The sequence below is a fragment of the Blastococcus xanthinilyticus genome (genome assembly GCF_008124835.1).
Lineage (GTDB): Bacteria > Actinomycetota > Actinomycetes > Mycobacteriales > Geodermatophilaceae > Blastococcus > Blastococcus xanthinilyticus.
The window spans coordinates 112,447-227,789 of the sequence record NZ_VNHW01000006.1; the positions used below are offsets into that span (position 1 = coordinate 112,447).

Annotated in this window: 104 protein-coding genes, 2 tRNA genes and 1 pseudogene (2 of these 107 only partly in view); 38 read left to right on the forward strand and 69 right to left on the reverse strand. The window is 74.3% G+C overall.

Translation table 11 applies throughout. The annotated features are described in order from the left end of the window. Positions 1 to 1,525 carry the 5' portion of a translation elongation factor 4 gene (gene lepA, locus BD833_RS11040; RefSeq protein WP_166533192.1) on the reverse strand. Its footprint begins 326 nt before the window's first position, so 1,525 of the gene's 1,851 nt are visible here — the first part of the coding sequence; its start codon is at positions 1,523 to 1,525; its stop codon lies off the left edge, out of view. 216 nt (positions 1,526 to 1,741) lie between these two features. On the opposite strand from lepA, the gene rpsT reads away from it, so the two are divergent. Further along, positions 1,742 to 2,002: a 30S ribosomal protein S20 gene (rpsT, locus tag BD833_RS11045; RefSeq protein ID WP_166533193.1), complete on the forward strand. Its 261-nt coding sequence runs from the start codon at positions 1,742 to 1,744 to the stop codon at positions 2,000 to 2,002. 127 nt (positions 2,003 to 2,129) lie between these two features. Here the strand turns inward: rpsT and holA are convergent, their stop codons facing one another. From holA to BD833_RS11095, 10 genes and pseudogenes are all read right to left on the reverse strand, one after another. Then, positions 2,130 to 3,131 carry a DNA polymerase III subunit delta gene (gene holA, locus BD833_RS22980; RefSeq protein ID WP_243737594.1) on the reverse strand — a complete coding sequence of 334 codons (1,002 nt, stop codon included), beginning with the start codon at positions 3,129 to 3,131 and terminating at the stop codon, positions 2,130 to 2,132. Between the two features lie 337 nt (positions 3,132 to 3,468). Beyond that, positions 3,469 to 5,589 (reverse strand): annotated as a pseudogene (locus BD833_RS22985) (ComEC/Rec2 family competence protein); the annotation flags it as partial. After that, positions 5,586 to 6,494 carry a ComEA family DNA-binding protein gene (locus tag BD833_RS11060; protein WP_166533196.1) on the reverse strand — a complete coding sequence of 303 codons (909 nt, stop codon included), beginning with the start codon at positions 6,492 to 6,494 and terminating at the stop codon, positions 5,586 to 5,588. The gene BD833_RS11060 and the pseudogene BD833_RS22985, both read right to left, overlap by 4 nt. A gap of 133 nt (positions 6,495 to 6,627) precedes the next feature. After that, positions 6,628 to 7,515, reverse strand: coding sequence for a DegV family protein (locus BD833_RS11065; RefSeq protein ID WP_166533197.1), 888 nt, complete (start codon positions 7,513 to 7,515; stop codon positions 6,628 to 6,630). A gap of 145 nt (positions 7,516 to 7,660) precedes the next feature. After that, positions 7,661 to 8,410: a histidine phosphatase family protein gene (locus BD833_RS11070; RefSeq protein WP_166533198.1), complete on the reverse strand. Its 750-nt coding sequence runs from the start codon at positions 8,408 to 8,410 to the stop codon at positions 7,661 to 7,663. Next, on the reverse strand, positions 8,407 to 8,835 hold the full coding sequence (gene rsfS, locus BD833_RS11075) for a ribosome silencing factor (RefSeq protein WP_166533199.1): 429 nt from the start codon (positions 8,833 to 8,835) through the stop codon (positions 8,407 to 8,409). The genes BD833_RS11070 and rsfS overlap by 4 nt, the downstream gene beginning before the upstream one ends. Beyond that, positions 8,832 to 9,569, reverse strand: coding sequence for a nicotinate-nucleotide adenylyltransferase (gene nadD, locus BD833_RS11080; RefSeq protein WP_243737595.1), 738 nt, complete (start codon positions 9,567 to 9,569; stop codon positions 8,832 to 8,834). Before nadD ends, rsfS begins: the two co-directional genes overlap by 4 nt. Before the next feature lie 315 nt (positions 9,570 to 9,884). Beyond that, a complete protein-coding gene (locus tag BD833_RS11085; RefSeq protein ID WP_208092586.1) occupies positions 9,885 to 11,309 on the reverse strand; it encodes a vWA domain-containing protein in 1,425 nt (474 codons plus the stop codon). After that, positions 11,309 to 12,190 (reverse strand): AAA family ATPase, encoded by an 882-nt coding sequence (locus BD833_RS11090; RefSeq protein ID WP_166533200.1) that lies wholly within the window; start codon positions 12,188 to 12,190, stop codon positions 11,309 to 11,311. Before BD833_RS11090 ends, BD833_RS11085 begins: the two co-directional genes overlap by 1 nt. Positions 12,191 to 12,214: 24 nt before the next feature. Then, entirely contained in the window at positions 12,215 to 13,468 is a 1,254-nt protein-coding gene (locus tag BD833_RS11095) for a glutamate-5-semialdehyde dehydrogenase (RefSeq protein WP_208092587.1), read from the reverse strand. Between the two features lie 86 nt (positions 13,469 to 13,554). On the opposite strand from BD833_RS11095, the gene BD833_RS11100 reads away from it, so the two are divergent. Genes BD833_RS11100 through BD833_RS11115 form a run of 4 tightly spaced genes read left to right on the forward strand, consistent with a single transcriptional unit; the run spans position 13,555 to position 16,853 of the window. Then, entirely contained in the window at positions 13,555 to 14,559 is a 1,005-nt protein-coding gene (locus BD833_RS11100; RefSeq protein ID WP_166533201.1) for a metal ABC transporter substrate-binding protein, read from the forward strand. Beyond that, complete coding sequence (locus BD833_RS11105) at positions 14,556 to 15,407, forward strand: metal ABC transporter ATP-binding protein (RefSeq protein ID WP_208092588.1); 852 nt, start codon at positions 14,556 to 14,558, stop codon at positions 15,405 to 15,407. The genes BD833_RS11100 and BD833_RS11105 overlap by 4 nt, the downstream gene beginning before the upstream one ends. 1 nt (position 15,408) lies before the next feature. Then, positions 15,409 to 16,437, forward strand: a complete 1,029-nt coding sequence (locus tag BD833_RS11110) for a metal ABC transporter permease (protein WP_166533202.1) — start codon at positions 15,409 to 15,411, stop codon at positions 16,435 to 16,437. Further along, entirely contained in the window at positions 16,434 to 16,853 is a 420-nt protein-coding gene (locus BD833_RS11115) for a Fur family transcriptional regulator (RefSeq protein WP_166533203.1), read from the forward strand. Before BD833_RS11110 ends, BD833_RS11115 begins: the two co-directional genes overlap by 4 nt. A gap of 46 nt (positions 16,854 to 16,899) precedes the next feature. Here the strand turns inward: BD833_RS11115 and BD833_RS11120 are convergent, their stop codons facing one another. From BD833_RS11120 to BD833_RS11160, 9 genes are all read right to left on the reverse strand, one after another. Further along, positions 16,900 to 17,682, reverse strand: coding sequence for an isocitrate lyase/PEP mutase family protein (locus tag BD833_RS11120; protein WP_208092589.1), 783 nt, complete (start codon positions 17,680 to 17,682; stop codon positions 16,900 to 16,902). Positions 17,683 to 17,702: 20 nt separating this feature from the next. Next, positions 17,703 to 18,185: a peptide deformylase gene (locus BD833_RS11125; RefSeq protein ID WP_166533204.1), complete on the reverse strand. Its 483-nt coding sequence runs from the start codon at positions 18,183 to 18,185 to the stop codon at positions 17,703 to 17,705. 31 nt (positions 18,186 to 18,216) lie between these two features. Next, positions 18,217 to 19,353 carry a glutamate 5-kinase gene (gene proB / locus BD833_RS11130; protein ID WP_208092590.1) on the reverse strand — a complete coding sequence of 379 codons (1,137 nt, stop codon included), beginning with the start codon at positions 19,351 to 19,353 and terminating at the stop codon, positions 18,217 to 18,219. Further along, a complete protein-coding gene (gene obgE, locus BD833_RS11135) occupies positions 19,350 to 20,879 on the reverse strand; it encodes a GTPase ObgE (protein ID WP_166533205.1) in 1,530 nt (509 codons plus the stop codon). The genes proB and obgE overlap by 4 nt, the downstream gene beginning before the upstream one ends. Before the next feature lie 75 nt (positions 20,880 to 20,954). Continuing rightward, positions 20,955 to 21,212, reverse strand: coding sequence for a 50S ribosomal protein L27 (gene rpmA, locus BD833_RS11140; RefSeq protein WP_014375373.1), 258 nt, complete (start codon positions 21,210 to 21,212; stop codon positions 20,955 to 20,957). Between the two features lie 7 nt (positions 21,213 to 21,219). Continuing rightward, positions 21,220 to 21,531, reverse strand: coding sequence for a 50S ribosomal protein L21 (gene rplU, locus BD833_RS11145; protein WP_166533206.1), 312 nt, complete (start codon positions 21,529 to 21,531; stop codon positions 21,220 to 21,222). A 208-nt stretch (positions 21,532 to 21,739) separates the two neighbouring features. Beyond that, a complete protein-coding gene (locus BD833_RS11150) occupies positions 21,740 to 25,009 on the reverse strand; it encodes an Rne/Rng family ribonuclease (protein ID WP_208092591.1) in 3,270 nt (1,089 codons plus the stop codon). A gap of 323 nt (positions 25,010 to 25,332) precedes the next feature. Beyond that, on the reverse strand, positions 25,333 to 26,100 hold the full coding sequence (locus BD833_RS11155; protein WP_166533207.1) for a TIGR03936 family radical SAM-associated protein: 768 nt from the start codon (positions 26,098 to 26,100) through the stop codon (positions 25,333 to 25,335). Then, complete coding sequence (locus tag BD833_RS11160; protein WP_166533208.1) at positions 26,100 to 28,043, reverse strand: TIGR03960 family B12-binding radical SAM protein; 1,944 nt, start codon at positions 28,041 to 28,043, stop codon at positions 26,100 to 26,102. Before BD833_RS11160 ends, BD833_RS11155 begins: the two co-directional genes overlap by 1 nt. A gap of 161 nt (positions 28,044 to 28,204) precedes the next feature. Here BD833_RS11160 and BD833_RS11165 point away from each other — a divergent pair, with 161 nt between their 5' ends. Both BD833_RS11165 and BD833_RS11170 read left to right on the forward strand, forming a co-directional pair. After that, positions 28,205 to 28,471, forward strand: coding sequence for a helix-turn-helix transcriptional regulator (locus tag BD833_RS11165; RefSeq protein ID WP_166533209.1), 267 nt, complete (start codon positions 28,205 to 28,207; stop codon positions 28,469 to 28,471). Then, a complete protein-coding gene (locus tag BD833_RS11170; protein WP_166533210.1) occupies positions 28,468 to 28,974 on the forward strand; it encodes a hypothetical protein in 507 nt (168 codons plus the stop codon). Before BD833_RS11165 ends, BD833_RS11170 begins: the two co-directional genes overlap by 4 nt. Before the next feature lie 73 nt (positions 28,975 to 29,047). Here the strand turns inward: BD833_RS11170 and ndk are convergent, their stop codons facing one another. Genes ndk through BD833_RS11185 form a run of 3 tightly spaced genes read right to left on the reverse strand, consistent with a single transcriptional unit; the run spans position 29,048 to position 31,229 of the window. Beyond that, positions 29,048 to 29,458 (reverse strand): nucleoside-diphosphate kinase, encoded by a 411-nt coding sequence (gene ndk / locus BD833_RS11175; RefSeq protein WP_166533211.1) that lies wholly within the window; start codon positions 29,456 to 29,458, stop codon positions 29,048 to 29,050. Between the two features lie 11 nt (positions 29,459 to 29,469). Beyond that, entirely contained in the window at positions 29,470 to 29,877 is a 408-nt protein-coding gene (locus BD833_RS11180; protein ID WP_166533212.1) for a DUF4233 domain-containing protein, read from the reverse strand. Further along, complete coding sequence (locus BD833_RS11185; protein WP_166533213.1) at positions 29,874 to 31,229, reverse strand: bifunctional folylpolyglutamate synthase/dihydrofolate synthase; 1,356 nt, start codon at positions 31,227 to 31,229, stop codon at positions 29,874 to 29,876. The genes BD833_RS11180 and BD833_RS11185 overlap by 4 nt, the downstream gene beginning before the upstream one ends. A 120-nt stretch (positions 31,230 to 31,349) precedes the next feature. Between BD833_RS11185 and valS the strand changes: the two genes are divergently transcribed. Next, a complete protein-coding gene (gene valS / locus BD833_RS11190; RefSeq protein ID WP_166533214.1) occupies positions 31,350 to 33,944 on the forward strand; it encodes a valine--tRNA ligase in 2,595 nt (864 codons plus the stop codon). A 44-nt stretch (positions 33,945 to 33,988) separates the two neighbouring features. Here valS and BD833_RS11195 read toward each other — a convergent pair whose 3' ends face one another. Beyond that, positions 33,989 to 34,516 (reverse strand): DUF1697 domain-containing protein, encoded by a 528-nt coding sequence (locus BD833_RS11195; RefSeq protein ID WP_166533215.1) that lies wholly within the window; start codon positions 34,514 to 34,516, stop codon positions 33,989 to 33,991. A gap of 147 nt (positions 34,517 to 34,663) precedes the next feature. On the opposite strand from BD833_RS11195, the gene BD833_RS11200 reads away from it, so the two are divergent. Then, positions 34,664 to 35,587 carry a DUF559 domain-containing protein gene (locus BD833_RS11200; protein WP_166533216.1) on the forward strand — a complete coding sequence of 308 codons (924 nt, stop codon included), beginning with the start codon at positions 34,664 to 34,666 and terminating at the stop codon, positions 35,585 to 35,587. Between the two features lie 55 nt (positions 35,588 to 35,642). Here the strand turns inward: BD833_RS11200 and clpX are convergent, their stop codons facing one another. The 6 genes from clpX to BD833_RS11230 form a co-directional block, all read right to left on the reverse strand. Next, entirely contained in the window at positions 35,643 to 36,917 is a 1,275-nt protein-coding gene (gene clpX / locus BD833_RS11205; RefSeq protein ID WP_166533217.1) for an ATP-dependent Clp protease ATP-binding subunit ClpX, read from the reverse strand. A 297-nt stretch (positions 36,918 to 37,214) separates the two neighbouring features. Further along, on the reverse strand, positions 37,215 to 37,841 hold the full coding sequence (locus tag BD833_RS11210) for an ATP-dependent Clp protease proteolytic subunit (RefSeq protein WP_166533218.1): 627 nt from the start codon (positions 37,839 to 37,841) through the stop codon (positions 37,215 to 37,217). A 20-nt stretch (positions 37,842 to 37,861) separates the two neighbouring features. Then, positions 37,862 to 38,500 (reverse strand): ATP-dependent Clp protease proteolytic subunit, encoded by a 639-nt coding sequence (locus BD833_RS11215; protein ID WP_424945169.1) that lies wholly within the window; start codon positions 38,498 to 38,500, stop codon positions 37,862 to 37,864. Between the two features lie 266 nt (positions 38,501 to 38,766). Further along, the gene (gene tig / locus BD833_RS11220; protein ID WP_166533219.1) at positions 38,767 to 40,236 is read right to left on the reverse strand and encodes a trigger factor; all 1,470 of its coding nucleotides are present in this window, start codon (positions 40,234 to 40,236) and stop codon (positions 38,767 to 38,769) included. Positions 40,237 to 40,441: 205 nt separating this feature from the next. Further along, positions 40,442 to 40,518: transfer RNA gene (locus tag BD833_RS11225), tRNA-Pro, on the reverse strand. Between the two features lie 84 nt (positions 40,519 to 40,602). Further along, positions 40,603 to 42,054 carry an amidase gene (locus tag BD833_RS11230; RefSeq protein WP_208092592.1) on the reverse strand — a complete coding sequence of 484 codons (1,452 nt, stop codon included), beginning with the start codon at positions 42,052 to 42,054 and terminating at the stop codon, positions 40,603 to 40,605. An 81-nt stretch (positions 42,055 to 42,135) separates the two neighbouring features. Here BD833_RS11230 and BD833_RS11235 point away from each other — a divergent pair, with 81 nt between their 5' ends. The 3 genes from BD833_RS11235 (at position 42,136) to BD833_RS11245 (ending at position 44,555) form a co-directional block, all read left to right on the forward strand. Beyond that, a complete protein-coding gene (locus BD833_RS11235; protein WP_166533221.1) occupies positions 42,136 to 44,058 on the forward strand; it encodes an alpha/beta hydrolase in 1,923 nt (640 codons plus the stop codon). 108 nt (positions 44,059 to 44,166) lie between these two features. Then, positions 44,167 to 44,340 (forward strand): hypothetical protein, encoded by a 174-nt coding sequence (locus BD833_RS11240; RefSeq protein WP_166533222.1) that lies wholly within the window; start codon positions 44,167 to 44,169, stop codon positions 44,338 to 44,340. After that, positions 44,337 to 44,555 carry a hypothetical protein gene (locus BD833_RS11245; RefSeq protein ID WP_166533223.1) on the forward strand — a complete coding sequence of 73 codons (219 nt, stop codon included), beginning with the start codon at positions 44,337 to 44,339 and terminating at the stop codon, positions 44,553 to 44,555. The genes BD833_RS11240 and BD833_RS11245 overlap by 4 nt, the downstream gene beginning before the upstream one ends. Positions 44,556 to 44,564: 9 nt before the next feature. Here BD833_RS11245 and BD833_RS11250 read toward each other — a convergent pair whose 3' ends face one another. From BD833_RS11250 to BD833_RS11260, 3 genes are all read right to left on the reverse strand, one after another. Beyond that, positions 44,565 to 45,254, reverse strand: a complete 690-nt coding sequence (locus BD833_RS11250) for a DUF2306 domain-containing protein (protein WP_166533224.1) — start codon at positions 45,252 to 45,254, stop codon at positions 44,565 to 44,567. Positions 45,255 to 45,333: 79 nt separating this feature from the next. Next, positions 45,334 to 45,996, reverse strand: a complete 663-nt coding sequence (locus BD833_RS11255; RefSeq protein WP_166533225.1) for a response regulator — start codon at positions 45,994 to 45,996, stop codon at positions 45,334 to 45,336. Then, positions 45,993 to 47,114 carry a sensor histidine kinase gene (locus BD833_RS11260; protein ID WP_166533226.1) on the reverse strand — a complete coding sequence of 374 codons (1,122 nt, stop codon included), beginning with the start codon at positions 47,112 to 47,114 and terminating at the stop codon, positions 45,993 to 45,995. Before BD833_RS11260 ends, BD833_RS11255 begins: the two co-directional genes overlap by 4 nt. 156 nt (positions 47,115 to 47,270) lie before the next feature. Here BD833_RS11260 and BD833_RS11265 point away from each other — a divergent pair. After that, positions 47,271 to 47,344 (forward strand) — tRNA-Gly (locus tag BD833_RS11265). 61 nt (positions 47,345 to 47,405) lie between these two features. On the opposite strand, the gene BD833_RS11270 is transcribed toward BD833_RS11265, so the two are convergent. From BD833_RS11270 to BD833_RS11285, 4 genes are read right to left on the reverse strand one after another with little or no spacing between them, the layout of a single operon-like run. After that, positions 47,406 to 48,065, reverse strand: coding sequence for a DedA family protein (locus BD833_RS11270; protein ID WP_208092593.1), 660 nt, complete (start codon positions 48,063 to 48,065; stop codon positions 47,406 to 47,408). Then, on the reverse strand, positions 48,062 to 48,781 hold the full coding sequence (locus BD833_RS11275; RefSeq protein ID WP_166533227.1) for a DUF998 domain-containing protein: 720 nt from the start codon (positions 48,779 to 48,781) through the stop codon (positions 48,062 to 48,064). Before BD833_RS11275 ends, BD833_RS11270 begins: the two co-directional genes overlap by 4 nt. Continuing rightward, positions 48,778 to 49,986: a glycosyltransferase gene (locus BD833_RS11280; protein ID WP_166533228.1), complete on the reverse strand. Its 1,209-nt coding sequence runs from the start codon at positions 49,984 to 49,986 to the stop codon at positions 48,778 to 48,780. Before BD833_RS11280 ends, BD833_RS11275 begins: the two co-directional genes overlap by 4 nt. Further along, complete coding sequence (locus BD833_RS11285) at positions 49,983 to 50,591, reverse strand: DedA family protein (protein ID WP_208092594.1); 609 nt, start codon at positions 50,589 to 50,591, stop codon at positions 49,983 to 49,985. Before BD833_RS11285 ends, BD833_RS11280 begins: the two co-directional genes overlap by 4 nt. A 261-nt stretch (positions 50,592 to 50,852) precedes the next feature. Between BD833_RS11285 and BD833_RS11290 the strand changes: the two genes are divergently transcribed. Together BD833_RS11290 and BD833_RS11295 are read left to right on the forward strand one after the other, a co-directional pair. Next, positions 50,853 to 52,127, forward strand: a complete 1,275-nt coding sequence (locus BD833_RS11290) for a sensor histidine kinase (RefSeq protein WP_166533229.1) — start codon at positions 50,853 to 50,855, stop codon at positions 52,125 to 52,127. Beyond that, entirely contained in the window at positions 52,124 to 52,801 is a 678-nt protein-coding gene (locus tag BD833_RS11295; protein ID WP_166533230.1) for a response regulator, read from the forward strand. Before BD833_RS11290 ends, BD833_RS11295 begins: the two co-directional genes overlap by 4 nt. A gap of 31 nt (positions 52,802 to 52,832) precedes the next feature. Here BD833_RS11295 and BD833_RS11300 read toward each other — a convergent pair whose 3' ends face one another. From BD833_RS11300 to BD833_RS11365, 14 genes are all read right to left on the reverse strand, one after another. After that, entirely contained in the window at positions 52,833 to 54,002 is a 1,170-nt protein-coding gene (locus BD833_RS11300; RefSeq protein ID WP_166533231.1) for a hypothetical protein, read from the reverse strand. 153 nt (positions 54,003 to 54,155) lie between these two features. Further along, positions 54,156 to 54,596 (reverse strand): SRPBCC family protein, encoded by a 441-nt coding sequence (locus tag BD833_RS11305; protein WP_208092596.1) that lies wholly within the window; start codon positions 54,594 to 54,596, stop codon positions 54,156 to 54,158. A 99-nt stretch (positions 54,597 to 54,695) separates the two neighbouring features. Then, positions 54,696 to 55,046, reverse strand: a complete 351-nt coding sequence (locus tag BD833_RS11310; protein WP_166533233.1) for an ArsR/SmtB family transcription factor — start codon at positions 55,044 to 55,046, stop codon at positions 54,696 to 54,698. Beyond that, positions 55,043 to 55,504: an SRPBCC family protein gene (locus BD833_RS11315; RefSeq protein WP_166533234.1), complete on the reverse strand. Its 462-nt coding sequence runs from the start codon at positions 55,502 to 55,504 to the stop codon at positions 55,043 to 55,045. The genes BD833_RS11310 and BD833_RS11315 overlap by 4 nt, the downstream gene beginning before the upstream one ends. A gap of 761 nt (positions 55,505 to 56,265) precedes the next feature. Beyond that, a complete protein-coding gene (locus tag BD833_RS11320; protein ID WP_208092597.1) occupies positions 56,266 to 57,903 on the reverse strand; it encodes a copper resistance CopC/CopD family protein in 1,638 nt (545 codons plus the stop codon). A 127-nt stretch (positions 57,904 to 58,030) separates the two neighbouring features. After that, positions 58,031 to 59,527: an aldehyde dehydrogenase family protein gene (locus BD833_RS11325; RefSeq protein WP_243737596.1), complete on the reverse strand. Its 1,497-nt coding sequence runs from the start codon at positions 59,525 to 59,527 to the stop codon at positions 58,031 to 58,033. A gap of 79 nt (positions 59,528 to 59,606) precedes the next feature. Further along, positions 59,607 to 60,611 carry an ABC transporter permease gene (locus BD833_RS11330; RefSeq protein ID WP_166533235.1) on the reverse strand — a complete coding sequence of 335 codons (1,005 nt, stop codon included), beginning with the start codon at positions 60,609 to 60,611 and terminating at the stop codon, positions 59,607 to 59,609. After that, positions 60,608 to 62,161 carry a sugar ABC transporter ATP-binding protein gene (locus BD833_RS11335; protein WP_166533338.1) on the reverse strand — a complete coding sequence of 518 codons (1,554 nt, stop codon included), beginning with the start codon at positions 62,159 to 62,161 and terminating at the stop codon, positions 60,608 to 60,610. Before BD833_RS11335 ends, BD833_RS11330 begins: the two co-directional genes overlap by 4 nt. Continuing rightward, complete coding sequence (locus BD833_RS11340; protein ID WP_208092599.1) at positions 62,161 to 63,102, reverse strand: ABC transporter permease; 942 nt, start codon at positions 63,100 to 63,102, stop codon at positions 62,161 to 62,163. Before BD833_RS11340 ends, BD833_RS11335 begins: the two co-directional genes overlap by 1 nt. Before the next feature lie 149 nt (positions 63,103 to 63,251). Further along, positions 63,252 to 64,358, reverse strand: coding sequence for a sugar ABC transporter substrate-binding protein (locus tag BD833_RS11345; protein WP_208092600.1), 1,107 nt, complete (start codon positions 64,356 to 64,358; stop codon positions 63,252 to 63,254). 79 nt (positions 64,359 to 64,437) lie between these two features. Further along, positions 64,438 to 65,211, reverse strand: coding sequence for an SDR family oxidoreductase (locus tag BD833_RS11350; RefSeq protein ID WP_243737597.1), 774 nt, complete (start codon positions 65,209 to 65,211; stop codon positions 64,438 to 64,440). Beyond that, entirely contained in the window at positions 65,208 to 66,050 is an 843-nt protein-coding gene (gene kduI / locus BD833_RS11355) for a 5-dehydro-4-deoxy-D-glucuronate isomerase (protein ID WP_208092601.1), read from the reverse strand. Before kduI ends, BD833_RS11350 begins: the two co-directional genes overlap by 4 nt. Next, complete coding sequence (locus BD833_RS11360) at positions 66,047 to 66,730, reverse strand: bifunctional 4-hydroxy-2-oxoglutarate aldolase/2-dehydro-3-deoxy-phosphogluconate aldolase (protein ID WP_166533236.1); 684 nt, start codon at positions 66,728 to 66,730, stop codon at positions 66,047 to 66,049. Before BD833_RS11360 ends, kduI begins: the two co-directional genes overlap by 4 nt. Continuing rightward, positions 66,727 to 67,686, reverse strand: coding sequence for a sugar kinase (locus tag BD833_RS11365; RefSeq protein WP_166533237.1), 960 nt, complete (start codon positions 67,684 to 67,686; stop codon positions 66,727 to 66,729). The genes BD833_RS11360 and BD833_RS11365 overlap by 4 nt, the downstream gene beginning before the upstream one ends. A gap of 140 nt (positions 67,687 to 67,826) precedes the next feature. On the opposite strand from BD833_RS11365, the gene BD833_RS11370 reads away from it, so the two are divergent. Together BD833_RS11370 and BD833_RS11375 are read left to right on the forward strand one after the other, a co-directional pair. Then, positions 67,827 to 68,642 (forward strand): IclR family transcriptional regulator, encoded by an 816-nt coding sequence (locus tag BD833_RS11370; RefSeq protein ID WP_243737598.1) that lies wholly within the window; start codon positions 67,827 to 67,829, stop codon positions 68,640 to 68,642. A gap of 29 nt (positions 68,643 to 68,671) precedes the next feature. Continuing rightward, positions 68,672 to 68,899 carry a tautomerase family protein gene (locus tag BD833_RS11375; RefSeq protein ID WP_166533238.1) on the forward strand — a complete coding sequence of 76 codons (228 nt, stop codon included), beginning with the start codon at positions 68,672 to 68,674 and terminating at the stop codon, positions 68,897 to 68,899. Positions 68,900 to 69,281: 382 nt separating this feature from the next. On the opposite strand, the gene BD833_RS11380 is transcribed toward BD833_RS11375, so the two are convergent. Together BD833_RS11380 and BD833_RS11385 are read right to left on the reverse strand one after the other, a co-directional pair. After that, complete coding sequence (locus BD833_RS11380) at positions 69,282 to 74,651, reverse strand: LamG-like jellyroll fold domain-containing protein (protein WP_208092602.1); 5,370 nt, start codon at positions 74,649 to 74,651, stop codon at positions 69,282 to 69,284. A gap of 1,086 nt (positions 74,652 to 75,737) precedes the next feature. Then, entirely contained in the window at positions 75,738 to 77,780 is a 2,043-nt protein-coding gene (locus BD833_RS11385) for a cation:proton antiporter (RefSeq protein ID WP_166533240.1), read from the reverse strand. 127 nt (positions 77,781 to 77,907) lie between these two features. Between BD833_RS11385 and BD833_RS11390 the strand changes: the two genes are divergently transcribed. Beyond that, positions 77,908 to 79,365, forward strand: a complete 1,458-nt coding sequence (locus tag BD833_RS11390) for an MFS transporter (RefSeq protein WP_243737599.1) — start codon at positions 77,908 to 77,910, stop codon at positions 79,363 to 79,365. Here the strand turns inward: BD833_RS11390 and BD833_RS11395 are convergent. Then, positions 79,362 to 80,201, reverse strand: a complete 840-nt coding sequence (locus BD833_RS11395) for a potassium channel family protein (RefSeq protein ID WP_166533241.1) — start codon at positions 80,199 to 80,201, stop codon at positions 79,362 to 79,364. The genes BD833_RS11390 and BD833_RS11395 overlap by 4 nt on opposite strands. 235 nt (positions 80,202 to 80,436) lie before the next feature. On the opposite strand from BD833_RS11395, the gene BD833_RS11400 reads away from it, so the two are divergent. From BD833_RS11400 to BD833_RS11415, 4 genes are all read left to right on the forward strand, one after another. Beyond that, positions 80,437 to 80,868 carry a DUF4232 domain-containing protein gene (locus tag BD833_RS11400; RefSeq protein ID WP_166533242.1) on the forward strand — a complete coding sequence of 144 codons (432 nt, stop codon included), beginning with the start codon at positions 80,437 to 80,439 and terminating at the stop codon, positions 80,866 to 80,868. A 31-nt stretch (positions 80,869 to 80,899) separates the two neighbouring features. Continuing rightward, the gene (locus tag BD833_RS11405) at positions 80,900 to 81,607 is read left to right on the forward strand and encodes a response regulator (protein WP_166533243.1); all 708 of its coding nucleotides are present in this window, start codon (positions 80,900 to 80,902) and stop codon (positions 81,605 to 81,607) included. Continuing rightward, entirely contained in the window at positions 81,600 to 82,586 is a 987-nt protein-coding gene (locus BD833_RS11410) for a sensor histidine kinase (protein WP_166533244.1), read from the forward strand. The genes BD833_RS11405 and BD833_RS11410 overlap by 8 nt, the downstream gene beginning before the upstream one ends. Before the next feature lie 97 nt (positions 82,587 to 82,683). Beyond that, on the forward strand, positions 82,684 to 83,370 hold the full coding sequence (locus BD833_RS11415) for a hypothetical protein (protein WP_166533245.1): 687 nt from the start codon (positions 82,684 to 82,686) through the stop codon (positions 83,368 to 83,370). Positions 83,371 to 83,428: 58 nt separating this feature from the next. On the opposite strand, the gene BD833_RS11420 is transcribed toward BD833_RS11415, so the two are convergent. The 4 genes from BD833_RS11420 to BD833_RS11435 form a co-directional block, all read right to left on the reverse strand. Further along, positions 83,429 to 83,794, reverse strand: coding sequence for a hypothetical protein (locus BD833_RS11420; protein ID WP_166533246.1), 366 nt, complete (start codon positions 83,792 to 83,794; stop codon positions 83,429 to 83,431). A 72-nt stretch (positions 83,795 to 83,866) separates the two neighbouring features. Beyond that, complete coding sequence (locus BD833_RS11425; protein ID WP_166533247.1) at positions 83,867 to 84,850, reverse strand: sigma-70 family RNA polymerase sigma factor; 984 nt, start codon at positions 84,848 to 84,850, stop codon at positions 83,867 to 83,869. 134 nt (positions 84,851 to 84,984) lie between these two features. Further along, positions 84,985 to 86,772, reverse strand: a complete 1,788-nt coding sequence (locus BD833_RS11430; protein ID WP_166533248.1) for a bifunctional metallophosphatase/5'-nucleotidase — start codon at positions 86,770 to 86,772, stop codon at positions 84,985 to 84,987. Positions 86,773 to 86,867: 95 nt separating this feature from the next. Then, positions 86,868 to 88,535 (reverse strand): hypothetical protein, encoded by a 1,668-nt coding sequence (locus BD833_RS11435; protein WP_166533249.1) that lies wholly within the window; start codon positions 88,533 to 88,535, stop codon positions 86,868 to 86,870. Positions 88,536 to 88,770: 235 nt separating this feature from the next. On the opposite strand from BD833_RS11435, the gene BD833_RS11440 reads away from it, so the two are divergent. From BD833_RS11440 to BD833_RS11450, 3 genes are read left to right on the forward strand one after another with little or no spacing between them, the layout of a single operon-like run. Beyond that, complete coding sequence (locus BD833_RS11440) at positions 88,771 to 90,072, forward strand: sensor histidine kinase (RefSeq protein WP_166533250.1); 1,302 nt, start codon at positions 88,771 to 88,773, stop codon at positions 90,070 to 90,072. Next, positions 90,069 to 90,725 (forward strand): response regulator, encoded by a 657-nt coding sequence (locus tag BD833_RS11445; protein ID WP_243737600.1) that lies wholly within the window; start codon positions 90,069 to 90,071, stop codon positions 90,723 to 90,725. The genes BD833_RS11440 and BD833_RS11445 overlap by 4 nt, the downstream gene beginning before the upstream one ends. 48 nt (positions 90,726 to 90,773) lie before the next feature. After that, positions 90,774 to 92,015 carry a GNAT family N-acetyltransferase gene (locus tag BD833_RS11450; RefSeq protein WP_166533251.1) on the forward strand — a complete coding sequence of 414 codons (1,242 nt, stop codon included), beginning with the start codon at positions 90,774 to 90,776 and terminating at the stop codon, positions 92,013 to 92,015. Between the two features lie 79 nt (positions 92,016 to 92,094). Here BD833_RS11450 and argG read toward each other — a convergent pair whose 3' ends face one another. Next, positions 92,095 to 93,543, reverse strand: coding sequence for an argininosuccinate synthase (gene argG / locus BD833_RS11455; RefSeq protein WP_166533252.1), 1,449 nt, complete (start codon positions 93,541 to 93,543; stop codon positions 92,095 to 92,097). A gap of 83 nt (positions 93,544 to 93,626) precedes the next feature. Next, entirely contained in the window at positions 93,627 to 94,118 is a 492-nt protein-coding gene (locus tag BD833_RS11460; RefSeq protein WP_166533253.1) for a ribose-5-phosphate isomerase, read from the reverse strand. 27 nt (positions 94,119 to 94,145) lie between these two features. Here BD833_RS11460 and BD833_RS11465 point away from each other — a divergent pair, with 27 nt between their 5' ends. Continuing rightward, complete coding sequence (locus BD833_RS11465; RefSeq protein WP_166533254.1) at positions 94,146 to 94,811, forward strand: DUF429 domain-containing protein; 666 nt, start codon at positions 94,146 to 94,148, stop codon at positions 94,809 to 94,811. Further along, positions 94,808 to 95,578 carry an MBL fold metallo-hydrolase gene (locus BD833_RS11470; RefSeq protein WP_166533255.1) on the forward strand — a complete coding sequence of 257 codons (771 nt, stop codon included), beginning with the start codon at positions 94,808 to 94,810 and terminating at the stop codon, positions 95,576 to 95,578. The genes BD833_RS11465 and BD833_RS11470 overlap by 4 nt, the downstream gene beginning before the upstream one ends. On the opposite strand, the gene BD833_RS11475 is transcribed toward BD833_RS11470, so the two are convergent. Next, positions 95,565 to 96,326: an SDR family oxidoreductase gene (locus tag BD833_RS11475; protein ID WP_166533256.1), complete on the reverse strand. Its 762-nt coding sequence runs from the start codon at positions 96,324 to 96,326 to the stop codon at positions 95,565 to 95,567. The two genes, BD833_RS11470 and BD833_RS11475, sit on opposite strands and share 14 nt — an antisense overlap. 105 nt (positions 96,327 to 96,431) lie before the next feature. Here BD833_RS11475 and BD833_RS11480 point away from each other — a divergent pair, with 105 nt between their 5' ends. Next, a complete protein-coding gene (locus BD833_RS11480) occupies positions 96,432 to 96,977 on the forward strand; it encodes an SRPBCC family protein (protein WP_166533257.1) in 546 nt (181 codons plus the stop codon). A 13-nt stretch (positions 96,978 to 96,990) separates the two neighbouring features. Here the strand turns inward: BD833_RS11480 and BD833_RS11485 are convergent, their stop codons facing one another. Next, positions 96,991 to 97,653 carry a DsbA family oxidoreductase gene (locus BD833_RS11485; RefSeq protein WP_166533258.1) on the reverse strand — a complete coding sequence of 221 codons (663 nt, stop codon included), beginning with the start codon at positions 97,651 to 97,653 and terminating at the stop codon, positions 96,991 to 96,993. A 142-nt stretch (positions 97,654 to 97,795) separates the two neighbouring features. Here BD833_RS11485 and pepN point away from each other — a divergent pair, with 142 nt between their 5' ends. Continuing rightward, complete coding sequence (gene pepN / locus BD833_RS11490) at positions 97,796 to 100,348, forward strand: aminopeptidase N (RefSeq protein WP_166533259.1); 2,553 nt, start codon at positions 97,796 to 97,798, stop codon at positions 100,346 to 100,348. A 217-nt stretch (positions 100,349 to 100,565) separates the two neighbouring features. On the opposite strand, the gene BD833_RS11495 is transcribed toward pepN, so the two are convergent. The 6 genes from BD833_RS11495 to BD833_RS11520 all read right to left on the reverse strand — a co-directional run bounded on the left by BD833_RS11495 (position 100,566) and on the right by BD833_RS11520 (position 105,727). After that, entirely contained in the window at positions 100,566 to 101,021 is a 456-nt protein-coding gene (locus BD833_RS11495) for a DUF5130 family protein (protein WP_166533260.1), read from the reverse strand. A 54-nt stretch (positions 101,022 to 101,075) separates the two neighbouring features. After that, entirely contained in the window at positions 101,076 to 101,483 is a 408-nt protein-coding gene (gene ctaJ, locus BD833_RS11500) for an aa3-type cytochrome oxidase subunit CtaJ (protein ID WP_166533261.1), read from the reverse strand. A 29-nt stretch (positions 101,484 to 101,512) separates the two neighbouring features. Continuing rightward, a complete protein-coding gene (locus tag BD833_RS11505) occupies positions 101,513 to 102,955 on the reverse strand; it encodes an amidase (protein WP_166533262.1) in 1,443 nt (480 codons plus the stop codon). Between the two features lie 116 nt (positions 102,956 to 103,071). Continuing rightward, positions 103,072 to 103,746, reverse strand: a complete 675-nt coding sequence (locus tag BD833_RS11510; protein WP_166533263.1) for a class F sortase — start codon at positions 103,744 to 103,746, stop codon at positions 103,072 to 103,074. After that, a complete protein-coding gene (locus BD833_RS11515) occupies positions 103,734 to 104,864 on the reverse strand; it encodes a hypothetical protein (RefSeq protein WP_166533264.1) in 1,131 nt (376 codons plus the stop codon). The genes BD833_RS11510 and BD833_RS11515 overlap by 13 nt, the downstream gene beginning before the upstream one ends. Positions 104,865 to 105,199: 335 nt before the next feature. Next, the gene (locus BD833_RS11520; RefSeq protein WP_166533265.1) at positions 105,200 to 105,727 is read right to left on the reverse strand and encodes an HNH endonuclease; all 528 of its coding nucleotides are present in this window, start codon (positions 105,725 to 105,727) and stop codon (positions 105,200 to 105,202) included. Between the two features lie 220 nt (positions 105,728 to 105,947). On the opposite strand from BD833_RS11520, the gene BD833_RS11525 reads away from it, so the two are divergent. The 9 genes from BD833_RS11525 to BD833_RS11565 all read left to right on the forward strand — a co-directional run bounded on the left by BD833_RS11525 (position 105,948) and on the right by BD833_RS11565 (position 115,093). After that, on the forward strand, positions 105,948 to 108,032 hold the full coding sequence (locus BD833_RS11525) for a prolyl oligopeptidase family serine peptidase (protein WP_166533266.1): 2,085 nt from the start codon (positions 105,948 to 105,950) through the stop codon (positions 108,030 to 108,032). Between the two features lie 76 nt (positions 108,033 to 108,108). Then, a complete protein-coding gene (locus BD833_RS11530) occupies positions 108,109 to 109,116 on the forward strand; it encodes a mechanosensitive ion channel family protein (RefSeq protein WP_166533267.1) in 1,008 nt (335 codons plus the stop codon). 38 nt (positions 109,117 to 109,154) lie between these two features. After that, positions 109,155 to 110,420, forward strand: a complete 1,266-nt coding sequence (locus BD833_RS11535) for an MFS transporter (RefSeq protein WP_243737601.1) — start codon at positions 109,155 to 109,157, stop codon at positions 110,418 to 110,420. Continuing rightward, positions 110,417 to 110,815 (forward strand): globin, encoded by a 399-nt coding sequence (locus tag BD833_RS11540; protein WP_166533268.1) that lies wholly within the window; start codon positions 110,417 to 110,419, stop codon positions 110,813 to 110,815. Before BD833_RS11535 ends, BD833_RS11540 begins: the two co-directional genes overlap by 4 nt. An 87-nt stretch (positions 110,816 to 110,902) precedes the next feature. Further along, entirely contained in the window at positions 110,903 to 112,492 is a 1,590-nt protein-coding gene (locus BD833_RS11545) for a glycoside hydrolase family 13 protein (RefSeq protein ID WP_243737602.1), read from the forward strand. Positions 112,493 to 112,594: 102 nt separating this feature from the next. After that, positions 112,595 to 113,158, forward strand: coding sequence for a biotin transporter BioY (locus tag BD833_RS11550; protein ID WP_166533269.1), 564 nt, complete (start codon positions 112,595 to 112,597; stop codon positions 113,156 to 113,158). After that, positions 113,155 to 113,889 (forward strand): energy-coupling factor ABC transporter ATP-binding protein, encoded by a 735-nt coding sequence (locus tag BD833_RS11555; RefSeq protein ID WP_208092603.1) that lies wholly within the window; start codon positions 113,155 to 113,157, stop codon positions 113,887 to 113,889. Before BD833_RS11550 ends, BD833_RS11555 begins: the two co-directional genes overlap by 4 nt. Continuing rightward, complete coding sequence (locus BD833_RS11560) at positions 113,886 to 114,542, forward strand: energy-coupling factor transporter transmembrane component T (protein ID WP_166533270.1); 657 nt, start codon at positions 113,886 to 113,888, stop codon at positions 114,540 to 114,542. Before BD833_RS11555 ends, BD833_RS11560 begins: the two co-directional genes overlap by 4 nt. A 14-nt stretch (positions 114,543 to 114,556) precedes the next feature. Then, positions 114,557 to 115,093 carry an MOSC domain-containing protein gene (locus BD833_RS11565; protein ID WP_166533271.1) on the forward strand — a complete coding sequence of 179 codons (537 nt, stop codon included), beginning with the start codon at positions 114,557 to 114,559 and terminating at the stop codon, positions 115,091 to 115,093. 85 nt (positions 115,094 to 115,178) lie between these two features. Here BD833_RS11565 and BD833_RS11570 read toward each other — a convergent pair whose 3' ends face one another. After that, positions 115,179 to 115,343 carry the end of an acyl-CoA thioesterase gene (locus BD833_RS11570; protein WP_166533272.1) on the reverse strand. The gene runs 249 nt beyond the window's last position, so 165 of the gene's 414 nt are visible here — the last part of the coding sequence; its start codon lies off the right edge, out of view; its stop codon occupies positions 115,179 to 115,181.

Here is a 115,343-nt window from a genome sequence, read left to right on the forward strand (position 1 = left end):
CGCTGAACGCGTCGACGGCCTCGCCCTGGAGCAGGATGTCCACCTTCACCAGCGAGGACTCCTGCTCACCGGCCTCCTGGTAGTCCAGCGAGGCGTACCCGCGGGTGCGGGACTTCAGCGCGTCGAAGAAGTCGAAGATGATCTCGCCGAGCGGCAGCGTGTAGCGGAGCTCGACGCGGGACTCGCTGAGGTAGTCCATCCCCCCGAGCTGGCCGCGGCGGCCCTGGCAGAGCTCCATGATCGCGCCGGTGTAGTCGCTGGGCGCGATGACGGTGGCGTTGACGATCGGCTCGAAGACCTTCTCGATCTTCCCCTCGGGCCAGTCGCTGGGATTGGTCACCGTGTGCTCGGTACCGTCCTCCATGATCACCCGGTAGACCACGTTCGGCGCCGTCGAGATCAGGCTGATGCCCGCCTCCCGCTCCAGCCGCTCGCGGACGATCTCCAGGTGCAGCAGGCCCAGGAAGCCGACGCGGAAGCCGAAGCCGAGCGCCGCCGAGGTCTCCGGCTCGTAGACCAGCGCGGCGTCGTTGAGCAGCAGCTTGTCCAGGGCCTCGCGCAGCAGCGGGTACTCGCTGCCGTCGATCGGGTAGAGGCCGGAGTACACCATCGGGCGGGGGTCGCGGTACCCGCCGATCGACTCCGTCGCCGGCTTGCTCGCCAGCGTGACGGTGTCGCCGACACGGGACTGGCGGACGTCCTTCACGCCGGTGATGAAGTAGCCGACCTCACCGACGCCGAGCGAAGGAACCGGCTTGGGCTCGGGCGAGATGACGCCGATCTCCAGCAGCTCGTGCGTGGCGCCGGTGGACATCATCTTGATCTTCTCGCGCCCGGAGATCCGCCCGTCGACGACCCGGACGTAGGTGATGACGCCGCGGTAGATGTCGTAGACCGAATCGAAGATCATCGCTCGGGCCGGGCCCTCGTCCAGGCCGGTCGGCGCCGGGATGTCGGTGACGATGCGGTCCAGCAGCTCGGGCACGCCCTCACCGGTCTTGCCGCTGACGCGCATGACGTCGTCGGGGTCGCAGCCGATGATGTGCGCGATCTCCGCGGCGTACTTCTCGGGCTGGGCCGCCGGCAGGTCGATCTTGTTGAGCACCGGGATGATCGTGAGGTCGTTCTCCAGCGCCAGGTAGAGGTTGGCCAGCGTCTGGGCCTCGATGCCCTGCGCGGCGTCGACCAGCAGCACGGCGCCCTCGCAGGCGGCCAGCGACCGGGACACCTCGTAGGTGAAGTCGACGTGGCCCGGGGTGTCGATCATGTCGAGCACGAACTCGGTGCTGGTGTCCGCACCGGTCCGCGGCGTCCAGGGCAGCCGCACGTTCTGGGCCTTGATGGTGATGCCGCGCTCGCGCTCGATGTCCATGCGGTCCAGGTACTGGGCGCGCATGTTCCGGCCCTCGACGATCCCGGTCACTTCCAGCATCCGGTCGGCCAGCGTCGACTTGCCGTGGTCGATGTGGGCGATGATGCAGAAGTTCCGGATGCGGGCCGGATCGGTGGCAGCAGGTGTCGTCACAGTGCGGCCATCGTCCCACGAACCCGGCCGGGGACGGGACCGGGCGCGGCGTCCGGTCCCGGCGCGGTGTGTGCGGGAAGTCCCTACGGCCCGGGGTTGGGGCCATCGGGCAGACGCTGGTAATCTCGCAAGCCGGTCCTGTGGCGCATGCCCGGACGCAGACTTCAGCACGACTGTCAGAAGTACTTCCTCCTGTCGAGACACCGAGGCTCACGCGTGGCGAACATCAAGTCCCAGATGAAGCGGATCAAGACCAACGAGAAGGCGCGCCAGCGCAACGTTGCCGTCAAGTCCGCCCTCAAGACGGCGGTCCGGCGCGTCCGCAGCGCCGCCGAGTCCGGGGACGCCGCTGCCGCGACCGCCGCCTACGAGGTGGCGGCCAAGCAGCTGGACAAGGCCGCCAGCAAGGGCGTCATCCACAAGAACCAGGCCGCCAACCGCAAGTCGGGTCTGGCCAAGCAGGTCGCCGGCCTCTGAGCCGGTGATCCCGCGCTCCGGCGCGGTGACGAACGAGCCCCTGTCCCCTCCGGGACGGGGGCTCGTCGCATGCCCGGACCCTTTCGCTGGGGGATGACGCGCGCCGCGCCCACCGGGCTCCCGGGGATCAGCGGCGGGCGCCGGTCCGTCCTCGTCCGGTCTCGATGCGGATCGTGACGATCCGCCGGATGGCCCGCTCGAGGGCGTAGTCCGCGCTGGCCGCGGCGCCCTTCACGTCGGCGTTGAGGTCGGCGGCGACGCCGAGCGCCTGCTGCAGCCCCTCGATGCTCCAGCCGCGGGCCTGCGCCTGCGCCTTCTTCACCTTCCAGGGCGGCATCTTCAGCGTGCGGGCCAGATCACCGGGATTGCTGGAGCTGAGCGAGGCGACCCGCGCGGCGGTGCGCACGCCGTCGGCGATGGCGTCGGCGATCAGCACGTGCGCGACGCCCCGGTCCAGGGCCCACCGGAGCATCTCGATGGAGCCGGCCCGGTCGCCGGTGAGCACCCGCTCGGCCACGGTGAAGCCCGTGACCTCGGCCTGCCCGCGGTGGAACCGGGCGACGTCGTCGGCGTCGATGCTGCCGCCGAAGTCGCTCACCAGCTGGCTGGCCGCGGCCGACAGCGACCGCAGGTCGGCGCCGATGGCATCGACCAGGGCGGTGACCGCGTCGGGGGTGATCCGGCCACCGAGGCGGCGCACCTCGTGGCGGACGAAGGCGATCCGGTCCCCCACCGAGCTCACCTTGGGGCACTCGTCGACCGCGGCACCGGCGGCCTTGAACGACTTGACCAGGGCCTCGTTGCGCTTGCCGCCGGCGTGCACGATGACCAGCGTGAGATCGGGGTCGGGGTCCTTCGCGTAGCCGGTCAGCGCATCGGCCAGCGCCCCGGCCGACTCCTGCACCCCGGTGACCACGACCAGCCGGTGGCCCCCGAACAGCGAGGGGGCCAGCACGTCGGCCAGCTGGCCGATCGGCAGCCCCAGGGCGGCCAGCTCGTGCAGCTCGGCATCGGGGTGGTGGCCGAGGACGGCGGAGCGCACGGCGCCGACCGCGCGGGCGCGGAGCAGCTCCTCCTCCCCGATCACCACCCGCAGGCGCGACGTGGGCTCGACGGGGGCTGCGGGCACGCCAGCATGGTGCCACGCGCTGCCGACACCCCCGGGGAGCCCGCCGGGCCGCCGGCGGCGGAACTGCGCCGCCGGATCCCGGGTCCGGCGGCGCCGCGGCCGCGACCCCACCGGCGGGCCCGCCCCGGGCGACGACCCCCCAGTCGCCGGCACGCCCCACGACGGCCAGGTCGCCGTCGCGGTCGGTCCGGTGCACCCGGATCCCGGCGTCGGCCAGCCAGCCCAGCAGGCGCGGCGCCGGGTGCCCGTAGGTGTTGTCCGCCGCCACGGAGATCAGGGCGACCTGCGCCCCCGTGGCGGCCAGGAAGTCCGGGTCGGCGTCGCCGCTGCCGTGGTGCGGGACCTTGAGCACGTCGGCACCCAGGTCGGTGCCCTCGCGCAGCAGGGCGGCCTCCTCGTCGGCGCCGATGTCGCCGGTGAGGAGCAACCGCAGCCCGCCGACCGATGCCCGGGCCACCAGCGACAGCCCGTTGGGATCGGCCGACGCGGTCGCGCGCCGGGGATCCGGGGCGAGCACCTCCAGCTGCACGCCGAGCAGCGAGCGCCGGTCCCCCGGGACCAGCACCTCGCGCACGCCCCCGGCGCGGCGCACCAGGGCGTCGACCACCGGCGCGCGGTCGTCGGCCGGCGCCAGGGTGCCGGTGGCCACCACCCCCACGGTGCGCCCGCCCAGCGCACCGGCGAGGCCCCCGACGTGGTCGGCGTCCAGGTGCGAGAGCAGCACGAGCGGAAGGTCGTCGATCCCCAGCCGGTCCAGGCACCGGTCGATGGAGGCGGCGTCCGGGCCGGCGTCGAGGAGGATCCCCTGCGCGTCCCCCACCGGCAGCACCAGGCCGTCGCCCTGGCCCACGTCGCAGGCGACGAGGACGGCACCGGCGGGCGGCCACCCGTCCAGCTCTTGGCGCACCGGCCAGGCGACGACCACGACTCCCACGAGCGCGGCCAGCCCCAGCGCGCGCAGCCGCGGAAAGCGCCAGCAGGCCCAGCCGACGGCGAGCAGGAGGGCGGCGAGCGCCGCGGCGCCCGGAACGCCGCCCGGCCACCCGGCGACCGCGTCGGGCGCGGCCGCGGCGCGCTCGGCCACCAGGACGATCCAGCGGACCGGCCACCCGGCCAACCAGACCAGCACGTCACCCGCCTCCGGCAGCGCCAGCCCGGCGGGCGCCGCGAGCAGTCCCAGCACGGTCGCGGGCAGCACCGCGGGCACGGCGAGCAGGTTGGCCGGCACCGAGACCAGGCTGACGGTCCCGTTGAGCCCGGCGACCAGCGGAGCGGTCGCCAGGCCGGCCGCGACGCTCACCGCGACGGCGTCGGCGGCCCACGCCGGCCATCTCCGGGTGCGCAGCCGCCGCGCCCACGGCGGAGCGAGCAGCACGATGGCGGCCGTGGCCGTGACCGACAGCGCGAAGCCCGGGTCCCGCGCGAACGCCGGCTCGACCAGCAGCAGCACCGTCACGGCGGCACCGAGAGCCGGTAGCGCCGCCCTCGGCCGCCCGGACGCGAGCGCGAGCAGCGTCACGGCGCCCATGGCGCCGGCGCGCAGCACGCTGGCGCTCGGCCGGGCCAGGATCACGAACCCCACCAGGGCGACCAGGGCCACGAGCGCCTGCACCCGGCGGTCGACGGCCCGTCGCCGCAGGGGGTGCAGCACGCAGGCGATCACGATCGCGACGTTGGCACCCGAGACGGCCGTCAGGTGCGCGAGCCCGGCGCTCCGGAACTCCTCGACGAGCAGCTCGTCCATCCGGCGGGTGTCCCCCACCACCAGCCCGGGCAGCAGCCCACCCGGCCGGGGGTCGAGGACGCGGGCCGAGGAGCCGGCCAGTGACTCCCGGAGCGCGCCGGCAGCCCGCTGGACGGCGCCGGCCTCCGCCACCGGCCGCGGCGGACCGCGCGCCGACAGGACGGCGACGACGTCGTCCCCCGCCTCGGGCAGGGACACCCCGGCACGGACGCGGACCACCTGGCCGGGCAGGCTGCCGACCCAGCCGTCGGCCGGCGCGAACACCAGGACGGGCGCCCGCAACCGGGCGTCGGTCGTCCCGTCGTCCAGCGCCGTGACGTCGGCCTCGAGCAGCACCCGGGGGGCGCCCGCCCCGGAGAGCCGGCGCGGGTCGGTGCGCACGACCAGGGTCACCTCCGCGGCGGCACCCGCCTCGGCGACGACCCGCAGCGGCGACGACTCGTGCGCGGCCGCCCCGGCCGCGGCGGCGCCCGCGGCGACGGTGATGCCGGCGAGCACCACGAGCGTGACCGCCGCCCGGGTGCCCCGGAGGCGGGCGACGACGACCGCGGCGACCAGCGCGGCACCCGCTCCCGCGGCGAGCACGCGCGATCCGAGGTGGGGCGCGGCCAGCCCGACGGCCCAGACCGCCGCGGCGACCGGCCACAGGCGCAGGTCCAGCCAGGTCCAGCGCTCGGGAGCGGGGGTGCCGAGCGGCTCGCGGGCAGCGGTCACACCGTCACCAGGTCGGCCAGCTCGGCCGCGATGGTCGGCCCGATCCCCGGGACGTCGTCGAGCTCGTCGACGCTGCGGAAGGGGCCGTTGCGGGTGCGGTGCTCGACGATCCGCTGGGCGAGCACCGGGCCGATCCCGGGCAGGGCGTCGAGGTCGGCGGCGCCGGCGGCGTTGAGGTCGACCGGTCCCGGTGGCGCCCCCGGGGACGCGGCGCCGTCCGGCGCCACGCCCGTACCGGCGCCTGGCACGCCCACCGCGATCTGCTGGCCGTCGGCCACGAGCGCGGCGAGGTTGACCGACGCCGGGTCGGCGTCGGGGAGCAGCCCTCCCGCGGCGGCGACCGCATCGGCCACCCGGGCGCCGGCGCGCAGGGAGACCAGCCCCGGACGCGCCACCCGCCCGACCACGGAGACGACCACCGGTGCGGAACCCGCGGCCGCCTCGGCGGACGGCGTGGCGGGGGCCGGGCTGCCCGGCGCCGGCGTCGTGCTCCCGGCCGCGGGCGACGTGGCGACGGGTGACGTGGCGGCGGGTGACGTGGCGGCGGGTGACGTGGCGGCGGGCGGGCTCACCGGCTCGACCCGGGGGCGGTCCAGCCACGTCCAGGTGAGCACCACGGCGACGGCGACGACCGCGGCCACCCACAGGGCGCGGACCCCTGAAGGACCGGCTCGCCAGCGGAGCGCGGTGCCCGGGGCCCGGTGCCTGCCCACCTCCCCGGGCAGGCCGTCGCCGGGGTCGGCCGGCACGTCGCCGCGGTCGTCGGCCCAGCCGACGGGCTCGGGTACCTCCTCGTCGGCCTCCTGCTCCGGCAGCCACCCGCCGGAGCCGTCGCGGTCCGCCAGGAGAGCCCGCAGCCGGGCGCGGATGATGTCCGCGTCGTCGCGGCGGGAGGTCAGGCGCACCCCGGCGACGCTAGGCAGCCCGGGACGGCCGGGCGGCCGTCGCGGCGGGGCTGTGGACGGCGACGCGGCTGTGGACGGCCGACCGGGCACCCGGCGGCCGCTCGGGCACGCTGCCCCGATGCGACGTCACCGCTCAGCGCGTGGGCTGGTCCCCCACCTCGTCCGCGGGCGCCCCGGCGTGCGGCGAGACGACCACCCCGACCGCGCCGGGCCCCACGTGCGCCCCGATGGCCGCGCCCAGCTCGCTCACGTGCAGCTCGCGCAGCGCGGGAACGCGCTCGCGCAGCTCGGCCACCAGCCGGTTCGCCCGCTCGGGCGCGGCCAGGTGGTGGACGGCGAGCGAGACCGGACCGTCGCCGGCGGTGTCGACGACGTGCTGCACGAGGCGGCTGAGCGCCCGGGCCGAGGTGCGCACCTTCTCGAGGGGGACGACCTTCCCGTCGAGCACGTGCAGCACCGGCTTCACCGCGAGCGCCGAGCCGAGCACGGCGGCGGCGGAGCCGATCCGGCCACCTCTCCGCAGGTGCTCCAGCGTGTCGACGACGAACAGCGTGCGGGTGCGCGCCGCGGTCTCGCGGGCCGCCAGTGCCACGGCCTCGCGGTCGGCGCCACGGGCCGCCGCCGTCGCCGCCTCCAGCACGGCGAACCCGGTGCCCATGGCCGCCGACCGGGAGTCGACCACCGAGACGATGTGCTCCCCCACCTGGGAGGCGGCGACCCGCGCGGCGTCCCAGGTGCCCGAGAGCTCCGCCGAGAGGTGCACCGACACCAGCCGGTCGGCCCCGGCGTCGAGCGCGGCCCGGTAGGCGGCGAGGAAGTCACCGGGCGTGGGCCGGGACGTGGACACCCGCTGGCCCCGCGTGGACAGCGCCCTGGCCACGTCCTCGGCGGAGATGTCCTCCCCCTCGCGCCCGGACCGGCCGGCGAGGACGACGTAGAGCGGCACGACGCGCACCCCGTGCTCCTGGGCGAGCGCGGGCGGCAGGTAGGCCGTCGAATCGGTGAGGACGGCGACGCGCACCGGGCGAGGCTAGCCGCCGTGCCCCGGCGGGGCCCCGCCGCCCGGGCGAAGGACAGGGCCGCCCGGGCGAAGGACAGGGCCGCCCGGGCGAAGGACAGGGCCGCCCGGGGTCAGGATGGGGCCGCCCGGCATCGGGACGGGTCGGTCAGCCGACCGCGTCGGCGTCCTGCGCCGGCTGATCGCCGTCGCCGGACCGCGCCCCGGGCGCCGGGTCGGCATGGAGCCGCTCCGCCGGGGGCACCGCCAGCCCCTCGGGCAGCGGGCCGGCCGACGAGTTGTGCCGCATCAGCCGCCAGCGCCCGCTCTGCCGGGCCAGCTCACTCCACGCACAGTTGCCCAGCGGGCCGAACACCCGCCGGTGGTCGGGGCCGAACTCCAGGAGCAGCTCGAGCAGGCGGCCGCTCGTGCCGCCGTGGGTCACCACGACCGCCACCTCGACCGGCGGGAGGTCGAGCAGCGCCGCGAGCACCCGCTCCCCGACCGTCGCCGGCTCCTCGCCGCCGCGGCCGCGGACCGGCCGTCCGGCCATCCAGTCGGCGTACTGCTCCGGGTGCCGGTCGGCGACCTCTGCCCGCGTCAGCCCCTCCCAGCTGCCCATGCCGTGCTCGCGCAGCCGGGGGTCCAGCTGCAGCGGCAGGTCGAGCACGCCGGTCAGGGCGCGAGCGGTCTCCGCGGCGCGCACCAGGTCGCTGGCGACGACCGCGGTGGACCGCCCGGCCAGCGCGGCCGAGGCCACCAGGTGCGGCGCCGCGTGCACCGCCTGAGCCCGGCCGACCTCGTCCAGCGGCGGATCCAGCTGCCCCTGGAAGCGGCCGGCCGCGTTCCAGGCGGTCCGCCCGTGCCGCCAGACCACCAGACGGGTCACCGGCAGCTCGGGGAGACCCGGGGAGGTCACTGGCCGGCCGTCTCCGCCACCGACGGGGAGCCGGCGCCAGGGGCCGCGTCCGGGGCGGCAGCGAGGGCGGCGTCGGTGAACGGGATGGTCGGGCAGTCCTTCCAGAGCCGCTCGAGGGCGTAGTACGCCCGCTCCTCGGCGTGCTGCACGTGGACGACGACGTCGACGAAGTCGAGCAGCACCCAGCGGGCCTCGGCCACGCCCTCGCGGCGCACCGGCTTGACGCCGTGCCCGCGCAGCCGCTCCTCGACCTCGTCGACGATGGCCTGGACCTGCCGCTCGTTGGGAGCCGACGCGAGGACGAAGGCGTCGGTGATCGCCAGCCGTTCGCTGACGTCGACGATCGAGACGTCGGTGGCCAGCTTGTCGGCAGCCGCCTGCGCGGCGACGAGCGCGGTCTCCCGTGCTTCGGCCGAGGCGGTCATCGGGGTACCTCCTGGAGGTGGGGATCGGTGGGGGGTGGTTCAGCGCCGGCGCCCTCGGGGCTGTTCCCGGGGTCGCCCGGCGGTGGGCGGTCGTAGGTGGCCCGGTCGCCGGCGGGGCGCCCGTCGGCAACGGCGGGCCGGCGGGAGGGCTGGCGGTAGAGCCCGCGCTTCTCGATGTACTGGACGACCCCGTCGGGCACGAGGTACCAGACCGGCATCCCCCGGCCCACGCGGGCGCGGCAGTCGCTGGAGCTGATGGCCAGGGCCGGGATCTCGACCAGGCTCACACCGCCCTCGGGGAGGTGGGAGTCGGCCAGGGTGTAGCCGGGACGGGTGACCCCGATGAAGTGCGCGAGCTCGAAGCACCGGGCGCCGTCCCGCCAGGTCATGATCTGGGCGAGCGCGTCGGCGCCGGTGATGAAGAACAGCTCCGCACCGGGCCGCTGGGCCTGCAGGTCGGTGAGGGTGTCGAAGGTGTAGGTCGGCCCCCCGCGGTCGATGTCGACCCGGCTCACCGAGAAGCGGGGGTTCGAGGCCGTCGCGATGACCGTCATCAGGTAGCGGTCCTCCGCGGGGCTGACCGCCTGGTCGCTCTTCTGCCACGGCTCGCCGGTGGGCACGAAGACCACCTCGTCCAGGCCGAACAGGCCGGCCACCTCGCTGGCGGCCACCAGGTGCCCGTGGTGGATGGGGTCGAAGGTCCCACCCATCACGCCGACTCGTCGTCCCGCCACCGTTCGAGCCTATCCGCACCGGCGCCGGGGCCGGTTCCGGAAGGACCGGCCCCCGTCGACGGGAGCCCCCGGCCGGCCGGTCCGGGCCCGCCGGCCGCGGCGACCGGCTCCCCCGTGCAGCCGGTCGCGCCCCGGCCGCGGTGGTGCCGACGGGCGGGTGCCGCGCGTCGGCACCCCGGTGACCAACGGGCCCGGCGGGGATCGGTTACGGGCGGCCGGCGATGCGCCCGTCGCCACACTTGTCGACGTCTCGACGTCTCGACGTCTCGACGGGTCGGCGGGTCGGCCCGTCGAGGAGTCGACTCGCCGACGTCCTCAGAGGGTGGTGACGAAGTCCGCCAGCTGCGCGGCGTTGCGGCACTCGACCATGTCGATGACCTCGCCGTAGCGGTCGGCCGCGGAGTCACCGCTGCCCCACATCCGACGCGGCTCCGGGTTCAGCCAGTGCGCCGAGCGGGCCTTCGAGACGAGGCCGGCGAGCACCGGGACGCCCGGCTGCCGGTAGTTGGTCCGCCCGTCGCCCAGCACCAGCAGCGACGTCTTCGGGCCGACGGCGGACGCCCAGCGGTCGGCGAAGACGTCGAAGGCGTTGCCGTAGTCGCTGTGCCCGTCGAAGGCGACCACCTGGGCCTCCCGGCCGATCCGGGCGATGGCGTCGGCGACGTCGACCCCGGGGCTGAAGAAGCGGGTCACCTCGTCGGTGGAGTCGACGAAGGCGAACGCCCGCACGCCGGTGAAGTGCTCGCGCAGCGCCTGGGTGAGCATCAGCGTGAAGTGGCTGAACCCGGCGACCGAGCCGCTGACGTCGCACAGCACGACCAGCTCGGGCTTGTGCACCTTGCGCGGCCGGTGGTGGGTGACCACCGGCACCCCGCCGGTGCCGAGCGAGGCGCGGACGGTCCTGCGGAAGTCCAGCCGGCCCTGGCGCCCCATCTTCCGACGGGCCGACAGCCGGACGGCGAGCCGGCGGGCCAGCGGGGCGACCGACCGCCGCAGCTCGGCGAGGTCTCCCGCCTGGGCCCGGAGGAAGTCGACCTGGTCGGCCAGCGGGCGGACGGCGTTCTTCGCCACCCGGTCGCGCCCCTTCTCCGCGGCCGTCCGCCGGCGCACCTCGGCCTCGACGGCGGTGCGGAAGGCGGCCAGCCGGTCGCGCACCGTCTGCCGGGCCACCTGCTCGGCCAGCCCGCCGCGGTCGCCGTCGCCGAGCAGACCGGCCAGCAGCTGGGCCACCAGGGTGTCCGGGGAGAGCGCCCGCATGACCCGGTAGCTGAAGTACGACTGGCCCGACGGGGTCGGCTGACCCTGGCCCAGCTGGTCGACCGCGTCCCGGGCGAACCGGCGCAGGGCCTCCGGATCGCCGTCCGCCAGCAGGCGCAGCAGCTCGTCGCGCATCAGCTGGGCCAGCGCGGCGTCGTCGGGGACGTCGAGCGTCGACTCCCCCGGCCGGCCCGTGTCCTCGTCCTCGTCGTCGCCGGAGGCCGGCCGGTCGCCCAGCGGCCACCACAGGTCGAACAGGACGTCGTAGGCCGGGCGCTGCGCGGCCCGCTGGAGGAGCACCGCGGCCAGCCCATGGCGGAGCTGCTCGCGGTCGAGCAGGTCCACGACGGTGAGGATCTCCGCGGCGTCGACGGCCTGGCTGATCCCCACCGGGACGCCGGCGTCGCGGACCGCCCGCACGAACCCGTCCAGGTGACCGGCGAGCCCACCGGGTTCCCGGACCGGTGCGTGCGGCTGCCCCATCAGTTCAGCCGCAGCTCGGCCGCGGCCCGGGTCTGGTCGCTCGCGTGCTTGAGCACCACCCCGAGGGTGGAGGCCATCGCGGGCTCGTCGAGGGTGTCCAGGCCCAGCTCCAGCAGGGTCTGGGCCCAGTCGAGGGTCTCCGAGATCGACGGCGACTTCTTCAGCTCCAGCCCGCGCAGCGCGCGGACGGTGCGGACCAGCTGGTCGGCCAGGCCCGGCGCGAGGTCGGGCACCCGCGAGAGCACGATCTCCCGCTCCCGCTCGGCCGACGGGTAGTCCAGCGCCAGGTAGAGGCAGCGCCGCTTGAGCGCCTCGGAGAGCTCCCGGGTGGCGTTGGAGGTGAGGACCACCATCGGCCGGCGGGTGGCCGTGATGGTGCCCAGCTCGGGGATGGTCACCTGGAAGTCGCTGAGCACCTCCAGCAGCAGGCCCTCCACCTCGACGTCGGCCTTGTCGGTCTCGTCGATGAGCAGCACGGTGGGGTCGGTGCGGCGGATGGCGGTGAGCAGCGGCCGGGAGAGCAGGAACTCCTCGCCGAAGATGTCGTCGTGGACGGTGTCCCAGTCGGCCCCGCCACTCCCCTGCGCCGCCTGGATGCGCAGCAGCTGCTTCTTGTAGTTCCACTCGTACAGCGCGCGGGCCTCGTCCAGGCCCTCGTAGCACTGCAGCCGGATGAGCTCCGATCCGGTCGCCGTGGCCAGCGCCTTGGCCAGCTCGGTCTTGCCCGTCCCGGCCGGCCCCTCCACCAGCAGCGGCTTGCCCAGCCGGTCGGCGAGGAAGACCGTCGTCGCGATCTGCGCGTCGGGCAGGTAGCCGGCGGTGGACAGCCGCTTGCTGACGTCCGCGACCGACGAGAAGTTCGGGGACTGCTGGCGGGGCATGCGGCTCCTCGATCGGGCGAGCGGTCAGCGCGTGTGGCCGGACCCGGTGACGACGTAGGTGGTGGTGGTGAGTTCGGGCAGCCCGAGCGGGCCGCGGGCGTGCAGCTTCTGGGTGGAGATGCCGATCTCCGCGCCGAAGCCGAACTCACCCCCGTCGGTGAACCGGGTGGAGGCGTTGACCAGCACGGCCGCGGCGTCGACGCCGGCGGTGAACTCGGCGACGGCGCGGGCGGAGTCCGCGACGATCGCCTCGGTGTGGCCCGTGCTCCACCGCGCGATGTGGTCGAGGGCCTGCGGCAGGTCGTCGACGATCCGGACGGCCATGTCCATCGACAGGTACTCGGTCGCCCAGTCCTCGTCGGTGGCCGGCTGCACGCCGTCGTGGGCGGCCCGCGCCGCGTCGTCGCCGTGCAGCGTCACGCCGGCACCGGCGAGCGCGGCCAGCAGCCGCGGGAGGAACGGCACGTCGCGGTGCACGAGCAGCGTCTCGGCGCTGTTGCAGACGCTCACCCGGTGCGTCTTGGAGTTGAGCACGACGGCTTCGGCGATCTCCGGGTCGGCCGAGGCGTCGACGTAGACGTGGCAGTTGCCCTCGCCCGTCTCGATCACCGGCACCCGCGATTCCCGCACCACCCGCTGGATCAGCGAGGCGCCGCCGCGCGGGATGACGACGTCGACCAGGCCACGCGCGTTCAGCAGCTCGCCCACCGACGCGCGGTCGGCCGGCAGCAGCTCGACGAAGCCGGCAGGCAGGCCGGCCTTCTCCCCCGCCTCGGCGAGGACCGCGAGCAGCGCGGTGTTGGTGCCGAACGCCGACGCCGAGCCGCGCAGCAGCGCCGCGTTGCCGCTCTTGAGGCACAGCCCCGCCGCGTCGACGGTCACGTTGGGGCGGGCCTCGTAGACGATCCCCACCACGCCCAGGGGCACCCGTACCTGCTTCAGCTCGAGCCCGTTGGGCAGCCGCGACCCGCGGACGACGTCGCCCACCGGGTCGGGCAGCGCGACCAGCTGGCGCAGCGCGTCGGCGACCCCGACGACCCGCCCGGCATCCAGCCGCAGCCGGTCGACGATCGCCTCGGGCGTGCCGTCGGCCCGGGCCGCGGCGACGTCGGCCGCGTTCGCGGCCAGGATCTCGTCGGTGCGGTCCACCAGCGCCTCGGCCATCGCCGCCAGCGCGGCGTCCTTGGTGTCCGTCGGCAGCGTGCGCAGCACCCGGGAGGCGGCCTTCGCGCGCAGCGCGGCGGCACCGATCAGCGGCAGGCCGGAGACGTCGGACACACCGGGATCCTACGCGCGCGCCCGTTCGGGTTCCCCGAGCGCGACCGGGCGCCGGTCAGACCGCGCCCTGTGTGAGAATGATTCCCATGCACACGTTCTCGATGCGCCGGAGCGCGCTCGTGCTCGGTTCGGCCACGTGCCTGCTGCTCGCCGGCTGCGGCGGCGGGGAGACCGGCGGCAGCGGGGCGGCCGAGGGCGAGCTGTCCGTGCTCGCCGGCTTCTACCCGCTGCAGTGGGCCGCCGAGCAGGTCGGCGGCGACCGCGTGTCGGTCACCTCCGCCACCCCGCCCGGCGCCGAGCCGCACGACCTGGAGCTCACCCCGCAGGACGTCGCCGCGATCTCCGAGGCCGACCTGGTCGTCCACCTGGAGGGCTTCCAGCCCGCCCTGGACGAGGCGGTCGAGTCGGAGGCCGGCGACGCCGGGTGGGACGCCGGCCAGGCCGCCGACCTCTCGCTGACCCTCACCGGCGGGCACGACCACGCCCACGAGGACGAGGCCCACGCCGCCGAGGAGGAGCACGCCGAGGAGGAGGCCCACGCCGAGGAGGAGCACGCCGAGGGCGAGGAGTCGGTCGACCCGCACTTCTGGCTGGACCCCACCCGCCTGGCCGACGTCGCCGACGCGATGGCCGACCGGCTCACCGAGCTGGACCCGGACGGCGCGGACACCTACGCGGAGAACGCCGCGGCCCTGCGCGCCGAGCTGGAGGCCCTCGACGCGGAGCTGCAGGACGCGCTCTCGACCTGCGCGGTGGACACCCTGGTGACGAGCCACGACGCCTTCGGCTACCTCGGCGACCGCTACGGTCTGGAGGTGGTCGGCATCAACGGTCTCAGCCCGACGCAGGAGCCCAGCGCCGCCCAGCTCGCCGAGATCACCGAGCTGGTGGCCGACCGCGCCGTCACCACGGTCTACACCGAGACGCTGGTCGATCCCGCGGTGGCCGAGACCGTGGCCACGGAGGCGGGCGTGCAGACCGCCGTCCTCGATCCGATCGAGGGGCTGACCGACGAGTCGGCCGGCGACGACTACCTCGAGGTCATGCGCGCCAACCTGGCCACCCTCCAGGAGGGTCAGAACTGCTCGTGACCGGTCACCCCCTCGCCGAACAGCACCCCACGGAGCCCGATCGCGCCCCCGCGATCGGGCTCCGCGGCGCCAGCATCGGCTACGGCGACGTCCCCGTGGTCCAGGACGTCGACCTCAGCGTGCGCCCCGGCGAGGCCGTCGCCGTCCTGGGGTCCAACGGATCGGGGAAGACCACCCTCGCGCGCGGCCTGCTCGGCCTGGCCTCCGTGCTCGGCGGGGACGTGACCGTGCTCGGCGCGCCCGTGGGGCGGCTGCGCGAGCGCGGCCGGGTCGGCTACGTGCCGCAGCGGCACACGGTGACCGGCGCGGTGCCGGCCACCGTCCGCGAGGTGGTCGGCGTCGGCCGGCTCGCCCGGCGGGGGCTGCTCGGCCGGCCGACGGCCGCGGACCGTGCCGCGGTCGCCGAGGCGATCGCCGCGGTGGGGCTCGGCGACCGGGAGCGCGATCCGGTGGCGTCCCTGTCGGGCGGGCAGCAGCGCCGTGTGCTCGTGGCCCGCGCACTCGCCGCCGAGCCGGAGCTGCTGATCATGGACGAGCCGACCGCCGGGGTCGACGCCGCCAACCAGGAGACCCTCGCCCGGGTCCTGGCCGAGGTCTCGGCGGCCGGGACCACTCTGCTGGTCGTCACCCACGAGGCCGGCCCGCTCGCCGGGGTGCTGACCCGCGCGGTCGTCGTCGACCACGGGCGGATCCGCTACGACGGGCCGCTCGCCGAGGCCGGCCCTCTCGCCGGCGACGCCGGGCACCACCACCCGGGGGACGCGGAGGACCGCCGCGGCACCGCCTACCGCCAGCACCAGCCGTGGACGTCGTCCCGGCCGGTGCACGCCCGCGACGGGGAGCAGTGACGTGGAGATCCTCCAGTACGAGTTCATGCAGCGGGCCCTGCTGGCCTCGCTGATGGTGGGCGTGACCGCACCGGCGGTCGGCGTCTTCCTGGTGCAGCGCCGGCTGTCGCTGCTGGGCGACGGCCTGGGGCACGTGGCCCTCGTCGGCGTGGGCGTCGGCGTCCTCACCTCGAGCGCGCCGGTGGGTGCGGCGCTGGTGGCTGCGATCGCCGGGGCGGTGCTCATCGAGCTCGTCCGCGCCCGCGGCCGGACCAGCGGCGACGTCGCGCTCGCCGTGCTCTTCTACGGCGGCATCGCCGGCGGCGTGGTGCTGCTCAGCCTGGCGCCCCCCGGTCAGGCGACCAACCTCGACGCCTACCTGTTCGGGGCGATCACCACCACGAGCACCGGCGATCTGGTCGCGTTCGGCGTCATCACCGTGGTGGTCCTGTCCGTGGTCGGGCTGCTGGGGCAGCGGCTGTACGCGGTGAGCGACGACGAGGAGTACGCCCGCGCGGTGGGCCTGCCGGTGCTGGCGCTCAACGTGGTGCTCGCCGCGCTCGTCGCCTCGACGGTCGTGCTGTCGATGCGCGTGGTCGGCCTGCTGCTGATCAGCGCGCTGATGATCCTGCCCAGCGCGGTCGCCCAGCTGCTGGCCGGCAGCTTCCGCCAGGCCGTGCTGCTGGCCTGCGGCATCGGCCTGGTGGTCAGCGTCACCGGCACCACGGCCTCGTACTACACGGGCACGCCCTCGGGCGGCACGATCGTGCTGCTGGCGATCGCCCTGTTCCTGCTCGTCACGCTGGCTGTCGCCGTCCGGGAGGCCACGGGCCGGCGGCGGCACCGGCGTAGGGTCGGCCTGCACGCCGCCCACCCCCACGAGCACGGGGAGGACTGCGGCCACCGGCCCGTCCCGCACGGCGACCACGTGGACTACGACCACGACGGCCACCTGCACGCACCGCACCGGACCGGCACGGGCGTGCACTACGACGAGCACGGCGCGCACCCGGTGACGACGCCGGCGGAGGGAAAGGCAGGCCGACCGTGAGCTCCCCCGACACCGTTCCCCCTGCCCGCCGGCAGACCCGCCAGCGGACCGCCGTCCTGGAGCTGCTCGACGAGCTCGACGGGTTCCGGAGCGCCCAGGACCTGCACTCGCTGCTGCGCGAGCGCGGCGACTCGGTGGGCCTGGCGACGGTCTACCGCACGCTCCAGTCGCTGGTGGACGAGGGCCGGCTCGACGTACTGCGCAGCCCGGACGGCGAGGCCGCCTACCGGAGCTGCTCCCCCAGCCACCACCACCACCTGGTCTGCCGGTCGTGCGGCCGGACGGTGGAGGTGTCCGACCCGCCGGTGGAGCGGTGGGCGGCCCGGATCGCCGCCGAGCACGGCTTCGCCGACGTGCAGCACGAGCTCGAGGTCTTCGGCACCTGCGGGAGCTGCGCCGCACCACCCGGGCGCTGAACCCCGCGGATGACGGGCACCGGGCGGGGCGGCTGCGCCCGGACGGTCAGTTCAGGGCGCGGGTCCCGGCCGGCAGCGTGCCGCCCGCGCCGATCTCGATGGCGGCGTCCTGCAGGGCGGTGAGGGCGACGCGTTGGGTGAACGGGCCGGTGGAGACGCGGGCGACCCCGAGCTCCTGCATCTCCCGGGCCGGCAGCGAGGCGCCGGGCACGCTGATCAGCGTCAGCCTGCCGCGCCCCAACCCCTCGACGACCTCGGCGATCTCGTCGCGGTCGACCAGGCGGGGCACGAAGACGACCGGCGCACCGGCCTCCAGGTACGCGCGGCCGCGGCGGATCGCCTCGGCGACGAGTTCGCCGCGGTCGGCGCCCTCGGGCGCGCGGACGAACGCGTCGGTGCGGGCGTTGAGCACGAAGTCGATGCCGGCGTCCCGTCCGGCGCGCAGCACCGCCTCGACGGCGGCGACCGCCTCGTCCAGCGGCTTCATCTGGTCCTCGAGGTTGCCGCCCACGACGCCGGCCCCGATGGCCCGGCGCGCGGTCTCGCCGGCGTCGCCGTAGCCGGCCTCCATGTCCATGCTCACCGGCAGGTCCACCGCGTCGGCGATCCGCCGGACCATGTCCAGGTGGAGATCGAGCGGGATGTTCTCGCCGTCCTCGTAGCCGAACGTCGCGGCGATGCCGTGGCTGGCCGTGGCGAGCGCCCGCACCCCGTCGGTGGCGGCGACGACCCGTGCGGAGACGACGTCCCAGACGTTGGCCAGGACGAGGATCTCCGGCGCCGTGTGCAGGTCGAGGAAGGTGCGGGCGCGGGTGGCGAGGTCGATCACGCGGGAACCGTACGACGGGCTCAGCGCTCCCGCAGCGCCCGCAGGGCGGACTTCCGGGCGTCCCCGGTGAGCCGGTCCAGGAACACCTTCCCGTCGAGGTGGTCGACCTCGTGCTGGAGGCAGCGGGCCATCAGCCCCTCCCCCTCCAGCCGCAGCGGTTTGCCGTCGACGTCGAAGCCCTCCGCGACGCAGCGCATCGCCCGGACCGTCGGCGCCCAGATCCCCGGCACCGACAGGCAGCCCTCGTCGCCGTCCTGGATCTCCTCCGAGCGCTCGACGATCACCGGGTTCACCAGGTGCCCGATGACGCCGTCGATGTTGTAGGAGAAGGCGCGCACGTTGACGCCGATCTGGGGTGCGGCGACCCCGGCCCGGCCGGGGTGGTCGACGGTCTCCTCCAGGTCGCGGACCAGCGCGGCCAGCCAGCCGTCGAAGGCCCGCACCGGGTCCGAGGGTGTGCGCAGCACCGGGTCGCCGAGTTCGCGGATGGGGCGGATCGTCACCGGGGCAGTCTCTCAGCCGAGGTCGCGGGGCTCAGCGCAGGCGTCCGACCAGCACCATCTCGTCGCGGTGCACGACCTCCCGGCGGTGCTCGGGCGGCAGGTCGCCGGTCTTGCGGCCGAGGAGGGCGGGCATCTCGCGGGCGTCGTAGGCCACCAGCCCGCGGGCGACGACGGTCCCGTCCGGGCCGACCAGCTCGACCGGGTCGTCGGCGAGGAACTCCCCCGCCGTGCCGGTGATGCCGGCCGCCAGCAGCGAGGCGTGCCGTTCGCGGACGGCGACGACCGCGCCCTCGTCGAGGAGCAGCCGGCCGCGCGGTCGGCTGGCGTAGCGCAGCCAGAACTGCCGGGCGCTGGGGCGCCTGCCCATCGCGGCGAACAGGGTGCCCACGCGCTCACCGGCCAGCGCCTGCGCGGCCTGCGGCGTCGAGGTGACGACGACGGGCACGCCCGCGTGCGCGGCGATGAACGCGGCCTCGACCTTGGTGGCCATCCCGCCCGTGCCGACGCCGTTGCGGCTCGCCGACCCGAGGGTCACCGCGGCGAGGTCGGCCGGGTCACGCACCGTGTCGACCAGCTGCGCGGGGCCGGTGCGCGGGTCACCGTCGTAGACGCCGTCGACGTCGGAGAGCAGCACCAGCCCCGCCGCCTGGGCGACGTGCGCCACGAGCGCGGCCAGCCGGTCGTTGTCGCCGAACCGGATCTCCTCGGTGGCGACCGTGTCGTTCTCGTTGACGATCGGCAGCACGCCCAGGCTCAGCAGCCGCTCCACCGTCCGGTGGGCGTTGCGGTAGTGGCTGCGCCGGGTCAGGTCGTCGGCGGTCAGCAGCACCTGGCCGACCGTGATGCCGTGCCGGGCGAAGGCGTCGGCGTAGGTCTGCACCAGCCGCAGCTGCCCGACGCTGGCGGCCGCCTGCGCGGTGGCGAGGTCGCGCGGGCGCCCGTCGAGCCCGAGCGGGGCCAGGCCCGCGGCGATCGCCCCGGAGGACACCAGCACCACCTCGCGGCCCGACGCCCGCACGCCGGCGAGCACCTCGACCAGGGCGGTCAGCCGGTCGACGTCCAGGCCGCCCGGCAACGTGGTCAGCGACGAGGACCCCACCTTGACCACGACCCGGCCGGCACCCGCGATCTCCGGGCGCGCGACCGCGGCGAGGGGCGCGCCGCTCACCGCTCGTCCGGGTCGGCCCCGGCGGGGGCGTCCAGCCCCTCGAGATCCTCGTCGGTCCAGCCGTCGTCGGTGACCTCGAACGGCACCCGGCGGGCACGCTTGGCGGCGAGCCGCTCGGAGGCGCCGATCCGCTCGACGCGCTCCAGCCGGTTGTCGGTGCCGCGGCCGCCGAGGCCGGAGGACTCCTCGGCGGTGAGCGTGCCGGCCGGCAGCGTCGGGGCCCAGTCGAAGGTGACGTCGCCGATGGTGACCGCGTCGCCCTCGCGGGCACCCGCCTTCGCCAGCTGCTCCTCGACGCCGAGCCGGTTGAGCCGGTCGGCCAGGTAGCCGACCGCCTCGTCGTTGGTGAAGTCGGTCTGGCGCACCCAGCGCTCCGGCTTGGCGCCCCGGACGACGAACGCCTCGGCGTCGTCGGGGTCGCGCTCCACGGTGAAGCCGGTGTCGTCGACCGCCCGGGGGGTCAGCGTGATCCGCACCGGCTCCGGCGCCGGGAGGGCGGCCCGGTGCTCCTCGACCGCCGCGGCCAGCGCGTAGCCGAACGCGGCCAGCCCCTCACCCGTCGCCGCGCTGACCGGGAAGACCTGCAGGCCGCGCTCCTCGAGCGAGGCGCGCACCAGGTCGACCAGCTCGCGGCCGTCGGGCACGTCGATCTTGTTGAGCACCGCGATCCGGAGCCGGCCCACCAGATCCAGCTCCTCGTCGCCGGCCGCGGCGTCGGAGTACTGCGCGAGCTCGTGCTCGAGCGCCTCGATGTCGCTCTCGGGATCGCGGCCCGGCTCGATCGTGGCCATGTCGACGACGTGCACCAGGACCGCGCAGCGCTCGACGTGCCGCAGGAACTGCAGCCCCAGCCCCTTGCCGCTGGACGCGCCGGGGATCAGGCCGGGCACGTCGGCCATCGTGTAGACCACGTCACCGGAGCGGATCACGCCGAGGTTGGGCACCAGGGTGGTGAACGGGTAGTCGGCGATCTTCGGCCGGGCCGAGGACATCGCGGCGATCAGCGACGACTTGCCGGCCGAGGGGTACCCGACCAGGCCGACGTCGGCGATGCTCTTGAGCTCCAGGACGGCGTCGAACGCCTCACCGGGCTCGCCCAGCAGCGCGAAGCCGGGGGCCTTGCGGCGGGGGTTGGCGAGCGCGGCGTTCCCGAGGCCGCCCTTGCCGCCGTGCGCGAGCACCACCCGGGTGCCGGCGCCCATGAGGTCGGCGACCACGCGCCCGTCGGACGTGCTGACGACGGTGCCCTCGGGAACCCGCAGGACGCGGTCCTCACCCTGGGCCCCGTGCCGGTTGCTGCCGGCGCCGGGACGGCCGTTGGCCGCCTTCTGGTGCGGGCGGTGGTGGAAGTCCAGCAGGGTGTGCACGTTGGGGTCGACCTCGAGGATGACGTCCCCGCCGTCCCCGCCGTTGCCCCCGTCGGGGCCGCCCAGCGGCTTGAACTTCTCCCGGTGCACCGAGGACACGCCGTGCCCGCCGTTCCCGGCAGCGACGTGGATGGTGACGCGGTCGACGAATGCGGCCATGTGTCAGCTACTCCTGAAACGCCGCGAGCGCACGGGCCCAGGCCCGTGCGCTCGCGAAGCGGTTCGTTCGAGTGCTCAGGCCTCGACCGCGGTGATGGAGACGGTCTTGCGTCCCCGTCGCGTGCCGAAGGTGACCGAGCCCGGTGCGAGGGCGAACAGCGTGTCGTCGCCGCCGCGGCCGACGCCGAGGCCGGGGTGGAAGTGGGTGCCGCGCTGGCGCACGATGATCTCGCCCGCCTTCACGACCTGCCCACCGAAACGCTTCACGCCGAGGCGCTGGGCGTTCGAGTCACGACCGTTGCGGGACGACGAGGCGCCCTTCTTGTGTGCCATGTCGGCGTCAGCCCTTCGAGATGTCGCGGATCACGACGCTGGTCAGGGGCTGACGGTGCCCCTGCCGCTTGTGGTATCCGGTCTTGTTCTTGAACTTGTGGATGTGGATCTTCGGGCCCTTGCCGTGCTCGATGATCTCACCGGTCACGGTCACCTTGGCCAGGGCCGCCGCGTCGCTGGTGACGGTCTCGCCGTCGACCAGCAGGATCGCCGGGAGGGCGACGGTGTCGCCCGCCGCACCCTGCAGGCGGTTGATCGTGAACGTGTCGCCCACGGCCACCTTGTGCTGGCTGCCACCGGCCTTCACCACTGCGTACACCACTGACTCCTCGTTCGCTTCTTCACGTCAAGCTCTGTGTCCGGCGCGCACGACCGGAGCGGGTGCCGGGTGCTTGGACGGATTGCGCACGCCGTCCCGGCGGCACCCTGGGGCGCCCGCGCGGTGGCGCAGCAACCCGTCCAGCGTACCCGAGCCCCGCGGACGGGTCGACACGCCCTCGGTGTGGCGCTGCCGACCCGTCCGGCGGTCAGGCGGGCGGCCCGGCCGGCCGGCTGGCGGCCCGCCGGCGGCGCGGCCGCGAGGCGGCAGCCGGCGGTTCGCCGTTCTCCGCGGCGGGCTCGGCCGGCGTGGTCGCCGAGTCCGGGACGACGTCGGCGGAGGTGGTGGCCGGGGTGATCGGCGACGTCGACTCGGCCGGCGCCTCGACGGCGGCCACCTCGCCGGCCGGGAGCACCTCGTCCTCGGCGTCCGCCGGCACCGGGGCCGGCGCAGCGGGGGCGGGCTCCGGCATCTGCGGGGCGTCGTCGACCGACACCGGCGCGGCGGGCACCGGCTCGACCGTCACCTCGGCCGACTCCCCGGCCGGCGTGCCGGGCTGCTCGTCCCGGGCCCCGGCGAGCACGGCGGCGTCCTCGGCGGCACGGTCCTCCCCCGACTGGCCGCGGTTGCGCCGGCCACGGTTGCGGCGGCTGCCGCCGCGACCGCCCTCGGCGTTCTCGCTCTCGCCGGCTCCCGGCTCCCCCTGCGCAGCGACGGCCTCGTCCTGGGCCGGCTCCGCTGCGGGCGCCTCGTCCTTGGCGGAGCCCTCGTTCCTGCCCGCGCCGACGCCCCGGCCCGAGCTCTCGTTGCCGGAGGCCTCCTTGGCCGAGCCCTCCTTGCCCGAGACGTCCTTGCCGGCGGTCTCCTTGCCGCCGCCGCCGCCGCCACCGCGGTTGCGGCCGCCGGAGTCCTTGCCACCGCCACCGCCGCCGCCGTTGCCGGACTGGCCGGAGGAGTCCTTGCCACCGCCACCACCGCCGCCGTTGCCGCGGCGCTTCTCGTCGACGGGGTCGAGGTGCACGAGGATCCCGCGCCCGCGGCAGTGCTCGCAGGACTCGGAGAAGACCTCCAGCAGGCCCTGCCCGACCCGCTTGCGGGTCATCTGGACCAGGCCCAGCGAGGTCACCTCGGCGACCTGGTGCTTGGTGCGGTCCCGCCCGAGGCACTCGGTGAGCCGGCGCAGCACGAGGTCGCGGTTGCTCTCGAGCACCATGTCGATGAAGTCGATGACGATGATGCCGCCGATGTCGCGCAGCCGGAGCTGGCGGACGATCTCCTCGGCCGCCTCCATGTTGTTGCGCGTGACGGTCTGCTCGAGGTTGCCGCCGGAGCCGGTGAACTTGCCGGTGTTCACGTCGACGACCGTCATCGCCTCGGTGCGGTCGATGACCAGCGACCCGCCCGAGGGCAGCCACACCTTGCGGTCCAGCGCCTTGGTCAGCTGCTCGTCCACCCGCAGGTCGCGGAAGACGTCGCCCTCACCGGTGTAGCGGGTGAGCCGCTCGGTGAGCTCGGGGCTCACGTGGGCGACGTAGGCCTCGACGGTGTCCCAGGCGTCGTCGCCCTGGACCACCAGCTCCTTGAAGTCCTCGTTGAAGACGTCGCGGATGACCCGGATCGCGAGGTCGGGCTCCCCGTAGAGCAGGGTCGGCGCGCTGGAGGTCGACTCCGACTTCTTCTTGATCACGTCCCACTGCGCGGTGAGCCGGTTGACGTCGCGGGTGAGCTCTTCCTCCGAGGCGCCCTCCGCGGCGGTGCGGATGATCACGCCGGCGTCCTCGGGGACGATCCGCTTGAGGATGTCCTTGAGCCGCTGGCGCTCGGTGTCGGGCAGCTTGCGGCTGATCCCGGTCATCGAGCCGCCGGGCACGTAGACGAGGAAGCGCCCCGGCAGGTTGATCTGCTGGGTCAGCCGGGCGCCCTTGTGCCCGATCGGGTCCTTGGTCACCTGCACGAGGATCTTGTCGCCGGACTTGAACGCGGTCTCGATGGAGCGCTGCTTGCCCGACAGGCCGGCCGCGTCCCAGTTCACCTCACCGGCGTAGAGGACGGCGTTGCGCCCCTTGCCGATGTCGACGAAGGCCGCCTCCATGCTGGGCAGCACGTTCTGCACCCGGCCCAGGTAGACGTTGCCGGCGAACGACGTGGCCGACGCCTGGGTCACGTAGTGCTCGACCAGGATGTCGTCCTCGAGGACGGCGATCTGGGTGCGCTCCCCGCGCTGGCGGATGACCATCTTCCGGTCCACCGCCTCGCGGCGGGCCAGGAACTCGGACTCGGTGAGGATCGGCTGGCGGCGCCGGCCGGTGTCCCGGCCGTCCCGGCGCCGCTGGCGCTTGGCCTCCAGGCGGGTGGAGCCGGCGATGCCGCGGACGTCGTCGTCGCTGGTGCTGCGGCCGTTGCGGCCGGCCCGCTCGGGACGGTCGTCGTCGTCGCTCTCGTCGGCGGAGTCGTCGCTGCCCGAGCCCCCGCCGCCGCCGCTGCGGCGCCGGCGGCGCCGCCGCCGGCGGGTCCCCGACCCGGTCGAGCCCTCGTCGTCGCCGTCGTCCTCGGTCGACTCGTCGCCGCTGTCGGCGTCGTCCTCGTCGGATCCGGCGTCCGCCGTCCCGGGGCGCTCGTCCGCGTCGGTGTCGTCGTCGGTGTCGGCGTTGTCCTCGCCGCTGCGGCCACGGCCACGGCCGCGGCGGCCCCGACGGCGGCGGCGGCTGGCCGCCGAGCCGGAGTCGTCGCGGTCCTCGCCGGACTCGTCGCGGTCGTCGTCATCGGTGGACTCGTCGTCGGTGGCGCCGTCGTCGGCGGCCGGGATCTGCTCCTGCCGGTCCTCCGCCGCGCGGCCGCGGCGGGACCGGCTGCGGCGGGACCGGGGGGCCTCGTCGGCCGGCTCGTCACCGGCGTCGTTGCGGTCGTCGGCCGTCTCGTCGGGCGTCTCCGGGTCCGGCGACTCCGCCGGGCGGCGGCTGCGCCGGCGCGGGGCGACGGGCGCGTCGGCCTCCGGGGCGACGAAGGTGATGAAGGCCGGGACGGGCGCGGCCGGCGGCGCGGCCACCGCCTCCACCTGGCCGGGGTCCGCCGCGGCCGCGGGGCGGGTGGCCCGGCGGCGGGGGCGGGCGACGACGGCCGTGGGCTCCGGCGAGCTGAACTGGGCGCCGAAGCGGGAGTGCACCGGCTCGTGCTCCGCGGCCTCCGGATCGGCCGGGGCGGCTGCCTGGGACCGGGTGTCCGGCTCGGGGTCGGCCGCCTGCACGTCGGCCTCGGCGTCGTGCTCCTCGGCGTCCTGCTCCTCGGCGTCCGGCTCGTCCTCGGCGTCCGGCTCGTCCTCGGCGTCCGGCTCCGCAGCCGGCCCGTCCTCGGCGGGCGCCCCCTCCTCGGCGGTGGCCGGCATGCCGGTGGCCTCGGCCTCGGCGGGCTGCGGGGTGCCGGCCGGCACTCCCCCGCCCTGGGTCTCGTCGGTCTCGGTCGTGTGGTCGGTGTCAGCCACGAGGGCTCTCGCCTCCTGTGTGGTGCTCCCGGGCGCCGATCGGACTCGACTGGCGGCCGCGCAGGAGCACGGGTTGGGCGGGGCGGGTTGCCGCACGGGGTACGGCGGACTGGCTCGCCCTGCGAAGTCTGTGGGCGGCTCCCGCGCGACGGTTGCCGCGGCAGGGAGCCGGACTGCGGTGGTACGCGTCCCCGGTGACGCCGGAGGCGGTGGTGCGGGGGTCCTGCGTGGTCTGGGCGTCCGGACCGGGTGGCCCGGATCGGGCGCGTCACGTCCGGCAGCCGTGTCGCTCGACGGCGCGCGGTCTCCGGGCGTCCGCCGGATCAGACCGGTGCGTGTTCCCCCTGGCAGCGGGTGCGCGCCACACGGTCAGGACCGAGCGGATCGGCCACGGTCCCGGTGTCGTCGAGCCGGCCCTGCGCCTCACGCACGGCCCGGGGGGGCAACGGCGGGCGCAGGTCGGCGACGGCAGCCAGGGCGGCCAATACGTCGTCGGGTCGTACAGCGGGCGTCACCTGCCGGACGACCACGTGCAGTATGGCACAACCTGCCTCTTCCGACGCCGACGCGCCGGCGACGGCGGGGCGGGCGTCGATGTCCTTCAGCCCGTTCTTGGTGCGCTTGGCGACGGTCACGACGTCGCTGGCGAGGAACTTCTCCACGGCCGGGGCGAGCTCCGCGAGGGCCAGGCCGGGCAGCTCCACCCGCCACACGGAGGTGTCGATCCGGTCGGCCAGGGAGCCGGTCCCCTCCTGCGCCTCCACGACCTCGAGGACGGCGACGTCGGGCGGCAGCGCCGTGTCCAGCGCGACCCGCACCGCCTCGGGGTCGCACCGGATGGCGATGCCGATCTCCAGGTACTCCGCCTCGCTGGCCGCCCCGGTGGGCGCGGCCCCGATGTAGGAGATCTTCGGGTGCGGGCTGAACCCGGCCGAGAACGCCATCGGGACCTGCGCCCGGCGCAGCGCCCGCTCCAGGGCGCGGGCCAGGTCGCGGTGCGAGGCGAACCGGAGCCGGCCCCGCTTGGCGTAGCGGATCCGCAGCTTCTGGACGGTCGGCGGCGGGGGCGGGCCCTCGGGCTGGCGGGCCATCAGACGACGGTCAGCGGCAGCAGGCTGCGACCGGTCGGGCCGATCTGGATCTCGGTGCCCATGGTCGGGCAGACGCCGCAGTCGTAGCAGGGCGTCCACCGGCAGTCGGCCACCTCCTCCTCGGAGAGCGCCTCCTGCCAGTCCTCCCAGAGCCACTCCTTGTCCAGCCCGGAGTCCAGGTGGTCCCAGGGCAGGACCTCGTGCTCGGTGCGCTCCCGGGTGGTGAACCAGTCCAGGTCGACGCCGAACGCGGCGAGCTCCTCGGCGGCGGCCTGCGTCCACCGCTCGTAGGAGAAGTGCTCGCTCCAGCCGTCGAACCTCCCGCCCTCGCGCCACACCCGCTCGATGACCCGGCCGACCCGGCGGTCACCGCGGGACAGCAGTCCCTCGATCATCCCGGGCTTGCCGTCGTGGTACCGCAGCCCGATCGAGCGGCCGATGCGCCGGTCGGCGTTGATCGCCTGGCGCAGGGCCCGGAGGCGGGAGTCGATGGTCTCCGCGCTGGCCTGGGCCGCCCACTGGAACGGGGTGTGCGGCTTGGGCACGAAGCCACCGATGGAGACGGTGCAGCGGATGTCCTTGCGCCCGCTGGCCTCGCGGCCGGCGCGGATCACCTCGACCGCGAGCTCCGCGATCTCCAGGACGTCCTCGTCGGTCTCGGTGGGGAGCCCGCACATGAAGTAGAGCTTCACCTGGGTCCAGCCGTTGGCGTACGCCGTGGTCACCGTGCGGACGAGGTCCTCCTTGGACACCGTCTTGTTGATGACCCGGCGGATCCGCTCGCTGCCGCCCTCTGGGGCGAACGTGAGGCCGGAACGCCGTCCGTTGCGGGACAGCTCGTTGGCCAGCGTCACGTTGAAGGCGTCGACGCGGGTGCTCGGCAGGCTCAGGCCGGTGTTGGTGCCCTCGTAGCGGTCGGCCAGCTCCTTGGCCACCTGGCCGATCTCCGAGTGGTCGGCCGACGACAGCGACAGCAGGCCGACCTCCTCGTAGCCGGTCGCCTTGAGACCCTGCTCGACCATGGAGCCGATGCCGGTGATCGTCCGCTCGCGCACCGGGCGGGTGATCATCCCGGCCTGGCAGAACCGGCAGCCGCGGGTGCAGCCGCGGAAGATCTCCACGCTCATCCGCTCGTGCACGCTCTCGGCCAGCGGCACCAGCGGCGTCTTCGGGTAGGGCCACTCGTCGAGGTCCATGACGGTGCGCTTGCCGACCGTGACCGGGACGTCGTCCCGGGTGCGGGCGACGGCGGCGATGGTGCCGTCGGGGCCGTACGAGAAGGCGTAGAAGCGCGGCACGTAGACGCCGTCGACGCGGGCCAGGCGGGCCAGCAGCTCCTCGCGGCCGCCGGGGCGGCCCTGCGACTTCCAGGCGGCGACGACGTCGGTGATGTCGCCGACGGCCTGCTCGCCGTCGCCGAGGACGGCGCAGTCGACGAAGTCGGCGACCGGCTCGGGGTTGAAGGCGGCGTGCCCGCCGGCGACGACGACCGGGTGGGTCTCGTCGCGGTCGACCGCGTGCAGCGGGACGCCGGCGAGGTCGAGGGCCTCGAGCAGGTTGGTGTAGCCCAGCTCGGTGGCGAAGCTGACGCCGAGCAGGTCGAAGTCGCGCACCGGGCGGTGCCCGTCGACGGTGAACTGCGGGACCCCGTGCTCGCGCATGAGGGCGGCGAGGTCGGGCCAGACGGCGTACGTGCGCTCGGCCAGGGCGTCCGGGCGCTCGTTGAGCACCTCGTACAGGATCATCAGGCCCTGGTTGGGCAGCCCCACCTCGTAGGCGTCGGGGTACATCAGCGCCCAGTGCACGGCCGCGGACTCCCACGGCTTCACCTGGGCGTTGAGTTCACCCCCCACGTACTGGATGGGCTTCTGGATCTGGGCCAGCAGCGGCTCGAGTCGCGGGTACAGCGACTCGCCTGCGGTGGCGCGGAGCTCTGCAGTCATGACCGGTCCAGGGTAGCCGCCCCCGCGCACACCCCATGGTGATCAGGTGACCTGATCGTTCCGGGTCCTGGCTCAGCGCCGGACGTGAGCCAGGACCGCACCAGGTGAGCCAGGACCACGTCGACTACGCGAAGCGTTGTATTAATGCTATGGTCCATCGCATGGGACGACAGCCCAAGACCGAGGCGGACACGGTCCACGACCGAATCGCCGTGCTGCGCGCCGACCGCGGCGTCAGCCGGAAGGAACTGGCGGACGCCGTCGGCGTCCACCCGCAGACGATCGGCTACGTGGAGCGTGGCGACTACAGCCCGTCGCTGGCGCTGGCGCTTCGCATCGCGCGCTACTTCGACCTGCCCGTCGAGGCGATCTTCTCGCTCGACCCGCTGCCCTCACTCACCCAGGAACTTCTCCGGAGGACGTCGTGAGCATCTCCCCCGACCAGACCTACCTCGCCCGCAACTTCGAGGACGAGCGCTGGGCGTGGGCGCGCCCGCGCCGCGTCCGCCGCCGCGCGGTGCTCGCGCAGGTGGTGCTCCTGACCGCGTTGATCGGGGCCACCGTGGTCGCCGCATCGACGGGCCCGGGCTGGACGACGTGGTACTTCGTCGCCCTGACCGTGAGCATGCTGGGGTTCATCCCCCTGCACTCGGTGCTCAATGCCGGCATCCGGGGCGTCTTCGACCGCAGCGACCGGTCGCTGGACGAGCACCAGCAGCGGTTGCGCGACCGCTCCTACGTCGCGGTGGCCTGGCCGTCGTCGGGGTTGCACCTCAGCGCATGGGCCGGCGCCGTCGCCGTCGTCGCCCTCAGCGGGCACGTCGTGCTGGCGCTCTACCTGGGCTTCCTGCTCTGGTTCGCCGCCGGCCTGCTGGCCTACTGGCACCTGGCCTGGACGGCGCCCGACGAGCCGGCCGACGCCGACCTCTGAGAGCTGACCTCGCCCTCGACCACTCGCGAGCTCGTGGCGGGCCCCTGCGAGGGGGCCGCCACGAGCTCGCGCCTCACGCCAGGTTCGGGAAGAAGAGCGTGACCTCGCGCTCGGCGGACTCGGGCGAGTCGGAGCCGTGCACGATGTTGTTCTGCACCTCGAGGGCGAAGTCGCCGCGGATGGTGCCCGGGCCGGCCTTCACCGGGTCGGTGGCGCCGGCCAGCGCGCGGAACGCCTCGATGGCGCGCGGGCCCTCGACGACCAGCGCCATCAGCGGGCCGCCGGTGATGAACTCCACCAGGTCGGCGAAGAACGGCCGCTCGCGGTGCTCGGCGTAGTGCGTCTCGGCGGTCTCGCGGTCGAGGGTGCGGAGCTCGGCGGCGACCAGCCGCAGGCCCTTGCGCTCGAGCCGCGTGATCACCTCCCCGACCAGGCCGCGGGAGACGCCGTCGGGCTTGACGAGGACGAGGGTGCGTTCGGTCACGGGGCCGGAGCCTACGGGGTGCCCGCCGGAGCGCCGTCGGCGTCGCCGTCCCGCGGCTCGGGAACGGGGCCGAACGGCGTCCCGACCAGCTGCTTGCGCACCTGCAGGAGGTAGCTCCAGATCAGCACGAAGGCGCCGGCCACGAACCACATGATCCCGTTCAGCAGGCCGGTGAGCAGCAGCGGCACCTGCAGGGCGGTGCCGATGAGCAGGCCGCGCTCCCGCCGCTGCACCCCCGAGGCGAGGATCAGCACGGTCGCCAGCACCAGCAGGATCGTCAGCCGGCCGGCGCCCAGGCCCTCCTCGGTCTGCGCGATCCCGCGCGGCACGAACAGCACCGCGATGCCCTCCAGCACGAGCACCGCGGCGGCGACGCCGCGCAGCGCCTTCGCGGCCCGCGCCGGGTCCGGCGCGGTCACCGGTTGCTCCGGGACAGCAGGCTGCGAGCCTCCCCGGCCGTGATGACGCTGCCGGTCACCAGCACGCCGGAACCACCGAGCGCGTCGTCCGGGCCGGCCTCTGCCAGCTCGATGGCCTCGGTGATCGCCTCCGGGAGCCGTGGCGAGACGCTGACCCGGTCGGCGCCGAAGACCTCGACCGCCAGCGCGCCCAGCTCGTCGGCCGGGAGCGCGCGGGACGAGCTGTTCTGGGTGACGACCAGCTCGGCGCAGATGCCTTCCAGCACCTCCAGCATCCCGGTGACGTCCTTGCCGTGGACGGCGCCGACGACGCCGACCAGCCGGGTGAAGTCGAACGACTCGCGGATCGCCGCCACCGTCGCCTCCATGCCGGCCGGGTTGTGCGCGGCGTCGACGAGGACGGCGGGGCTGGTGCGCACCCGCTCCAGGCGGCCCGGCGAGCGGACGGCTGCGAACGCCGCGCGGACGGTCTCCTGCTCGATCGGGCCGGTGGCGGCCCCGGCGCCGAGGAACGCCTCGACCGCGGCCAGCGCCGTCGCCGCGTTCTGCGCCTGGTGCGCCCCGAACAGCGGCAGGAAGACCTCCTCGTACTCCCCGCCGAGCCCCTGCAGCCGCACCTGCTGCCCGCCGACGGCGACCCGCCGCTCGAGCACGCCGAACTCGGTGCCCTCGCGGGCGACGACGGCCTCGGCCTCGACCGCCCGGCGGACCAGGGCGTCCAGCGCCGTCGGCTGTTGGTGGGCCAGCACGGCGATCGCGTCGGCTTTGATGATCCCGGCCTTCTCCCCCGCGATCGTGCCGACGTCGGGCCCGAGGTACTCGGCGTGGTCCATCGCGACCGGCGTGACGACGGCGACCCGCGCGTCCGCCACGTTGGTGGCGTCCCACCGGCCACCCATGCCCACTTCGATGACCGCGACGTCGACCGGGGCGTCGGCGAACAGCGCGTAGGCCATGCCGACCGTCACCTCGAAGAAGCTCATCGGGATCTCGCCGGCGGCGTCGACCATCTGGATGTAGGGCGCGATGTCGTCGTAGGTCTCGACGAAGCGCTCGGCGCTCACCGGCTCGCCGTCGAGCACGATCCGCTCACGGATGGTCTGCAGGTGCGGGCTGGTGAAGCGGCCCACCCGGAGGCCGAAGCCGCGCAGCAGCTCGTCGATCATCCGCGCCGTCGTCGTCTTGCCGTTGGTGCCGGCGACCTGGATGACCGGCATCGCCCGGTGCGGCGAGCCGAGCAGGTCGACCAGCGCGCTGATGCGGGTGAGCGAGGGCTCCAGCCGGCTCTCCGGCCACCGGGCCAGCAGCTCGTTCTCGACCCGGGCCATGTCACCGGTGCTGCCGTTGCTCATCCTGCTCAGGATGCCAGCCATGGCACGGGGCCGGCTCCGCGCCCCGGTCCGCTCCTCCCCCGTTCCTCCTCCGATGCTCCCGGGGCTGTCGCCGACCGGTCACTCCCTACGATGAGGGGCATGACCACCGACATTCGCACCCCGGACGCCACGGCCCCGGGAGCTGGCGGTGGCGTACCCGAGAAGCCGACGATCGACGGCCTCGAGGAGAAGTGGGTCGCCCGCTGGGCGGCCGAGGACACCTACGGCTTCGACCGCGACGCCGCGCTGCAGGCGCCCCGGGAGCGGATCTACTCGATCGACACCCCGCCGCCGACCGCGAGCGGCTCGCTGCACGTGGGGCACGTCTTCAGCTACACCCACACCGACATCGTCGCCCGCTACCAGCGGATGCTCGGCAAGCACGTCTACTACCCGATGGGCTGGGACGACAACGGCCTGCCGACCGAGCGCCGCGTGCAGAACTACTACGGCGTCCGCTGCGACCCGGCGCTGCCCTACGACCCGTCGTTCGAGCCGCCGGCCAAGCCGGAGAAGAACCAGCTGCCGATCTCCCGGCGCAACTTCGTCGAGCTGTGCATGCAGCTGACGGAGGAGGACGAGGCCGAGTACGAGAAGCTCTGGCGCCGCGTCGGGCTCTCGGTCAACTTCGCCAACGTCTACCGGACGATCTCCGAGACCTCGCGGGCGACGGCGCAGCGGATGTTCCTGCGCAACCTGGCCCGCGGCGAGGCCTACGCGCAGGAGGCGCCGACCCTCTGGGACGTCACCTTCCGCACCGCCGTCGCCCAGGCCGAGCTGGAGGACCGGGAGCGGCCCGGCGCCTACCACCGGATCTCCTTCTCCTCCCCCGAGGGCCCGGTGTTCATCGAGACCACCCGGCCGGAGTTGCTGCCGGCCTGCGTCGCGCTGGTCGCCCACCCCGACGACGACCGGTACGAGCCGCTGTTCGGCACGACGGTGCGGACGCCGCTGTTCGACGTCGAGGTGCCGGTGGTCGCGCACCGCCTGGCCGAGCCGGACAAGGGCTCGGGCATCGCGATGATCTGCACCTTCGGCGACCTCAACGACGTCACCTGGTGGCGCGAGCTGCAGCTGCCCACCCGGGCGATCGTCGGCTGGGACGGCCGGATCCTCGCCGACCCGCCGCCCGGCGTGCCCGCGCAGCCCTACGACGAACTGGCCGGCAAGACGATGTTCAGCGCCCAGCAGCGGATCGTGGAGTTGCTGCGCGAGTCCGGCGACCTCGACGGCGAGCCGAAGCAGATCACCCACCCGGTGAAGTTCTTCGAGAAGGGCGAGCGCCCGCTGGAGATCGTCACCACGCGGCAGTGGTACGTCCGCAACGGTGGCCGGGACGCCGACCTGCGCGAGGCGCTCGTCGCCCGCGGCAAGGAGATCCAGTGGGTGCCCGAGCACATGCGGCACCGCTACGACAACTGGGTCGAGGGCCTCAACGGCGACTGGCTGATCAGCCGGCAGCGGTTCTTCGGCGTCCCGTTCCCGGTCTGGTACCGGCTGGACGCCTCCGGTGAGCCGGTCCACGACGAGCCGATCCTCGCCGACGAGGCGTCCCTGCCGGTCGACCCGTCCTCCGACGTGCCGCCGGGCTTCGACGAGTCGCAGCGCGGCAAGCCGGGCGGCTTCATCGCCGATCCCGACGTGATGGACACCTGGGCGACGTCGTCGCTGTCGCCGCAGGTGGCCTCGGGGTGGGACACCGACCCGGAGCTGTTCGCCGCGGTCTTCCCGATGGACCAGCGGCCACAGGCGCACGACATCATCCGCACCTGGCTGTTCTCCACCGTCGTCCGCGCGCACTTCGAGCACGGCACGGTGCCCTGGACGCACGCCACCATCTCCGGCTTCGTGGTCGACCCCGACCGCAAGAAGATGTCGAAGTCCAAGGGCAACGCGACCACGCCGATCGACGTGCTGGAGCGCTACGGCACCGACGCGGTGCGCTGGCGCGCGGCCGGTGCCCGGCCGGGCGCCGACTCGCCGTTCGACGAGGCGCAGATGAAGGTCGGCCGCCGGCTGGCCATGAAGATCCTCAACGTGGGCAAGTTCGTGCTCGGGCTGGGCGCCGGGGACGTGGAGCTCGAGTCGGCCGCCGAGCGGATCACCGAGCCGATCGACCGGGCGCTGCTCACCGCGCTGGCCGCCGTCGTGGACGAGGCGACCGCGGCGATGGACGCCTACAACTACACCCGCGCGCTCGAGGTCACCGAGACGTTCTTCTGGTCGTTCTGCGACGACTACGTGGAGCTGGTGAAGTCCCGCGCCTACCGGTCCGACGACGCCGCCGCCTCCGCGCAGGCGGCGCTGGCGCTCGCGCTGTCGGTGCAGCTGCGGCTGTTCGCCCCGGTGCTGCCCTTCGTGACCGAGGAGGTCTGGTCGTGGTGGCAGACGGGCTCGGTGCACCGCGCGCCGTGGCCGGCCGCCACGGAGCTCCCGGCCGACGGAGACCCGGCCGTGGTGACGGTGGCCGCGGCGGCGCTGGCCGCGGTGCGCAAGGCGAAGTCCGACGCCAAGCAGTCGATGCGCGCCGACGTCGAGTCCGCGACCGTCACCGCCAGCCCCGACCAGGTGCCCCTGGTGGAGGCCATCCAGCCGGACCTGATCGACGCCGGCCGGATCCAGACGCTGATGGTGCGCCCGGGCGAGGGCCCGCTCACCGTCGACGTGGTGCTGGCCCCGACGCCGGAGGGCTGACCGGGTGAGGGCGTGTTCCCGATCGAGAGCGCGCCCTCACCCGGTCAGCGGGTGAGCTCCGCCAGCTTCCGGACCGTGTTCCAGTTCCGGTTGGTGCCGACGCCCAGCAGCTGGGTCCAGGCGCGCTCGGTCCTGCGGTCGCTCTGCAGGCCGTCGGGCAGCCAGATGTAGACCTCGCGGCCGCGCGGCACGTACTCCCAGCCGTCAGCAGGCGGGAGTGCCGCCACGCGCTCGGGGTCCAGCGGCTCGGCGTAGAAGGTGACCGAGTAGCGCGCCGGGTTGGTCGCGACGTGACCGAGCGGATCGGCGGCCACCACGTCGGCCAGCTCGTCCGCCGTCCGCACCACGACGGGGACGTCGATGGCGAACTCGTCGTCGATCGCCCTGGTGAGCTCGGCGGCGAGCTCCGCCTCCGGGAGCAGGCTGTCGAGCAGGACGTTGCCGCTGCCGAGGTGGGTGCGGACGGCGCCGAAGCCGCGAGCGGTGAGCGCCTCGCGCAGCCGGGGCATCGGCACCCGCCGGGTGGCACCCAGGTTGATCGCCCGGAGCAGCGCGACGTACCGCGTGGTCATGGCCGGCACGCTAGCCCGCCCGCCGGATCGCGGCATTGAACCAGTGGAGCCCGATAGCGCAGTCATTTCGAAGCCGAGTGGTTCATTGCTCGCCTCGTCCACAGGGCCTCTGCGGCGGCGCCCACGGTTCGACCAGCATCTCCGGTCATGCGCGACCTCGCCCAGCTCTTGCCGCATGGCGTCACCACACGCATCGAGCTGACTCTCGCCACCAGCAGCAGCTCGGTTGCGCGGTGGACCGCCGCCGGTGACCTCGTCCACGTGCACCCGGGCGTGGTCATGCTCCCGGGGGCGGTCGACGACCCCCTGGCTCGGGCCCGCGGCGCCGCACTATGGGCGAAGGGCCCGTTGAGCCACCTGTCGGCCCTGGCGTTGTGGGACGCCACGCCGTCGTGGACCCCGCAGCTGCACGTCACCGTGCCGGCCGACCGGTACCCCCGCCGGACCGGGGGCGTGGTGGTTCACCGAACGACGCTACCGCTCCCCACGACCCGCATCCGGGGCATCCCGGTCACCGCCCTCCCCCGCAGCCTGGTCGACTCGTGGGACTGGGCCCACCGCACGCGACGAGGGCAGCACCCGCCCGGAGCGCGGGCCGCGGCCCGTCAGGCGGTCATCGAGACCGTGCGGTCGAGGCGGCTCACCGTTCCCACGCTTCGGCTGGAGGCCGACGCCTGCAGGAAGCACGCCGGACGGGCAGACCTCTTCCGACTGCTCGACCTGGTCGAGAGCGGGTGCGAGAGCGAGCTGGAGATCTGGGGCGTGACCGCCGTCCTCCCGGGACCGCCTCGGGTTCCCGCGCCCTCCCTGCAGCACGCCGTCCGCCTGGGCAACGGGCGGTGGGTTCGGCTGGACGCCGCCTGGCCTCCTGCTCGTGTGGCGGTCGAGCTCGACGGCGCCGCGTTCCACGGCAGCCGGGAGGCACGCGAGCGCGATCTGCGGCGGGACACTGCCCTGGCCGCACTCGGCTGGGTGGTGCTGCGGTTCAGCTATGCGCGCCTCATGAGCGATCCCCTGGGCTGCCGGCGGGAGATCGAAGCCGTGATCCTCGGCCGGATGGCGAGCCGCTGAACCAGAGAGGCCCAGAACCGCGCGGGTTCTGGGCCTCTCTGGTTCTAGCTGCTGCTTAGGCGGACTTCTCGCGGGGGGCGCGGGAGGGCTTGCGCGGCACGATCGTCGGGTTGACGTGCTCCAGCACGACCTCCTTGGTGACGACGACGGAGGCGACGTCCTCACGGCTGGGGATGTCGTACATGACCGACTGGAGCACCTCCTCCATGATCGCGCGGAGCCCGCGGGCGCCGGTGCCGCGGAGGATCGCCTGGTCGGCGACGGCCTCGAGCGCGTCGTCGGTGAACTCCAGCTCCACGCCGTCGAGCTCGAACAGCTTCCGGTACTGGCGCACCAGGGCGTTCTTCGGCTGGGTCAGGATGTTGATCAGCGCCTGGCGGTCCAGCTTGCGCACGCTGGTGATGACCGGGAGCCGGCCGATGAACTCCGGGATCATCCCGAACTTCAGCAGGTCCTCGGGCATGACCTCGGCGAACGCGTTGGCGTCCTCGATCTCCTGCTTCCCGCGGATCTCGCCGGCGAAGCCGATGCCCTGCTTGCCGGCGCGGGCCTCGATGACCTGCTCCAGGCCGGCGAAGGCACCGCCCACGATGAACAGCACGTTCGTCGTGTCGATCTGGATGAACTCCTGGTGCGGGTGCTTGCGGCCGCCCTGCGGAGGCACCGACGCCGTCGTCCCCTCGAGGATCTTCAGCAGCGCCTGCTGCACGCCCTCGCCGGAGACGTCGCGGGTGATCGACGGGTTCTCGCTCTTGCGGGCGATCTTGTCGACCTCGTCGATGTAGATGATGCCGGTCTCGGCGCGCTTCACGTCGTAGTCGGCGGCCTGGATCAGCTTGAGGAGGATGTTCTCGACGTCCTCACCCACGTAGCCGGCCTCGGTGAGCGCCGTGGCGTCGGCGATGGCGAACGGCACGTTGAGCATCCGGGCCAGGGTCTGCGCCAGGTGCGTCTTGCCGCAGCCGGTGGGGCCGATCAGCAGGATGTTGGACTTGGCCAGCTCGACGGCGTCCTCGCGGGAGGCGCGGTCACCGCCGGCCTGGATCCGCTTGTAGTGGTTGTAGACCGCGACCGAGAGGGTCCGCTTGGCCTTGTCCTGGCCGATGACGTACTGGTCGAGGAAGTCGTGGATCTCCTTGGGCTTCGGCAGCTCGTCGAACTTCAGGTCCGACGACTCCGAGAGCTCCTCCTCGATGATCTCGTTGCAGAGATCGATGCACTCGTCGCAGATGTAGACCCCGGGGCCAGCGATGAGCTTCTTGACCTGCTTCTGGCTCTTGCCGCAGAACGAGCACTTGAGCAGATCACCGCTCTCACCGATTCGTGCCACCTGCTGACCTCCACCTCGACAGTCGCCGGTCCTGGTGTCAGGTACCCGCGGGTTGGACTTGTCTTGCGTGCTACCCCGTGCATTCGACCTCGCCGACAGGCTGTCCCGCGAGGCTCCCTCCCGGCGCTTCCGGCCGGGGATCGGGTGTTCGCCGAACGTACCTGCCGCCGTGGACGGGGTCGGGCAATGACTCACCCGGTTCCGCCCCGGCCGTCCCACTCGTTCCGCCGTGCTCTCAGACCCCCGACGGTACGGGCCGAACACGCGTCACGCGCGTCTCCGGCCCGTACCGATCGGTCAGGACTGGAGGGCGTTGAGCTTGCGGCTCTGGATCACCTGGTCGACGATCCCGTACTCCTTGGCCTGGGTGGCCGTCAGGATCTTGTCGCGGTCGATGTCGGTGCGGACCTGCTCCTGGCTCCGGCCGGTGTGCCGGGCCAGGATCTCCTCCATCTGCACCCGCACCCGCTCGATCTCGGCGGCGTGGATCTCCAGGTCGGTGACCTGGCCACCGGCCTCGCCCGAGGGCTGGTGGATGAGCACGCGGGAGTACGGCAGCGCCAGGCGCTTGCCCGGCGTCCCGGCCGCGAGCAGCACGGCGGCGGCCGAGGCGGCCTGGCCCATGACCACGGTCTGGATGTCGGGCCGGACGAACATCATCGTGTCGTAGATGGCCATCAGCGAGGTGAACGAGCCACCGGGCGAGTTGATGTAGATGGTGATGTCGCGGTCCGGGTCGGCCGACTCGAGCGTGATGAGCTGGGCCATCACGTCGTTCGCCGACGCGTCGTCGATCTGCACCCCGAGGAAGATGATCCGTTCCTCGAAGAGCTTGTTGTAGGGGTTGGACTCCTTCATGCCGTAGCTCGTGCGCTCCACGAAGGAGGGCAGGATGTAGCGGCTGGAGGGCATCTCGAAGCTCATCGTCTGGTGTCCTCGCACGCTCAGTTGTCGGAGACCGGGTTGGCGCTGTCGGTCATGGCCGCCTTGCTCACCACGTGATCGACGAAGCCGTACTCGAGGGCCTCCTGCGCGGTGAACCAGCGGTCGCGGTCGGAGTCCTCGTTGATCCGCTCGATCGTCTGACCGGTGTGGAACGACTGCAGCTCGTTCAGCTCGCGCTTGGTGCGGCGGAACAGGTCGGCCTGGATGGCGATGTCGGCTGCGGTGCCGCCGACGCCGGCGGACGGCTGGTGCATCATGATCCGCGCGTGCGGCAGGGCGTAGCGCTTGCCCTTGGTGCCCGCCGTCAGCAGGAACTGGCCCATCGACGCGGCCAGGCCCATCCCGTAGGTGGCGACGTCGCAGTCGATGAACTGCATCGTGTCGTAGATGGCCATGCCGGCGCTGACGGAGCCGCCGGGCGAGTTGATGTACAGGTGGATGTCGCGCTTGGGGTCCTCGGCCGACAGCAGGAGCATCTGCGCGGCGAGCTGGTTGGCGATGACGTCGTCGACCTGGGTGCCGAGGAAGATGATCCGCTCGCGCAGCAGGCGCTCGTAGACCGAGTCGCCCAGGTTCATCATTCCGCCGGCACCGCGCATCATCGGTGCGCTCGCCAGGTTCGGGTCGGTGGTGCTCACGGGTGCGGTGACCTCCGTTGGACGTCGTGGCAGGTGGATCTCGGTGGTAGGTGGTCTCGGGTGGTACGGGCCCGGAACGGCCCGCCGGGAGGCGGGCCCCCCGGCGATCGCCTGAGTCCTGTCGACCCTAACCCGCACCTGCGACGGGACAGTCCCGGTGCGGGCGGTGTTCGCCGTCGGCGCAGCGTCTCGTCGCCGAACGCGACGACGCCGCCCCGCCCGGAGGGGGCGGAACGGCGTCGTCGGGGTGGTGCTGGTCGTGCGGGTTACGCCTTGGTGACGTCCTCGGTGTCCTCGGTCGCCCCTTCGGCGGCCTCGGTGGCGACGGCCTTGACGCCCAGGTCCTCGTCCGCGGCCGGCGCGTCCTCGGAGCCGGCGTCCTCGGAGCCGGCGTCCTCGGCGGGGGCCTGGACCGTCTTCGGGCGGAGGGCCTCGAGGTCGACGGTGTTGCCCGACTCGTCGGTGATCGTGGTCTGCTCGAGCAGCTGCGCCAGGGTCTTGGTGCGGCGGACGTCGGCGACGAACTCGGCGATGTTGCCGCTCTGCTGGAGCTGCTGGGCGTACTGCTCCGGGCTCATCCGGTTGCGCTGCGCCTGGGCCACGATCTGCGCCGACAGGTCGTCGTTGTCGACGGTGACCTCACGGGCGTCGGCGATCGCGTCGAGGATGAACTGCGTCTTGACGGCTTCCTCGACGGTCTTCTTCTGGTCGGTGTCGTAGGCCTCGCGGCTCTCGATGCCGGACATCTGCAGGAACGCGTCCCAGTCCATGCCGGCCTGGAGCAGCTCCCGCTCGAGGGCCTGGCTGCGCCACTCGACCTCGCGCTGGACGAGGTTCTCCGGGATCGGCACCTCGACGGTCTCGAGCAGGTGCTCGACCAGCTTGTCGCGCGCCTGGGCGCCCTGCTGGATCACCTTCGTGCGGGCCACGCGGGTGCGGACGTCCTCGCGGAGCTCCTCCAGCGTGTCGAACTCGCTGGCGGTGGAGGCGAAGTCGTCGTCCAGCTCCGGCAGCTCCTTCTCCTTCACCGAGCGGACGGTGACGGTGACGTCGGCCTGCTCGCCGGCGTTGGGGCCGGACAGCAGCGCGGTCTGGAAGCTCTTGCTCTCGTCGGCGGACAGCCCGCGGACGGCGTCGTCGAGGCCCTCCATGAGGTTGCCGGAGCCGACCTCGTAGGACATGCCCGTCGTCGAGCCGTCCTCGAGCACCTCGCCGTTCAGCTTGGCCTCGAGGTCGATGGAGACGAAGTCGCCGTCCTGCGCGGCGCGCTCGACGCCGGTCAGCATGGAGAAGCGCTCACGCATGACCGAGACCTGCTGGTCGATCTCCTCGTCGGTGACCTCGACGTCGTCGACGGTCACGGCGAGGTCGTCCAGCCCGGGCAGCTCCAGCTGCGGGGCGACGTCGACCTCGGCGGTGAAGGCGAGGGTGTCGTTGTCGTCGAGGCGGGTGACCTCGATCTCGGGCTGGCCGAGCACGCGCACCTGGTTCTCGCGGATGACCTCGGAGTAGACCTCCGGGATCGCGTGCTGCACGACCTGCTCGAGGACGACGGGGCGGCCGATGCGCTGGTCGAGGACGCGGTTGGGCACCTTGCCGGGGCGGAACCCGGGCACGCGGACCTGCTTGCCCAGCTCCTTGTAGACCTCACCGAAGGCGTGGTCCAGGTCCCCCCAGGGCACCTCGATCGCCATCCGGACCCGCGTGGGGCCCAGTTCCTCGATGGTGCTCTTCACAGCGGCAGTGCTCCTCGATACAGACAGCAGGGGGATCGGGCGCTCCGCAGGCACGCGGACGCCGAACTGCCCACGAGTCTAGAGACGCGTGAGCAGGTTGGGGATGGCGGTGCCGTGACACCGGCACGAGCTGGTCGGGGTGACGGGATGTGGACCTGCAGCAGGACCTGGTCGGGGTGACGGGATGTGGACCTGCAGCAGGACCTGGTCGGGGTGACAGGATTTGAACCTGCGGCCCCCTGCTCCCAAAGCAGGTGCGCTACCAAGCTGCGCCACACCCCGTGGCCGCCCGAGTCTAGGCGCACCCCTCCCCCGCGACGGACGCCCGCGGACGCCGGGGCACCGCGGCGGCCGGCCGGGCGACGTTCATGCGGACACCGCCGGACGGCGGCCGGCCCAGGGCGCCGCCTCCTCCAGCGCGGCGGCCACGCGCACCAGCACGTCCTCCCGGCCGTACGCCGCGACCAGCTGGACGCCGACGGGCAGCCCCTCGTCGGTCCAGTGCAGCGGCAGGCTGATCGCCGGCTGGCCGGTGACGTTGAACTGGGCGGTGTACGGCATGAGGCTGTTGATCCGCCGGCCCTCCTCCTTCGGCCCGGCGGCGGTCATCCAGCCGAGCTGCGGCGGCGGCGCGGCGATCGTCGGGGTGACGAGCAGGTCGAACCCCTGCCCACCCTGCTCCCCCGGCGCCCAGAACTCCGCCATCCGCCGGGTCCACGACCCGAGCCACTGGCGGGCGCCCAGGTACTCCTCGGCGGAGAGCCTCCGGCCCACGGCGCGGTAGAAGACGTTGCGCGGCTCCAGCTCTCCGTCCTCCACCGATCGGCCCAGCGACCGCTCCAGCGCGGAGAGGGTCAGCGCCACGTCGGCGGCGATGGTCGTGGTGAAGAAGCGCGGGAACCGCGGATCGAACATCGCACCGGGCGTGCCCGGCCCGACGTCGCAGCCGAGGTCGGCCAGCAGCCGGCCGGCGCGCTCCACGGCCGCCCGGCAGGACGGGTCGTCGAGGTACTGCTCCCCCGGCTCGGCGTCCAGCAGGCCGACGCGCAGCCGGCCCACGGGAGCGCCGACCTCCTGCGCGAGCGGCCGGGGCAGCGGCGGCGCGACGTACGGGTCACCGGGCATGGGTCCGCTGATGACGTCGAGGACGGCGGCGGTGTCGCGCACCGTGCGGGTGACGACGCCGTCGATGGTCGCGCCGGCCCAGCTCTCCCCCACCTCGGGGCCTTGGCTGACCCTGGCGCGGGTGGGCTTGAGCCCGACCAGCCCGCACTCGGCGGCGGGGATGCGGATCGACCCGCCCCCGTCGTTGGCGTGCGCGAGCGGCACGAGTCCGGCGGCGACCGCGGCCGCGGAGCCTCCGCTGGAGCCCCCGGTCGAACGGGTCGTGTCGTAGGGATTCCGGGCCGGCGGATGGGCGGCCGGCTCGGTGGTAATGGTCGTGCCGAACTCCGGCACGTTCGTCCGGCCGAGGACGACGAAACCGGCCGCTCGTAAGCGCTGGGCGAGGTGGCTGTCGACCGACCACCGGTGCCCGGCGTCCCGGAGGAACGAGGTGCCGTAGTTCGTGGCCTCACCGGCGACGTGGCAGCCGAGGTCCTTCAGGAGCAGCGGCACACCGCGGAACGGACCGTCCGGGAGGTCGCCGGCCGCCTCGGCGCGGGCGGCGTCGAACCGGTCGCGGATGACCGCGTCCAGCTGGGGGTTCACCCGCTCGATCCGCTCGATCGCCGCCTCGACCAGTTCGGCCGGAGAGCACTCTCCCGTCTGGACCAGCTCGGCCTGCGCGGTGGCGTCCAGCCAGGTCGGATCGGTCACCTCAGGCACGCTAACGGCGATCGCGCCGGCTGTGGAGGGATGCCGCGGAACCACCGGGGCCCGGAAGCCGTTCCTCCGGCCATGGCCGGTCGTCGAGCAGCGTTCGTCCTCGTTCCCCTACTGGGTCTGGCGGCCTGCACGGGCACCGACGGGGACGACACCTCCCCGGCACCCACCGCCGGCGGCGTGGAGCTGGGGGCGTGCGACTTCGACGTGCCGGCGGGTGTGGAGATCGAGTGCGGCACGCTGCCGGTCCCGGCCGACCGCGACGATCCCGGTGCCGGCGAGATCCAGCTGGCCTTCGGCATCATCCGGAGCGACGCCGACAGCCCGGCGGAGGATCCCGTCGTCTACCTGTCGGGAGGACCGGGCGGGAGCACGCTGGAGCTCGTGCCGCAGGGGTTCGGCCAGCTCTACGAGCCGCTCACCGCCCACCGGGACCTCGTGCTCGTCGACCAGCGGGGCACCGGGCTGACCGAGCCGTCACTGGCCTGCGACGAGTACACCTCGTGGGTGCGGGAGTCGCTGGGCTCCGACGTCTCCCCGGAGGAGCTGGCGGCCCAGGCGGTGCAGTCGCTGGACGAGTGCCGGCAGCGCCTGGTCGACGAGGGCGTCGACTTCGCCGACTACGACAGCGCCGCCTCGGCGGCCGACCTCGAGGACCTGCGGGTGGCCCTCGGCTACGACGAGTGGAACCTCTACGGCGTCTCCTACGGCACCCGGCTGGCGCAGGCCGCCATGCGGGACCACCCCGACGGCATCCGGTCGGTGGTGCTCGACTCCGCCTACCCGGTCGACGCCGACCTCTACGAGGAGACGCCGGGCAATGCCGTCCGGGCCATGGCGGCGCTGTTCGCGACCTGCGCCGAGGATCCCGCCTGCGCCGCCGAGTACCCCGACCTCGAGCAGCGGTTCAGCAATCTGGTCGACGAGCTGAACGCCTCGCCGGCACCGATCACCGTCGTCGACCCGACGAACGGGCAGCGCGTGGAGGACCAGTTGGACGGGGACTCGCTCGTCGGCTTCCTGTTCCAGACGCTGTACTCCACGGAGCTGATCGCGCACCTCCCGGAGGTCATCGCCGCCGCGGACGACGGCGAGTTCGGCACCGTCGGCCTGCTCCTCGGGGCGCTCTCCGCGCAGCTGGAACTGGTCAGCATCGGGCAGCAGCTGGCCGTGCAGTGCGAGGAGGAGGTCGCGTTCGGCTCCCAGGAGGAGGTGGCCGCAGCCGCCGCGGAGCATCCGCTGGTCCAGGGTTTCTTCGAGGGCGCGCCGACCCTGGGCCCCGGCGTCTTCGACGTGTGCGACTCGTGGGACGCCGGCGAGCCCGGCGACGGCGCGAACGACCCGGTGACGAGCGAGATCCCCGCGCTGGTGCTGGCCGGCGAGCTGGACCCGATCACGCCACCGAGTTGGGGCGAGGAGCTCGCCGAGCAGCTGCCGAACAGCTACCTCGTCCGGTTCCCGTCCACCGGGCACGGCGTCCTGCCGAGCCGCGACTGCGCCGTCCGGATCGCCGAGGACTTCCTGGACGACCCTCGCAGTGAGCCGGAGACCGGCTGCGTGGACGAGGTGGAGCCGCCGGCCTTCACGGCGGAGGACGTCCAGGTCGAGATGACGTCGTTCGAGAGCGAGGAACTCGGCCTCAGCGGGCTGCGGCCGGAGGGCTGGACCGAGGTGGTCCCCGGCGTGTGGCAGGAGTCTGCCCTGGTGACGCTGATCCAGCAGGTCGTGCCCGGCGCCACCGCCGAGCAGCTGCTCCAGCAGGTCGGCACGCAGCTGGGCCTACCCGAGCCACCTCAGCCGGTGGGCGAGCTGACGACCGCGGCGTTCACCTGGCAGCTGTACCAGTTGGACGACCTCGGCCAGCAGGTCGAGCTGGCGCTCGCCGACGGGCCGGACGGCCTGCTCCTGGTGCAGCTGACGACAAGTCCGGCCCGCGGTGACCTGCACCGCGGGCAGGTCTTCCTGCCGGCCGTCGAAGCACTCGCTCCGCAGTCCTGAACCGGTATCCGCTCGATCCGCGGGCGGCGTCACCGGCCGTTAGCCTGCCGGGAGGGCGCGCACCCGTCCTCCCGGACGGTCGGCGCGTGCCCCACGGACGGAGGCCTCGTGGTGGAGATCGACGACGACGACCTCGGCCCGGCCACTCCCCCGCCTCCGCCGCAGTTCGGAGTCCTACCGGCGGCCGTGGCGCTGGTGCGCCTCCCCTTCGACCTGGCGGTCCTGCTCGGCTACACGGTGCGCGAGCTGCCGCTGTTGGTCCAGGACGTGCGAGCACGGTGAACGACGTCGCCCGGCTGGTGCACCACGGTGAGCGGGGAGGGGCGCTGCAGGAGCTGCTCGACAGCCTCGCGCGCGCGGCGCGGGCGGACAGCGCGGGCGCGCTCACGTACCTGCTGCGGTCGGCCGGCGAACTGGCCGCGGTGCGGGCCGAGGTCGAGCGGCTCCGCCTGCTGACCGGGGACGTCGACCCCGTCGGGGACCGCGGAGACGGCTGAGCCCGCTGGTCACCCGACCGGCTGGACCGGGGCCGTGCGCGAGCCGGGGGGCGTGCGGCGCCGGCCCGACGGACGGCGGATCAGCCACTCGGCGACCGCGAGGTTGATCAGCCAGCCCGCCCCCATGGGCCAGGCCTCGCTGGCGGCGCTGATCTCCCCGACGACCGCCAGCCAGGCGCCGGCGGTGAACACCTGGGTGCCCGCCGCGATGCCCAGCGCGTAGCCGCGCAGCATCCAGGCGCGGTGCCGCGCGAGGTCCCGGCGGAGGACGGCGATGACGCCCAGGGCGAGGGAGCCGGCCATGCCGATCCCCGCCGCCGCCCGGAACAGCGTCAGCAGGCCGCCGTCCGCGCCGGTGATGGCGATGGTCAGCCACAGCCCGCTGAGCGCGGTCACCAGGCCCGCGGGAGCGGCGATCCGCCCGGTGACGCGGTGCCAGCGTGGCCGCCGCCCGCGGGTGCCGGGCACGAACTGGAAGGCACCCACCACGGTGAACACCAGCGCGCTGACGATGTGCACGACCAGCGGCAGGGGCACGGCCGCCGACCGCGGCGCCTCGGGCAGGACGGCCGCACCCCCGGAGAGCTCCACGAGGCGCGCGGCGCCGGCCGCGAGCGGCACGAGGGCCAGGGCGATCAGGGCGGCGGGCACCAGCCACCGCAGCCGGGGGCGGGACGTCGGCGGCGCTGCAGAGGTCATGCAGCAATCGTCGGGAGCGGCCGGCTCGCGGTCATCGGGCGAAGGTGCGGACCCGGCGTCGTCCGAAGGTATGAGCCGGTCACCGGCCGGGCGTCACCCGGCGGGTCTCGTAGGCCCAGATGGCCAGCTCGACCCGGTTCCGGACGCCGATCTTGGCCATGAGGCTGGCGACGTGCGTCTTCACCGTGCTCAGCGTGATGTGCAGCTCGCGGGCGACCTCGTCGTTCGAGCGGCCGCGGGCGACCGCGGCAAGGACGTCCTCCTCGCGGTCTGTCAGCGGGGCGACCGGCTGTGCGGGTGGACTCGCGGGGCCGGTGCCGGCGAAGGCGTCGAGCAGCCGCGCGGTGACGCTGGGGGCGATGAGCGCGTCGCCGCGGGCGGCGGCGTGCACCGCCTGGGCGAGCAGGTCGGGGCCGGCGTCCTTGAGCAGGAAGCCCCGGGCCCCCGCGCGCAGCGCGGCGTAGACGTACTCGTCGAGGTCGAAGGTGGTGATGACGACGACCGCGACCGGGTCGGCGACACCCGGCCCGGCGAGCCGGCGGGTGGCCTCGAGGCCGTCAGTGCCGGGCATGCGGATGTCGAGCAGGCAGACGTCGGGGCGCAGCTTGCGGGCGAGGCGCACGGCCTGCTCGCCGTCGGCGGCCTCGCCGACCACCTCGACGCCGGGCTGGGCGTCGAGGATCATCCGCAGCCCGGTGCGCACGATCTCCTGGTCGTCGGCGACCAGGACGCGCACCGTCACGCGGGTCCCCGGCGGGGCAGCACGGCGGTGACCGTCCAGCCGCCCTCGGGGCCGGGGCCGGCGTCGAAGGTGCCGCCGAGGAGGGCGGCCCGCTCGGCCATGCCGGGCAGGCCGAAGCCGGCGTCGCGCCGGGCCGGCGCGCCCTCGCCGTCGTCGGTGACCCGGAGCTGCACGGAGGCATCGTCCACGACGAGCCGGACGTCGACCCGGGTGGCCCGCCGCGCGTGCCGGCGCGCGTTGGTGACCGACTCCTGCGCCAGCCGGTAGACCGCGGCTGCCACGGACGGCGGGACCGCGTCCACGTCGCCGGTGATCCCGACGTCGACCGCCAGCCCGTCGTCACCGGCCAGCCGGCGGAGGTCGGCGAGCCCGGGCGTGGGCGCGAGTTCCGCGGGCCCGTCGCGGCGCAGCGTCCGCACCATGCTGCGCATCTCGGCCAGCGTGCTGGAGGCCTCCGCCTCGATCAGCCGCAGCGCCTCCGTGGCGGCCTCGGGCCGCACGGCGGCGGTGGCGAGGCCCGCCTGCGCGCGGATGGCGATGGCCGAGACGTGGTGGGCGACGGTGTCATGCAGGTCGCGGGCGAGATCCGCCCGCTCCCGGGCGGCCACCTGGTCGAGCTCCCGGGCCCGGGCGCGCGCCCGGTATCGGGCCGCCGAGCCGAGGGCCAGGGCCGAGGCGAGGACGGCGACGCCGCCGATCGCGTCGGTGGCGGACGTCGGGCCCACGAGCATCAAGCCGACGGCGCTGACCAGCACGAACGCCAGCCCGGCGAGCGCCTCGCGCCCGGACCCCCAGCGCACCAGTGCGTACGGCAGGACCAGCCCGACGACCGCCGAGTAGAGGCCGTCGCCGTCCCCGGTGACGAGTGCGAGCACGTCGAGGGCGAGGAACCAGCCGACGAGGACGAGCAGCGGGTGCGTCCGGCGCCACGGCAGCAGCGGCACCAGGGCGGAGAGCACGGCGACCTGCAGCCAGCGGAACGGCAGGTCGGGGCGGAGGACGCCCTCCAGCACGGTCGCGACCAGGGCGAGGCCGACGAGGGCCCAGTCCGGCCAGGCGCGAGCCGGCGGGCCGGGTGGTCTCGGCTCGTGCCAGACCGAGCGCAGCAGGGCGTTCACGCCGGTCACCGTACGAGCCCGGGACGGTGTTGTTGATCAGCCGGAAGGAGGAGATCGCCGGCGCGGACGGCGACGTGGCGCGGTCGGTGTTCCGGGGAGGCGCTACCCTCGACGCGGACTCCGGCCCACCGGTCTCGACCGGCGGGCGGCTGCTCCGCGGGTGTAGCTCAATGGTAGAGCCCCAGCCTTCCAAGCTGGCCATGCCGGTTCGATCCCGGTCACCCGCTCCACGTCGTGACCTGGAACTGCGGTGTCGACCAGCTCCGGCATTCCCGTCGCCCGGCCCTCGAGTCAGGGTGCGGACGATGTCCCGGGACAGGTGCGCACGAAGTCCTGGACTCGGGCATCGCCGGAGCTGCCGTCGTGGACGAGTGGGAGTCGTCGGCGCAGCCAGCGCACGAGCTCGACCACGACGGTGATGAGCGCGGCCAGCCCTACGCCGACGAGCACGCCGAGCAACGGGTCGTGTGCGAACGCCGCCGAGCCGAGGAAGCCGAGCAGCACGCACATCGCGGTCCACAGCACGGCGGCGATCGCGGTCGCCGCCGCGAAACGGGCCGGCGGATACCCCAGGGCGCCGCTGGCCGTCGTCACCGCCGTCCGGCCGCCCGGGATGAAACGGGCGGACACGATCAGCTGCCCGCCACGCCGGTCCAGTGCGCGTCGCACGCCCGCCAGCCGCCCGGGCCGGGCGCCGAGCCGGCGGCCGAGCAGCCACCGGCCGGCGCCGTAGGCCAGGTGGTCGCCCACGAACGCACCCAGCACGGTCGCGAGGAACACCAGGAAGAGCAGCGGGGTGCCCGTGGTGAACGCGAAGACGCTGGCGCTGATCACGAGTGTCTCGCTCGGCAGCAGCGGCAGGACGGCGTCGAGGGCGACCAGGGCGAAGATCGCCAGGTAGACCCACGGAGAGGTCAGGGTGGCCTCCAGCAGGTCGGTCAGCCAGGTCACCGGAGACCTCCCTCGGCAGCGGGCGGCGAAGCCTCGGCACCGGCCAGGCCCGCGGCGACGAGCACCGCCGTGGCCGCCGTGCCGGCCAGCAGCAGCCGCTCGACCAGCCCGATGCCCGGCACCGGATCGGCGCCCGTGGACACGACGGGCACGTGCAGGGCCAGGAAGGACGCGCCCAGCCCGCCGAGGCCGACCGCCGCCCCGCGCAGGGCGCGGCGAGCCGGGAGTGAACAGGCCGCCGCGACCAGGAGCCCGACGACCGACGGCACCACCATCGCCACGGCGGCCGCCACCTGGTGCACCCGTCCCCACGCCGTCGTGTCGAGCCCGGGCAGGTCGGTGGGGAACGCGGCCACCGCGGCGAGGCCGACCGACCACAGCGCCAGCAGTCCGAGCACCGCGGTCCGCCGGGCACCGGCCGCCATGCCTCGGTGCACGCCGAGGGCCGTACCGGCCGCCGCGATCTCCACCCCCACGATGCAGCCCGCCAGCCACCAGCCGCCGGCGGGCCGGTGCACGGCGTCGCTGAGCATGCTGTCGAGGGTGTTGTCGCCGACGACGTCGGTGCCGATCCCGGCCAGGACTGCGACGGCCACGCCGAGCAGGACGACCGGGAACCACGGCGCGGACCGGCTGCCGGTTCCCGCGACCGGGCGGACCTCCGCTGCGACGGCCGTCGCCGCCCCGGGTCGCGGTGGCGCCGAGAGCGCGGTCATGTCGGCACCAGGACGTCGCGGCGGGGCCGGTCGGCCGAACGGGAGCGGAGGCAGGCGTCGTAGAGGCCGACGAACGCGCTGAGCGTGGCGCCCAGGTCATGCTCCGCGGCGACGGCCCGGGCGCGCCGGCCCATCCGCCGGGCGGACGCCGGGTCGTCCAGCAGGGCGGTCAGCCGCCCGGCGAGCTCCTCGACGTCACCGTGCCGGTAGAGCCAGCCGGTCCGCCCGTGGTGCACCAGCTGCGGTAGCGCGCCGGCGTCGACGCCCAGCACCGGCAGCCCGGTGGCCATCGCCTCCAGGGTCACCAGGCTCTGCAGCTCCGCGGTGCCGGCCATGCCGAAGAGGTCCGCGGCCGCGTAGGCCTCCGGCAGCTCGGCGTCGCTCAGGACGCCGGTGAACGTCACCGCACCCCTCACGCCCCGCGCTGCGGCCAGGGCCTCGAGCCGCCCGCGTTCCTGCCCGTCCCCGACGACGAGCAGGTGGAGGTCCCACCGCGCCCGGACCAGGGCGAGCGCCTCGATGAGCTCGTGCACGTTCTTCTCCGGGTCCAGCCGGCCGACGTAGGCCAGGACGGGAACCGACGGCAGGCCGCGCGACCGGCGGAACCGGGCGCCGTCCCGCTCTGGGGAGAACCGATCCAGGTCCAGCCCGCAGGAGATGGGCAGCACGGGCCCGGGCACCCCGGCCGACTCCGCCAGGGCCGCGGCGAACGGCGTGGGGCTGGTGACCACGTCGGCGAGGGCGAGCACCCGGGCGGCGTCCCGCCACGCCCAGGCGTGCGCCCGGCGCCGGACGGCGGCGCCACCGGGCACGTAGTGCAGCAGGTTCTCCGGCATGAAGTGGTTGGTGGCGACCACGGGGATGCCCAGTGCGCGCGCCGCACGGAGCACCGCCCGTCCCACCAGGAAGTGGCTCTGGATGTGCACCACGTCCGGTCGCACCGTCCGGAGCACCGCTCGCACGCGGCGGTGCAGCCCGGCGGGCGGGCAGATCCGGAAGCCGCGGCGGAGCAGCACCGGCACGGAACGCACCCGGTGCTCGGTGACGCCTCCGGTGGCCTGCGCGGAGTTGCTGTGATGGCTCTGGGAGGGGGCGAGCACGTGCACCTCGTGCTCGGTGGCCAGGCCTGCGGCCAGCCGCTGGGCGAAGTAGGACGCGCCGTTGACGTCGGGCGCATAGGTGTCGGCGGCGATCAGGATCTTCACTGGGGAACTCCTCGAGTCCGTAGGGAGAACAACCTCTTGGCGACGAGCGAGACGGCGAGCACACCGGCACCCAGGGCCGCGCTGAGCGCGACGAAGGCCCAGGGCGAGCTGGTGATCCCCGCGATGTGCGGACCCGCCAGCAGGCCGAGGGCGACCAGCACGGCCGCTCGCGCGGAGCTGGTGAACGCGACCCAGCCGACGAAGCGGCGGTAGGGGACGCCGGCCAGACCGGCGGCCAGGAACGCCGGGACGGCGCCGATGTCGACGAGCTTGGCGCCGATGACGACCCGCGGAAGGTGACGCCCGACGTCCTTCCGGAGCCGCGCTGCGCGGGGTCCGGAGACGCCGAGCCGGGCGAGCAGCGGGGACACGCGCCGATGCCCGCCGCACCGGCCGAGGGCGAACAGCAAGCTGTCGCCGACGACGTCGGCGGAGACTGCCAGCAGCCACACGGGCAGCAGCGCCAGCACACCGGCGCCGACCATCGAACCGGCCGCCACCGTGGTGGCCGGTCCCTCCAGCAGCATCAGCACCGCGAGGACGAGATAGGGCTGCACCTGGTCGCTGCTCCCTCCCGACCCGCCCCGGGCGACGGGGCGGATCAACCGCCGGACCGTCCGGCGGCGAGGAGAAGCTAGGACGGCGAGGACGCCGTGGTCGTCGGCCTGCGGAGCTGTTCGGCATGCCTCCGGGGTGGCTGCACCAGGGGCGGGACCCCGTACCGCGGTAGGGGGGTCCCCCGCTCGGGAGAGGGACGACGGTCCCGCCGCGACGCTCTAGCGTGCATGCAGGAGAGCCCGCGGAAGGGGATCGCCGGCGGGGCCGGTGCCCGTCCGGACGGCGGAGGATCGGCAGGTGGAGGACGGATGGCGGTGACCCGGCCGGTCGGCCGTGCCCCGGCGTGGTCCTGGACGGCGGGCACGGCGATCGCCGGGATCCTGCTGGTCCTCCTGCAGGTACCGACCACGACGGGTACCTACGGCCTGGCGCTCGGCGCGGGGATACCGCTCGGCCTGCTGCAGGGCCTCGCGCTCCCGCTGGCGTTGCGCCGTCCACTGCTCGCCACCGCCGTCCAGTTCGTGGCGGCGGCGGCCACCGCCCTGGTGGTCGACCCCGTGGACGGGCATGCCTGGCCGCTCACGGTCCCGGGTGTCCTGCTGCTCGTGGCGCACGTCGGGCTGCTGGCGGTCTCCCGCGGCTGGCGGCCGGCCGCCCTGGTCTGGGGCGCCTCGCTCGGAGGCGTCGCCTGCCTGATGGCCGTCCAGGTGGGCGAATGGGGCAGCGAGACCGCCGGTGACATCACCGTCGCGGTCTACGCGGCCAGCTCTCTGCTCGTGCTGGTGGCCGGGTCGGTGTGGCAGCAGCGGTCCCGGCTGGCCGGCGAGCTGTCGGCGGCCCAGCGCGACGTGGCGGTCGAGCAGGCCCGCCGGGCGCTGGTCGAGGAGCGCACCCGGATCGCGCGGGAGCTGCACGACGTCGTGGCGCACACGATGTCGGTCGTGCACATGCAGGCCACGACCGCCCGCTTCCGGCTCCCCGACCTCAGCTCCGGGGCCGCCGCCGAGCTGCAGCAGATCGCCGGCTCCGCCAAGGCGGCCATGGCGGAGATGCGCCAGCTGCTCGGCGTGCTGCGGGACGACGGGGCGAACGCCCCGGTCACGCCGACCCCGACACTGGCCGACCTGCCCGAGCTGGTCGCCGGAACGGCGCGCGGTGGAACGGCGGCCCGGCTGACGGTGGACCCGGCGCTGGCGGTCCGGGAGGTCCCGGAGATCGTGCAGGCGGCGGCGTACCGGGTGATCCAGGAGGCGCTGAGCAACGTCGTCCGGCACGCCCCGGGTGCGCCGGCGACCGTCGACGTCCGGCTCGCACCGGACGGCCGCGCGATCGAGCTGTCGATCAGCAACCCGCCGTCCGCGTCCCCCGGTCCGGGCCTCGACGTCCGTGACACCACCCGGGCACGACACGGGCTGATCGGCATCCGCGAACGCGCAGCGCTGCTGGGGGGCTGGTCGAGCGCGGGTCCCGTACCCGGTGGCGGATGGCAGGTGGGTGCCCACCTGCCGCTGGCGGCGGAGGTCCCCGTCGCGACCGACCTGCCCGACCACGGCGTGGCGGCCGGACCAGGGGCTGCTCCGTGATCCGCGTGCTCGTCGTCGACGACCAGTCGATGATCCGGCTGGGCATCCGCTCCGTCGTCGACGCCCAGGAGGACATGACCGTCGTCGGCGAGGCGGAGAACGGGGAACGGGCGCTCGCGGCGGCCCGGAGCCTGCGTCCCGACGTCGTGCTGATGGATGTGCGGATGCCCGTGCTCGACGGGCTGCAGGCGACGCGGCGGATGCTGGCCGCGGACCAGCCGGGCAGCCACCGGCCGAAGGTGGTGGTGCTGACCACCTTCGACCTCGACGACTACGTCTACGCCGCGTTGCAGGCGGGAGCCGGCGGCTTCCTGCTCAAGGACAGCGAACCCGAGGAGGTGCTGCGGGCGATCCGGGTGGTCGCCGCCGGTGAGGCCCTCCTGGCGCCGGGGGTGACCCGCCGGCTGATCGAGCAGTTCGTCGACGCCCGCAGCACCGCCCGCCCGCCCGACCCAGCGCTGAACGGGCTGACCGAGCGGGAGCGGGAGGTGCTGACGCTGATGGCGGCCGGCCGGTCCAACGCCGAGATCGCCGCGGCGCTGTTCATCGCCGAGCAGACGGCCAAGAGCCACGTGAGCCGGGTGCTGCAGAAGCTGCACCTGCGCGACCGCGTGCAGGCAGTGGTCTACGGCTACGAGAACGGGCTGGTCCGGCCCGGTGACCCGGACCGCTGAGCCGGTGGCGGGGGCCGCCGGAGTGCAGCCACTAGCCGGTGCGTCCAGGCACCCCCTCGTCGGCGGACGAGTGGGGCGCGCTGACGCGTGCCGCTCCGTCGCCTGTGAAGACCTCGCGCGTCTCGTCCCGTCCCGGTCCGCCGCGCCCTCGCCGACGGCTACCGCGTGGCCGAGGCCGGGGGTGTTGCGGCAGCGGCGTGCTCCCTTCCTTCCCGATCGACGGCAGCGTCGGGACGCTGCGGACGATCGTGTCCTGCGCCCAGCGCTCGCTGAACCCCGCGAGGAAGGCGACGCTCGCGAAGAAGTAGCCCTCGACGTCGGCCTCGCCGGGCCGGGCGATCGGCAGGAGTCCCCCCTCCATGAAGACGTAGAGGGCCGCGCCGAAGACCGCGCCGATCAAGGGCCGGAATGCCCCGGCCAGCAGCGTGACGGCATGACCCTGCTCGCTGTCGATGACGAGGTTCTGCCCCCGGGTGATGCGCACCATCACGCTCACGATGGCGCCGATGCCTCCGCAGGCGAGACATATCTGCATGAGCGTGGGCGGAGTGCCGATCAGTTCGAGCCTTCGCGCCGACCACGTCATCGCGACGATGACGGCACCGCCTATCGGCAGCCCGACCAGGTACCAGCGCAGCGACGCCTTGCGCGCCGCGGACCGGCGGAAGGCATCGAGCCGTTCCAGTTCGTCCTTCACCGCGTCGAGGGCCGCCTGGATGCGCTCGCGATCCCCGGGCGCACCCAGATTGCCCGTGGCCTTCAGGGAGTCCAGGACCCCCAACAGGTACGCGATGATCACGAAGATCATCTCGGTGAGGACCTTGCGCGAACGGCCGCCGAGCACGAGTCCGGACTCGCGTTCGAGGGCCCGCGCCCGCCACAGCGCCGCCTCGAAGGAGGGTTGGACACCCGCCGTGATGGCGTTGTCGTAGCGCACCCGGATCCTGCGCACGCCACGGGGCCCAGCCATGAACCCGGGCGGCTGGATCAGGACGGCACCGGTGTTCCTGATGTTCCGGGCGTAGAACTCGTCCTTGATCTTCCCGTTCTCCCGCTGGTACTCCAGCTTGACCTGTTCGTAGGGCTCGGAACCCGATCTCTGGTCCTGCGTGTAGGCCCTGATCAGGTCGTCCAGCGACGGAGGCAACTGCGCCCGTTCCCTGACGCCGTTCGACTGCGCGGTCCTGTTGCGGAGAACCATGGTGCCTCCCGAGAACAGGCCCTCAGTAGGCCCCCGTGCCACCACGCCGTCAAGGACTCACCGTGCCGCACGTGCTGGCACCGGAACGTCGTGCCGAGCGGCGACCGGCCCGCTCCGCCGGTGCTGCTCGGCGTCGCGGGCCGGACGTCGGGATCAGTCGGGGTAGGCGATGTGCACGTCCTTGGGCGACGGCGCACCCTCCCCGGTCTCGACCAGCTGCTTCAGGCTCATCAGGTAGGTGGCCCACTTCGTGCTGCAGTGGTGCATGAACTCCACCGGCTCCGCCCAGCCCTGGTGCTCGAACAGCACGACCGTGTAGTCGCCGTCGCGGCGCAGCTGCCAGTCGACGGTCGTCCCCACCCACTCCGCCGGGCCGGCGACCACCTCCCACGTGACCCGCTCGCCCGGCCGCCGGTCGAGAACCTTCATGTCGAAACCGCCGGGCGGAAACCGGAACTCCAGCACCCCGCCGACGTCGGGGTCGCCCGTGACGTCGTCGGTCCACCACCCGGCCAGCCCCTCGACCGTGGTCAGCGCGTCGTACACCTTCTCGGGCGCGGAGTTCTCGATCCCCACCCGGTGCAGGATGTCCACCATTGCCTCGTTCTCCCTCTGTGCTCGTGGAACCGCGCGGGGGCAGGACCTGTCTCCGCGTTGAGGGGCCGCCCCCTCGACCTGACCGCTCCGGTGAGCTCAGGCCTGCCTGGTGCGCTGGATCGTCTCGGCGATGCGCTTGATGCGCTGCAGCCGTGCGTCCCATGCCGAACCGACCGACGACAGGTCGGCGATCGCCCGCGCGAGCTGGGCCTCGTCGACCCGGTAGCGCTTCTCCCGGCCCTGCGGCATCCCCCGCACCAGCCCGGCCCGGTCGAGCACGCCGAGGTGCTTGGCCACCGCCTGGCGGCTCACGGGCAGCCGCTGGCCCAGGGTGGTCGCGGTGCCGTCGCCGTCCTGGAGCAGCAGGTCGAGCATGCGGCGCCGGGTCGGGTCACCGATCGCCGACCACAGGTCGTCGTCGACCTGCCGGGCCGGGGTGCCGCTCACCGCCGGGCCCCGAGGTCCGCCGCGTAGGACACCAGCCGCGGCAGGAAGAAGTCCCACCCGGTGGTGTGCTCCCGGTACCGCTCCTCGAGGACGGCGGCCTCCCAGCCCTGCTCGCGGAAGCCGGTCTCGGTCATCCTCAGCAGCGTCCCGCTGCCCGAGGGAGTCAGGTCGAAGGTGACCAGCAGCGAGTTGCCGTGCACCGCCGCTGCCCCGGCCGGGTGGGTCCAGCGGAAGGAGAACGTCCGCGGCGGCTGCACCTCGACGACGCTGAACGACACCACCGTGCCGCCGGCAGCCGGGTCGCCGAACACGATCTCGCCCTCCGCGCCGGGCACCGGCTCGTACCGGGCGTCGTCCGGCCACCACTGCTTCACGTGCTCCGGGCTGCTGACCACCTCGAAGACGACGTCGGGCGTTGCCTCGATGTAGACCTCTCGGGTGAGGGTGCCGAGCTCCATTACCATCCTCCTGCAATATTTGGTTGCGGGTGAGGTTAGCGCCGTCCAGAGAGATCGCGCAACTATCGGTTGCGCGTTGATCGATCCGGGCGTTGTTCGACTGCCTTACCGGCCGTCCGTGTGCCCACCGTCCTCGGCCCGGCAGCGCTCCGCGCCCCCCGGCCGGCCACGAGGCCCCGAGCACCGTGACGGCGAGCACCACCGCGAAGAGGGCCGGCGAACCACCGAATACCAGGACCGGACCTGCCGCGAGTCCTCCGCTCGCGGCGGCGACCGCCATACCGGCCTCGCCGAGGCCATCCGCCCCCGTCCGCGCCGGGCAGGGCAGGGCAGAACCTGCACCAGCCAGCTGCTGGCGGCCACGACCTGGGTGCTCCAGGCGGCCCCGACGATCACCGACACCGGCGTAACACGTGTCCGTGGTCACGTCCCGATGCAGCCCCAGCAGGCAGGCGAGGCCCATCAGCCCGGTACCGGCGAGTGCGGTCGACCGGGGCCGGAACCCCAGCGGCTCCTTGCCGACGTAGGGCCGGTGGACGATCGGTGACAGGAAGGTGCAGTCGTCGGTGAACAGCGCGACGGCCGCGTCGACGTCGCGGCCCCCCACGGCGGCGCGGAAGCCGGCGAACGGATCGGCCATGGGACGGTGGTCCTCCGGGCTCGGGGCTGCCGTCCCGAGCGGTCGATCGGCACAGTTGTGCTCAACCGAGCGACGCGCCCGATCCCCGGAGTCGGCCAGGGCCGGACCCGGCCGGTCGTGCTCAGCCGGCCGCGACGGTGAACTCCGCGGTGGCGAGCGAGCTCTCGAACTCGCCGAACCGGAGGGACACCTGCACCCGCCAGGCGCCCGCCGCGGGGAGCACGACCGAGGCGGTGTAGCGGCCGGCCGCCGCGAACGCCAGGGGCACGGTGCCCAGGTCCAGCTCCTCCGACGAGACCCGCGCCGACAGCGACTGGACGGTCCCGGCCGGCCCGCCGGTCGGGTCCGCCACCTCGATGGTGAGGGTGTTCGGGCCGACCGCCTGCGGGGAGAGCGCGGCCCGCACGACGACGTCCTCCAGTCGCACGGTCTGCACACCGCCTCCTCCCGTCCCGGCGGAGGCGGCCCGCGCGACCGAGCCCTCGGGGCTCCGGTCGACCAGGAACCCGGTGACGAGGACGACGGCCACGAGGACCGCCGCCTCGGCCGCGACGGACCGGGTGACGAGCCGCGCACCGGACCGGCGGGCCGGCTCGCGGCTCGCCCGGCGGACGCGGGGCAGCAGCCGGAACCGGTTCCAGGCCGCGATGCCGACGGCGAGCGCAGCCACCCCGATCTTGAGCAGCAGCAGCTGGCCGTAACCGGTGCCGGTCAGCCCGTCCCAGGAGCCGACGAACCGCCAGGCCAGCACCGACCCGGTGACCACCAGGACGGCCAGGATGCCCGCTGCGACGCCGGAGAACCGGGCGAGCACCTCGGCGGCACCGGTCCCCCGCCCGGCGAGCTCCGGCAGGGTCAGCGCGAGCCCGACGAGCCCACCGAACCAGACGCTGCCGGCGAGCAGATGCAGCACGTCCACCCCGACGGCCAGCACCTCCGGTGACGCCGCCCGGGTGTGCCCGGTCCAGGCCGGGGCCCCGGCCGCGACCACCGCCACGGTGAGCGCGAGCCTCCCCCCGGATCGGCCGCGGCCCAGCAGCGCCACGGCCGCGACCACGCCGACGACGACCGCCGCGGTGACGCTGTGCTCGGCGGCGGACAACGACGACCAGCCCGTGCGCCCCGGGAACAGCGACGCGCCGGCGCCGACCCGGTACGACGCGGTGAGCGGCAGCACCGCGAGCCACGCCAGCGCCGTCACCACGGCTCCGGCGCGCGCCACCGTCGCGATCCGGCGCCGGGCCCGGTTCGCGGACGGGGGCAGGAACAGCGCCGCGAACCCCACCAGCCCGGTGGCCAGGAACAGGCCGGCGTAGCCCCCCCAGCGAACCAGGCTCAGCGCCGGCGGCGCCTGCGCGGCCCCGGCCGCGGCGGCCGGCGGCCGGGCGATGTCGGTGCTGGCGGCACCGACGGAGAAGCTGAGCGACCCGTTGAGGGGATGGCCGTCCTCGGAGACCACCCGCCAGACGACGACGAGCGTCCCCTCCCCCACCGACCCGGGCAGCGTCACGAGCAGCTCCGCGCCACCGACCGCCGCCGACGACTCGATCGCCCGCCCCCGGGCGTCGAAGACCTGGACGCCGCCGGGCACCTCGACGACCGGTTCGTCGAACGTGAACACGGCCCGGTCGGGCGCCGCCGTCAGCACCGCGCCCTCGGCGGGCGCGGTGCCGATCAGCGTCGCGTGGGCGCGGGCCGGCCCGGCCGTGCCGAGTACGAGCACCGGCACGGCCACGAGCGCGGCGAGGACCGCCAGCACGGCACGCGCCGCCCACCGGCCGGCCCGTCCCGCCCGACCGGCCGGGCCTCGGCGGGATCGGCACGTGGGCGCACGGGGAGATGGCGGCTGCGCCCCCGCCCCCGGACGATCCACGTGCCGGCCGCCGTCAGCTGATGTCGGCGATGACGGTCTTGAGCTCGGTGAAGTCGTCGAGGCCGAACGAGCCGAGCTCGCGTCCCCAGCCGGACTCCTTGAACCCACCGCGCGGGAGCACCACGTCGTCGGCGTGCCAGGTGTTCAGCCACACGGTGCCCGCCCGCAGGGCCGCGCCCGCCCGGTGCGCCCGGCCCGAGTCGCGCGTCCAGACACCGGCAGCCAGCCCGTACCGGGTGTCGTTGGCCAGCCGAAACACCTCCTCCTCGGTATCGAACGGCGTCGCGGTGACCACCGGGCCGAAGACCTCCAGCCGCTGCATCGGGGCGTCCTCCCCGACGCCGGTGAGCAGCGTGGGCTGCATGAAGAAGCCCTCGTCGCGGCCCCGGGCACCGCCGGCCACGGCGGTGGCGCCGTCAGCCATGCTGCGCTCCACGTGGCCGAGCACCATCGCCTGCTGCTCGGCGGTGATGAGCGGCCCCATGTCGGTGGCCGGGTCGAAGCCGCTGCCGAGGGTGATGCCCCGGGCGACCTCGGCGATCCCGGCCACCACCTCGTCGAACACGTCCCGCTGGACGTAGAGGCGTGAGCCGTTCACGCAGCACTGGCCCTGGTTGAAGAACCCCGCGTGCGCCGACCCCGCGATGGCCGCAGGCAGATCGGCGTCGGCGAAGATGATGTTGGGCGCCTTGCCGCCGAGCTCGAGCGACACCTTCTTCAGGTTGCCGGCGGCCGCGGCGACGATGCGCTTACCGGTCTCGGTCGAGCCGGTGAAAGCGACCTTGTCGACGTTCGGGTGGGCGACAATCGCCGCCCCGGCGTCCCCGAACCCGGTGACGATGTTGAGCACGCCGGTCGGGAGCCCGGCCTCGAGCAGCAGCTCCCCCAGCCGCAGGGCCGACAGCGGGGTCTGCTCGGCCGGCTTGAGCACCACGGTGTTCCCGGCCGTCAGCGACGGGATCACCTTGAAGCAGGCCATCGTCAACGGGAAGTTCCACGGGACGATCGCGCCGACCACCCCGACAGGCTCGCGCACGGTGTAGGCGAGGTAACTGCGGTCCTCGGTGGACATCGGGATGGTGGTGCCTTCGATCTTGGTGGCCCAGCCCGCGAAGTAGCGGAACAGCTCGGCCGCGACGCCGACGTCCCCGAGGGCGCTGGCGATCGGCTTGCCGTTGTCGAGGGTCTCCAGCTGGGCGAGCTCCTCGGCGTGGGCGTCGATCAGCTCGGCGGTGCGCCAGAGGAGCCGGGCACGCTGCCGGGGCGTCGTGCGCCGCCACGCCGAGCCGGGCTCGAACGCCGCGCGGGCGGCCCGGACGGCGCGGTCGACGTCGCCCTCGTCGGCCTGCGGAACGCTAGTGAGCACCTGGCCGGTGGCGGGGTCGAGGGTGTCGAAGGTGCGGCCGGACGCGGCCGGCACCCACTCGTCGCCGATCAGCATCCGCCGCTCTGCGGCGAGGAAGGCCGACACGGCGGGCAGCAGGTCGGTGCGGGGCAGGGTGGTGGTCACGAGGGCCTCCGGTGGTCTCGGTGCGGGCTTCTGACGTATGGGAACAGGTGGGTACGGGCGGCGCGGAGCAGCCGGGTGGTCATTTGAGGACGTCGAGCTTGGTGCGGTCGATCGTCACGGCGACCGCGCCGATGATCAGGACGCCGTAGATGATCGACTCGAATCCGGCGTCGACCCCGATCAGCGACAGGCCGACACGGAGGACGATGACGATGAGCGCGCCGATGACGGTCCGGCCGATGCCGCCGAACCCACCGGTGATAGCGGTGCCGCCGACGACGACCGCGGCGACCGCGGGCAGGAGCAGCGTGGCGCCGAGGCTGGGCGCGCCGCTGAACGTCCGGGCGACGAGCAGCACCCCGGCCAGGCCGGCGCAGGCGCCCGAGGTGGTGAACGCCGCGACCTTCACCGCGCCCACCGGGATGCCGGCGAGCCGGGCGGCCTGCTCGGCGTGGCCCACCGCGCGCACCCACCGGCCGGCGGGCGTCAGGCGGAGCACCGAACCGAGCACCACGACGGCGCCCAGGGCGATCAGCACCGCGCTCGGCAGGCCGGCGACCGTCGTGAAGGCCCACCGGATCGCGTCCACGTCGCTGACGGGCACGGTCCTGGCGCCGGAGATCACCAGAGCGATGCCCGACCACAGGGCCAGGCCACCCAGGGTGACGATGAAGGAGTTGACCTTGGCCTTGACGTGCACCAGGCCCTGCACCGCCCCGGCGAGGGCGGCGACGGCGATCACCGGCACCGCGGCGGCCGCCCCGAACAGCGGGATCCACATCGCGAACAGCACCGAGGACAGCGCCGCCAGGGCCGCGATCGACAGGTCGATGCCCCCGCAGAGGATGACCACGGTGACCCCGATGGCCAGCACCATCAGCGGCGCGGCGCTGTCGGCGATGGCCAGCAGGCTGTCCGGCGAGAGCAGGTCGGGGTTGCGCGTCGACAGGGCGAGGAGGAGTAGCACCAGCACGGCACCGGGCATGACCAGCAGCGCCAGGTCGCGCCGCGACCGGCGCGCCGCCCCGGAGGCCGGGCCGTCGTCGTCCCCCGGTCCGGTCGTCTCGACAGCGGTCTCGGTCACACCATCGCCTCCATGATCGCTACGGGGTCGGGCTTGCCCCCACGGGGCGCGTCGAGGCAGGCGGTGATCCGCCCGTCCTTCATCACCAGGACGCGGTGGCTCATGGCCAGCGCCTCCTCCAAGGTGTCCGACAGCAGCAGGACGGCGCAGCCGGAGGCGGCGAGCTCGCGGATGAGCTCGTAGACCTCCGACTTCGCCCCCACGTCGAGGCCACGGGTCGGGTGGTCCAGGATCAGCAGCCGCAGGCCCTCCGAGACCATCCAGCGGGCGAGGACGACCTTCTGCTGGTTGCCGCCGGACAGGGTGCCGATGGCGGTGTCCCCCGACGGCGTCCGGATGCCGAGGCGGCGCACCCACGTGTCCACCAGCTCCCGCTCGCGGCGGCCGTCGATCAGCGGGCCCCGGCAGACGGTCCCGACGTGGGCCATCGACAGGTTCTCCGTGACCGACATGGAGCTGACCACCCCCTCGGTGCGCCGCTCCGACGGCACGTACCCGACGCCGGCGAGGACGGCCGCCCGCGGTGAGTCCAGGCGCAGGGGTCTGCCGTCGAGCAGCACCTGGCCGCGGGCGCCCGGCATCGCCCCGAACAGGGCGCGGCACAGCTCCTCGCGACCGGAGCCCTGGACGCCGGCCACACCGAGGACCTCGCCGGAGCGGATCTCGAAGGAGACCTTGTCGCACCCGGCCGTCTGCAGCTCCCGGACCGACAGCCGGACGTCTCCGGCCGGCTCCTGCTGGGCGTCGTCGTGGTAATGGCTGCCGGTCGACTCCCGCCCGACCAGCAGGTGGTGGAGATCGGTGGCGTCGACCTCGGCCGGGTCCACCTCGGCGACGACGCGGCCGTTGCGCAGCACGTAGACCCGGTCGGAGATCTCCAGGACCTCGTCGAGGCGGTGGGAGACGAACACGACCGACGCGCGCTCGCGCAGCCGGCGCACCTGGGCGAAGAGGGTCTCGACCTCCTCCCGCTCCAGGACGCTGGTGGGCTCGTCGAGCAGCACCACCGGCTCGTGCGCCGTGCGCTCCTCCAGCGCCAGCACCTTCGCCACCTCGACCATCTGGCGTTGGGCGAACGTCAGGCTGTCGGTGCGGGCACGCGGGGAGACGGCGGAGCCGATCTTGTCCAGCTGCACCTGCGCCAGCTCGGCCATGCGGTGCCACCGGAACAGCCCGCCCCGGACCCCTGCCCCCTCGGCACCGAGCAGGATGTTCTCGGCGACGCTGATGTTGGGGACCAGCGACTGCTCCTGGAACACCATGCCGATCCCGACCGAGGCGGCATGTGCGACACCGCGCAGCCGGACCTCCTCGCCGCGGACGACGATGGAGCCGGAATCGGGCTGCGCCAGGCCGACCAGCGACTTCAGCAGGGTCGACTTCCCGGCCCCGTTCTCGCCGATGAGCCCGACGACCTCGCGGGGGCGCACCTCCAGGACCATGCCGTCGAGGGCCAGGACGCCGGGGTAGCGCTTGGTCAGGCCGCGCACGGCCAGGACCGGAGCAGTCGACCGGGAGGCGTCCGGTGCGATCGGCGCGTGGTTCGACATCACTTGACCACTCCCAGACGGCGGCGCACGGGCCAGGTGGCGACGGCGACCGCGAGGACGACGATGACGCCCTGGACCGCCTGTTGGACGTAAGGGCTGACGCCGGTGAGGATCAGGCCGTTGGCCAGCACCGTGAGGGCCAGCACGCCGATCATCGACTGCAGGACACCGCCGCGGCCGCCCGAGAGCAGGGTCCCGCCGATGACCGCCGCGGTGATGGCGGCGAAGTCCGTCCCGGCACCGGCCTCGACAACACCCGAGCCCAGCCGGGCGGTGAGCATGACCGCGCCGAGGCCGTAGAAGGCGCCGGCCACCCCGAAGGCCAGGGTCTTGTACCTGGCGACGGGGACGCCCGACAGGAGGACGATGTCCTCCGCTCCGCCGATGGCCGCGGCGTACCGGCCGATGCGGGTCCAGCGCTGAATGGCCCAGCCCAGCGCGACGGCCGCCACGGCGAGCAGGCTCATGACGGTGAACCCGCCGATCCGGTGCGCGGCCCACGCACCGAGGCCCTCGTCGAGCACGACGGGGCGGACGCCGGCGAACAGGATGGTGGCGATGCCGAGGCCGATGGCCGACATCCCCAGCGTCGTCATGAACGTCGGGATCCGCAGCCGGGTCGACAGCACGCCCGACAGCAGCCCGAACCCCGCCCCCAGCAGGATCGTGAGGCCGATCCCCAGCAGTCCGAGGTCCTGGGTGTTCCGCGAGTTGGCCACCAGGAGCGAGACGGTCATGGCGCACGCACCGATGACGCCGGGCAGGCTCAAGTCGATGGCGCCGAGCAACAGCACGAAGGTGATGCCGGTCGCCAGGACGGCGAGAACCGCCGCCGCGTCGATGATCTGCTGGAGGTTGCCGACGGTGCGGAACTGCGGGCTGATGGCGGCGAACACCACGACCAGCACCGCCAGGGCGATGAGCGAGGCCCGGGTCTGCACGACGTCGGCGCTGCGGGTCGCACGTGCCCGGCCCGACGTCGTGCCCGGGGCGTCTCCGTTCCCCCCGCCCGCCCCCGGGGCCGGCGCATCCGCGAGGGGCGCCGGCTCCAGGGAACGGGTCGGAGCATGCGGTGTGGTGTCGCCGGCCATCACGACGCGGCGATCGGACCAGTCGCGCGGCTGAACAGCGAGTCGCAGTCGAACTCCGACATGTCGAGCTGGGGGTCGGAGAACTCCTGGACGTTGTCCTCGGTGATGAGGAACTGCTCGGCGAAGAAGGCGCGGTCGTCGGCGTCGATGCTCGCGACGTCGAGCTCACCGGTGGCCGCGCAGTAGCCCATGGCCAGACCCACGGCGCCCTGCCACGGACCGTCGCTGGACACGGTCGCGGTCATGCTGCCGTCGGCGATCGCCTCGAGGGCCTCGGGGACGGCGTCGATGCCGGCGACGGCGACCCCGTCGACGCCCGCGGCCTCGAGCGCCTGGACGGCACCCAGGGCCATGTCGTCGTTGGCGGCCCAGACGCCGCCCACCTTGTCACCGTGCTGGGTGAGCAGGGTGCGGGTGACCTCGAGAGCCGTCGCGCGGTCGAAGTCCGCGGTCTGGTCGTCGAGCAGCTCGATGTCGGGGTACTCCTCGAGCGCCTTCTGGAGGCCCAGGAACCGGTCCTGCGCCGCCGCGGTGTCGAGGATGCCCTGCAGGGCGATGACCCCGCCGCTGCCGCCCATCTCCTCGAAGAGCGCCTTGGCGATCTGGTAGCCGGACTCGACGCCGTCGTAGGTCAGGTGGGCGATCCACCGCTCGTACTCGGTCGGGTCCAGGTCGGCCGGCTTGTTCCACTGCGTGACCAGCCAGGCATCGGCACTGTCCGCCGCGTTCACGATCGGGGTCGTGTCGCTGTCGCCGTTGGGCAGCGCGTTGATGACCGTGCACGACGCGTCGCCCGAGGCGAGCACCTGGCGGATCTGCTCCTGCTGCTGCTGGGAGTCCCCGTCGTAGGTCAGCTTCTGCTGCTCGAGGCCCACGGATTCCGCGAAGGCGTCACCGCCCGCGAGCCACGCCGCCTCGTAGGGGTTGGTCTGGTTGCGGACCTGGCCGACGAGCGTGATGTCCTCGGGCGCGCAGTTCCCGGTCGAACCGGAGCCCTCCCCTTCCGCCTCCGCCGACGACTCGCCGCCGCAGGCCGACAGGGCGAGCGCCACGACGACGCTACCGATCAGTGCTGTGCCGCGAGTGCGGTTCATCCGTGCTGCCATGACGGGTCATCTCCTTTGTGGTGCGCAGTGACCGGGGGCTCGTGCCCCCTGGTCGGGTCCTCTCCTCCAGCCGGTCGCACTACCTCGCCATCCATCCCCCGTCGACGACGAGCACGTGCCCGTTGACGTAGTCGGAGGCGCTCGAGGCGAGGAAGACGGCCGCGCCGACCAGGTCCTCGGGGCGCCCCCAGCGCTCCGCCGGGATCCGGCTGTCGATGCTGCGGCGACGCTCCGCGTCCTCGCGGAGAGGGGCGGTGTTGTCGGTCTCGATGTAGCCGGGAGCGATGGCGTTGATCTGCACCCCGGCGGCGGCCCACTCGTTGGCCAGCGCCCGGGTCAACCCCGCGACGGCGTGCTTGCTGGCCGCGTAGGAGGTGACGCGCAGCCCGCCCTGGAACGACAGCAGGCTCGCGACGTTGATCACCTTGCCGGCGCCGCGCTCCAGCATCGGGCGGGCCAGCACCCGGGTGAGCTGGAACAGCGAGGTCAGGTTGACGTCGACGACCGCGTTCCACGCGGCCAGGTCGACGTCGACGGCGTCGTCCCGGGCAATCGCCCCGGCGTTGTTGACCAGCACGTCGACGGGCCCGGGCAGCCGGTCGAGCAGGCCGGCGCCGATGTCCGCCGGGCTGGAGAGATCCAGGTCGACGGTGGAGGCGGCCGCGCCCATGCCGGCCAGCGCCTCCAGCGTGCCCTCGCTTCTCCCCGGCCGTCCGGCCAGGACGATCTCCGCGCCCGCCGCGGCGAGGCCGACGGCCAGCGCGCGCCCGATCCCGCGCCCGGCGCCGGTGACCAGCGCCCGTCGGCCGGCGAGCGAGAAGGCCCCCAGCGCGGCGGCCGGACCGGCGGTCACAGCTCCCCCACCGGGACGGGTCCCAGGTCGGTGTAGTCGTTGTTCTCGCCGGCCATCGCCCAGATGAAGGCGTAGGAACCGGTGCCGGCGCCGGCGTGCACCGACCACGGGGGACTGATGACCGCCTCGCCGTCGTCGAGCCAGACGTGGCGGGTGCGGCCCGGCTCCCCCATCACGTGGAGGACCCGGGCCCCCTCCTGGAGGCCGGTGTAGCAGTAGACCTCGGTACGGCGGTCGTGCAGGTGCGGGGGCATGGTGTTCCACACCGAGCCGTCGGCGACGACGGTCACCCCGATCTGCAGCTGGCAGGACGGGTGCCCGCCGGGCCCCCAGACGTAGCGGTACAGGCCGCGGCGGCTGGCGCCGGCCTGGTCCCCGACCGCCACGGGCTCGACCTCGTGGTGGCGGAAGACGGCCGTCTCGCCGTCGGTGTGGGCGGTGGCGGACGCCAGGTAGAAGCGGGCGCCCTCGCCGCGGAACCCGACGTCGCGGCCGCGCGGCACGTACATGCCGTCGAGCCGGCCCAGCCGGTGCGCCTGCCCGTCGACCAGCACCTCGCCGTCGTCGCCGACGTTGATGATGCCGAGCTCGCGGCGGGCGAGGAACGGGCCCTCCCCGAGCACCGGGCTCTCGCCCAGAGGCAGCACGTCCGTGCCGACCGGGACGGCGCCGGCGACGACCATGCGGTCGTGGTGGGTGTAGGTGCCGCGGACCTCGCCGGGGACGAAGAGGCCGGAGACGACGAAGCGCGCGCGCAGCTCCTCCGTCGTCGCGGTCTCGACGGAGCTGGGGGCGGCGGCGTGGCGGATCTCGAGCATCGGCCGGTTCTCGGCGGTCACGACGGAACTCCCAGGGTGTGTGGTCGATGGGTGGGGCGGTGCTGGCCGGCGGTCGCGGCAGCGGTTGCGGCCAGCGCCGCGACCGCATCCGCGCCCCCGGAGGCGTGCGCCGCGTCGAGCTCGCTGCCGATCGCGACGGCGAGGGCGCCGGCGCCCAGCCACTGCGGCACCTGGGCGACGGAGATCCCGCCCGAGGGCAGCAGCGGCACCTGCGGCATGACCGCGACGACGGACTTCAGGAAGGACAGCCCCAGGGCACCGGCCGGGAAGACCTTCACGACGGGGGCGCCGAGGCGCCGGCCGAGCGCGATCTCGCTGGGCGTCGCGGCGCCGGGGACGAACGGCACCCCCGCGGCGACCGCGGTGGCGACGACGTCCGGGTCGGTGGCCGGTGAGACCAGGAAGCGTGCGCCGGCGTCGACCACCGCGTGGACCTGGTCGGGGTCGAGCACGGTCCCCGCGCCGACCAGCACCCCCTCCGGGGCACCGGCGGCGAGGTCCGAGAGGAGTGCGACGGCGTCGGGGGTCGTCAGGGTGATCTCGATCAGGCCCAGGCCGCCGGCGATGCAGGCGCGGGCGATCTCCCGCGCCGCGTCGGCGTCGTGGTGGCGGACGACGGCCACCACCCGGTGCCGGCCGAGCGAGGCGACGAACGACCCCGCCGTCATCGCCCCGGTCATCGGGCCACCCCCGGGCGCGGGGAGGTCTCGGGAGACAGCTCGGCGGCGAGCTCGCTGGCCAGCGGCAGCCCCTCGTAGTCGCCGCAGTGGCCGATCGCCCGGCCGGCGACCCACGCTCCGATGGCGAGCCGTGTCCGGATGTCGGCTCCGGTCAGCACGCCGTGCAGGTAGCCGACCGCGAAGCCGTCGCCGGCCCCGACCGGGTCCACGACGACCGCCGGAGACGGCTCCACCTCGGCGACGAGGTTGCCGTCGACGAACGCGACGGCGCCGCCGCGCGCGCCCTTCACCACGACGGTCGGCGCGCCGAGCCGGCACGCGTAGTCATGCACCGCGGCTTTCTCCGCGGACCCGGCGCAGACGACGGCGTCGGACCAGCTCAGCAGGATGTGGTCGGCCAGCGGGGCCAGCTCGTTGAACTGCCCGACCAGCTCCTCCGAGGTGCCCATCTTGTGGCGGAAGTTGGCGTCCAGCGACACCTGGACACCGGCCGCCCGTGCGGCGGTCGCGGCCGTCAGCGCCGCCTTGCGGGGCCCCTGCCCCAGGGCCAGCGTCACCCCGGTCAGGTGCAGGACCCGGGCCCTGGCGACGAGGTCGAGGTCGACGTCGGACGCATCCAACGCCGATCCGGCGCTCATGGTCCGGTAGTAGTAGACCGACACGCGGGAGTCCCAGCGCTCCTTGAGCAGCAGCCCCGTGGGGCGGGAGACGTCGCGCTCCAGGCGGGAGACGTCGACCCCCTCGCCGCGGAGGGTGCGCTCGACCTCGCGGCCGAAGGGATCGTCACCGACCCGCCCCATGAAGGCGGTGCGGTGGCCCAGCCGGGAGAGGCCGATCACCGTGTTGCTCTCGGCGCCCCCGACGGACTTCGTCAGCGTGCGGGCCGACTCGATGCGACCTCCGCCGCTGTCGAGGCCGATCAGGGCCTCGCCCAGCGTCGCCACGTCCAGGTCCACCGCGTCATCCCTCGCTCGTCGACATCACCACCACTGCTGTTCACGTATGCGAACAGCGTCCGCAACAGTGACCGAGGCCACTCAATCAACGCGTCGAACGGTTGTCAAGGATGTGAACGCGATCTGCTAACCTGGACGGCATGGTGGCTCAGCTCGGCATGGCCGGAGGAGCGGATAAGACCACGGATCACCCGACGGACGACGTCGGTGCGACCGGCGACGAGTTCCGGCCGGTGAAGTCCGCGGCCCGGGTGCTCGAGGTCCTGGAGGCCCTCGCCACGGACGGTCCCCTCACGCTGCGAGACCTCGCGGCTCATCTGCAGGTCCCCAAGAGCAGCATGCATGCGCTGCTGCGGACGATGCAGTGGCGCGGCTGGCTGGAGACCGACGTCACCGGGACCCTGTACGGCCTCGGAGTCCGCTCACTGCTCGCCGGCTCCGCCTACGTCGACAGCGACGCCGTCGTCCGCCAGACCGCCCCGGTGCTCGACCAGCTGGCCCAGCAGACCGGGGAGACGGTGCACCTCGGTCGCATCGAGGGGGGCGACGTCGTGTATCTCGCCAAGCGGGAGTCGACGCACCCGCTCCGGCTCTTCTCCTCCGTCGGACGGCGCCTGCCGGCCCATTCCGTGGCCCTCGGCAAGGCGCTGCTCGCCGAGATGGCACCCGAGGCGGCGCTCGCCTGCCTGCCGCCCCAGCTCGATGCGATGACGCCGAAGACGATCACCGACCGTGCGCGGCTGCTCGAGGACCTCGATCGGATCCGGCGCACGGGTTACGCGATCGACGACGAGGAATCCGCCTCGGACCTGCGCTGCTTCGGGGTCGCCCTGCGACAGCGTGCGGGCACGCGCGATGCGATCAGCATCTCCGTGCCGGTCGTCCGCCTGGACGAGGCACGCGAGCAGGAGATCGTCTCGCTGCTCCTGCAGGCCCGGGCCACGTTCAGCCACTGACCACCTGCTCGCCTCAGAAGGGGACTGCCATGCCCAACATCACCGTCGAACTCCTCCGCGGCCGGACCGTGGACCAGCGCCGCGCCTTCGCCCAGGCCGTCGCGGACAGCGCTGTGGAGATCCTCGGCGCCCGCCGCCAGGACGTCCGCATGGTGTTCACCGAGATCACGCCCGACATCGTCGCCAACGGCGGGGTCCTCGCCTCCGAGGACGACAGCCGCGCCGCGGTGGTCGCAGCCCTCGGTGACGAGGTCTGAACACACTTCTCCGAGCTCCCGAAGCCGGCCGGGCCCTGGGCCCGGCCGGCTTCGTGCCGTGATGGCCCAGCACCGGGCGGACGGTGAGGCGCGGCGACGCCTACCGAGCCGGGGCACCGGCCGGCGAGCAGGCTGACGAGGGGTTCGCCCCCCGACCTACCGGGTGTGGCGGCCCCACCGGGACCCGGCCGCGGCACCGTGACGAGGCGACATCGCCGAGCAGCGTCGGCGCCCTGCCGCGGGCGCGGCAGGGCGCCGACGTACCGCCCCAGGGTCTCGACCGCGCAGTCTGGAGGATCCGCAGGCCGCGCGGTGGAGGGACTTGAGGACGGACACCACGGGGCCCGGAGGCTGTCCTCCGGACCCCGTGGGTGCTCTGGGCCTAGCCGAGCTTGTAGCTGACCGTCTGCCGCACCGAGGCGGCCAGATCGCTACCCCGGTAGACCACGGTCATCGTCCCGGAGTTCTTGGTCCGCTTCGGCAGCGTCAGGACCACCGAACCGTCCCGCAGAGTTCCGGTGACCGTCGTGCCACCCGTGGCCGTGACGTCGACCTCCCCGGTGAGCGGGATGTCGTCGGAGGCCGTGAGGGACACCGTGACGGTCGCGTTCTTCCCGTCCTTCACCGGCGCCCCCACCGTCATGGTCGGGGTGACCTTCTCCACCTCGACCGACAGGTACGTCACCGAGGGGGCGTGGGCCTCGTCGCCCACGTAACGCACGCTCAGCAGGTGCGATCCCGGGAGCAGTGACTTCGCCGGCAGCGTGACCGTGGCCTGTCCCGCCGACAGGGTCGCCGTCCCGACGACCGTCGTCCCCTCCCGCACCGCGACCACACCTTCGGCCGTCCCCGGGGTCACGGTCGCGACGACCGTGCCCGGCTGGCCGTAGGTGAACGTCTCGGCCGTCGCAACGGTCTGCGTGACCGCCGGCGGCGCAGCCCGCTCGACGGTGAGCGTCACCCGGACCGGCTCGGACTTCGCGCTGCCGTCGGTCACGGCGTACGTGAAGAGGTCCTTGCCGCTGAACCCGGCGTCGGGGGTGTAGGTGAACGACCCGTCCGCCCCCACCGTCACGGTTCCGTTGACCGGCTGGGTGACGTCGGTAGCCGTCAGTGCGTCGCCGTCGGCATCGGTGTCGTTGGCGAGCACCCCGGGCGCCGGGACGGTCAGGGCCATACCCTCCTCGGTGGTGTAGGCGTCGGAGACGCCGACCGGGGCGGTGTTCGGGCTGTCCGGCGGCTGGTAGAGCTCCTGGACCTGCTCGGCCGTGAGCTCGTAGCCGTACATCCGGAAGTCGTCGACCAGGCCGTCCAGGTGCGGGTCGCCCCAGCTGGTGTTCCCGATGAAGTTGGCCGTGGTGCCGCCGGCCCCGATGTCACCGATGTCGATGGTGAAGTCGGTGCGCGTGCCCTGGAGCTCGCCGTCGAAGTAGATCTTCCCGGTCGAGCCCCGCTGGGTGAACACCACGTGCGTCCACTCGTTCAGGGGCAGGTCGTTGCCCGCGCCGAGCGCGAGCCGCTCCTGGGCCGGCACGCCGGCCTTCTTGAACGTGGCGGCGAAGCCGGTGGCCCCGTTCGCCTGCGTGGAGGACTGCAGCAGGAAGAACTTGTCGGTGCTGCTGCCGATCTGCACGTGCGGCACCCAGTTGGGCAGCGCGTCCGGCCTGATCCACAACGACACGGTGAACTCCGTGTCCATGCCTGCCGAGATGTTGTCCGGCAGGTCGACGAAGTGCGGGGTTCCCGAGGCGCCACCGGGCAGCGACACCGCGGGCCCGAACCGACCGTCCGGGGTCCAGGTCGTGTCGCCGGAGAGCACCGCCGGACCGATCGACGGATCGGTGCCGGAGTTGCCGGCCTGGGTGCCCGCGCCCTCGTCGAAGGTGTAGTGAACGGGGACCCCCTCGCCCACCGGCGGACGCTCCACGGTGTGGGTCACCGATGCCGTGGAGTTGCGCCAGCCTTCTGCGGCGAGGTACCGGACCTCGATCTGGTGGTCACCCGGGGACAACGCGACCTCGGGGAACGAGACGGCTCCGGCGGTCACCACAGCGGCGTCGCCCTTGCGCGCCCCGTCGATCCACAGCTCGGCACGGCCCTCGGCCGGCTGGCCGTCGGCGCCCTGCACCTCGGCCGACACCGTCAGCGGCTCACCGAACGGTGAGGGCGACGCCGGGGCGACCGAGACCGTCGTGGTCGTCCGCAGCGCCGAGCCCTCGGCGTGCAGTGCGGCCACGTCGGTCGCGGAGAGCGTGGACCGGTAGAGCCGGACCTCGTCCATGAGGCCGTTCAGCGCGGCATCCGGGTACCCGTTCCGACCGAGCCAGTTGTCGGCGGTCGCGCCGAGGTCGGCCATGTCGATGGTCAGGTCGTCGCGGCTGGCGATCGCGGCACCGTTGAGGTACAGCGTGCCGGTCGTGCCGCTCCGCGTGAAGGCGACATGGTTCCACTGGCCCAGGACCAGGTCGGTGGCCGGGCCGGCGTGGACCCGCTCCTGCAGATCGGCTCCGGGTGCCTTGAAGGTGGCCGCCAACCCCGTCGGGCCGTCGGCCTGGGTGCCGGTCTGGATCTGGAAGAAGCCGTCGGTCCCGTTGCCGATGTGGAACAGGCCGGTCCAGTTCGTGCGCGGCTCGTCGGGACGGACCCAGAACGACGTGGAGAAGTCCGCCGCACCCCGGAGCAGGTCGTCCGGCAGGTCCACCGCGTTGGCGCGGTCGCCGCCCGGCAGGTCGACGGCCGTGCCGTAGACGCCCTCCTCGGACCACGCCGTGCCGCCGGTGAGGGTCGCCGAGCCGACGGACGCGTCGCCGCCGGTGTTGGCCGCCGTGGTGCCGGCACCCTCCTCGAACGAGTACTGCACGGGCACGTCACCGGTGCCGGGGTCGGCACTGATGATCACGAGGTCGTCGACGACCATGCCGGCACCGGTACCGGGCCCGGCGAGGGTGAGCGTCTCCGACCGGGCCGACGCCGTGAAGGTCCCGACGTAGGTCCCGAAGGTGACCGCCCGGCCGCTCTGCGACGGGTTGCCCGCCGCGGTCGCGGTGATGGTGGCGTCCAGGGACCCGATGGCGACCCGCGCCGTCGCGTCACCGCTCTCGGCCGCTGCCCGGCTGTCGCGGGCGTAGCGCAGCGAGAGCCGGTACTCACGGCCGACGTCGAGACCGGAGATCCGGCGCTCGATGGTGCCGGCCGGGCCCAGGGCCAGGTGGTAGCCGACGTGGCCCAGGCCGCCGTTGCTCGGGGCCGTGGCACGCACCAGCTGCACCGGGCTGACGATCCCCCACGGGGACATCCGGCCGTTGCCCGGCGCGACGTCCACCACGGTCGGCGGGGTGGCGCTCCGCCACTCGGCGGGCACCCGGGGGTACTCGAACTGGTCGACGACCTGCGGGGTCCGCGTGTCCATCGGGACGGTGGGATCGATCGTCACGATCGAGGCCACCGAGGGCGTCCCGTCGGCGTCGAAGACGAACAGCATGTAGGCACCGGGGGGCGCGTACGTGCCGTCCTGCGGGGCGGTGATGCTGACCTGTCCGGGACCGGTCTGCACGAACTCGAGGTCCTGGAAGTTCTGGTCGTTGTTGAACCCGTGCGTCACCGACCCATTGCGCACCAGGGTCACGCGGGAGACGTCACCGGAGGTGGCGACGTCGAACGTCCCGGCGTAGCCGATGCTCTCCGGGGCCTGCAGGATCTCCGGGCGGGCCGCAGGGGCGTCGCCGTCGAAGAGGTAGGCCGGCGAGTAGTACTCGACGTCGGTGTAGTTCCGCGGACCGGGGGTGCCGCCGCCACCGAGCATCACGCGCCCGTCGGGCAGCAGGAGCGCGGTGGAGTGGTAGAGCCGGGCGTGCTCGTGCGGCACGTCGACGGTGGTCCACTTCCCGGTCTCCGGGTCCCAGATCTCCGGGTTGGTCACGACGTCGTCGCGGCCGTTGTTCTCCCGGCCGCCGCCGGTGACCAGCACGTCCCCGTCGGGCAGGACGGTCGAGGTCGCCCAGTGGCGCTGGTACCGCATCGGCTCGGTGGGTGCCATCACCGGGTTCGCCGTTCCGTCGGCTCCGGTGATGTCGACGGTGAAGCCGGCGCGCGCGCCGTCGGGGCCGCCACCGTTGGCCCACCAGCCGCCACCGACCTGGAGGATCTTGCCGGGCCGGTACATGGTGGCCGTGGAGGTCGCGCCCACCGGGTTGCCGAGGCCGCCCTGGCTGGCGACGGCCGCCGGGAGCGTGCCGCGCAGCGTCAGGGTGCCCTCGCCGCTGGGGTCGAGCTCGAACATCTGCGTGCCGCTGATGTTGAACAGGTTGCCGTTGCCCGGCGCCACGAAGGCACGCGGGTACCACCAGCGGTTCTCGTCCTGGCCCGCGTGGTCCCCGCCGCCGTCGCCGTAGGCGACGGAGCTGGTCGCGCCGGTCAGCACCCGCCACCCGGCTCCCTCGTCGGCGGTGCGGATCTCGGGTGTGTGCACGCCCGGGCCGGCGACACCACGCACGCTGCCGCCCTGCACGACGATGTCGCCGTTGGGCATCGTGGTCCCGGTCGGGTACCACCGGGGGTAGTTCATCGGGGCCTCGGTCTGCAGGCCGTTGTTCGTTGAGTAGCTTGTGACGCCGACGGCGCCGTTCACCGGGTCGTTGAAGTCGCCGAGGCCGTCGTCACCGCCCACGGTCATCGTGGAATGGCGGTGCGGGTCCTGCACCTGCATCGCGCAGAACAGGTCGGTGTAGGTGGTGTTGGGGACGACTCCGTCGCGGAGGTTCGCCAGCGTGCGCGGCGTCGCGGGGTCCCACACGTCGATCTCGAACTGGCCGCCCTGCGCGACGCAGCTGTTGCCCGACCAGTCGTAGGGGTTGCCGTCGGTGCACCCGGTCGACACGCTGCCGAAGGACTGCACCCGCCCGTCGGAGGTCAGGGCGACGTTGATGGGCACCAGCGGCCAGGGCGTGACACCGCTCCAGGCGCCGACCTCCTCCTTGACCGGCGGCGAGCAGTCTGCGGCGACGACGCCGGCGGCGTAGGCCAGGCCCTGTCGCATCTGCGCCTGCATGACCGGCTCGGCGTACGCCGTCCCCTCGTGGCCCATCGCGGTGTACCAGGACCGGCCCTCGTCGATCTCCTGGCACCACGTGATCGGGTGCGAGGTGCCCTGGCGGCCGCCGCTGTCGTCGGTCACGTACGAGGCCTCGTCGGCCTCGAGCAGCGTGCGGACGTTCGGGGCCGGGTTGACCACCCAGTCGTACCACTCGTCGCTGCGGGTGAACTCCGCCGGCAGGCCCTGCGTGAGCGGGTGCCCCGGGTCCTTCACGACGACGCGACCGGGCCGCACGGCCGGGTTCTCCGGGTGCCCCTCCGAGACGGCACCGACGAGGCGGGCGTAGAAGGGGTTCACGTCGTGCTCGCTCTGCCCCACCGACCAGCCGGCGTAGTGCAGGCCCATGTAGCCGCCGCCGCCGCGGATGAACGTCTCGAGGGCCGCGCGCTGGGCGTCGTCGAAAAGGATGCCGCCGGTCTGCGCGAAGACGACCGCGTCCTTGTCCGCGAGGTTCGCGTCGGTGAAGGTGCCGGCGTCGTCGGTCTCCTGGATCTCCACCGTCTGACCGGACGAGGCGCCGATCTCGGTGGCCAGCTGACGGACGGCCTCACGCGCCTGGACGTGGGAGGCGTGGAAATTGGGCTTGTAGAAGAGAACGATCTTGAGCACGCCGTCCACCGGCGCCGCGACGGCCTTGGCCGCCGATGCGATGCCGAGCACTCCGAACGCGAGGGCCAGTGACAGCAGGAGCGCGAACGATCGGCGGAGCGGCGCATGAGCGCGTCGGTGGACGGGTGGATGGCTCGACGTCATGGAGATCCCCTGGGCTCGATAGGAAGCCGGCAGTCCGGACCGGCCCCTCTATGGGCGGGCACGCTAGGGCGCGTCGCATACAGCGTCAAGAACTCTGTCCTCACACGTGAATATCTACCGAAGGCCGTTCATGTACGTGGACGGTATCGTGCCCGGGCGGCCCCCAGGAAGGAGGTGCACGCCGACCAGGAAGCGGCAGGGACCAACGCTGCTGGGCAGGGCGCGGCATTGATCCTGAGCTGTGGCGTGGCCATGCTGGGCGCATCCGGCCGACGCCCCGACCAGGGCAAGCAGCGGTCGCTGAATGGCTGCGAGGCCGCTGTGGGCCGCGGTGACCTCCCGCGAGGCCGCAGAGACGGGTAGGCGTCGGCCGCCCTTCCGTCCGGGCGCGGGGGTCCGTTCGCCCGACGGCCGACCGCCGCCGGCCGAGGGGCGGCCGGACGAGGCTCCGGCCACGCTTCACCTCTGGTCGGCCCGGGAGCGCAGGCAGAGCGAGCCGGCCATGCCGGTACGACCCCCGTCACCGGCTCCACGCGTTCCCGCGTCGCGGTGTGGAACCGGCACGTCCGCTGGAGTCGTCATCCGGTCGTGGACCTCGTACCCAGCCGGATACCGACACGTCGCCGATCGTCACGATCGCGCACCGACGCCGGTCGACAGCCCGATCACGGGCCCCGGGCTGCGCCGTGCGACGCCTCCTCGCCCCGGCTGCGCTGATCCTGGTCCTGCTCGTCGGGCTGCACCGGTCCTTCCGGGAGAGCCGGGGAGCGCGGATGCCGCCGGAGGTGCGGTCGCCCCCGTGACGGCCGTCCCGGGCAGCGACGAAGCCGCCCCCGACCGGCAGGTGGTCACCACCGCCGGCGCCTCGCTCACCGCCCGCGGTCAACGGCCCCCGGCGGGCGAGTGTGCGGCCCCGCCGGGGCCTTGCCGCAAGCCCGGGGTGCTTCTACACGTTCCAGTCGGACGAGAACGCGCACCACTGCGCGGACGGGATCACTGCTGTGCGGCCGGGGCCTCCGCCTCCGGGGCCGCACCGGCCGGCGCCGGCACGGTGACGTCGTCGACGAAGCAGTACGCCCAGCTCTCCCCCGGCTCGGCCGAGGCGATCAGCGGGTGGTCGTCGGCGGCGGCGTGCGCGCGGGCGTGCCGGCGCGGCGAGGAGTCGCAGCACCCGACGTAGCCGCAGCTCAGGCAGGTGCGCAGGTGCACCCACTCGGTGCCCTCCTGCAGGCAGCCGACGCAGCCGGACGCCAGGGGCAGCACCGGCCGGGACGCCGGGCCGTGCTCGCAGCCGCTGCCCTCCGGCCAGGCGTACCGGACCACCCGGCCGGTGTCGACGAGGGTCCGCCCGCGGCCCGGAGCCCCGACCGGGTGCCCCAGCTCGGTGAGCACCGAGTGCATCAGCGCCTGCCCGGAGAGCCGGTCGCGGTCGAGGATGTGGTCGGCGCCCGCGCCGGCCAGCTCGGCGACGTCGACGGCACCCAGCGGCCGGGTCACGATCGCGGCGCCGGTCACCGCGCGGGTGGCGGCGACGACCCGCACCGCCTGCTCGGGGTCGTCCTCGGCGACCACGGCCAGCCGGGCGTCGGGCACGCCCGCCATGCGCAGCACCTCGCCCTTCGTCGGGTCGCCGCGGACCACCCGGTGCCCGGCGGCCTCGGCCTGCGCCGCGCCGTCGGGGTTGAGCGTGGTCATCACGACGTCCACCCCCCGACCGCGCAGGGTCGCGGCGAGGTCGAGCGCGGTCGGCCCCCAGCCGATGATCGCGACGTGGTCGCGCAGCGCGCCGTCGCCGTCCGGGGTGCCGCCGCCGGCCGCGGGCACGGTGCGCCGCCGGTCGATCCGGGCCCCGGCCGCGGCCAGCTGCGGGGTGAGCAGCATGAGCAGCACCGTCGTCGCGACGACCACCTGGGAGCCGTCGTCGCCGAGCCCCAGCGGGGCCAGCCCGGCGGCGGTGCCCACGGTCAGCAGCACGAAGGAGAACTCGCCCACCTGCGCGAGCAGCAGCCCGGTGGCGAGCGCCGTGCGCACCGGGATCCGGGCGACGGTGGCGGCGGCCGCCGTCGTCAGCGTCTTGACCACCAGCACCACGGCCGCGGCGCCCAGCACCAGCGGCAGGTTCTCGAGCATGAAGCCGACGTCGAGCAGCATGCCGACGGAGACGAAGAAGACCGCGCTGAACACGATCTGCAGCGGCATCACCTCGGCGAACGCCTGGGTGCTGGCCCGGCTCTCGCTCACCACCAGGCCGGCCAGGAAGGCGCCGAGGGAGACGCTCACGCCGGCGAGCGCGGTCAGGTAGGCGGTGCCGAAGCAGACCGCCACGATCGCGAGGAGGAACACCTCCGGCGAGCAGGTGCGGGCCACCACGTCGAGCACCGTGGGCATCACCCGGCGGGCGACGAACAGGACGACGACGATGACCGCGACCGCGGTCAGCAGGGCCCACAGCAGCGACCCGCCGCCGGATCCCTCGCCGTCGGCACCCGCTCCCAGCAGCGGGACGACGAGCACCATGGCGACGACCGCCAGGTCCTGGGCGATCAGCACCGCCAGCGCCAGCCGGCCGCGGACGCCGCCGGTCTCCCGCCGCTCCCCCAGCAGCTTCAGCACGATCGCCGTGGAGGAGAGCGCCAGCAGGAAGCCGGTGAACAGCCCGTCCTGCCAGCCACCACCCGCCACGAGGGTCAGCCCGAGCCCGGCGCCGGTCGCCAGCACCAGCTGCAGGCCACCGGCGACGGCGATCCAGGTCCACACCCGGGCCAGCCGCTCCAGGGAGAACTCGATGCCGATGGTGAACAGCAGCAGGATGACGCCGATGTCCGCGGCGGCCTCCACGGCCTCGCCGTTCTCGACGATGCCGAACTGCGCCGGCCCGATCAGCACCCCGGCCACCAGGAAGCCCACGATCGGGACCACCCGCATGCGGGCCGACAGGTAGCCGATCACCGCGGCCGCCACCACGAGGGCCGCCGTGGGCGCCAGGTAGCCCGGCACCTCTCCGGCCGCGACGACGAGCTCTGCCTCGGGCGCCATGCCGTGCATTCTGCGCGCTCCCGCGAGCCGCGCCCAAGGCGGCCCGGGCCGGGAATCCCTGCTGCCGGCGGGTGTTGGACACCGGCAGCAGCACGCGGTGCTGCCGGCAGGCGGAGGAGGTGCGCTCGTGGCCGAACCACCTGTGGCCGGCAGCGGCCTGCGCATGGGCACGCCGCACGCCCGCTGGGTGCTGCTGGCGACCGTGCTCGGCTCCGGCGTCGCCATGCTGGACGCGACGGTCGTCAACGTCGCCCTGGAGCGGATCGGCACCGACCTCGACGCCGACTTCGCCGGCCTGCAGTGGACGGTCAACGCCTACACGCTCACCCTCGCCGCGCTGATCCTGCTCGGCGGATCGCTCAGCGACCGCTTCGGCCGCCGCCGGGTGTTCGTCGTCGGCGTCTGCTGGTTCGCGCTGGCCTCGGCGCTGTGCGGCCTGGCCCCCGACATCGAGACCCTCGTGGCCGCCCGTGCCCTGCAGGGCGTCGGCGGGGCGCTGCTGACGCCGGGCAGCCTGGCCATCATCTCCGCCTCGTTCTCCGGGCCGGACCGGGCCGCCGCCGTCGGCGCCTGGTCGGGGCTCTCCGGCGTCGCCGCCGCGATCGGGCCGTTCGTCGGCGGCTGGCTGGTGGAGTGGAGCTGGCGGGCGGTCTTCCTCATCAACCTGCCGCTGGCCGCGCTGGTCGTCGCGGTCGCGGCCCGGCACGTGCCCGAGTCCCGGGACCCTGCGGCCGCCCGCGGCCTGGACTGGGCCGGGACGGCGCTGGTCGGCGCCGGGCTCGGCGGGCTCACCTACGCGCTCACCGCCGCGGGCGAGGGCGGTGCGGGCACGAGCACCTGGCTGGCCGGGGCGGCCGGAGCCGTCGCCCTCGCCGCCTTCGTGCTGGTGGAGCGCCGCTCCCGGCACCCGCTGGTGCCGCCGGCGCTGTTCGCCGACCGCCAGTTCACCGCCGCCAACGCCGTGACCCTCTTCGTCTACGCCGCGCTGGGCGCCCTGTTCGTCCTGCTGGTGCTGCAGCTCCAGGTGGTCTCCGGGTTCAGCCCGCTGCTCGCCGGCACCGCGCTGCTCCCGGTCACCGTCCTGATGCTGCTGTTCTCCGCCCGCGTCGGGGCGCTCGCGCAGCGCATCGGTCCGCGCGTCCTGCTCACCGCCGGGCCGCTGGTGGCCGCCGTCGGCGTGCTCCTGATGCTCCGGATCGGCGCGGACGCCTCCTACCTGGGCGACGTGCTCCCCTCGGTCGTCCTCTTCGGGGCCGGCCTCACCCTGCTGGTCGCCCCGCTGACGGCCACCGTGCTCGACTCGGCCGAGGACCGCTACGCCGGCGTCGCGTCGGGGGTCAACAACGCCGTCGCCCGGGCGGCCGGTCTGCTCGCGGTCGCGGTCGTCCCGGTCGCCGCCGGGCTCAGCGGCGACGTCCAGACCGACCCGACGGCGTTCGCCGGCGGCTTCCGCACCGCCGTGCTGATCCTGGCCGCGCTCCTGGTCGCGGGGGCGGTGCTCGCCGCCGCGTACGTCCGGCGACCGCTGGGCGCCCCGTCGCCGGCCGTGACGCCGGCGGGCGAGCGGGCGGTCCGCGAGTCCTAGCCGCGAGCGGACCGGGCGGCCGTCGACCCGACCGGCGGACCGTCCCCGGCGGCTGCGTCCAAGGCTGAGCGGTCGCCGGCGGGACCGTCTCCGGCAGCGCCGCCCACCCGGGTGACCTCCGCCCGCAGGGCGGCGATCTCGGCGACCAGCGCCTGCACGTCGCCCCGGGTCAGCGAGGTGGACTCGTCCTCGATCTCCTCGACCCGCTGCACCAGCCAGGACGCGAAGGTGGCGGTGATGACGCCGAGCAGCGCGATGCCGGCCAGCATCAGCCCGGCGGCGATCATCCGCCCGGTGGTCGTCACCGGGTACCGGTCGCCGTAGCCGACGGTGGTCACGGTGGCGAACGACCACCACAGCGCCCCGCCGTAGGTCTCGATGTTGGCGCCCTCGGCGCCCCGCTCGGCGTCGAGGATGGCCAGGGACGACACCACCATCGTCAGCGCGGTGGCGCCGGAGACGTAGACGACGACCCGCCCGCGCAGCGACCGCCCCGCGTGCCGGTTGAGCACCGACAGCAGGGTGACCAGCCGCAGCAGGCGCAGCGGGCGGAACAGCGGCAGGACGACGACGGCGAGGTCCAGCGGGTGGGTCCGGACGAACCGCCGGCGCTGCTCGGCCAGGGTCAGCCGCACTCCGTAGTCCACCGCGAACGCCGCCCAGGTGGTCCAGGCGACGACAGTGCAGACCCACCGCCAGGAGGGAGCCAGGTCCTGGTCGAGGATCGGCCAGGCGTAGGCGGCCAGGAAGAGAACCGCGGCTCCGGTCAGCGGCCACTCCGCGGCCCGTTCCCAGCGCTCGCGGCGGGTGTCCCCCGTCGTCGTCGGATCGGCCATGGGCTCCGACGGTAGCCGCGGCTCCCAGGGCCCCCGGCCTAGGGTGAGGTGCGTGATCTGCCGCCGGCCCGCCGTGATCATGATGGCCGCGGCGGCCCTCGCGGTCGCCGGATGCTCCTTCGAGGGAGACGTCACCACGGCCGACCCCGGGTCCTCCGCGACTGGGGAGCCCTCCGCACCGGCCGGCCCGTCGGCCACGACGCCGCCGACCTCAGGGCCCGCCGGGACGCCGTCCGTGCCGTCCAGCGCGGAGCGCTGCCGTTCCGGCGGCCTGGTGGGCCGGCTCGCCACCGAGGACTCCTCGGCCGGGCACCGGCACGCGCGGATCGAGCTGCGCAACATCAGCGGCGGGACGTGCCAGGTCCACGGCTACGGCGGCCTGCAGCTCGTCGACCAGTACGGCCAGGACCTGCCCACCGAGCAGGTGCGGGTGCCGTCTCCCCCGCCGGAGACGGTGTCCGTGGCCCCCGGCGGGACGGTGACCGCGCAGCTCACCTGGGCCGCCATCCCCGGCGAGGGGGACGAAGAGACGGGGCCGTGCCAGCCCACCCCGGCGACGCTCTCGGTGATCCCGCCCGACGAGACCCAGCCGCTGGCGGTGCAGTGGGAGCTCGGCCCCGTGTGCCAGGGCGGCAGGATCGAGCAGCAGGCCTACGCCGGCGGCTGACCGGCCACCGCGCCAGCGACGGGAGAGACAGATGCCCACCGTGCTGCTCGTCGACGACGAGCCGGCGATCACCGACAACCTCGCGCCGTTCCTCGGCCGGGCGGGTTTCGACGTCACCGTGGCCCGGGACGGCGAGGCGGCGCTGGCGCTCGTCGCCGCCACCCCACCCGACCTGCTCGTGCTCGACGTCCTGCTGCCCGGGCTCGACGGGCGCGCCGTGCTGCGCCGGGTGCGGCAGGAGCACGGCGCCCTCCCGGTCATCCTCCTCACCCAGGTCGGGGAGTCGACCGAGCGGGCGATGGCCCTCGAGGAGGGCGCCGACGACTACCTGAACAAGCCGTTCGACCCGCAGGAGCTGGTCGCCCGCATCCGCGCCGTCCTCCGCCGCGGCCAGGGCGGCGAGGGTCCCTCGCTGACCGGGGCGCAACGGCTGCGCTCCGGCCGGGTCGTGCTCGACCGCGCCTCCCAGCGGGTCCACCGGGACGGCGACGAGGTCGTCCTGACCCCGCGGGCGACCGTGCTGCTCGGCTACTTCATGACCCACCCCGACGAGCTGCTGTCCCGGGAGCGGTTGCTGGAGGCGGTGTGGGGCTGGACGTACCAGAGCAGCGCCCGCGCCGTAGACACGCGCGTGGCGGAGCTGCGCCGGGTCCTGGAGGACGACGCCGCCCATCCCGAGCTGATCACCACCGTCCCGGGACTGGGTTACCGCTTCTCCGGTGCGGTGGAGCGTGCCTGAGCCGCACGGCCCCGCGAACGGCGCCGCACGGCCCCCGGCGAGGAGATCCTGGTGGGCGCGGTGGCTGCTCGCCGGCCTCCCGGCGGCGCTGGGCATCGCCGCCGCGGTCGCCGCGCAGGCCGGGGCGATCGAGGATCCCCGCATCGCCGTCCGCGCCAGTGCGGAACTCGGCGACTGGCTGCTGGCCCTGGGGATCGCCGGAAGCGTGCTGGCGGCCACCGGTGTGGCGGTCCTGTGGCTGCGGCACCGGTACCGGGCGCGGGTCGGCGCGCAGGCGGCCGCGGCCGCCGCCGCGGACCGGCGGCTGCTGCTCTCCCGGCTGGACCACGAGCTGAAGAACCCGCTCACCGCGATGCGCGCCGCCGTCGCCAACGCGGGGTCCGCCGCACCGGGTCCCGACCAGCACGCCGCGCTGGGCAGCATCCAGGAGCAGCTGCTCCGGCTGAGCCGGCTGACGGCGGACCTGCGGAAGATCGCCGAGGTGCAGACCGGCCGCATCGACTCCCGGCCGGTCGACGTGTCGGCCCTGCTGACCGAGGCGGTGGAGGTGGTGGGCGAGCAGCCCGACGCGGCCGATCGCGAGATACGGCTGGACCTGCCCCGCGCGCCGTGGCCACTGCCCCCGGTGCACGGAGACTGGGACCTGCTGTCGCTCGCCGTCGTGAACCTCGTCGACAACGCCGTCAAGTACACGCCGCCGGGCGGCACCGTGGAGGTGCGCGCCCGGGAGACCGCCGGCTCCGTGCTCGTGGAGGTGGCCGACACCGGCGCGGGCATCGACGCGGCCGACCTGCCCCACATCTGGGAGGAGCTGTACCGCAGCCCGCGCGCCCGCCGCATCCCCGGCAGCGGGCTCGGCCTGCCCCTGGTCCGGGCGGTCGTGGAGCGGCACGGCGGCACGACGGCTGCCGAGAGCCGCCTGGGTGCGGGCACCGTCGTCCGGTTCCGCCTGCCGGCGAGGCCTGTGCCGGATCCGTGACAGCCCATGGCGGAACGGGCACGACGACGCCACCGCGCCGCCATCCCGCCTTCCTAGCGTGGACGTCGCAAGGGACCACCACGCACGAGGAGGCATCATGCGACGCACGATCACCGCGGCCGCCGCGCTGCTCATGGCGGCCGGCACCGGAGCCGGTGCGGCCCGGGCCCAGGACGACGCGATCCCGATCCGGTTCGCCGCCGGGAGCACCTCCGACACCGTCTCCGGCAGCCTGCCGCGCGGTGGGGACCAGGAGTACGTGTTCGGCGCCGCCGGCGGGCAGACGGCCGAGATCGACTTCACCTCCGACGCAGCCACCGCGCACTGGACCCTGGTGGGGCCGGGCGGCGCACCGCTGCACAGCGGCATGACCGAGCAGCAGGACGACGTCGTCGTCGAGCTGCCGCGCACCGGCAGCTACCGGCTGGACGTCCAGACCTCCGACCCCGCCGACTACACCCTCGAGCTGACCCTGCCCGTGGAGATCCGTTTCGCCCGCGGCGGGACGTCGGCCACCGTGTCCGGCCACCTCGCGAGCGGGCAGACGCACGACTACACGTTCGACGCCGGGGCCGGCCAGGAGGCCACCGTGGACTTCACGCGGAGCACCGGCACGGCGCGCTGGGTGCTGGCCGGCCCGCAGGGCCAGCCGCTGCACACCGGCATGACCGAGCAGCAGGAGCACGTCTCGGTGCCCCTTCCGGAGACCGGCACCTACCGGCTGGCCGTGGAGACCATGGACGCCGGCGACTACTCGCTGCGCCTGGCGATCCCACCGGCCTGATCCGGCGCCGGCCGTGCCGGCGACGGCTGAGCGGGCGACGGCTGAGCGGGCGGCGGGGTCAGCGAGCCCGGCGCGCGGCCTTCCGCACCGCCCAGCCCCCGGCCGCGTCGGCGGCCCGGCGCCACAGCGGCGCCTGCCGCTCCTCGAGCCGCGCGAGCCTGGCCTCCAGCTCGCCGACCCGGCCGGCGTCCGCGCCGACCACCCGCGGGCGCGCGGCGAGGGCCGACAGCCCCTCCGTGAGCCCCGCGATCAGCTCCGCGGCGTCGCCGGGGGCCAGCCGGGCCGTGCCGACGCACGTCTCCCCGCGCCACAGGCTGAGGTTGAGCAGCCCGTCGTCGGTGTGCGTCGTGACCCGGACGGCCCGCCCGTCGCCACGCGCGTCCCACGTCCATCGCCCGTGTGCGGGCAGCACCACTGCCGTCATCACCTCAGGCTGGCGGGGCGGCGCGGTGCCGTCAACCGGAACCGGAACCGGACGGGCTCACCGGCGACCCGGTCAGTCGAAGGACGTCGGCAGCCCGAGCGCGGCGAACAGCTCGCAGTCGAGGTTGAGGAAGCTGGAGATGTGGGCGATCCGGCCGTCCTCGATCTCCAGCACGTGGAGGCCCCACGGGAGGTGACCACCCCCCTCGGCCGGGCGGTACTGGGCCACCGCCGGCGTGCCGTTCGCCGAGGTCTCGATCAGCCGGGACCCCTGGCACCCCGCACCGGGGCCCAGCATCCAGGTGCCGATGTCGTCGCGGCCGCGCAGCCACATCTCGAACGGCGGCATGTGCTGGGTGGCGTCCTCGTGCAGCAGCTGCACGAAGGCGTCGATGTCGTACCGCTCGAACGCGTCGAGGTACCGGGCCAGCAGCGCGCGGCCCTCGTCGTCCAGGGTGCGCGGGGCCGGCCGGCCCCCGACGTCGGCGAGCGTCGCCCGGGCCCGCTGCAGGGCGCTGTTCACCGACGCCACCGTGGTGTCGAGCAGCTCGGCGACCTCGTCGGCCTTCCAGCGCAGCACCTCGCGCAGGATCAGCACGGCCCGCTGCTTGGGCGGCAGGTGCTGCAGCGCGGCGACGAAGGCCAGCCGCACCGACTCGCGCGCCACCGCCTGCTCCGCCGGGTCGCCGTCCTCGGGGAGGACCTGCCGGTCGAGGACCGGCTCGATCCAGGCCTCGGTGGGGCGGCGCCCGGCCAGCGAGGCGGGCACCGGCGGGTAGGAGTTGCCGGCCAGGTCCATCGGCAGCGCCCGGCGCTGCCGGCCGGAGAGCTGGTCCAGGCAGACGTTCGTGGCGATCCGGTACAGCCAGGAACGCACCGCGGAGCGACCCTCGAAGTCGGCGAGCCCACGCCAGGCGCGGACCATCGTCTCCTGCACCGCGTCCTCGGCGTCGAACACCGAGCCGAGCATCCGGTAGCAGTAGCCGGTGAGCTCGCGGCGGTGCTCGAGCAGCCGCGGGTCCAGCTGATCGGCGGGACCGATGACGGCACTGGTCACGGCAGACCACTCCTCGAAGATCGACGTGCGGGTCAGCACACCACACGGCACCGACAGAACGGGAGCCCCCGGGACGCCGGTCCCGGGGGCTCCCCCTGTTCCCCGCCCTCGCCGGGCGGGTCGGTGTCAGCGCGTCACGGGAGCAGCGGCTCGCCGTCGCGCACGAGCCGCCAGTTCTCGACGAAGAACTCCGCCGGGTCGATCACGCCGACCTCCTGCGCCCGCTCGATGAGCAGCTGGCGGATCTCCCGCTGCTCGTTGTAGACCACCGGCGCGGTGGAGATGGCCGGGAAGCCGCCACCGCCGCTGCGGCGGTAGTTGTTCACCGCCACGACGAACCGGTCGTCGTCGGCCACCGGCGCACCGTCGTAGGACAGCCCCACGATGCGCGAGCCGGCCGGCTGGGCGACGTCGATGTCGTACTCCACGCCCGAGAGGATGTCGTAGTTGTAGTCCGGGATCCCGTTCGGGAAGCCGTCCACGACCGCGTTGGTGATGGTCTCGGGGTCGACGTCCCCGGTCGTCGGCACCTGCTCGAAGTACCGGGCGGAGAACTCCAGGTACTCCTTCAGCTGGGCGCCGGTGAGCTCCACCGCCTCGAGGGTGTTGTCGTAGATGTAGAGCCCGGCGATGTCCCGGATGGTGACGTTCCCGGCGGGGAACACGGCGTCCCGGCTGAAGGGGGCGGCGATCGAGAGCACCGGCAGGTCCGCCCGGTCGGTGCCCTCCAGGGCGGCGTCGACGGTGTCGGTCTGGACGTCCTGGATGAAGTCCAGGATCGCGGTGTCCTCGTAGCGGCTGGTCCGGGCCGAGAGCTCCTCGGCCGAGGTGGCCACGACCTGGTTGACGTACTCCACGGTCGTCGCGTGCGCCTCGGCCGTCGCGGCCAGCACCTCCGGCGACTCCGGGACCCCGGCGGTGCTCAGCGCCTCCGCCGAGGTGCCGACGACGTCCCACCGGCCGCCGCGCCCCTGCTCCAGGTCGATGTCGACCTGGGAGACCGTCGCGCCCCAGCGGTAGGGCTGGGTCAGCAGCACGTCCTCGCCGGTGACCTCGTTGGTCACGACCTGCGACGGCTGGTTCCGGTGCGTGTGGCCGACCACCATGACGTCGATGCCCGGCACGGTGCGGGCGATGACGTCGGAGGGGTTCTCCGTCGGCACCTCGGGGCCGTAGGACGACGTCCCGCCCACCCCGGCGTGCGACAGGACGACGACGACGTCGGCCTTCCGGTCGACCACCGGCACCCACTTCTCCGCCGCCTCGACCATGTCCTGGAAGGTGACCCGGCCCTCGACGTTGCCCTTGTCCCAGATGGCCGAGCCGGGGGTGGTGAGGCCGATGATGCCGACCTTGACCGGCCGGTGGCCGGGCACGCGCATCGTCTCGATGGTGTAGGGCTTCAGGTACGGCCGCGGGGTGCCGTCGCGGAGCACGTTGGCGCCGAGCAGGGGATGGTCGACGTCCTTCTCGTAGGCGCGCAGCAGGTCCAGACCGTAGTTGAACTCGTGGTTGCCGACGACCTGGGCGTCGTAGCCGATGGCGTCGAACGCCGCCGCCATCGGGTGCTCGACGCGGGTCTCGGTGACCGGCTCCTGCCGGGCGTAGTAGTAGCTCAGCGGCGTGCCCTGGAGGAAGTCGCCGTTGTCGACGACGAAGACGCTCTCCTCGCCCCGCTCGGCGCGCACCGAGTCCACGACGGTGCCCACCTTGGCCAGGCCGGTCTCGAAGCCCGCCCGCTCCGAGTAGGGCCGGTCGGCGAAGTAGTCCCAGTTCTGCACGCGCCCGTGCAGGTCGGTCGTGGCCAGCATGGTCAGCGTCAGGTCGTCCGCCGCGTGCGGCGCCGCCGCGGCCGGGCTCAGGGGCGCCATGGTCAGCGCCGCTGCCGTGGCCGCCACGGACAGCGTGATCCGCCGTCTCATCCGGTCGTTCCTCTCGATCGGTGGTCCCCGTGACGGTGCGCAGGGGATCCGGGTCGACGGTAACGACGGATGCGAGGGCGCGGGTGTCCGGTTCCCTACTGGTAGGTGACCAGCTCCGGGAGGGGGGCGACCTGCTGGATCGTCTGCTCCGGGGTGAGCATCGGGAGGTCCTCGTCGATGAAGTTCTTCCAGCCCCAGGAGACCCCCTCCGGCGCGTTGTCGTGCAGCACCCGCCAGGTGGCCTGCTTGGCGCCCTGCCCGCCCTGCCCGTCGACGTGGATCATCAGGTCCAGCTCGTCGCGGGAGGTGTCCAGCCGCTCCAGTCCGGGGAGCATGTCGACGCGGAACTGGTGCAGCACGAGCAGCTTCTGCGGCAGCCGGTTGTCCCGGGTGAGGTCGGCCAGCCAGGTCACGACCTGGTTGACCTCCTCGATGCCGACCGAGCCGATCTGCACCAGGTGCACCTCGTTCGGCCCCAGCCGCCACTCCGGGTCCAGCGCCAGCCCGACGTGCGGGAGCTCCAGCAGCGACCGGTACAGCTCGACCTGGCTCAGGAAGCTCTCCCGCCCCGGCTGGAGGTCCAGGACGACGTACATCCCGGCCTCCCCCGCCGCCTCGACCCACGGGCGCAGGAACTCCGGGTCCGCCTCGGCCGAGTAGTCGCCGTCGTCCCCCGCCGATGCGGACGCGACGGTCGCGATGATCTCGAAGGTGGGGACGACGGTGTCCTCGACCAGCGGCTCGTAGGACGCCGCGTACTCCTCCGCCCGCTGGATGGACGCCTCCAGGGGCTGCTCGCCCATGAGCCCGAGCGCGCCGGTGCCGGGGTGCCCGTACAGCGCCACCAGCAGCGCCCCGGGGAAGAGGGTCTGGCCACCGCCGGGCAGCTGCTCGCCGGTCTGCGCCGTCGCCACCTTCCAGTCCAGGCCCTCCTCCGCGGCGAAGCCCGCCCCGAGGGCGACGACCGCCTCCGGCTCGGCCTCCCCCAGCGCCTCGACCACGTCGGCCGGGACCCGCGGGTCGGTCGCTCCCCCGGTGAGGACGACGCGGGCGCCGGCCGCGCGGGCGGTCGCGATGCCGGCCAGCTCGCCGGGCGCACCGGTCGCGAGCAGCACCGTGCCGGTCAGCGGGTCGGCGCGGTCGACGGCCGGGAGCACCTCCTGGTCCTCCTCGGTGCCCGACTCCGACTCCGACTCCGACTCCGACTCCGCGGCCTCGGGACGCAGGGCGGCCGGCTCCTCCGGGTCCAGCGCCGCCACGGCCGCGGCGTCGCCGTCGGTGGGCACCGGCTCGCCCTCGGCGAGGTCGGTCCCGATCGCCTCGGCGACGGCGGCGGGATCGGCGTCCACCGTCACGACCGCCGGACCGCCCTGGGGCACCCCGCCGGCGGCCTCGCCCACGGCCAGGATCGTCTCGGCGCCGAGCCGGTCCAGCTCGGTGCCGACCGCCTCCGGCGCCTCCTGGCCGGTCGTGACCAGCAGCGGGACGCCGAGCGCCACCGCGGCCGAGGCGCCCATGAGCATGCCCTCGCCGTCGTCCTCGGCCGCGAGCACCGCGACGTCCGAGGAGTCGAACAGCGCCCGGCTGGTGCTCACCGCCGACGCCACCGCCTCCTCGTCGGCGACCAGCGTCAGCGGCTCGTCCGGCGCCGACACCTCGACCTGGGCGGCCGCCGCCTCCTCCTCCGGCTCGTCCTCGATGGTCGCGGTGCAGGCGGCGAGCAGGGCCGCGCTGAGGGCCAGCGGGATCGCGCGAGAGCGCACGGGAGCCTCCGTCGGTGGGGACACGCAGCCGGTGCACGGAGCGCGACGTCGACGGCGTGGGGACCCCCCGACCCTAGCGGGGGACGCTCCCCGGCCCGGCCCCTGGACACCGACCCCGCGCGGCGGGGACCATCCGCGCCGAGATGACCACCGAGCGCCAGTCGGGCCGGCCCGACCCCGTACCGGCCAGCCAGCGGGCTGGGGCCGGGGTCCCGGCGGCGGGAGGGTCGGGGGCATGACCAGTGATACCGCCGTGCTCACCCTGGCGGGCCGCCCCCTGCCGGGCCTCCGCGGCCGCGTGCGGCAGCTCGGCGTGGACACCGGTTACGCGTTGGCCGGCTTCCCCGTGGGCGTGGCCGCGTTCGTCGTCGTCCTCACCGGACTGGCCGCGGGCAGCGGGCTCCTCGTGGTGTGGGTGGGCGTCGCCGTCCTGGCCGCCACCCTGCTGGCCGCCCGTGGCTTCGCCACGGTGGAGCGCGCCTGGCTGCCCGCCGTCCTGGGCACCGCGCTCCCCCAGCCCGCGTACCGGCACCCCGAGGGCCGGGCGGTGCGCCGGCTGACCACCCCGCTGCGGGATCCGCAGACGTGGCTGGACGCGCTGCACGCCCTCGTCCGGTTCCCGTTCGCGATCTTCTGCTTCGTCGTCACCGTGACCTTCTGGGCCGGCGCCCTCGGTGGGCTCACCCACGCGCTCTGGGGCTGGGCACTGCCGGACCCGTCCCGCGATCCCGGCCACGACGACCTGCTGGAGGTGCTCGGCTTCGACAGCACGCCGCTCACCCGCATCGCCCTGTACACGGCGCTCGGGCTGCTGTTCGCCGTGCTCCTGCCGTTCGTCGTCCGGGGCGGCGCCGTCCTGCAGGCCACGGTCGGCCGGGCGTTGCTCACCTCGCGGGCCGCCACCCAGGCCCAGATCGGCCGGCTGTCCGAGGGCCGGGACGCGGCCGTCGCGGCCGAGGCGGTGGCGTTGCGGCGGCTCGAGCGGGACATCCACGACGGCCCGCAGCAGCGGCTGGTCCGCCTGGGCATGGACCTCGCCCGCGCGCAGCGCCAGCTCGACCGGGACCCGGACGCCGCCCGCAGCACGCTCGGCGAGGCCGCCGGTCTGGCCCGGGAGACGCTCGAGGAGCTGCGCGCGCTCTCCCGAGGCATCGCGCCGCCGGTGCTCGCCGACCGCGGCCTGGCCGCCGCGCTGGCCGCGATCGCCGCCCGTTCCCCCGTGCCGATCGAGCTCTCCGTCGACCTGCCCGCGGAGCGGCTGGCGCCGGCCGCGGAGAACACCGCCTACTTCGTGGTCAGCGAGGCCCTGGCCAACGCGGCCAAGCACAGCGGCGCCACCACCTGCGAGGTCGTCGTCATCGCCGCGGGTCCGGCCCTCCGGGTGGTCGTGGAGGACGACGGCCACGGCGGTGCGGTGCAGGCGCCCGGCCACGGCCTGGCCGGCCTGGCCGACCGGCTGCGGGCCGTGGACGGCGTGCTGACCGTCGACAGCCCGCGCGGCGGTCCGACCCGCCTGATCGCCGAGCTGCCCCTGTGACCGAGCGGATGCGGGTGGTCCTCGCCGACGACTCGGTGCTCCTCCGCGAAGGCCTGGTCCGGCTGCTCGAGGAAGCCGGCTGCGAGGTGGTCGCCGCCGTCGGGGACGGGCCGTCGCTGGTGCGGGCGGTCACCGAGCAGCGGCCCGACGTCGCCGTCGTCGACGTCCGGATGCCTCCGACGCACACCGACGAGGGGCTGCGCGCCGCCGTGGAGGCGCGGGCCGCGGCGCCCGGCACCGCCGTCCTCGTCCTCTCCCAGTACGTCGAGGTGGCCTACGCCGACGAGCTGCTCGCCGACGGCGCCGGCGGGGTCGGCTACCTCCTGAAGGACCGGGTCGCCGACGTCGACACGTTCCTCGCGGCGCTGGAGGACGTCGACGCCGGCGGCACGGTGCTGGACCCGCAGGTGGTGGCCCAGCTGTTCGCCCGCCGGCGCGCCGACGACCCGGTGCGCCGGCTGACGCCGCGCGAGCGCGAGGTGCTGGGGCTGATCGCCGAGGGGCACTCGAACACCGCGATCGCCCGGACGCTGGTGGTCACCCCCGGCGCGGTGGAGAAGCACACGCAGCACATCTTCGCCAAGCTCGGGCTCGCACCCGACGAGGACCAGCACCGCCGGGTGCTCGCGACGCTGGCCTACCTGCGCGGCTGACCGGAACTGGTTGGCGTCCTGTCGGCCCGGCCAGGTAGACACATCGCCGTGACCGACGTGGACGCCCGGCTCCGCCCCGTGACCCTCGACGAGTGGCCCGCCTTCACCGCGGCCATGCACGAGGTCTTCGCCGAGGAGCCGCCCGCCGACTTCGCCGAGCGCCCCTCCTCGGTGGCCGAGCTGGACCGGTCCCTGGCGCTGTGGGACGGCGACCGCGTGGTCGCGACGTCGGGCATCTACAGCCGCACCCTCACCGTGCCCGGGGCGGTGGTGCCGTGCGCCGGCGTCACCTGGGTGACCGTGGCGCCGACCCACCGCCGCGGCGGCGTCCTCACCGCGATCATGCGCCGTCAGCTCACCGATCTGCACGAGCAGCAGCGCGAGCCGGTGGCCGGGCTCTGGGCCGCCGAGTACCCGATCTACGGCCGGTTCGGCTACGCCCCGGCGACCGTGGAGGCGCGGTTCACCGGCCGCTCCGAGCGGCTGCGGCTACGGCCGGACGTCGACCTGGGCACCGGCCGGGTGGAACGGGTGAGCGCCGAGGAGTACCGCCCGGCCGCCGTCGCCGTGCGCGAGGCGGTGGGCCGGTTCGTGCCCGGCACCATGGCCCGCGACGACCGCTGGTGGGACCGGCAGCTGCGCGACGACCCGGCGCAGCGGAAGGGCGCCACCGCCCGCCGGTACCTGCTGCACCGGGAGGCCGACGGCGCGGTCACCGGGTACGCGGCCTACCGGGTGACCGACACCTGGACCGACACCGGCGAGCCCGACGGCACGCTCACCGTCGAGGAGGTGCGGGCCACCAGCACGCCGGCCTACGCCGCCCTCTGGCAGCTGCTGCTCTCGATCGACCTGGTGCGCACGGTGAAGTACCCGTCCTCCTCCCCCGACGACCCGCTGCGCTGGCTGATCACCGACGGCCGCGCGCTGCACAGCACGCCGGTGGACGGGCTGTGGCTCCGGCTGGTCGACGTCGACCGCGCGCTGGCGGCCCGCCGCTACCCGACGCCGATCGACCTCGTGCTCGAGGTGCGCGACCCGTTCTGCCCGTGGAACGACGGCCGGTGGCGGCTGTCCGGGCACCCGGCGGGCGGCTACTGCGCCCGCACCGACCGCGACCCCGACCTCTCCCTCGGCGTGGAGGAGCTGGCGGCGGCCTACCTGGGCGGCGTCTCGCTGGCCACGCTGCAGGCCGCCGGGCGGGTCACCGAGATCAGCCCCGGCGCGGTCACGCTGGCCGGCGCAGCGTTCGGCTGGCCGGTGACCCCGTGGTGCCCCGACAGCTTCTGAGCCCGGCCGGCGGAGCGTCGTCCCCCGGTACGGCATTCCGTGCGCGGAGATGTCGCACCGGGGGACGGCGCCCGGCCACTCAGTCGGTGCCGGCCTCCATGGCGGCCCGGTCCAGCAGCTCCTCGTCGGCCGACACCTGACCGCGGGAGGCGATCGCCTCGGCGCCGCCGGCGGACATGGCGCCGATCAGACCGGTCGCGGCCGCCTGCGCGGCACCGATGGAGGCCGGCTGGCCGCCGCCCACCATGCCGAGGCGGGCGTACTGCTCCAGCTTGGCGCGCGAGTCGGCGATGTCCAGGTTGCGCATGGTCAGCTGGCCGATCCGGTCCACCGGCCCGAAGGCGGAGTCCTCGGTGCGCTCCATCGAGAGCTTGTCCGGGTGGTAGCTGAAGGCCGGGCCGGAGGTGTCGAGGATCGAGTAGTCCTCGCCCCGGCGCAGCCGCAGGGTGACCTCGCCGGTGACCGCCATGCCGACCCAGCGCTGCAGCGACTCCCGCAGCATCAGCGACTGCGGGTCCAGCCAGCGGCCCTCGTACATGAGCCGGCCCAGCCGCCGTCCCTCGCTGTGGTAGGTCGCGAGGGTGTCCTCGTTGTGGATCGCGTTGACCAGCCGCTCGTAGGCGATGTGCAGCAGGGCCATGCCCGGCGCCTCGTAGATGCCCCGGCTCTTGGCCTCGATGATCCGGTTCTCGATCTGGTCGGACATGCCGAGGCCGTGCCGCCCGCCGATGGCGTTGGCGGCGAGCACCAGGTCGACGGCGGAGCCGAACTCCTGCCCGTCGATCGACACCGGGCGCCCCTGGGCGAAGCCGATGGTGACGTCCTCGGGAGCGATCTCCACCGCGGGGTCCCAGAAGCGCACACCCATGATCGGCTGGACCGTCTCGAGTCCGGTGTCCAGGTGCTCGAGGGTCTTCGCCTCGTGCGTGGCGCCCCAGATGTTGGCGTCGGTCGAGTAGGCCTTCTCGGCGCTGTCGCGGTAGGGCAGGTCGTGCGCGACCAGCCACTGCGACATCTCGGTGCGGCCGCCGAGCTCGGTGACGAAGTCGGCGTCCAGCCAGGGCTTGTAGATGCGCAGCGAGGGGTTGGCCAGCAGGCCGTACCGGTAGAAGCGCTCGATGTCGTTGCCCTTGAACGTCGAGCCGTCGCCCCAGATCTGGACGTCGTCCTCGAGCATGGCGCGCACCAGAAGGGTGCCGGTGACCGCGCGGCCCAGCGGGGTGGTGTTGAAGTAGCTGCGCCCGCCGGAGCGGATGTGGAAGGCGCCGCAGGTCAGGGCCGCCAGGCCCTCCTCCACCAGCGCCGCCCGGCAGTCGACCAGCCGGGCGATCTCCGCGCCGTAGGCGGTCGCCCGGCCGGGGACGGAGGCGATGTCCGGCTCGTCGTACTGGCCGATGTCGGCCGTGTACGTGCACGGCACCGCCCCCTTGTCGCGCATCCACGCGACCGCTACCGAGGTGTCGAGACCGCCGGAGAAGGCGATGCCGACGCGTTCGCCGGTGGGCAGGGAGGTGAGCACCTTGGACACGCTGGCAAGTATGCACGACGTTGCATAGTCATTCAGCGGCGCCCTCGGCGGGACGGGAACAGGGGCCGTTCCGCCCGCCGTCGTCAGGGGTGCCGGGTGCGGGTGGGCAGGCCCCCGGCCGGGCGGTGGCGGTCCCGCTCGTAGTCCGAGATCAGGCCGATGCGGCGCACGTGCCGCTCGTCCCCGCTGAACGGCGTCCGCAGGAACTCCAGCACGAGCTCGGTCGCCTCGTCGTCGCTGTGCTGGCGGGCGCCGATCGAGACCACGTTGGCGTCGTTGTGCTGGCGGGCCAGCTGCGCGGTGGCGGTGTTCCAGACCAGGGCGGCGCGCACGCCGGGCACCTTGTTGGCCGCCATCTGCTCGCCGTTGCCCGAGCCACCGATGACCACACCGAGCGTGCCGGGCTCGGCGACCGTCCGCTCCCCCACCTCGAAGCAGAACGGCGGGTAGTCGTCCTGGGCGTCGTACTCGAAGGCGCCGCAGTCGACCGGCTCGTGACCGGCGTCGGCGAGGGCCTTCTTCAGGTGCTCCTTGAACTCCAGGCCGGCGTGGTCGGTGCCGATGAAGACGCGCATGGCGAGGAGTCTGACAGGCTCCCCGGCGTGGCTGTGCTGGGGCTGGACGGCTGGCGGGGCGCCTGGGCCGGCGCCCTGCTGCACGACGGCGAGGTGACGCTGCTGGCGCTCCCGGACGTCGCGTCGGCGCTCGCGCTGCCGGGCCTGGACGCGGTGGCGGTCGACATGCCGATCGGCCTCTCGGAGCGCGACCCACGCCCGTGCGACGTCGCCGCCCGGCGGCTGCTGGGCCGCGCGGGCAGCTCGGTCTTCCCGGCTCCGCTGCGCCCGGTCCTGGACGCGGTGGACTACGCCGACGCCTGCCGGATCGCCGTCGCCGCCTCGGGTCGCGCGCTGTCGAGGCAGGCGTGGGGGCTGGTGCCGTCGATCCGCTCGCTGGACGACGCGCTGGGCGACCCGCCCGATCCGCGGGTGCACGAGGTCCACCCCGAGCTGGCGTTCCGCGCGCTGGACGAGCAGGTGCGCGACCCGAAGATCGCCGCCCGCGGGCTGGCGCAGCGCCTGGCGGCCCTGCGCCCGGCGATGGACGTCGACCGCGCGCTGGCCGAGGCCCCACCGAGGCTGCCGGCCGTCGACGCGCTGGACGCCTGCGCCGCCGCCTGGTCGGCGCAGCGCCTCGCGGCCGGCACGGCAGAGTCGGTGGGCGACGACGCGCGGGACTCCCGCGGCCGGCCGATGCGGATCAACTGGTGAGCACCGGCTGGCAGGAGGTGGCCGACGGCGTCCTGGTGCGCCGGCACCGGTCCCTGGACCTCAACTGCGGCCTCGTGCTCGGCGACGGGGCCTGCCTCGTCGTCGACACCCGGTCGCACCTCGGCGAGGCGGCGGACCTGGTGGCGGCCGTCCGCGCGGTCACGCCGCACCCGTGGACCGTGGTGAACACCCACGCCCACTACGACCACTGCTTCGGCAACGCGGCGTTCCGGCCGGCACGGATATGGGGCTCACGGGGCTGTGCGGCGGCGCTGCGCGCCGAGGGCGAGGCGCAGCGGTCCGCCGTCGTCGCCACGCTGGCCGCCGGGGAGGCCGCGCTCCTCCGGGCCACCCCGATCGACCCGCCGGACCAGCTCGTCGACGACGTCGCCGTGCTCGACGTCGGCGGCCGCGAGGTGGTGCTGCGGCACCTCGGCCGCGGGCACACCGACCACGACCTGGTGGTCGAGGTGGAGACCGCCGGCGACGCGACCGTGCTCTTCGCCGGGGACCTGGTCGAGGAGGGGGCGCCACCTGACTTCGGGGACTCCTGGCCGGCGGACTGGCCGGCGACCCTCGGCCGGGTGCACGCGCTGGCCCGCGGCCCGGTGGTGCCGGGCCACGGCGCGGTGGTCGACGCAGCCTTCGTCGGTGCCCAGCGGGAGGAGCTGCTCGCCGTCCTGACCGCGCTGCGCGAGGGCCGGCCGGGGCCCTACCCGGCCGCGACGATGGCGGTCGCCGCCGGGCGGCCCCTCACGACCCGGTGAGCCGGCGGACGACCGACAGCGGCAGCACGCGCAGCAGCGCGGCGACCGGGCGCCACGGGAACCCGGGCACGTAGCCGCGCACCGGCTCGCGCTCGATGACCTGGGTGAGCGCATCCACGCCCTTGTCCAGGCCGACCGTGAGCGGGCCCCGGCGGCCGACGTTGATGTCGGTGGCGATGTAGCCGGGCAGCACCGTGGAGACGACGATCTGCGAGCCGTAGACGTCCGACCGGATGCCCTCGGCCAGCGCGTTCAGCGCCGCCTTGCTGGCGCCGTACGCGGTCCGGCTGCCCGGCATGCCGCGCACGGAGGCGACCGAGGAGATCAGCACCAGGTGGCCCGCACCCTGGCGGCGGAACAGCTCCATCGCCACCTCGCACTGCGCGTGCGCCCCCAGCACGTTCGTCTGCAGCACGGCCCGGTTCCGGTCGGCCTCACCCGTGCCGACGGAGGCCCCCTTGCCGATCCCGGCATTGACGATCACCCGGTCGAACCCGCCCAGCCGGTCGGCCAGCTCGGGGAAGACGGTCGCCACCGAGGCCGGGTCGTCGACGTCCATCGCGGCGACCTCGACGCGCACGCCGGGATGGGCGTCGCGGAGCTCGGCCTGCAGCGCCTCGAGCCGGTCGACCCGGCGGGCGCACAGGGCGAGGTCGCGGCCCATCGCGGCGAACCGGCGGGCCATGCCCTCCCCGAGACCGGAGCTGGCGCCGGAGATGAAGATGCGCTGGCGGGTGAGGTGCGGCATCCCGTCAGGATGCCAAAGACCCGGGATCCAGCTGCGCCGGCGATGAGTCGGCGCCGGCGCCGGAGTCCACGAGTACAGGAGGAGTCACTGCGGAAGGAGCTCCACATGTCCGAGGACGGTTCCGGCGACGTGGTGGTGACGCGGGAGATCGACGCGCCGCCCGCCGTGGCGTGGCAGGCGTGGTCGGACTCCGACCTGATCCGGCAGTGGTGGGGCCCCACCGGATTCACCTGCCCGCGGGCCGAGGTCGACTTCCGGGTCGGCGGCACGACGCTGGTCGCCATGCAGGCCCCCCGCGAGCACGGGGCCTTCCGGATGCACAACCGGTGGACGTACCGCTCGATCGCCGAGCCCACCCGGATCGAGTTCGTCAGCGAGTTCGCCGACTCCCTCGGGCGGGCCGTCGAGCCTGCCGAGGCCGGGATACCGCACGGCGTGCCCGCGCAGGTTCCGCACGTGGTGGAGCTGGAGCCGCTCCCCGGCGGCCGCACACGCGTGACGGTGCGCGAGACCGGCTACACCGACGAGGCCGCGCGTCAGCAGTCCCGGGCGGGCCAGGAGCAGTGCATGGACAAGATGCAGGCGTCGCTCGCCGCCTGGCGCACGTCAGGGCGGTACCCGCCGTCGGCATCGACCGCGGGCACCGCCTGAGCGTGCACGGGGCTCAGCGTCGGGTGAGCTCCAGGGCGTCGGCCGGCACCGACTCCATGTCCGGCCCGGAGAGCCGGGTGCGCTTGAGCTCCCAGAAGTCGGGGAGGTTGGCCAGCAGCACCGCGCCGTCGAAGGCCTTGCCGGCGTCCTCGCCGGTGGGGACCTTGCTGATCACGGGCCCGAAGAACGCCACGCCGTCGATGTGCATGACCGGGGTGCCGACGTCGTCGCCGACCGGGTCCATCCCCTCGTGGTGGCTCTTCTCCAGCGCCTCGTCGAACTCGGTGGAGGCCGCGGCCTGCGCGAGCTCCGCCGGCAGGCCGACCCGCTCGAGGGCCGGGGCGATGACGTCGGCGATCTCCAGGCCGTCGTGGTGCCGGAGGGTGCCCATGGCGGTGTAGAGGTCGCCGAGCACCTCGTCGCCGTGCTGCTGGGCGGCGGCGACCGCGACCCGCACCGGGCCGATCGCCTGCTTCATCATCTCCTGGTAGTCCTCGGACAGGTCGCGGCCGCGGTTGAGCACGGCCAGCGACATGACGTGCCAGTGCAGGTCGATGTCGCGCACCTTCGCGGCCTCCAGCACCCAGCGGCTGGTCAGCCAGGCCCACGGGCACAGCGGGTCGAACCAGAAGTCGACGCGGGCCGTCGTGGGGGCGCTCTGCACTGCCTCGGTCATCCGTGCTCCTCGCTCCATGGGCCCGGGGCGGGAGCGCCCGGGCCGTCCGTGTGGCTGCCAAGTCGGGTGGCGGGCGGCTTGTTCCCCGCCGGAACCCGTGCGCGGGCGGCGGACCCTCCGCACCGCATGACAAGCTGCCGCAGTGGCTGTACCCAACCTGACCCGCGCCGATGCCGCCGTCCGCGCCGAACTGCTCGCCGTCCAGAGCTACGACATCTCCCTCGACGTGACCGACGGAGCCGGGCATCCTGGCGACGGCACCTTCCGCTCCACGACGACCGTCGAGTTCACCTGCCGCCAGCCGGGCGCCGAGACGTTCATCGACCTGGTGGCCGAGACGGTCGTCTCGGCGACGCTCAACGGCACCGACCTCGACGTGAGCACCTACACCGAGGACGGCGGCCTGCCGCTGCCCGGCCTGGCCGAGCGCAACACCCTCGTGGTGACGGCGGACTGCCGCTACTCCAACAGCGGCGAGGGGCTGCACCGCTTCCTCGACCCGGTCGACGACCAGGTGTACCTCTACACCCAGTTCGAGCCGGCCGACGCCAAGCGGATGTTCACCTGCTTCGACCAGCCCGACCTCAAGGCCACCTTCACCCTGCACGTGACCGCGCCGTTCGACTGGCAGGTCATCTCCAACACCGGTGACCGCACCATCGAGGCGGGCGCCGGCGGTTCGCAGCTGGCGCACTTCGCCCCGACCAAGCGGATCTCCACCTACCTGGTGGCCCTCGTCGCCGGCCCGTACGCCAAGGTCACCGACCTGCACGAGGGCATCCCGCTGGGGCTGTACTGCCGGGCGTCGCTGGCGGAGTTCCTCGACCCGGAGGAGATCTTCCGGGTGACCAAGCAGGGGTTCGACTTCTACCACCGGGTGTTCGACTACCCGTACCCGTTCGACAAGTACGACCAGCTCTTCGTCCCCGAGTTCAACGCCGGGGCCATGGAGAACGCCGGCGCGGTGACGTTCCTGGAGGACTACGTCTTCCGGTCGAAGGTGAGCCGGGCCCGGTACGAGCGCCGCGCGGAGACGATCCTGCACGAGCTCGGCCACATGTGGTTCGGCGACCTGGTCACCATGCGCTGGTGGGACGACCTGTGGCTCAACGAGTCCTTCGCCACCTACATCAGCACCCTGTGCCAGGCGGAGGCCACCGAGTACCGCACGGCGTGGACGACGTTCGCGAACACCGAGAAGGCCTGGGCGTACGCGCAGGACCAGCTGCCCTCGACCCACCCGATCGCCGCGGACATCCCCGACGTCGCCGCGGTCGAGGTGAACTTCGACGGCATCACCTACGCCAAGGGCGCCTCGGTGCTCAAGCAGCTCGTCGCCTACGTCGGGCGGGAGGAGTTCCTGGCCGGCGTGCAGCGGTACTTCCGCCGGCACGAGTACGGCAACACCACGCTCGCCGACCTGCTGGGCCCGCTGTCGGAGAGCTCCGGTCGCGACCTGTCGGAGTGGGCCGACCAGTGGCTGCGCACCAGCCAGGTCAACACGCTGCGGCCGGTGTACGAGCTCACCGACGACGGCCGGTACGCGAGCTTCGCGATCGAGCAGACGGCGGTCGCCGAGCACCCGGTGCTGCGCAACCACCGGCTGGCCGTGGGGCTCTACAGCGGCGGCCCCGAGGGGCTGACCCGCAGCTCCCGGGTGGAGCTCGACGTCGCGGGGGCCCGTACCGAGGTCGCGGAGCTGGTCGGGCACCCGGCCGCGGACCTCGTGCTGGTCAACGACGACGACCTCACCTACGCCAAGCTCCGGCTGGACGAGCGCTCGCTCGCCACGCTGCGCACCCGGATCGGCGAGCTGCCCGACCCGCTGGCCCGCGCGCTGTGCTGGTCGGCCGCCTGGGACATGACCCGGGACGCCGAGCTGCCCGCCCGCGAGTGGGTGCGCCTGGTGCTCGCCGGGATCGGCGCGGAGACCGAGAGCAGCGTCATCCAGTCGCTGCTGGCCCGGGTGCAGGCGGCGCTGTCCTCCTTCGCCGACCCGGCCTGGGCGCCGACCGGCTGGGCCCAGCTGGCCGACCACGCGCTGGCCGCGCTCGAGGCGGCGCCCGCGGGCAGCGACCAGCAGCTGCTGTGGTCGCGCACGCTGGCCAGCGCGGCGCGCACCGACGAGCACGCCGCGGCGCTGCGCGGCCTGCTCGACGGATCGCGGACGGTCGAGGGGCTCGAGGTCGACGCCGACGCGCGCTGGGCGTTCCTGCACGGGCTGGTCGCCATCGGCGCGGCCGGGGACGCGGAGATCGACGCCGAGGCCGAGCGGGACGCCACCGCCACCGGCAGCCGGCGCGCGGCCACCGCCCGGGCGCTGCGGCCCACCGCGGAGTCCAAGGCGGACACCTGGCAGCGGGCGTTCACCGACGACACGCTGCCCAACGCGGTGCACGAGGCGATCCTCCAGGGCTTCTGGCACCCGGCGCAGCGGGAGCTGACCACGGAGTACGTCGACCGCTACTTCGCCGAGGTGCGCCCGGTCTGGGACCGCCGTCCCGGCGAGATCGCGAAGAACACGGTGCAGTACCTGTTCCCGCCGGTCGTCGAGCCCCGGACCATCGCCGCGGCCGACGCCTGGCTGGCCGACGCCGAGCAGCCGCCCGCGCTGCGCCGGCTGGTGTTCGAGGGCCGGGACGGCATCGCCCGCGCGCTGCGCGCCCGCGAGCGGGACGCCGACGCCGGCGCCTGACCGCGGTACGGCAGAGCCCCGCCCACCGGCCGGTGGGCGGGGCTCCGTCGTCCCCAGCCCCCCATGACGATCAGGTCACCTGATCACAAAGGGTCCTGGCTCAGCACCGGTGGTGAGCCAGGACCACAAACGATCAGGTCACCTGATCAACAGGGGGCAGGTGGAACGACAGAGGCGCCGCACCCACGTGGGGTGCGGCGCCTCTACCGCAGTGTGCTCAGGGGCGCAGGCCCGCCGGGTGGCCGGCCTGGTCGGAGAGCTGGCGCAGCCCGTTGACGATGCCACCCACGAGGTCACCGGCCCCGAAGGAGCTGGTCATCGACAGGACGGCGAGCGCGCAGGCGCGGTCGGGCAGCCGGCGGGCCGCACCGGCGCCGGTGACCACCTCGACCACCCGCTGGCCGGGTGAGACGGCGATCAGCACCGCGTCCGAGGGGGTGGCCCCGGAACGGGCGTGCAGCTCCTCGGCGTGCCGGCGGGTGGGGGTGCCCAGCTCGCCGACGTAGAGGGTGAAGCGCAGCCCCGTCTCGCGGGAGGACATGGTGAGCGCCTCGTCGAGGCGGGCCAGCTCCTTGAAGCTGAACACCTCGTCGAGGCGGGGCTCCTCCGTGCGCGAGGGGGCGGTGCCCTCGCTGGCGGTGTCGTGGGATTCAACGTCGAGCGCGCGGGTCATCGCCGGTCTCCGGGGGTGGTCGTCGGAACGTCAGGAAGGGTCACCGGGGTCTCGTCACCAGGTCCCACGGGCGCCGCCGAGCGGGCCGGCGGGCGGCGGGACGGACGCGGCGGTGGCGCCGCCGACGGGCCGCGCCGTCCCGGTGGCGACTGCGGGGCCGGAGCCGTGCCCGGACTCCAGGGCGCGCTCCCCCGGCTGCTCCGGGTACATCGACGAGCCCAGCGCGGCGGTGCCGCTGCCCGGGACCGCCGCCGGCCCGTGCGCCGCGGCCGGGCCGTGCTCGGAGCCCCCGCCGACGTGCGCCGGGTGCGGCTCGAACCACACCGGGGCGTGCTGCCACGGCTGCCCCGGCTTGTAGCGGGGGCGGCGGTCCTTGCCCGGGCGGAGCGTCAGCAGGGCCAGCACGGCGACGATGGCCAGGGGGATGCCGGCGAAGACGAGGTACCACTCAGCGTCGAACACAGGAACAACTTACCGGCAGCGGCCCGTGATCATCGGCTGCCCGCCCAGACGGCGGGGCGACGGTGCGCCCACGGCCGGGCCGCCTCCAGCTGTGCCGACAGGGAGATCAGCGTCGCCTCGTCCGCCGGCCGGCCGACCAGCATGGTGCCGACGGGCAGGTCGTCCGCCGTCCAGTGCAGGGGCACGCTCACCGCGGGCTGGCCGGTGACGTTGAACAGCGCGGTGAAGGCCGCGTAGCGCTTCTGCCGCTCGAAGTCCGGGGCCCCCTCGCCGTCGGCCTGGAACCAGCCGATCGGCCGGGGGGTCATGGTGAGCACCGGGGCGAGCAGCACGTCGTAGCCCGCGGTGGCCCGGATGAACTGCCGGGAGAACAGCCGCAGCGCGAACATCGCCTGCATCGCGTCCGCCGCCGACAGGGCCAGCCCCCGGTCGCGCATCCACCGGGTGAGCGGCCGCAGCCGGTCGATCCGGTCGGGCGGCACCGGCAGGGTGGTCGCGCTGAGCGCCCAGACCGTCTCGAAGGACGGGAGCACCGCCGGGTCCAGGAGGCCGGCCGGGGCGTCCTCGACGGTGTGGCCGAGGCTCTCCAGCAGCCGGGCGGCGTCGTCCAGCGCCCCGGCGACCTCCGGCTCGAGCTCCACCCCCGGGATCGGCGACTCCACGTAGCGGCCGATCCGCAGCCGCCCCGGCTCGCGGTCGGCGCAGCCGAGGAACGTCTCGCCGGGCGGCAGCGGCGGCGCCCAGAACGGGTCGCCGATCTCCGGGCCGGCCATGGCGTCGAGCATCGCGGCGGCGTCCCGCACCGTCCGGGCCAGCGGGCCGTTCGTGCCGAGCCCGGTGGTCTCGCTGCCGTACGGGGCGTTGCTGATCCGCCCGCGGGTGGGCTTGATGCCGAACAATCCGTTGATGCTCGCCGGGATGCGGATCGAGCCGCCGCCGTCGCTCCCCTGGGCGAACGGCACCATCCCGGCGGCGACGGCGACCGCCGCTCCCCCGCTGGAGCCGCCGGCCAGACGGGAGGGGTCCCACGGGCAGCGGGCCGGGCCGGTCACGTCGTTGTCGGTCCAGCAGGGGAAGCCGAACTCGGGGGTGTTCGTCTTGCCGAGGCTGATCGTTCCGGCGGCGGCCAGCCGGGTGACCACCGCGTCGTCGACGGCGGGCACGAAGCGGGCCATCGCCGCCGAGCCGAACGTCGTCCGCACCCCGGCGGTGTTGTTGAGGTCCTTGATCGCGGTCGGGACGCCGAGCAGCGGCGGCAGCTCCCCGCCCTCCCGGAGCCGGTCCTCGGCCGCGGACGCAGCGGCGCGGGCGCGCTCCGGCGTGACGGTGATGAACGCCCCGAGCCCCGCGTCGAGGGCGTCGATCCGGCTCAGCGCGTGCTCGACCAGCTCCGTCGGGCTGACCTCCTTCGCGCGGACGGCGGCGGCCTGCTCGAGCGCGGTGAGGTCGTGCAGCTGGGTGCCGGAGGTCACGTGCGGACGCTAGCGCGTGCGGGGCCGGGTCCGGCTCCGGCAGCCACGCCACGGGCGCCGCCGGGTACCGGTGCGCGGGGCGCGACCCCTCAGGACGCGCGCCCCGCGGCACCGGATCAGGACTCGGCGAACACCACGAGGTTCTCGGTGGAGTTCCGGCCACCACCGCGCTGGAAGCAGGTGATCAGCACCAGCCGGCCCGGCGAGGCCTCCCACACCTCGGTGGCGCCGGGGAGCTCGCCCTTGGCGTAGCGCTCGGTGCGCTCGACGGTGTAGCGGACCGTGCCCTCGGGCGTGCTGACCTCGACGACGTCCCCCGCGGCGAGCGTGCTCCCCCGGCCCTCGGGGGCCATCAGCGGATCGAAGCCGTACTTCCCGGTGCCGGTCGAGTGCGCGGCGAGGTAGAGCGTGTTGTCGCTCTCCGCAGCGGCGCCGACCGGATCGCCGTAGGGCTCGATCCAGTAGGCAGCGGTGAGGGTGGGCGGGTCGATCGCGCCGCGACGGGGCGTCACCGGCAGCACCGGCAGATCCATGCCGAGTGCGGGAACGGTCACGTGCACGTCCGAGTGCGGCGTGGGCAGGACCGTCCCCTCCGGCGGCAGCGTCGGCTGCGGCGGCTCGTCGTGCGGTGGAGCCGCGGTGGCCGCGGCCACCGGGTCGGCCGACCCGGTGGCCGCGGCCGGCTGATCGCCGTCGGCGAGACCGACGGCGATCAGCGTGGCTCCGGCGACGCCCAGGGCGGCGATCGCCGTGACGGCGGAGCGCCGGCCCGGACGCGTCAGACCTCGCACGTCCCGCTCTCGGCCGCCGGACGACGCCGGTTGCGGACGACGGTGACGCCACCCGCTCCCGCGAGCAGCAGCATCCCGGCACCCGCGGCGACCGCGAGGGTCCCGGTGGAGCCGGCCTCGACCGCCTCGACGCCGGTGTTCGAGCGCAGCCCGTCGTTGGCCACCGGCGCGGCCGGCGGGGCGGCCACGCTGGCAGCGGCCACGGCGAGCTGCACGGCGACGACCGAGACGCCGCCGGACGGGGTCGCCTGCGCGACCACGAGGCCGTAGGAGCCGGCCGCGGTGCCGGCCGGCAGCACGAAGGTCGCCGTCGAGCCGCTGACCTGGACGGTCAGCGGCACTGCGGCACCGGTGGCGTCGCCGTTGGCGTCGATCGCCTGCAGGCCGGCCTGGACACCGGTCAGGTCGGTGAGGCCGAGCTCGCGCAGCACCGACGTGGCAGTCAGGTCCAGCGTGACGGTCGAGCCGGCGGTCACCGCGACCGGGCAGGCCGTGGTGGACGAGATCGCGCAGGGAACCTGCGCGAGCGCGACGAGCTCGGGCGCGACGTTCTGCGCGGCGGGCGCGGCGGCGTCGAACGCGAGGTCGTAGAACAGCGGGTCGTAGTAGGTGAAGGCAGCGGTCAGGTCCGCCGGGTCCGTGGTGAGCGGCTCGAGGAAGAGCGTGCCGGCGTCGACGCCCGTGCCGTCGTCCGCGGGCAGGGTGACCGTGATGCTGCCGGTGCCCGCGCCGCTGATCGTCAGAGGCAGCTCGGCCCCCGTCGGGTTGGAGGCGTAGACCACGTCGGGGTTGCCGTCGCCGTCGTCGTCGAAGGTCAGCGCGGCCTCGACGGCGGAGTCGTCGAGCTCCGTGGGCAGGGCGACGGTGATCGTGCCGCCGTACTGGACCTCGACGGGGATCACGGTGGGTGCGGTGGCCGGGTCGGCCATGGGGTCCATCGCGCCGACGTTCTCGACCGGGAAGGCGCTCAGCTCGACCTCGGCGGGCTCGAGCGGGATGGTGACGTCGGTGGCGGCCATCGCGGCGGGCGAGATCCCGACGAGGAGGACGGCGGTGCCGATACCGACGAGGCCGATCCGCTGCATCTGCGGCCGACGGGACAGGGTGGAGCTCGACATGGGAACACCTTTCGGCGACCGCAGCGCCACGGTGGCGCTGGCTGCTGGCGGCAACCTAACGTCACTGATCCGTTCAGTTCCGTGCGCGACACGCACCGCGTGTGCGAATTCGCCCAGGAACTTCTCCATGCGCCCCGGACGCTGGCACTTGGTGCTGGGAGGCCACGCCACCGACTGCAGCAGCAATGGCGGAATCGGATAATTTGAGCGGGCAGCGCGGTGAGGTTATGCCTGGGAGCCGCGCGACAGAGGGCCTCCCGGCGGCCCCAAGGAACGCCGTCCCGGCGCGCGCCTCGTCCACGCCGGGGGCCACCGGCCGGCGGAGGGGGCGAGCCTCAGGCGCTGACGCTCTCCGGCGCCCCCAGCCACTCGCGCCAGCGCGGGTCGACCGTCCGGTGCCCGAGCAGCCGCCAGGCCGCACCGCTGGGCGTCCGCGGCGGGTGGGGCAGCTTCCAGCCCAGCTCGGCCAGCGAGCGGTCGGCCTTGGTGTGGTTGCAGCGACGGCAGGCGGCCACCACGTTGTCCCAGGTGTGGGTGCCGCCCCGGCTGCGGGGCACGACGTGGTCGATGCTGGTCGCCGAGCCGCCGCAGTAGACGCAGGTCTGCCCGTCGCGGGTGAACACCGCCCGCCGCGACAGGGGCACCGACGCGGGGTAGGGCACCCGGACGTACCGGGTGAGCCGGACGACGACGGGCACCGCGAGGCTGAGGGTCTCGGCGTGCACCACCTCGGCGGCGACGTCGACGGACTCGGCCTTCTCGGCGAGGACCAGCACGATCGCCCGCCGACTGGACACCACGCACAGCGGCTCGTACGTGGCGTTGAGCAGCAGCGTGGCGCCCGTGGTGGCGGGCGAGGGCACGGGGACGAGCGGCGGGACGGGGTCGCGACGCGGGCCTGGGTGACCCGCCGACGACGACCCGGGCGCGGAACGCGGCACGGATCACCTCCGGACGCCCCGGACCGCCGGGTGCTGCACGACCCGCGGGCAGCCCCATTCTGACCCGAGACCCCCGCTCCGGCGCAGTGGAAATCCCGCGGCCGTCCGGCGGTGCGTCGGGAGCCGCGGTTACGTTCGGTGCATGCGCTATCCGGAGGCCCCGCGCCTGGACCTCGTCGACGACCTGCACGGTTCCCGCGTCGCCGACCCCTACCGCTGGCTGGAGGACCCGGCCGACCCCCGCACCCAGGAGTGGTCGCGGGCGCAGGACGCCCTCGCCGCCGAGGTGCTGGCCGGCCTGCCGCTCCGCGAGCGGTTCGCCGCGAGCCTCGGTGAGCTGGTGCGGTCCGGCGCCGTCGGGCTGCCGGTGTGGCGCGGTGAGCGGGCCTTCTCCACCCGCCGCGACCCCGGGCAGGAGCACGCCGTCCTGCGGGTGCGCGAGGCCGACGGCACGCTGCGCGTCCTGGTCGACCCGATGGCACTGGACCCGGAGGGCACGACGACGCTGGACGCCTGGTCCCCGTCCTGGGAGGGCGACCGGCTGGCCTACCAGGTGAGCACCGGCGGCGACGAGGAGTCGCAGCTCTACGTGCTCGACGTGGCCACCGGCGAGCTGCTCGACGGGCCGGTCGACCGCTGCCGCTACTCCCCCGTCGGCTGGCTGCCCGGCGGGGAGGAGCTGTTCTACGTGCGCCGGCTCGCGCCCGGGGAGGTGCCGGCCGGTGAGGAGCAGTACCACCGCCGGGTGTGGCGCCACCGGGTCGGCGGCGACCCGGCCGACGACGTCCTGGTGCACGGGGAGGGGCTCGACCCCACCAACTACTACGGGGTGCGCACCAGTGCCGACGGCCGCTGGCTGGTCGTCTCCGCCTCGGCCGGCACGGCCCCGCGCGACGACGTCTGGCTGGCCGACCTGTCGGCGGCACCGGCCGGCGGGCCGCCGCCGCTGCGCGAGCTGCAGACCGGGGTCGACGCCCAGACCGCCGCCTGGGTGGCCCGCGACGGCCGGCTGTGGCTGATGAGCGACCGGGACGCGCCCCGCTGGCGGCTGGCGGTCGCCGACCCCGCGGACCCGGCCACGTGGGCTCCGGAGGCCTGGCGCGACGTCGTCCCGCAGCAGGAGACCGGCGTGCTCACCGACGCGGCGCTGGTCGACGGCCCGGACGGCGGGCTGCAGGTGCTCGCCGTGCACGCCGTCGACGCGACCGACCGGTTGTCGCTGTGGGCCGGGGACGGCGCCGGCCGGCTGGCCGACGTGACCCCTCCGGGCGCGGGCAGCATCGCCGGCGTGAGCGCGCCGCCCACCGGCGGCACGACCGCGTGGGTCGGCTACACCGACTACGCGACGCCGCCCTCGGTGCTCCGCTGGGACTCGGCCGACCCCGACGCGCTCGACGCCTGGGAGCAGGCGCCGGTCGCCGGCACCGTTCCGGAGCTGACCGTCGTCGAGACCCACGCCCGGTCGGCGGACGGCACGCCGGTCCACCTGTTCGTCCTCTCCGGCACCGGCCGGGCCGACCGGCCGCGGCCCACCGTGCTGTACGGCTACGGCGGCTTCAACGTCGCCCTCACCCCCGCGTACTCGGCGCAGGCGCTGGCCTGGGTCGCCGCGGGCGGGGTGTGGGTGGTGGCCAACCTGCGCGGCGGCTCGGAGCACGGCGAGGAGTGGCACCGGGCCGGCATGCGGGAGCGCAAGCAGAACGTGTTCGACGACTTCGCCGCCGCCGGTGAGCACCTGGTGGCCGAGGGCTGGACGACCCCCGGGCAGCTGGCGGTCATGGGCGGCTCGAACGGCGGGCTGCTCGTCGGGGCCACCCTCACCCAGCGCCCCGACCTGGCGTCCGCGGTGGTCTGCAGCGCGCCCCTGCTGGACATGGTGCGGTACGAGCTGTTCGGGCTCGGCCGCACCTGGAACGACGAGTACGGCACCGCCGACGACCCGGTCGAGCTGGGCTGGCTGCTGGGCTACTCGCCCTACCACGCCGTCCGGGAGGGCACCGCCTACCCGGCGGTGCTGATCACCACCTTCGAGTCCGACACCCGCGTCGACCCGCTGCACGGCCGGAAGCTGGCCGCCGCCCTGCAGCACGCCACCGCCGCCGAGGCGCCGGTCGTCCTGCGCCGGGAGACCTCCGTGGGGCACGGCGCACGGGCGGTCAGCCGCACGGTCGGGCTGGCGGCCGACCAGCTCGGCTTCCTCGCGGCGCACACCGGTCTCACGCCGTGAGATTCCGGAACCTCGACGGCCGGACACGCGCCGGCCGGTACTGACGCCGCACCGCTGAGCTGAGAGCATTCCGGTGATGACCAGCTCACGCACCGTGCTCGCCGTGGACGACGGCACGTCCGTCGTCGACTGCGCCGACTACTGGCTCTGCCAGAAGGTCTACGACTGGTCGGGGATGGACTGGCTCGCGGAGAACGCGCGCACGCTCATCGCGACGCCCGGCCGCATCCTGCTGATCGTCGTGCTCGCCGTCGTGGCACGGGCGCTGGCCCACCGGGCGATCGGCCGGCTGACCGACCGCACGTCGAGCGGGGCGATGCCCACGATCCTGCGGCCGTTCCGCAGCCGCACGCCCGCTGCCGAGGAGGTCATCGAGCAGATCACCGCCCGGCGCACCCAGCGCGCCGAGGCGATCGGCTCGGTGCTGCGCAGCTTCGCGTCGATGGTGGTCCTCGGCATCGCCGTCGTCCTGGCACTGGGCGAGCTCGGGGTCAACCTGGCGCCGATCCTGGCCAGCGCCGGGGTGGTCGGCGTCGCCCTCGGCTTCGGCGCGCAGAACCTGGTCAAGGACTTCATCGCCGGCATCGGGATCATCCTGGAGGACCAGTACGGCGTCGGGGACGTCGTCGACCTGGGCGAGGCCGTCGGCACCGTGGAGGCGGTGGGCCTGCGGATCACCCGGCTGCGCGACGTCAACGGCGTGGTCTGGTACGTCCGCAACGGCGAGGTCCTGCGAGTGGGCAACAAGAGCCAGGGCTACGCCCAGGTGGTCATCGACATGCCGGTCGCGCACGACACCGACCTGGAGCGCTGCCGCGCGATCATGCAGGAGGTGGCCGACGCCATGTACGCCGAGGACAAGTGGGCCGGCATCCTCCTGGCCGAGCCCGAGTCCCTGGGCGTGGAGCAGATCACCGCCGAGGGCGTGTTCCTCCGCCTCACCGTGCGCACCACCAACGCCGACCAGTGGAGGGTCGGCCGGGAGCTGCGGATGCGGCTCAAGGAACGCTTCGTCGCCGAGGGCATCCGCACACCCGTCCCGCTCCTGGGGAGCGTGTCCGCGGCCGGAACGGCACCCCGCTGAGCGCCGCCACGCCGGATGGCCCCCTCGGCGGCGCACCGGTGCGGCAGGCGACCTTCCGCGAGGTCTTCGCGGTGCGCGACTTCCGGCCCCTCTTCGGGACCTTCCTGCTGTCTGCGGCCGGGGACGAGCTGGCCCGGCTGGCCCTGACCGTCCTCGTCTACACCCGCACCGAGTCGCCGCTCCTGGCTGCCCTGACCTTCGCCATCGGGCACCTGCCGTGGCTGCTCGGCGGCCCGGTTCTGGCCACGCTCGCCGACCGCTTCCCCCGGCACCGGGTGCTGATCGCCACCGACGCGGCGCGGGCGGTGCTGGTCGCCCTGATGGCGGTGCCCGGCATGCCGCTGTGGCTCCTGCTCGCGCTGCTGTTCGTCGTGAGCCTGTGCGGACCACCCTTCGAGTCCGCCCGCTCCGCGCTCATGGCCGACGTGCTCGACGGCGACCGGTACGCCGTCGCCACCTCCCTCACCAACATCACCATGCAGCTGGCCCAGGTCGGCGGCTTCCTCGCCGGTGGTGCGCTGATCGCCGTCTTCACGCCGTCGACCGCGTTGCTGGTGGACGCCGCGACGTTCGTCGTCTCCGCCCTCTGGCTGCGGCTCCGGCTGACGCCGCGCCCGGCGCCCGCGGGCGGCGAGGGGGGCGGCGGCTCCCTGTGGCGGGACACCGCCGAGGGCTTGCGCTTCATCCGGCGGACGCCGCGGCTGCTGGCCATCGTCGCCGTCGTCTGGGTGGCGACCGGCTTCCTCTACGCCTCCGAGGGCATCGCCGCGCCGCTGGTCGACGAGCTGGGCGCCGGCGCCTCGCTGCTCGGCGTCCTGCTGGCCGCCAACCCGCTCGGTCTCACGATCGGCGGCCTGGTGATCGCCCGGCTGGTGTCACCGGAACGCCGGGAGCAGCTCGTGGTGCCGCTGGTGGCGCTCTCCCTGGCGCCGGTGCTGGTCGGCGGCCTGGTGGCCGCCGTCGCCGGGCCCGGTCCCGTCGCCTTCTGGGTGCTGGTGGCCCTGCTGTTCGTGTCCGGGCTGTTCAGCGCGTGGACGATCCCGCTCAACGTGACCTTCGTGCAGTCGGTCCCCAGCTCGCACCGCGGCCGTGCGTTCGGCGTCGCGGCCAGCGGTCTCGCGGGCGCGCAGGGCATCGGTACCCTGCTGGCCGGGCTGGCGGCGGAGTCCCTCGACCCGACCCTCGTGGTGGCGCTGTCCGGCGGCCTCGGAATGATCGCGGTCGCACCGGCGCTGGTGGCCTATCGGCGGACGCGCAGCCGGGCGCACGCCACCGACGGAGCCGAGGGGGCAACCGGGCGATGAGCGAGTCAAGGCGATCACTGCCGTCGGCGCGGACCTTCTACGACGAGGTCGGCGGCGAGCCGACCTTCCGCCGCCTGGTCGCGCGGTTCTACGCCGGCGTGCGCACCGACCCGGTCCTCGTGCCCCTGTACCCCCAGGACGACTGGGACGGCGCCGAGACCCGGCTGCGCGGGTTCCTCGAGCAGTACTGGGGCGGGCCGGCGACGTACTCGCAGGAGCGCGGGCACCCGCGACTGCGCATGCGGCACGCGCCGTTCGCCATCGGCCCGGCCGAGCGGGACGCCTGGCTGGCGCACATGCGTGACGCCGTCGACTCCCTGGAGCTGCCGCCCGAGCAGGACGCCACGCTGTGGGGCTACCTGGAGATGGCGGCCCACAGCATGCAGAACCGCTGACCCGGACCCAGCCCTCCGCACGACCTCGCCGCCCGGTGTCCCACCCCGGGACGGGCCACGCACGCCCACGACCACCCGAGGAGCCCGGTGAACCCGGAACCGACCGCCAGCCTGCCCACCGCCGACGCCGACTGGTGGCGGAACGCGGTCTTCTACCAGATCTACATCCGCAGCTTCGCCGACGGGAACGGCGACGGGGTCGGTGACCTGGCGGGGATCCGGTCGCGGCTGCCGTACCTGGCCGACCTCGGCGTGGACGCGCTGTGGATCACGCCGTTCTACCCCTCGCCGATGGCCGACCACGGCTACGACGTCGCCGACCCCCGGGACGTCGAGCCGGTGTTCGGCGACCTCGCGGAGTTCGACGCCCTGCTCGCCGACGCGCACGCGCTCGGCATCCGGGTGACCGTCGACCTGGTACCCAACCACAGCTCGCACGACCACGAGTGGTTCCAGGCGGCGCTGACCGCCGCGCCGGGCTCTCCGGAGCGGGCGCGCTACCTGTTCCGGGACGGCCGCGGGGCCGACGGGAGCGAGCCGCCCAACAACTGGCCGTCGGTGTTCGGCGGGCCCGCGTGGACCCGGGTGCCCGACGGGCAGTGGTACCTGCACCTGTTCGCGCCCGAGCAGCCGGATCTGGACTTCGCCAACCCCGAGGTGGTCGCCGACCTCGAGGAGACCATGCGGTTCTGGCTGGACCGCGGGGTCGACGGCTTCCGCATCGACGTGGCGCACGGCATGGCCAAGCCCGAGGGCCTGCCGGACATGGTGCCCCTGGACGACACCGGGCTGCTGGCCGACCACATGCCGGGTGACAACCGGTTCGACTCCGAGGGCGTGCACGCGCTGCACCGGCGGATCCGGTCGGTGGTCGACGAGTACCCCGGCCGGATGGCCGTCGGTGAGGTGTGGCTGCGCGACGACCAGCGGCTGGCCCGGTACCTGCGCGCCGACGAGCTGCAGCTGGCGTTCAACTTCAAGCTGGTCACCGCGGAGTGGTCGGCCGAGGAGCTCCGCACCGCCGTCGAGGACTCCCTGGCCACCGTGGCCGGCTCCCCCGCGCCCGCGTGCTGGGTGCTGTCCAACCACGACGTCTCCCGGCACGTCACCCGCTACGGCGGTGGTGAGCTGGGCACCCGGCGGGCCCGCGCGGCAGCGCTGCTCCAGCTGGCGCTCCCCGGCGCGGTCTACCTCTACAACGGCGACGAGCTCGGGATGCCCGACGTCGAGCTGCCCGACGAGGTGCTGCAGGACCCGATCTGGGAGCGCTCCGGACGCACCGAGCGCGGCCGGGACGCCTGCCGCGTGCCGATGCCGTGGTCGGGGTCCGAGCCGCCGTACGGGTTCTCCGAGAAGCCGGAGACCTGGCTGCCCATGCCCGAGGGCTGGGGCCCGCTCACCGCCGAGGCCCAGCGGGCGCGGGATGACTCGATGCTGTCGCTGTACCGAGCTGCGCTCGCTCTCCGCGCGTCGTCCAGCGCGCTGACCGGCGAGGATCTCGAGTGGTTACAGGCACCCGACGGTTGTGTCGCGTTCCGCCGTCCCGGCGGGCTGGTCTGCCTGCTCAACCTCTCCGGCGCCCTCGTGCCCGTGCCGGAGGGCCGGGTGCTGCTCAGCAGTGCCCCGGTCGACGGCGGATCGCTGCCCGACGACGCCGCGATCTGGCTGCAGGCCTGAGCGCACCGGCCGGTACCCGGGCGCCGCACGGCGCTCGGGTACCTTGCCGCAGGTGACGCCGGGTCGGCGGCGCCCGTCCGCCGGCGCAGCGCAGGAGTGAGCATGAAGACCCGGGACCTCGCCCACATCGCCCTCTTCGCGGCCATCATCGCCGTGCTGGGGACGCTCCCGGCGGTGAACATCGGCCCCGTCCCGATCACCGCGCAGACCCTCGGCGTGATGCTCGCGGGCAGCGTGCTCGGCGCCCGCCGTGGCTTCCTCGCCGTGCTGCTGTTCCTGGTCCTGGTGGCGATCGGGCTGCCCCTGCTGGCCAGTGGCACGGGCGGCCTGACGGTGTTCGCCGGCCCGACCGCGGGCTACCTGTTCAGCTGGCCGGTGGCGGCGGCCGTGACCGGCTGGCTGACCGAGCGCCTCTGGGCCCGGTACAACGTGGCCTGGGGCGTGCTGTGCAACGTCGTCGGCGGGATGGTCGTCATCTACCTGATCGGCGTCCCGGTGCTGGCCGCCGTCGCCAACCTGTCCCTGGGCGAGGCGATCGTCTCCGGGGCCCTGCCCTTCCTCCCCGGTGACGCGGTCAAGGCCTTCATCGCCGCGGCGATCGCCGCCCAGGTGCGCCGCAGCTACCCGGTGATCGAGCGACCGCAGCGGGCGGTCGCCGCCCGGTGAGGTTCCGCCGGCCGGAGCCACGGCCCGACGCCGTCGCCGACCCCGCACGGGGGATCGAGCTGCGGGGCGTCTCGCACCGCTACGGCGACCGCCCGGTGCTCTCCGACGTGGACCTGCACCTGACCGAGGCACGGATCGGCGTCGTCGGCGCCAACGGCTCGGGCAAGAGCACCTTCGCGCGGCTGCTCAACGGACTGGTCGTGCCCACGGCCGGGCAGGTGCTGGTCGACGGGCTGGACACCCGGACCTCCGTCCGCGAGGTCCGCCGGCGCGTCGGCTTCGTGTTCCAGGACCCCGACGCCCAGATCGTCCACCCCACGGTCGCCGAGGACGCCGCCTACGGGCTGGAGAACCAGCGCGTGCCCGCCGCCGAACGGGCCGAGCGGGTGGCCGAGGTGCTGGCGCGGTACGGGCTCGCCGGGCACGCCGACCATCCCGCGCACCTGCTGTCCGGCGGGCAGAAGCAGCTGCTGGCGATCGCCGGGGTGCTGGTGATGCGCCCGGCGCGCGTCGTCTTCGACGAACCCACGACGCTGCTCGACCTGGTCAACGCCCGGCGCGTGGCCCGGGTGATCGACGAGCTGGAGCAGCGGGTGGTCGTGGTGACCCACCAACTGGACCTGCTCGACGGCTTCGACCGCGTGCTCGTGGTCGAAGGCGGAAGGATCGTCGAGGACGCCGCTCCCCGCCCGGCGATCGCGGCCTACCGGGCGCTCATGGAGCGGCGATGACCCTCGCGCTCTACGTGCCGCGGCGCAGCGCCGTCCACCGCGTCCCGGCCGGCGGCAAGCTCCTGGCCCTCGCGGCCCTGGCGGTGCTGCTGTTCGTCGTGCCCACGCTCCCGGTGGTCGGCGCCGCACTGCTCGCGGTGCTGGCCGTCGGCCTCGGCGCCGCACGGCTGCCGGCAGCCGCGCTGGCCCGGCAGGCGCGAACGGTGCGCTGGTGGCTGGCCGGCCTGTTCGTCTTCCACGCCCTGTTCAGCGACCTGCCGACGGCCGCGGTGACCGTGCTCCGGCTGCTGACCCTCGTCCTCGCCGCCGCGGTGGTGACGGCGACGACGCGGGTGACCGAGATGGTGGCGGTGATCGAGCGGCTGTGCGCGCCGCTCCGGGTGGTCGGCGTGCGCCCGGCGCGGATCGGCCTGGTGATCTCGATGGCACTGCGGTTCATCCCGGTGCTGGCCGAGCGGGCCGACCGGATCCGCGAGGCGCAGGCCGCCCGTGGCGGGTCGGCGCGGGGCATCCGGGGTCTGCGGACCACGGTGACCCCGCTGCTGGTGCAGCTGCTGCAGATGGCGCACACGGTCAGCGAGGCGCTCGACGCGCGCGGCGCCGACGACGTCCCTCCTGCCCGGGGACGCCGCTCCCCCGCTCCCGCCGCCTGACCGTGGAGGTCCCGATGGATGAAGGCTCGCTGCTGGAGATCTGGACGACGCCCGAGGCGGCGGCGCCGTTGCGCCGGATCCCGTCGGGGCGGCTCGTGCCCGGCGTCGGGCTCGAGGGGGACCGCTACGCCCGCGGCGGCGGGACGTGGGCGCAGTACCCGGACCTGGAGAAGCAGCTGACGCTGATCGACCGGGACGACGTGGCCGCCGTCGCCGCCGAGGTGGGCGCCCCGTTCGGCACCGCCGACAGCCGGCGCAACCTGGTGACGACCGGGATCGCGCTGCCGTCGCTGGTCGGCCGCTGGTTCGCCGTGGGCGATGCGCTGCTGTTCGGCATGAAGCGCTGCCCGCCGTGCACGCACCTGGAGCGGCTGACCGGGCTGAAGCTGGTCAAGGCGATGGTGCACCGGGGCGGGATCAACGCGGCGGTGTTCGGCGGCGGGCTGATCACCGCGGGCGCGGTCGTGCGGCCGGTGCCGGACGAGGAGGCGGCCCGGCGGGGCGCACCCACCGGGGCCGACCGGCCGGTGCCGCGCACGGTTCCCGGCTGACCCGGTCACCTGCACACCTGTCCCTCGCGGAGTCGGTCTCTGCCCACCGGGGTGGGCAGACACCGACTCCTCCGGCCCTGGGACCTCAGCCGGTGGGCTCGTCGGTCCAGCGGGCGAGGAACTCCTTCTCCTCCGGGGTGATCCGGCGGGGCCGGTTCAGCGCGAAGTCGAACGGCACGAGCAACGTGCTGCCGGTGACCGCGAGGGCGCCGTGGTCGAACAGCTCGTAGCGGCAGGTGAACGCGGCCGC

Coding starts and splice junctions, on each gene's coding strand:
- BD833_RS11155 (WP_166533207.1), bottom strand. CDS start 26,100: ATGGCCCGCCAGCCCGAGGGCCCGCCCCCGCCGCCGACCGTCCAGAAG.
- BD833_RS11360 (WP_166533236.1), bottom strand. CDS start 66,730: ATGACCGGGGCGATGACGGCGGGGTCGTTCGTCGCCTCGCTCGGCCGG.
- BD833_RS11420 (WP_166533246.1), bottom strand. CDS start 83,794: ATGACGGCAGTGGTGCTGCCCGCACACGGGCGATGGACGTGGGACGCG.
- BD833_RS11550 (WP_166533269.1), top strand. CDS start 112,595: ATGAAGACCCGGGACCTCGCCCACATCGCCCTCTTCGCGGCCATCATC.
- BD833_RS11195 (WP_166533215.1), bottom strand. CDS start 34,516: ATGACCACGCGGTACGTCGCGCTGCTCCGGGCGATCAACCTGGGTGCC.
- BD833_RS11185 (WP_166533213.1), bottom strand. CDS start 31,229: ATGAGCAACGGCAGCACCGGTGACATGGCCCGGGTCGAGAACGAGCTG.
- BD833_RS11540 (WP_166533268.1), top strand. CDS start 110,417: ATGAGCGAGTCAAGGCGATCACTGCCGTCGGCGCGGACCTTCTACGAC.
- BD833_RS11275 (WP_166533227.1), bottom strand. CDS start 48,781: ATGACCGCGCTCTCGGCGCCACCGCGACCCGGGGCGGCGACGGCCGTC.
- BD833_RS11525 (WP_166533266.1), top strand. CDS start 105,948: ATGCGCTATCCGGAGGCCCCGCGCCTGGACCTCGTCGACGACCTGCAC.
- BD833_RS11530 (WP_166533267.1), top strand. CDS start 108,109: ATGACCAGCTCACGCACCGTGCTCGCCGTGGACGACGGCACGTCCGTC.
- rpmA (WP_014375373.1), bottom strand. CDS start 21,212: ATGGCACACAAGAAGGGCGCCTCGTCGTCCCGCAACGGTCGTGACTCG.
- BD833_RS11160 (WP_166533208.1), bottom strand. CDS start 28,043: ATGACTGCAGAGCTCCGCGCCACCGCAGGCGAGTCGCTGTACCCGCGA.
- BD833_RS11560 (WP_166533270.1), top strand. CDS start 113,886: ATGACCCTCGCGCTCTACGTGCCGCGGCGCAGCGCCGTCCACCGCGTC.
- BD833_RS11375 (WP_166533238.1), top strand. CDS start 68,672: ATGCCCAACATCACCGTCGAACTCCTCCGCGGCCGGACCGTGGACCAG.
- BD833_RS11440 (WP_166533250.1), top strand. CDS start 88,771: ATGACCAGTGATACCGCCGTGCTCACCCTGGCGGGCCGCCCCCTGCCG.
- BD833_RS11460 (WP_166533253.1), bottom strand. CDS start 94,118: ATGCGCGTCTTCATCGGCACCGACCACGCCGGCCTGGAGTTCAAGGAG.
- BD833_RS11385 (WP_166533240.1), bottom strand. CDS start 77,780: ATGGCGCCCGAGGCAGAGCTCGTCGTCGCGGCCGGAGAGGTGCCGGGC.
- BD833_RS11415 (WP_166533245.1), top strand. CDS start 82,684: ATGCGACGCACGATCACCGCGGCCGCCGCGCTGCTCATGGCGGCCGGC.
- BD833_RS11405 (WP_166533243.1), top strand. CDS start 80,900: ATGCCCACCGTGCTGCTCGTCGACGACGAGCCGGCGATCACCGACAAC.
- BD833_RS11315 (WP_166533234.1), bottom strand. CDS start 55,504: ATGGAGCTCGGCACCCTCACCCGAGAGGTCTACATCGAGGCAACGCCC.
- BD833_RS11290 (WP_166533229.1), top strand. CDS start 50,853: ATGGCGGTGACCCGGCCGGTCGGCCGTGCCCCGGCGTGGTCCTGGACG.
- BD833_RS11345 (WP_208092600.1), bottom strand. CDS start 64,358: ATGGCAGCACGGATGAACCGCACTCGCGGCACAGCACTGATCGGTAGC.
- BD833_RS11495 (WP_166533260.1), bottom strand. CDS start 101,021: ATGACCCGCGCGCTCGACGTTGAATCCCACGACACCGCCAGCGAGGGC.
- BD833_RS11085 (WP_208092586.1), bottom strand. CDS start 11,309: ATGGGGCAGCCGCACGCACCGGTCCGGGAACCCGGTGGGCTCGCCGGT.
- BD833_RS11565 (WP_166533271.1), top strand. CDS start 114,557: ATGGATGAAGGCTCGCTGCTGGAGATCTGGACGACGCCCGAGGCGGCG.
- valS (WP_166533214.1), top strand. CDS start 31,350: ATGACCACCGACATTCGCACCCCGGACGCCACGGCCCCGGGAGCTGGC.
- BD833_RS11485 (WP_166533258.1), bottom strand. CDS start 97,653: ATGACCGAGGCAGTGCAGAGCGCCCCCACGACGGCCCGCGTCGACTTC.
- BD833_RS11430 (WP_166533248.1), bottom strand. CDS start 86,772: ATGAGACGGCGGATCACGCTGTCCGTGGCGGCCACGGCAGCGGCGCTG.
- BD833_RS11200 (WP_166533216.1), top strand. CDS start 34,664: ATGCGCGACCTCGCCCAGCTCTTGCCGCATGGCGTCACCACACGCATC.
- BD833_RS11300 (WP_166533231.1), bottom strand. CDS start 54,002: ATGGTTCTCCGCAACAGGACCGCGCAGTCGAACGGCGTCAGGGAACGG.
- BD833_RS11235 (WP_166533221.1), top strand. CDS start 42,136: ATGGCCGGTCGTCGAGCAGCGTTCGTCCTCGTTCCCCTACTGGGTCTG.
- BD833_RS11370 (WP_243737598.1), top strand. CDS start 67,827: ATGGTGGCTCAGCTCGGCATGGCCGGAGGAGCGGATAAGACCACGGAT.
- BD833_RS11480 (WP_166533257.1), top strand. CDS start 96,432: ATGTCCGAGGACGGTTCCGGCGACGTGGTGGTGACGCGGGAGATCGAC.
- BD833_RS11515 (WP_166533264.1), bottom strand. CDS start 104,864: ATGTCGAGCTCCACCCTGTCCCGTCGGCCGCAGATGCAGCGGATCGGC.
- rsfS (WP_166533199.1), bottom strand. CDS start 8,835: ATGACCGCCTCGGCCGAAGCACGGGAGACCGCGCTCGTCGCCGCGCAG.
- BD833_RS11100 (WP_166533201.1), top strand. CDS start 13,555: ATGCACACGTTCTCGATGCGCCGGAGCGCGCTCGTGCTCGGTTCGGCC.
- BD833_RS11475 (WP_166533256.1), bottom strand. CDS start 96,326: ATGCCGCACCTCACCCGCCAGCGCATCTTCATCTCCGGCGCCAGCTCC.
- BD833_RS11395 (WP_166533241.1), bottom strand. CDS start 80,201: ATGGCCGATCCGACGACGACGGGGGACACCCGCCGCGAGCGCTGGGAA.
- obgE (WP_166533205.1), bottom strand. CDS start 20,879: ATGGCCGCATTCGTCGACCGCGTCACCATCCACGTCGCTGCCGGGAAC.
- BD833_RS11210 (WP_166533218.1), bottom strand. CDS start 37,841: ATGAGCTTCGAGATGCCCTCCAGCCGCTACATCCTGCCCTCCTTCGTG.
- BD833_RS11250 (WP_166533224.1), bottom strand. CDS start 45,254: ATGACCTCTGCAGCGCCGCCGACGTCCCGCCCCCGGCTGCGGTGGCTG.
- BD833_RS11165 (WP_166533209.1), top strand. CDS start 28,205: ATGGGACGACAGCCCAAGACCGAGGCGGACACGGTCCACGACCGAATC.
- BD833_RS11335 (WP_166533338.1), bottom strand. CDS start 62,161: ATGTCGAACCACGCGCCGATCGCACCGGACGCCTCCCGGTCGACTGCT.
- BD833_RS11090 (WP_166533200.1), bottom strand. CDS start 12,190: ATGCCCCGCCAGCAGTCCCCGAACTTCTCGTCGGTCGCGGACGTCAGC.